General features: G+C 73.3%; 97 protein-coding genes, 3 tRNA genes, 1 pseudogene and 1 riboswitch (1 of these 102 running past the window's edge). Of the genes and pseudogenes, 56 read left to right on the top strand and 45 right to left on the bottom strand.

What is annotated here, in order from left to right; genetic code table 11:
* The first annotated feature begins 37 nt into the window (after positions 1-37).
* A riboswitch (cyclic di-AMP (ydaO/yuaA leader) is annotated at positions 38-227 on the top strand.
* 7 nt (positions 228-234) lie between these two features.
* Positions 235-1,047 (top strand): C40 family peptidase, encoded by an 813-nt coding sequence (locus RSE42_RS15165; RefSeq protein ID WP_369824948.1) that lies wholly within the window; start codon positions 235-237, stop codon positions 1,045-1,047.
* Between the two features lie 187 nt (positions 1,048-1,234).
* Positions 1,235-2,182: a universal stress protein gene (locus tag RSE42_RS15160; RefSeq protein WP_076406209.1), complete on the top strand. Its 948-nt coding sequence runs from the start codon at positions 1,235-1,237 to the stop codon at positions 2,180-2,182.
* A gap of 48 nt (positions 2,183-2,230) precedes the next feature.
* Here the strand turns inward: RSE42_RS15160 and RSE42_RS15155 are convergent, their stop codons facing one another.
* The 5 genes from RSE42_RS15155 to ddaH form a co-directional block, all read right to left on the bottom strand.
* On the bottom strand, positions 2,231-3,082 hold the full coding sequence (locus tag RSE42_RS15155) for an ABC transporter permease (protein WP_051028222.1): 852 nt from the start codon (positions 3,080-3,082) through the stop codon (positions 2,231-2,233).
* Entirely contained in the window at positions 3,082-4,083 is a 1,002-nt protein-coding gene (locus RSE42_RS15150; protein WP_034651234.1) for a daunorubicin resistance protein DrrA family ABC transporter ATP-binding protein, read from the bottom strand. The genes RSE42_RS15155 and RSE42_RS15150 overlap by 1 nt, the downstream gene beginning before the upstream one ends.
* Before the next feature lie 254 nt (positions 4,084-4,337).
* On the bottom strand, positions 4,338-5,621 hold the full coding sequence (locus RSE42_RS15145; protein ID WP_114554252.1) for an aminotransferase class I/II-fold pyridoxal phosphate-dependent enzyme: 1,284 nt from the start codon (positions 5,619-5,621) through the stop codon (positions 4,338-4,340).
* 10 nt (positions 5,622-5,631) lie between these two features.
* Positions 5,632-6,936 (bottom strand): ornithine--oxo-acid transaminase, encoded by a 1,305-nt coding sequence (rocD, locus tag RSE42_RS15140; protein WP_415296915.1) that lies wholly within the window; start codon positions 6,934-6,936, stop codon positions 5,632-5,634.
* Positions 6,933-7,862 carry a dimethylargininase gene (gene ddaH / locus RSE42_RS15135; protein WP_034651230.1) on the bottom strand — a complete coding sequence of 310 codons (930 nt, stop codon included), beginning with the start codon at positions 7,860-7,862 and terminating at the stop codon, positions 6,933-6,935. Before ddaH ends, rocD begins: the two co-directional genes overlap by 4 nt.
* Before the next feature lie 303 nt (positions 7,863-8,165).
* Here ddaH and RSE42_RS15130 point away from each other — a divergent pair, with 303 nt between their 5' ends.
* A complete protein-coding gene (locus tag RSE42_RS15130; protein WP_249356028.1) occupies positions 8,166-9,101 on the top strand; it encodes a PadR family transcriptional regulator in 936 nt (311 codons plus the stop codon).
* Between the two features lie 108 nt (positions 9,102-9,209).
* Here RSE42_RS15130 and RSE42_RS15125 read toward each other — a convergent pair whose 3' ends face one another.
* From RSE42_RS15125 to RSE42_RS15115, 3 genes are read right to left on the bottom strand one after another with little or no spacing between them, the layout of a single operon-like run.
* Entirely contained in the window at positions 9,210-9,686 is a 477-nt protein-coding gene (locus RSE42_RS15125) for an SRPBCC family protein (RefSeq protein ID WP_051028110.1), read from the bottom strand.
* Between the two features lie 11 nt (positions 9,687-9,697).
* Positions 9,698-10,615 (bottom strand): hypothetical protein, encoded by a 918-nt coding sequence (locus RSE42_RS15120; RefSeq protein WP_415296912.1) that lies wholly within the window; start codon positions 10,613-10,615, stop codon positions 9,698-9,700.
* Positions 10,616-10,637: 22 nt separating this feature from the next.
* Complete coding sequence (locus RSE42_RS15115; protein WP_081599963.1) at positions 10,638-11,156, bottom strand: OsmC family protein; 519 nt, start codon at positions 11,154-11,156, stop codon at positions 10,638-10,640.
* Between the two features lie 167 nt (positions 11,157-11,323).
* On the opposite strand from RSE42_RS15115, the gene RSE42_RS15110 reads away from it, so the two are divergent.
* On the top strand, positions 11,324-12,067 hold the full coding sequence (locus tag RSE42_RS15110) for an SDR family oxidoreductase (RefSeq protein ID WP_034654320.1): 744 nt from the start codon (positions 11,324-11,326) through the stop codon (positions 12,065-12,067).
* A gap of 53 nt (positions 12,068-12,120) precedes the next feature.
* On the top strand, positions 12,121-13,029 hold the full coding sequence (locus tag RSE42_RS15105) for an RNA polymerase sigma-70 factor (RefSeq protein WP_175008963.1): 909 nt from the start codon (positions 12,121-12,123) through the stop codon (positions 13,027-13,029).
* 19 nt (positions 13,030-13,048) lie between these two features.
* On the opposite strand, the gene RSE42_RS15100 is transcribed toward RSE42_RS15105, so the two are convergent.
* Positions 13,049-14,470, bottom strand: coding sequence for an NAD(P)/FAD-dependent oxidoreductase (locus tag RSE42_RS15100; RefSeq protein ID WP_415296910.1), 1,422 nt, complete (start codon positions 14,468-14,470; stop codon positions 13,049-13,051).
* Between the two features lie 268 nt (positions 14,471-14,738).
* Between RSE42_RS15100 and RSE42_RS15095 the strand changes: the two genes are divergently transcribed.
* On the top strand, positions 14,739-15,533 hold the full coding sequence (locus RSE42_RS15095; RefSeq protein ID WP_085388668.1) for a thymidylate synthase: 795 nt from the start codon (positions 14,739-14,741) through the stop codon (positions 15,531-15,533).
* A complete protein-coding gene (locus RSE42_RS15090) occupies positions 15,533-16,072 on the top strand; it encodes a dihydrofolate reductase (RefSeq protein ID WP_415296908.1) in 540 nt (179 codons plus the stop codon). The genes RSE42_RS15095 and RSE42_RS15090 overlap by 1 nt, the downstream gene beginning before the upstream one ends.
* Positions 16,073-16,100: 28 nt before the next feature.
* On the opposite strand, the gene RSE42_RS15085 is transcribed toward RSE42_RS15090, so the two are convergent.
* The gene (locus tag RSE42_RS15085; RefSeq protein ID WP_415296906.1) at positions 16,101-16,865 is read right to left on the bottom strand and encodes a GntR family transcriptional regulator; all 765 of its coding nucleotides are present in this window, start codon (positions 16,863-16,865) and stop codon (positions 16,101-16,103) included.
* Between the two features lie 233 nt (positions 16,866-17,098).
* On the opposite strand from RSE42_RS15085, the gene RSE42_RS15080 reads away from it, so the two are divergent.
* The 4 genes from RSE42_RS15080 to ehuA all read left to right on the top strand — a co-directional run bounded on the left by RSE42_RS15080 (position 17,099) and on the right by ehuA (position 20,282).
* The gene (locus tag RSE42_RS15080; RefSeq protein WP_415296904.1) at positions 17,099-18,058 is read left to right on the top strand and encodes a transporter substrate-binding domain-containing protein; all 960 of its coding nucleotides are present in this window, start codon (positions 17,099-17,101) and stop codon (positions 18,056-18,058) included.
* Positions 18,059-18,068: 10 nt separating this feature from the next.
* The gene (gene ehuC / locus RSE42_RS15075) at positions 18,069-18,797 is read left to right on the top strand and encodes an ectoine/hydroxyectoine ABC transporter permease subunit EhuC (protein ID WP_034654311.1); all 729 of its coding nucleotides are present in this window, start codon (positions 18,069-18,071) and stop codon (positions 18,795-18,797) included.
* The gene (ehuD, locus tag RSE42_RS15070) at positions 18,794-19,435 is read left to right on the top strand and encodes an ectoine/hydroxyectoine ABC transporter permease subunit EhuD (RefSeq protein WP_034654309.1); all 642 of its coding nucleotides are present in this window, start codon (positions 18,794-18,796) and stop codon (positions 19,433-19,435) included. Before ehuC ends, ehuD begins: the two co-directional genes overlap by 4 nt.
* Positions 19,436-19,520: 85 nt before the next feature.
* On the top strand, positions 19,521-20,282 hold the full coding sequence (ehuA, locus tag RSE42_RS15065) for an ectoine/hydroxyectoine ABC transporter ATP-binding protein EhuA (protein ID WP_034654335.1): 762 nt from the start codon (positions 19,521-19,523) through the stop codon (positions 20,280-20,282).
* Positions 20,283-20,299: 17 nt separating this feature from the next.
* Here the strand turns inward: ehuA and RSE42_RS15060 are convergent, their stop codons facing one another.
* Positions 20,300-21,304 (bottom strand): nucleoside hydrolase, encoded by a 1,005-nt coding sequence (locus RSE42_RS15060; RefSeq protein ID WP_081599961.1) that lies wholly within the window; start codon positions 21,302-21,304, stop codon positions 20,300-20,302.
* Positions 21,305-21,408: 104 nt separating this feature from the next.
* Between RSE42_RS15060 and RSE42_RS15055 the strand changes: the two genes are divergently transcribed.
* Positions 21,409-21,481 (top strand) — tRNA-Arg (locus RSE42_RS15055).
* A 96-nt stretch (positions 21,482-21,577) separates the two neighbouring features.
* Here RSE42_RS15055 and arr read toward each other — a convergent pair.
* Positions 21,578-21,988 (bottom strand): NAD(+)--rifampin ADP-ribosyltransferase, encoded by a 411-nt coding sequence (gene arr, locus RSE42_RS15050; RefSeq protein WP_034654306.1) that lies wholly within the window; start codon positions 21,986-21,988, stop codon positions 21,578-21,580.
* A gap of 284 nt (positions 21,989-22,272) precedes the next feature.
* Between arr and RSE42_RS15045 the strand changes: the two genes are divergently transcribed.
* Positions 22,273-22,902 (top strand): PAS and ANTAR domain-containing protein, encoded by a 630-nt coding sequence (locus RSE42_RS15045; RefSeq protein ID WP_051028106.1) that lies wholly within the window; start codon positions 22,273-22,275, stop codon positions 22,900-22,902.
* 87 nt (positions 22,903-22,989) lie between these two features.
* Here the strand turns inward: RSE42_RS15045 and RSE42_RS15040 are convergent, their stop codons facing one another.
* Positions 22,990-24,048 carry a hypothetical protein gene (locus RSE42_RS15040; RefSeq protein ID WP_043654257.1) on the bottom strand — a complete coding sequence of 353 codons (1,059 nt, stop codon included), beginning with the start codon at positions 24,046-24,048 and terminating at the stop codon, positions 22,990-22,992.
* A gap of 771 nt (positions 24,049-24,819) precedes the next feature.
* Between RSE42_RS15040 and RSE42_RS15035 the strand changes: the two genes are divergently transcribed.
* Together RSE42_RS15035 and RSE42_RS15030 are read left to right on the top strand one after the other, a co-directional pair.
* Positions 24,820-28,857 (top strand): hypothetical protein, encoded by a 4,038-nt coding sequence (locus tag RSE42_RS15035; protein ID WP_415296900.1) that lies wholly within the window; start codon positions 24,820-24,822, stop codon positions 28,855-28,857.
* A 25-nt stretch (positions 28,858-28,882) separates the two neighbouring features.
* Positions 28,883-29,143, top strand: coding sequence for a hypothetical protein (locus RSE42_RS15030; RefSeq protein WP_144723056.1), 261 nt, complete (start codon positions 28,883-28,885; stop codon positions 29,141-29,143).
* 29 nt (positions 29,144-29,172) lie between these two features.
* Here the strand turns inward: RSE42_RS15030 and mscL are convergent, their stop codons facing one another.
* From mscL to RSE42_RS15015, 3 genes are all read right to left on the bottom strand, one after another.
* Complete coding sequence (mscL, locus tag RSE42_RS15025) at positions 29,173-29,661, bottom strand: large conductance mechanosensitive channel protein MscL (RefSeq protein ID WP_186325306.1); 489 nt, start codon at positions 29,659-29,661, stop codon at positions 29,173-29,175.
* A 130-nt stretch (positions 29,662-29,791) separates the two neighbouring features.
* Positions 29,792-30,517 carry an SAF domain-containing protein gene (locus tag RSE42_RS15020; RefSeq protein ID WP_085388671.1) on the bottom strand — a complete coding sequence of 242 codons (726 nt, stop codon included), beginning with the start codon at positions 30,515-30,517 and terminating at the stop codon, positions 29,792-29,794.
* Between the two features lie 183 nt (positions 30,518-30,700).
* Positions 30,701-31,015, bottom strand: a complete 315-nt coding sequence (locus RSE42_RS15015; RefSeq protein WP_034654287.1) for an FmdB family zinc ribbon protein — start codon at positions 31,013-31,015, stop codon at positions 30,701-30,703.
* Positions 31,016-31,304: 289 nt separating this feature from the next.
* Here RSE42_RS15015 and RSE42_RS15010 point away from each other — a divergent pair, with 289 nt between their 5' ends.
* The gene (locus RSE42_RS15010) at positions 31,305-33,848 is read left to right on the top strand and encodes a penicillin acylase family protein (RefSeq protein WP_415298907.1); all 2,544 of its coding nucleotides are present in this window, start codon (positions 31,305-31,307) and stop codon (positions 33,846-33,848) included.
* A 57-nt stretch (positions 33,849-33,905) separates the two neighbouring features.
* On the opposite strand, the gene RSE42_RS15005 is transcribed toward RSE42_RS15010, so the two are convergent.
* A complete protein-coding gene (locus tag RSE42_RS15005) occupies positions 33,906-34,538 on the bottom strand; it encodes a 5-formyltetrahydrofolate cyclo-ligase (protein WP_034654285.1) in 633 nt (210 codons plus the stop codon).
* Between the two features lie 180 nt (positions 34,539-34,718).
* Here RSE42_RS15005 and RSE42_RS15000 point away from each other — a divergent pair, with 180 nt between their 5' ends.
* From RSE42_RS15000 to xerC, 8 genes are all read left to right on the top strand, one after another.
* Entirely contained in the window at positions 34,719-36,959 is a 2,241-nt protein-coding gene (locus tag RSE42_RS15000) for an NTP transferase domain-containing protein (RefSeq protein WP_415296897.1), read from the top strand.
* Between the two features lie 65 nt (positions 36,960-37,024).
* Positions 37,025-39,481: a GH36-type glycosyl hydrolase domain-containing protein gene (locus tag RSE42_RS14995; RefSeq protein WP_415296896.1), complete on the top strand. Its 2,457-nt coding sequence runs from the start codon at positions 37,025-37,027 to the stop codon at positions 39,479-39,481.
* A gap of 167 nt (positions 39,482-39,648) precedes the next feature.
* Positions 39,649-40,299, top strand: coding sequence for a GNAT family N-acetyltransferase (locus RSE42_RS14990; RefSeq protein WP_021479886.1), 651 nt, complete (start codon positions 39,649-39,651; stop codon positions 40,297-40,299).
* Positions 40,300-40,360: 61 nt separating this feature from the next.
* Positions 40,361-41,587 carry a hypothetical protein gene (locus RSE42_RS14985; RefSeq protein WP_415296894.1) on the top strand — a complete coding sequence of 409 codons (1,227 nt, stop codon included), beginning with the start codon at positions 40,361-40,363 and terminating at the stop codon, positions 41,585-41,587.
* Positions 41,588-41,651: 64 nt separating this feature from the next.
* A tRNA-Ala gene (locus RSE42_RS14980) sits at positions 41,652-41,727 on the top strand.
* A gap of 20 nt (positions 41,728-41,747) precedes the next feature.
* Positions 41,748-42,158 carry a helix-turn-helix transcriptional regulator gene (locus RSE42_RS14975; RefSeq protein ID WP_415296892.1) on the top strand — a complete coding sequence of 137 codons (411 nt, stop codon included), beginning with the start codon at positions 41,748-41,750 and terminating at the stop codon, positions 42,156-42,158.
* Between the two features lie 6 nt (positions 42,159-42,164).
* On the top strand, positions 42,165-42,545 hold the full coding sequence (locus RSE42_RS14970) for a hypothetical protein (protein ID WP_415296890.1): 381 nt from the start codon (positions 42,165-42,167) through the stop codon (positions 42,543-42,545).
* A gap of 35 nt (positions 42,546-42,580) precedes the next feature.
* Complete coding sequence (xerC, locus tag RSE42_RS14965) at positions 42,581-43,495, top strand: site-specific integrase (RefSeq protein WP_415296889.1); 915 nt, start codon at positions 42,581-42,583, stop codon at positions 43,493-43,495.
* A gap of 11 nt (positions 43,496-43,506) precedes the next feature.
* Here the strand turns inward: xerC and RSE42_RS14960 are convergent, their stop codons facing one another.
* The 4 genes and pseudogenes from RSE42_RS14960 to RSE42_RS14945 form a co-directional block, all read right to left on the bottom strand.
* A complete protein-coding gene (locus tag RSE42_RS14960; RefSeq protein ID WP_415296887.1) occupies positions 43,507-44,235 on the bottom strand; it encodes a hypothetical protein in 729 nt (242 codons plus the stop codon).
* A 155-nt stretch (positions 44,236-44,390) separates the two neighbouring features.
* A pseudogene (locus tag RSE42_RS14955) lies at positions 44,391-44,968 on the bottom strand (IS3 family transposase); the annotation flags it as partial.
* Positions 44,969-45,274: 306 nt separating this feature from the next.
* Positions 45,275-45,631 (bottom strand): hypothetical protein, encoded by a 357-nt coding sequence (locus RSE42_RS14950; RefSeq protein ID WP_415296885.1) that lies wholly within the window; start codon positions 45,629-45,631, stop codon positions 45,275-45,277.
* Positions 45,562-45,894 carry a hypothetical protein gene (locus tag RSE42_RS14945; protein ID WP_415296883.1) on the bottom strand — a complete coding sequence of 111 codons (333 nt, stop codon included), beginning with the start codon at positions 45,892-45,894 and terminating at the stop codon, positions 45,562-45,564. The genes RSE42_RS14950 and RSE42_RS14945 overlap by 70 nt, the downstream gene beginning before the upstream one ends.
* A gap of 589 nt (positions 45,895-46,483) precedes the next feature.
* Here RSE42_RS14945 and RSE42_RS14940 point away from each other — a divergent pair.
* Positions 46,484-47,488 (top strand): DNA cytosine methyltransferase, encoded by a 1,005-nt coding sequence (locus RSE42_RS14940; protein WP_415296881.1) that lies wholly within the window; start codon positions 46,484-46,486, stop codon positions 47,486-47,488.
* A gap of 43 nt (positions 47,489-47,531) precedes the next feature.
* Here the strand turns inward: RSE42_RS14940 and RSE42_RS14935 are convergent, their stop codons facing one another.
* From RSE42_RS14935 to RSE42_RS14910, 6 genes are all read right to left on the bottom strand, one after another.
* Positions 47,532-52,688: an FtsK/SpoIIIE domain-containing protein gene (locus RSE42_RS14935; RefSeq protein ID WP_415296879.1), complete on the bottom strand. Its 5,157-nt coding sequence runs from the start codon at positions 52,686-52,688 to the stop codon at positions 47,532-47,534.
* Positions 52,672-54,270 carry a DNA phosphorothioation-dependent restriction protein DptG gene (dptG, locus tag RSE42_RS14930; RefSeq protein WP_415296877.1) on the bottom strand — a complete coding sequence of 533 codons (1,599 nt, stop codon included), beginning with the start codon at positions 54,268-54,270 and terminating at the stop codon, positions 52,672-52,674. Before dptG ends, RSE42_RS14935 begins: the two co-directional genes overlap by 17 nt.
* 37 nt (positions 54,271-54,307) lie before the next feature.
* Positions 54,308-55,627, bottom strand: coding sequence for an ISL3 family transposase (locus RSE42_RS14925; protein WP_415296875.1), 1,320 nt, complete (start codon positions 55,625-55,627; stop codon positions 54,308-54,310).
* Between the two features lie 60 nt (positions 55,628-55,687).
* Positions 55,688-55,834 carry a hypothetical protein gene (locus RSE42_RS14920; RefSeq protein ID WP_415296873.1) on the bottom strand — a complete coding sequence of 49 codons (147 nt, stop codon included), beginning with the start codon at positions 55,832-55,834 and terminating at the stop codon, positions 55,688-55,690.
* Positions 55,834-57,555: a hypothetical protein gene (locus RSE42_RS14915; RefSeq protein ID WP_415296871.1), complete on the bottom strand. Its 1,722-nt coding sequence runs from the start codon at positions 57,553-57,555 to the stop codon at positions 55,834-55,836. Before RSE42_RS14915 ends, RSE42_RS14920 begins: the two co-directional genes overlap by 1 nt.
* A gap of 91 nt (positions 57,556-57,646) precedes the next feature.
* The gene (locus RSE42_RS14910; protein ID WP_415296869.1) at positions 57,647-58,528 is read right to left on the bottom strand and encodes a helix-turn-helix domain-containing protein; all 882 of its coding nucleotides are present in this window, start codon (positions 58,526-58,528) and stop codon (positions 57,647-57,649) included.
* A 611-nt stretch (positions 58,529-59,139) separates the two neighbouring features.
* Between RSE42_RS14910 and RSE42_RS14905 the strand changes: the two genes are divergently transcribed.
* The gene (locus RSE42_RS14905) at positions 59,140-59,991 is read left to right on the top strand and encodes a formylglycine-generating enzyme family protein (protein ID WP_415298905.1); all 852 of its coding nucleotides are present in this window, start codon (positions 59,140-59,142) and stop codon (positions 59,989-59,991) included.
* 91 nt (positions 59,992-60,082) lie between these two features.
* On the opposite strand, the gene RSE42_RS14900 is transcribed toward RSE42_RS14905, so the two are convergent.
* Positions 60,083-60,574 (bottom strand): DUF4190 domain-containing protein, encoded by a 492-nt coding sequence (locus RSE42_RS14900; protein WP_085387424.1) that lies wholly within the window; start codon positions 60,572-60,574, stop codon positions 60,083-60,085.
* A 198-nt stretch (positions 60,575-60,772) separates the two neighbouring features.
* On the opposite strand from RSE42_RS14900, the gene RSE42_RS14895 reads away from it, so the two are divergent.
* The 3 genes from RSE42_RS14895 to RSE42_RS14885 all read left to right on the top strand — a co-directional run bounded on the left by RSE42_RS14895 (position 60,773) and on the right by RSE42_RS14885 (position 65,777).
* Positions 60,773-62,401 (top strand): hypothetical protein, encoded by a 1,629-nt coding sequence (locus tag RSE42_RS14895; protein WP_171468294.1) that lies wholly within the window; start codon positions 60,773-60,775, stop codon positions 62,399-62,401.
* Positions 62,402-62,506: 105 nt separating this feature from the next.
* Positions 62,507-63,994: a family 20 glycosylhydrolase gene (locus tag RSE42_RS14890; RefSeq protein WP_415296866.1), complete on the top strand. Its 1,488-nt coding sequence runs from the start codon at positions 62,507-62,509 to the stop codon at positions 63,992-63,994.
* A gap of 94 nt (positions 63,995-64,088) precedes the next feature.
* Positions 64,089-65,777 (top strand): hypothetical protein, encoded by a 1,689-nt coding sequence (locus tag RSE42_RS14885; protein ID WP_415296864.1) that lies wholly within the window; start codon positions 64,089-64,091, stop codon positions 65,775-65,777.
* Between the two features lie 51 nt (positions 65,778-65,828).
* Here the strand turns inward: RSE42_RS14885 and RSE42_RS14880 are convergent, their stop codons facing one another.
* Positions 65,829-67,595, bottom strand: a complete 1,767-nt coding sequence (locus RSE42_RS14880) for a phospholipid carrier-dependent glycosyltransferase (RefSeq protein WP_415296862.1) — start codon at positions 67,593-67,595, stop codon at positions 65,829-65,831.
* 35 nt (positions 67,596-67,630) lie between these two features.
* Here RSE42_RS14880 and rsmI point away from each other — a divergent pair, with 35 nt between their 5' ends.
* Positions 67,631-68,521: a 16S rRNA (cytidine(1402)-2'-O)-methyltransferase gene (gene rsmI / locus RSE42_RS14875; RefSeq protein WP_076406250.1), complete on the top strand. Its 891-nt coding sequence runs from the start codon at positions 67,631-67,633 to the stop codon at positions 68,519-68,521.
* Between the two features lie 48 nt (positions 68,522-68,569).
* Here rsmI and RSE42_RS14870 read toward each other — a convergent pair whose 3' ends face one another.
* A complete protein-coding gene (locus RSE42_RS14870; RefSeq protein WP_211932987.1) occupies positions 68,570-69,169 on the bottom strand; it encodes an isochorismatase family protein in 600 nt (199 codons plus the stop codon).
* 83 nt (positions 69,170-69,252) lie between these two features.
* Between RSE42_RS14870 and RSE42_RS14865 the strand changes: the two genes are divergently transcribed.
* The gene (locus tag RSE42_RS14865; protein ID WP_051028253.1) at positions 69,253-69,717 is read left to right on the top strand and encodes a MarR family winged helix-turn-helix transcriptional regulator; all 465 of its coding nucleotides are present in this window, start codon (positions 69,253-69,255) and stop codon (positions 69,715-69,717) included.
* Positions 69,718-69,843: 126 nt separating this feature from the next.
* Positions 69,844-71,028 (top strand): aminotransferase class I/II-fold pyridoxal phosphate-dependent enzyme, encoded by a 1,185-nt coding sequence (locus RSE42_RS14860; protein ID WP_415296861.1) that lies wholly within the window; start codon positions 69,844-69,846, stop codon positions 71,026-71,028.
* Here RSE42_RS14860 and RSE42_RS14855 read toward each other — a convergent pair.
* Entirely contained in the window at positions 71,012-71,821 is an 810-nt protein-coding gene (locus RSE42_RS14855) for an SDR family oxidoreductase (protein ID WP_043656099.1), read from the bottom strand. The two genes, RSE42_RS14860 and RSE42_RS14855, sit on opposite strands and share 17 nt — an antisense overlap.
* A gap of 212 nt (positions 71,822-72,033) precedes the next feature.
* Here RSE42_RS14855 and RSE42_RS14850 point away from each other — a divergent pair, with 212 nt between their 5' ends.
* The 5 genes from RSE42_RS14850 to RSE42_RS14830 all read left to right on the top strand — a co-directional run bounded on the left by RSE42_RS14850 (position 72,034) and on the right by RSE42_RS14830 (position 79,155).
* Positions 72,034-73,287 (top strand): PQQ-dependent sugar dehydrogenase, encoded by a 1,254-nt coding sequence (locus tag RSE42_RS14850; RefSeq protein ID WP_415296858.1) that lies wholly within the window; start codon positions 72,034-72,036, stop codon positions 73,285-73,287.
* 326 nt (positions 73,288-73,613) lie between these two features.
* Positions 73,614-74,855: a G5 domain-containing protein gene (locus tag RSE42_RS14845; protein WP_415296856.1), complete on the top strand. Its 1,242-nt coding sequence runs from the start codon at positions 73,614-73,616 to the stop codon at positions 74,853-74,855.
* 142 nt (positions 74,856-74,997) lie between these two features.
* Positions 74,998-76,791 (top strand): methionine--tRNA ligase, encoded by a 1,794-nt coding sequence (gene metG / locus RSE42_RS14840; RefSeq protein ID WP_144680842.1) that lies wholly within the window; start codon positions 74,998-75,000, stop codon positions 76,789-76,791.
* A gap of 2 nt (positions 76,792-76,793) precedes the next feature.
* Positions 76,794-77,810, top strand: coding sequence for a TatD family hydrolase (locus RSE42_RS14835; protein WP_415296854.1), 1,017 nt, complete (start codon positions 76,794-76,796; stop codon positions 77,808-77,810).
* A 178-nt stretch (positions 77,811-77,988) separates the two neighbouring features.
* Complete coding sequence (locus RSE42_RS14830) at positions 77,989-79,155, top strand: ubiquitin-like domain-containing protein (RefSeq protein WP_031316670.1); 1,167 nt, start codon at positions 77,989-77,991, stop codon at positions 79,153-79,155.
* A gap of 19 nt (positions 79,156-79,174) precedes the next feature.
* On the opposite strand, the gene RSE42_RS14825 is transcribed toward RSE42_RS14830, so the two are convergent.
* Positions 79,175-79,561, bottom strand: a complete 387-nt coding sequence (locus RSE42_RS14825) for a VOC family protein (protein WP_251176950.1) — start codon at positions 79,559-79,561, stop codon at positions 79,175-79,177.
* A gap of 138 nt (positions 79,562-79,699) precedes the next feature.
* Here RSE42_RS14825 and RSE42_RS14820 point away from each other — a divergent pair, with 138 nt between their 5' ends.
* From RSE42_RS14820 to RSE42_RS14805, 4 genes are all read left to right on the top strand, one after another.
* Entirely contained in the window at positions 79,700-80,689 is a 990-nt protein-coding gene (locus RSE42_RS14820; RefSeq protein ID WP_171468285.1) for a helix-turn-helix transcriptional regulator, read from the top strand.
* Between the two features lie 341 nt (positions 80,690-81,030).
* The gene (locus RSE42_RS14815; protein WP_276345094.1) at positions 81,031-82,485 is read left to right on the top strand and encodes a resuscitation-promoting factor; all 1,455 of its coding nucleotides are present in this window, start codon (positions 81,031-81,033) and stop codon (positions 82,483-82,485) included.
* Between the two features lie 132 nt (positions 82,486-82,617).
* Positions 82,618-83,559: a 16S rRNA (adenine(1518)-N(6)/adenine(1519)-N(6))-dimethyltransferase RsmA gene (rsmA, locus tag RSE42_RS14810; RefSeq protein WP_085387433.1), complete on the top strand. Its 942-nt coding sequence runs from the start codon at positions 82,618-82,620 to the stop codon at positions 83,557-83,559.
* Positions 83,556-84,506 carry a 4-(cytidine 5'-diphospho)-2-C-methyl-D-erythritol kinase gene (locus RSE42_RS14805; RefSeq protein WP_081600140.1) on the top strand — a complete coding sequence of 317 codons (951 nt, stop codon included), beginning with the start codon at positions 83,556-83,558 and terminating at the stop codon, positions 84,504-84,506. Before rsmA ends, RSE42_RS14805 begins: the two co-directional genes overlap by 4 nt.
* Before the next feature lie 58 nt (positions 84,507-84,564).
* On the opposite strand, the gene RSE42_RS14800 is transcribed toward RSE42_RS14805, so the two are convergent.
* A complete protein-coding gene (locus RSE42_RS14800; RefSeq protein WP_034650651.1) occupies positions 84,565-85,593 on the bottom strand; it encodes an acetylxylan esterase in 1,029 nt (342 codons plus the stop codon).
* 259 nt (positions 85,594-85,852) lie between these two features.
* Here RSE42_RS14800 and RSE42_RS14795 point away from each other — a divergent pair, with 259 nt between their 5' ends.
* From RSE42_RS14795 to RSE42_RS14770, 6 genes are all read left to right on the top strand, one after another.
* Positions 85,853-87,844, top strand: a complete 1,992-nt coding sequence (locus RSE42_RS14795) for a DUF1349 domain-containing protein (RefSeq protein WP_415296850.1) — start codon at positions 85,853-85,855, stop codon at positions 87,842-87,844.
* Between the two features lie 248 nt (positions 87,845-88,092).
* Positions 88,093-89,181: a LacI family DNA-binding transcriptional regulator gene (locus RSE42_RS14790; RefSeq protein ID WP_415296849.1), complete on the top strand. Its 1,089-nt coding sequence runs from the start codon at positions 88,093-88,095 to the stop codon at positions 89,179-89,181.
* Between the two features lie 48 nt (positions 89,182-89,229).
* Positions 89,230-90,861 (top strand): FAD-dependent oxidoreductase, encoded by a 1,632-nt coding sequence (locus tag RSE42_RS14785; RefSeq protein WP_415296847.1) that lies wholly within the window; start codon positions 89,230-89,232, stop codon positions 90,859-90,861.
* Positions 90,862-90,915: 54 nt separating this feature from the next.
* Positions 90,916-92,262, top strand: coding sequence for an ABC transporter substrate-binding protein (locus RSE42_RS14780; protein WP_415296846.1), 1,347 nt, complete (start codon positions 90,916-90,918; stop codon positions 92,260-92,262).
* Between the two features lie 2 nt (positions 92,263-92,264).
* Positions 92,265-93,152 (top strand): carbohydrate ABC transporter permease, encoded by an 888-nt coding sequence (locus tag RSE42_RS14775; protein WP_228485059.1) that lies wholly within the window; start codon positions 92,265-92,267, stop codon positions 93,150-93,152.
* Positions 93,142-94,116 carry a carbohydrate ABC transporter permease gene (locus RSE42_RS14770; protein WP_232322724.1) on the top strand — a complete coding sequence of 325 codons (975 nt, stop codon included), beginning with the start codon at positions 93,142-93,144 and terminating at the stop codon, positions 94,114-94,116. The genes RSE42_RS14775 and RSE42_RS14770 overlap by 11 nt, the downstream gene beginning before the upstream one ends.
* A 13-nt stretch (positions 94,117-94,129) precedes the next feature.
* Here the strand turns inward: RSE42_RS14770 and RSE42_RS14765 are convergent, their stop codons facing one another.
* On the bottom strand, positions 94,130-95,305 hold the full coding sequence (locus tag RSE42_RS14765; RefSeq protein ID WP_034654669.1) for a WXG100 family type VII secretion target: 1,176 nt from the start codon (positions 95,303-95,305) through the stop codon (positions 94,130-94,132).
* A gap of 161 nt (positions 95,306-95,466) precedes the next feature.
* Between RSE42_RS14765 and RSE42_RS14760 the strand changes: the two genes are divergently transcribed.
* Together RSE42_RS14760 and RSE42_RS14755 are read left to right on the top strand one after the other, a co-directional pair.
* Positions 95,467-97,320: an ABC-F family ATP-binding cassette domain-containing protein gene (locus RSE42_RS14760; RefSeq protein ID WP_415296843.1), complete on the top strand. Its 1,854-nt coding sequence runs from the start codon at positions 95,467-95,469 to the stop codon at positions 97,318-97,320.
* Positions 97,317-97,643, top strand: a complete 327-nt coding sequence (locus RSE42_RS14755) for a hypothetical protein (RefSeq protein ID WP_415296842.1) — start codon at positions 97,317-97,319, stop codon at positions 97,641-97,643. The genes RSE42_RS14760 and RSE42_RS14755 overlap by 4 nt, the downstream gene beginning before the upstream one ends.
* Before the next feature lie 69 nt (positions 97,644-97,712).
* On the opposite strand, the gene RSE42_RS14750 is transcribed toward RSE42_RS14755, so the two are convergent.
* Positions 97,713-98,198 (bottom strand): MarR family winged helix-turn-helix transcriptional regulator, encoded by a 486-nt coding sequence (locus RSE42_RS14750; RefSeq protein ID WP_021483746.1) that lies wholly within the window; start codon positions 98,196-98,198, stop codon positions 97,713-97,715.
* A gap of 119 nt (positions 98,199-98,317) precedes the next feature.
* On the opposite strand from RSE42_RS14750, the gene RSE42_RS14745 reads away from it, so the two are divergent.
* Positions 98,318-98,920, top strand: coding sequence for an NADPH-dependent F420 reductase (locus RSE42_RS14745; protein WP_144723070.1), 603 nt, complete (start codon positions 98,318-98,320; stop codon positions 98,918-98,920).
* A 70-nt stretch (positions 98,921-98,990) separates the two neighbouring features.
* Here RSE42_RS14745 and RSE42_RS14740 read toward each other — a convergent pair whose 3' ends face one another.
* The 9 genes from RSE42_RS14740 to RSE42_RS14700 all read right to left on the bottom strand — a co-directional run bounded on the left by RSE42_RS14740 (position 98,991) and on the right by RSE42_RS14700 (position 108,159).
* Complete coding sequence (locus RSE42_RS14740; RefSeq protein ID WP_415296839.1) at positions 98,991-100,007, bottom strand: TetR/AcrR family transcriptional regulator; 1,017 nt, start codon at positions 100,005-100,007, stop codon at positions 98,991-98,993.
* A gap of 172 nt (positions 100,008-100,179) precedes the next feature.
* Positions 100,180-101,001: an ABC transporter permease gene (locus RSE42_RS14735; protein ID WP_198163182.1), complete on the bottom strand. Its 822-nt coding sequence runs from the start codon at positions 100,999-101,001 to the stop codon at positions 100,180-100,182.
* Complete coding sequence (locus RSE42_RS14730; RefSeq protein ID WP_415296837.1) at positions 100,998-101,945, bottom strand: ATP-binding cassette domain-containing protein; 948 nt, start codon at positions 101,943-101,945, stop codon at positions 100,998-101,000. The genes RSE42_RS14735 and RSE42_RS14730 overlap by 4 nt, the downstream gene beginning before the upstream one ends.
* A gap of 138 nt (positions 101,946-102,083) precedes the next feature.
* On the bottom strand, positions 102,084-103,412 hold the full coding sequence (locus tag RSE42_RS14725; RefSeq protein ID WP_114553110.1) for a CynX/NimT family MFS transporter: 1,329 nt from the start codon (positions 103,410-103,412) through the stop codon (positions 102,084-102,086).
* A 63-nt stretch (positions 103,413-103,475) separates the two neighbouring features.
* Positions 103,476-103,976, bottom strand: coding sequence for a MarR family winged helix-turn-helix transcriptional regulator (locus RSE42_RS14720; protein WP_021482856.1), 501 nt, complete (start codon positions 103,974-103,976; stop codon positions 103,476-103,478).
* Between the two features lie 536 nt (positions 103,977-104,512).
* On the bottom strand, positions 104,513-105,721 hold the full coding sequence (locus RSE42_RS14715; protein ID WP_021482857.1) for an ABC transporter permease: 1,209 nt from the start codon (positions 105,719-105,721) through the stop codon (positions 104,513-104,515).
* The gene (locus RSE42_RS14710) at positions 105,718-106,680 is read right to left on the bottom strand and encodes an ABC transporter ATP-binding protein (protein ID WP_415296835.1); all 963 of its coding nucleotides are present in this window, start codon (positions 106,678-106,680) and stop codon (positions 105,718-105,720) included. Before RSE42_RS14710 ends, RSE42_RS14715 begins: the two co-directional genes overlap by 4 nt.
* 104 nt (positions 106,681-106,784) lie before the next feature.
* Complete coding sequence (locus RSE42_RS14705) at positions 106,785-107,468, bottom strand: hypothetical protein (protein ID WP_211933006.1); 684 nt, start codon at positions 107,466-107,468, stop codon at positions 106,785-106,787.
* Between the two features lie 88 nt (positions 107,469-107,556).
* Positions 107,557-108,159, bottom strand: coding sequence for a TetR/AcrR family transcriptional regulator (locus RSE42_RS14700; protein WP_031317332.1), 603 nt, complete (start codon positions 108,157-108,159; stop codon positions 107,557-107,559).
* A 317-nt stretch (positions 108,160-108,476) separates the two neighbouring features.
* Between RSE42_RS14700 and RSE42_RS14695 the strand changes: the two genes are divergently transcribed.
* From RSE42_RS14695 to RSE42_RS14675, 5 genes are all read left to right on the top strand, one after another.
* Positions 108,477-108,548 (top strand) — tRNA-Gln (locus tag RSE42_RS14695).
* Positions 108,549-108,578: 30 nt separating this feature from the next.
* Entirely contained in the window at positions 108,579-110,258 is a 1,680-nt protein-coding gene (glmU, locus tag RSE42_RS14690) for a bifunctional UDP-N-acetylglucosamine diphosphorylase/glucosamine-1-phosphate N-acetyltransferase GlmU (protein ID WP_415296833.1), read from the top strand.
* 68 nt (positions 110,259-110,326) lie between these two features.
* Positions 110,327-111,310: a ribose-phosphate diphosphokinase gene (locus tag RSE42_RS14685; protein ID WP_024841193.1), complete on the top strand. Its 984-nt coding sequence runs from the start codon at positions 110,327-110,329 to the stop codon at positions 111,308-111,310.
* A 41-nt stretch (positions 111,311-111,351) separates the two neighbouring features.
* Positions 111,352-111,996 carry an SIMPL domain-containing protein gene (locus RSE42_RS14680; protein WP_415296830.1) on the top strand — a complete coding sequence of 215 codons (645 nt, stop codon included), beginning with the start codon at positions 111,352-111,354 and terminating at the stop codon, positions 111,994-111,996.
* 68 nt (positions 111,997-112,064) lie between these two features.
* Complete coding sequence (locus RSE42_RS14675; protein ID WP_415296828.1) at positions 112,065-112,778, top strand: GOLPH3/VPS74 family protein; 714 nt, start codon at positions 112,065-112,067, stop codon at positions 112,776-112,778.
* Positions 112,779-112,815: 37 nt separating this feature from the next.
* Here the strand turns inward: RSE42_RS14675 and RSE42_RS14670 are convergent, their stop codons facing one another.
* The gene (locus RSE42_RS14670; RefSeq protein WP_415296826.1) at positions 112,816-114,126 is read right to left on the bottom strand and encodes a UDP-glucose dehydrogenase family protein; all 1,311 of its coding nucleotides are present in this window, start codon (positions 114,124-114,126) and stop codon (positions 112,816-112,818) included.
* A 337-nt stretch (positions 114,127-114,463) separates the two neighbouring features.
* Between RSE42_RS14670 and RSE42_RS14665 the strand changes: the two genes are divergently transcribed.
* A protein-coding gene (locus RSE42_RS14665; RefSeq protein WP_415296825.1) for a LamG-like jellyroll fold domain-containing protein crosses the window boundary here: on the top strand, positions 114,464-114,667 show its beginning. It continues 3,996 nt past the right edge of the window; 204 of the gene's 4,200 nt are visible here — the first part of the coding sequence; the start codon lies at positions 114,464-114,466; its stop codon lies beyond the right edge, outside the window.

Raw genomic sequence — 114,667 nt, 5'->3', positions numbered from 1 at the left:
CGTCCTGCTCCGTCGGGATACCCATCTGGCGGAGACCTCGCGCGGAACGCCTAACCCTGTCACCGCGAGAGGCCCACGACGACCCGATGACAGGGACGGGGGACCCACTTCCGGGTGCTGGAGACAGCGCCCTTGGGGTGAAGCCCGACGGACTCCGGTCCGCCGGGCCGGGTGACTCTTCCACCCGAACCCGACAGCTGACCTCGCAGGCGTCCAGGAGAGGCAACAGTGACCGTGAGCACGACTCGCGCCCGCCACCGCGCGGCGCGGCGTCCCGTGACGCCACTCAGCACCATCGCCCAGGCCGCATCGGACCAGATGTCGAGCGTCGGTCGTCGTACCGCCGTCGTCGCCGCGTCCTCCGGCCTCATCGTCTCGATGATCGGCGCCGCCGCCCCCGCGACGGCCGCCCCGGTCGACAACGAGTCCGGCAAGCTCAACGCCGTCGACCTCAGCGCCCTCACCGCGCAGGCCCGCCAGGCCCTCGAGGCCGCCCCGGCCGTGACCGTCGCGGCCGACGCGGCGTTCACCATCGAGGAGGCCCCGGTCACCGTGACCCCGGCCCCCGAGCCGGAGCCGGAGCCCGAGCCCGAGCCCGTCCGCACCACGCAGACGAGCCGCACGCAGGAGCGCCAGTCCACGCAGTCGTCGTCGTCCGACGAGTCGCAGGCTCCGGCCCAGCAGGAGGCGTCCGTCGGCGCCCCCGCGTCGGCGCACGGCTCGTCGATCGTCTCGATCGCGGCCCGCTATGTGGGCGTCCCGTACGTCTACGGCGGCACCACCCCCGACGGCTTCGACTGCTCGGGCTTCACCAGCTACGTCTACGCGCAGGTCGGCATCAACCTGCCGCGCACGTCGGGCGCCCAGGGTTCGGTCGGCACCAAGGTGTCGCGCGACCAGGCGCAGCCGGGCGACCTCATCTGGACGCCGGGCCACATCGCCATCTACGCGGGCGACAACATGATGATCGACGCCCCGCGTCCCGGGAAGTCGGTCCAGTTCCGCCAGATCTGGCAGTCGAACCCCACCTTCATCCGCGTGGCCTGATCGCTCACCCGATCAGGACCCCCGCGGTCACTGGCTGGACGAACCCCGTCCGCTCGCACTCTGCGCGAGCGGGCGGGGTTCGTGGCATTCTTGACGTGTTCGTGACTCGTGGCAGACGGACGGCCGGGCCTGGTCTCGGCTAGGTTGGTCGTCCGATGGCACCGGGCCGTCGAGAGGAGAGTCGCTCATGACCCGCACGGAATCCGTCCTCGTCGGTGTCGACGGCTCGGCGCCGAGCCTCCACGCCCTGGACTGGGCCGCGGCGTACGCGCTGCGCGTGGGGTGGCCCCTCCACATCGTGTGCACCTACTCGTTGCCGTCGTTCACGGCGGCGTCGCTCGACGGCGGCTACGCGGCCCTCGACGACTCGGCCATCCAGGAGGGCGCGCGCGCCGTCCTGGAAGAGGCTCGCGCCCGCGCCGAGGGCGCCGGGGTCCGGACGACGGCGACCGTCACGACCGGCGACGCCGCGGGGGTCCTCGTCGAGATGTCGCGCGAGCACGCGCTCGTCGTCGTCGGCACGCGGGGGCGCGGCGGCTTCACCGAGCGGCTGCTCGGCACCGTCTCCTCGGCGCTGCCCGCGCACGCGCACTGCCCGACGGTCGTCGTGCCGTACCGCGCGGGCGGGAAGGACGACGAGGGCGGCGCGCAGGAGCTGCCGCCGGTGCGGGACCTGCGCCGGATCGTCGTCGGGGTGGACGGGTCGCCGTCCGCGGAGATCGCGCTGCGGCACGCGATCCGTCAGGCCCGCGCCTGGGACGCCGAGCTCGTCGCGGTGGCCGGCGTGCCCGTCGGTGCCGGTGCGGGCCTCCTCGCGTGGCTGCCGGCGTCGATCGACCACGAGCAGGTGCTGGCCGACGTCACCGAGGGGCTGAACGTCATCATCGACCGCCACGAGGCGGAGCACCCCGGGCTCACGATCAAGCGCATCGTGCTCGACGGCACGGGTGCCGAGCTCCTCACGGAGTTCTCCACGGCGTCCGACCTCATCGTCGTGGGCTCGCGCGGGCGGGGCGGGTTCCGCGGCCTGCTGCTCGGCTCCACGAGCCAGGCCGTGCTGCACCACTCCGCGTGCCCCGTCATGGTCGTGACCAAGAAGTGCGAGGACGACGAGCCGGCGGCCCAGGAGGGCTGAGCCGCCGGCCCGCCGGGGCACCACGGCGCGTGGTGCCCGGGCGGGCGGTCAGCTCCGGTTGCGGTACAGCCGCATGGTGATCGGAGCGAGGATGGCGGTGAGCACGACGGACGCCACGAGGACCCACACGATCCCCTCCGTCGCGGGCTCGCCCGCCATGAGCCCGCGCACCGCGGTGACGAGGTGCGTGACCGGGTTGACGTCGACGAAGCGCTGCAGCACGACGGGCATCGTCGACGGGTCGACGAAGATGTTCGACGCGAACGTGAGCGGCATGAGCACGAGCATCGACGTGCCCATGACGGCGTTGGGGGAGCGCAGCACGAGCCCGAGCGCCGTGAACACCCAGCTGAGCGCGAACGCGAACACCAGCAGCAGCACGATCCCCAGGACCACGCCGACGACGCCGCCCGGCGGGCGGAAGCCCAGCACGAGGCCGAGCGCGAGGGTCACGACCGAGGCGATCGTGTAGCGCACGGTGTCGCCGAGCAGCGCGCCGACGATCGGCGCGGGCCGCCACACGGGCAGCGACCGGAACCGGTCGAACACGCCCTTGCTGATGTCCGTGTTCATCGTGTAGCCCGTGTAGATCGTCGTGAAGAGCACGGCCTGCACGAGGATGCCGGGCAGCAGGAACTGCAGGTAGCTCTGCACGTCGCCGGCGAGCGCGCCGCCGAACAGGTACGTGAACATCAGCGTGAAGATGATCGGCGAGACCGTGACGTCGAACAGCTGCTCTGGCACGTGCTTGATCTTGAGCAGCGCGCGCCACGTGTACGTCAGGGTCGCCGAGACGGGCGACGGCCGGTCCGGTCGCCGGTCGAGCGCGACCGCCGCGCGCAGCGCGTTCGCCTCCGGGGCGCGCAGCTCCGCGGCGGTGGTCGTGGGGTCCGCGGCCATCAGGCCACCTCCTCGATCGTCTCGTCGTCGTCCATGGGCTGACCGGTGAGCGCGAGGAAGACCTCGTCGAGGCTCGGCTGCCCCAGCGTGAACTCGGGCACCACGATCCCCTCGTCGCCGAGGGCGGGCAGGATCCGCGCGACGTCCGCCGCGCCGTCGTCGGGCACGCGCGCGGTGAAGGCGTACGGGTCGTTCGCGAGCGTGATGTCCGTGCCGAGCAGCGCGCCCACGACCTCCGCGGCCCGGCCCCGCTGCGTCGCGTCGGCGAGGCGCAGGTGGACCGCGCCCTCGCCCACCGACCGCTTGAGCTCGGTCGCGGTGCCCTCCGCGATGACCTTGCCGTGGTCGATCACGGCGATGCGGTCGGCGAGCTGGTCCGCCTCCTCCAGGTACTGGGTCGTGAGCAGCACGGTCGCGCCGTCGGCGACGAGCACGCGCACGATGTCCCACACCTGGTTGCGGCTGCGCGGGTCGAGCCCGGTGGTCGGCTCGTCGAGGAAGATGACGCGCGGGCTCATGACGAGGCTCGCCGCGAGGTCGATGCGCCGCCGCATGCCGCCCGAGTACGTCTTCACCTGGCGGTCGCCCGCGTCCCCGAGCCCGAACGCGTCGAGCAGCTCCGCCGAGCGACCGCGTGCCGTACCGCCGAGGAACCCGTACAGCCGCGCGAGCATGACGAGGTTCTCCGTGCCCGTGAGGTCCTCGTCCACCGACGCGTACTGCCCGGTGAGCCCGACGACGGAACGCACCTTGTCGGCGTCGTGCACGACGTCGTGGCCGAGGACGCGCGCCGTGCCCGCGTCGGGGCGCAGGAGCGTCGCGAGCATGCGGACGGCGGTCGTCTTGCCCGCGCCGTTCGGCCCGAGGACGCCGAACACGGTGCCCTCGGGGATGAGGAGGTCGATGCCGTCGACCGCCTTGGTCACCGACTTCCCGGTCGTGAAGTGCTTGACGAGGCCGCGCGCCTCGACGGCGAGGTCGCCGCGTGCAGGTTCGGTCATGTCCCCTCCTGGCCGTTTCCGACGGGCCGCCCGGAGCGTCCGGGCCACCCACGCACCCACCGACCGCCCGGGCCGGCAGAACTCATCGGTCGTGCACCCTCCCTCATCGTGCGCCGGACGAGGGGAAGCTGACCAGCGCGATGCGCCAGGAGCGAAGAGATGCGCCGGAACGAGGTAGAGCCCCCGGCCGCGAGGGAGAACCCGGGGGGCTCTACGTCGCGACCGGAGGCTCTACCTCGCGGGTCCGGGGCCGTCTACCGAGCGGCGTGCTCCGCGGCCGCGAGGAGGACGCACGTCGCGACGCCGTCCATCGCGACGCGGACCTCCTCGATCGGGGGGAGGGTCGGGGCGAGGCGGAGGACCTTGTCCTCCGGGTCCTTGCCGTAGGGGAACGGGGCGCCCGCGGGCGTGAGCGCGATGCCGGCGGCCTTCGCGAGCTCGACGACGCGCGACGCGGTGCCCGGCACGACCTCGAGGCTGACGAAGTAGCCGCCCTTCGGCTCGGTCCACGACGCCACGCCCGTGCCGCCGAGGCGGTCGGCGAGGATGCTCGTCACGGCGTCGAACTTGGGGGCGATGATGTCGCGGTGCTTGCGCATGTGGGCCCGCACGCCGTCGGCGTCGCCGAAGAACAACGCGTGCCGGAGCTGGTTGACCTTGTCCGGGCCGATGGACTGGGCGGACAGGTGCTTCTTGTACCAGGCGACGTTCGCGGGGGACGACGCGAGGAACGCGACGCCCGCGCCGGCGAACGTGATCTTCGACGTCGAGGCGTAGAGGATCACGCGGTCCGGGTGGCCGGCCTCGGCGGCGAGCGCGATCGCGTCGGCGCTGCGGACCTCGTCGTCGGTGAGGTGGTGCAGGGCGTACGCGTTGTCCCAGAGGATGCGGAAGTCGGGGGCGGCGGCGGGCACGGACACGAGCGCCCGCGCGACCTCCTCCGTGACGACCGAGCCGTCGGGGTTCGCGTACGTCGGCACGACCCACATGCCCTTGATCGTCGGGTCGTCGGCGACGAGCGCGGCGACGGCCGCGGCGTCGGGGCCGTCCGCCGTCATGGGGACGGTGACCATCTCGATGCCGAGCGCCTCGCACACCGAGAAGTGGCGGTCGTAGCCGGGCACGGGGCAGATCCAGCGGACCTTCTCCTCGCGGCCCCACGGGCGCTCGGACCCGGGGACGCCGAAGAGCGTCGCGTACACGAGCGTGTCGTACATGAGCGTGAGGCTCGCGTTGCCGCCCGCGAGGAGCTGCTCGACGGGCACGCCGAGCAGCTCGGCGAAGATGCGCCGGAGCTGGGGCAGCCCCTCGAGGCCGCCGTAGTTGCGCACGTCCGTGCCGTCGGCGTCCGTGTGCACGCCCTCGCCCGGGAGCGCGAGCAGGGCCTCGGAGAGGTCGAGCTGCTCGGCCGAGGGCTTGCCCCGCGTGAGGTCGAGCTTCAGCCCCAGCGCCTGCAGGTCGGCGTACGCGCGACGCAGGTCGTCGAGGGACGACGCGAGGGTGGTGGTACCGGGTGCGGTGGGCTCGGGCGTGGTCACCCTCCGGACTCTACCGACCCCGTGCCAGGTCCGTCAGGGCGTCCTCCAGGGCGGACAGCCCGGTCTCGAGGTCCTCGGCCGCGATGGTGAGCGGGGGAGCGAGGCGGATGGTCGAGCCGTGCGTGTCCTTGGCGAGGACGCCGCGCGCGAGCAGCGCCTCGCAGAGGTCGCGGCCCGTCCCGCGCGCCGGGTCGAGGTCGAGGCCCGCCCACAGGCCGAGGCCGCGGACGCCGTCGAGCAGGCCCCCGTCGACGAGCCCGGCGAGCCGGTCCTGGAACCCGGCGCCGAGCTCGCGCGCGCGTCGCTGCGGCTCGCCCGTGCGCAGCAGCTCGACGACCGCGAGCCCGACCGCGCACGCGAGCGGGTTGCCGCCGAACGTGCTGCCGTGCGTCCCGGGCGTGAGCACCTCGAGCACGTCGCGCCGCCCGACGACGGCCGAGACCGGCACGATCCCGCCGCCGAGCGCCTTGCCGAGGGTCACGAGGTCGGGCCGCACGCCCCACGTCTCGGTCGCGAGCGTCGCCCCGGCGCGCCCGAGGCCGGACTGGATCTCGTCGGCCACGAGGAGCACGTCCCGCGCGGTCGTGATCGCGCGCAGGCGCGGCCAGTAGTCGTCGGGCGGCACGACGACGCCGGACTCGCCCTGCACCGGCTCCAGGAGCACCGCGACGGTCGTGTCGTCGATCGCGGCGGCGACCGCGTCGGCGTCGCCGTACGGCACGAGCCGGAACCCCGGCGTGTACGGGTCGAACCCGCGCCGGGCGTCGGGGTCGTCGGAGAACGACACGATCGTCGTCGTGCGGCCGTGGAAGTTCCCGGAGCCGACGACGACCGTCGCCTCGCCCGGGGGCACGCCCTTGACGTCGTAGCCCCACTTGCGCGCCGTCTTGATCGCGGTCTCGACGGCCTCCGCGCCCGTGTTCATCGGGAGCACGAGGGAGTCCTCCCCGCCCGTGGTGAGCGGACCGACGAGCGCGGCGAGCGCCTCGGCGAACGGGTGCAGGAGGTCGTGGTCGAACGCGCGCGACGTGAGCGTGACGCGACCGAGCTGGCGCGTGGCGGCGTCGACGAGCGCGGGGTGCCGGTGCCCGAAGTTGAGCGCCGAGTACCCCGCGAGGAGGTCGAGGTAGCGGCGACCGGTCACGTCGGTGACCCACGACCCCTCGGCGCTCGCGACCGTCACGGGCAGCGGGTGGTAGTTGTTCGCGAGCGCGCCGCCGCCGCTGCCGTCGGCCGACCGGCCGCTGTCGAGCGGGTCGCTGGGGCTGCTTGCGCCCGTGCCGCCGTCCGACGCGCGGACCTCCTGGGCGGTCACGACGCGCTCCCGGCCGGCGCCGCGGCGTGGACGGCGGGCTCGCGGATCTCGAGCGTGCAGCACTTCGCCCCGCCGCCGCCGCGCAGGAGCTCCGACGTGTCCACCGCGACCGTCTCGTAGCCGCGCTCGCGCAGCGCCGCGGCGAGCCGGCCCGCACGCGGCGAGTGCACGACGTGCGTCCCGTCGCTCACGGCGTTGAGGCCGAGCACGGCGGCGTCCTCCTCGGTCGCGAGGAGCGCGTCGGGGTAGCGCTCGCGCAGCACCTCCTGCGCGGCGGGGGAGAACGCGGCGGGCAGGTAGACGACGTCGACGGCCGGCGGGCCGGTGAGCGCGGGGTGGGCGGCGTCGTCGAGGTGCGCGCCGTCGTCGGCCCCCGGGGTGCCGGCGGTGCCCTCGTTGCCGCGCAGCACGGTGAGCGCCGTGTCCAGGTGGTAGAACCGCGGGTCCACGAGCTCGAGCGTCACGACCTCCCGGCCCCACAGGGCCGCGGCCTCGGCGTGCGCGGCGCGCTCGGTGCGGAAGCCGGTGCCGGCGAGCACGACGTCGCCGGCCAGCAGCAGGTCGCCCTCGCCCTCGTTGACGTGCTCCGCGAGGTGCGTGACGTACCCGTGGTCGGCGAACCACTTGAGGTAGGCGGCGCCCTCGGGCCCGCGCTCCGGGTGGGTGAAGCGCGCGGAGTAGACGAGGCCGTCGACGACGGTCGCGCCGTTGGCCGCGTAGACCATGTCCGGCAGGCCGGGGACGGGGTCGATCGTCTCGACGGTGTGGCCGAGGTCGCGGAAGGTGTCGCGCAGGCGTTCCCACTGCGCGACCGCGAGCGCGGTGTCGACCGGTGTGCGCCGGTCCATCCAGGGGTTGATCTCGTAGCTGACGGTGAAGTACGTAGGCCGGCACATCAGGTAGTGCCGGGGCTGGCCTGGGCGCATCGCCGCCTCCTCGCGGGAGCCGGGCCGCCGGGGTGGTGCGGCCCGGGTGGGTGCCGGACGGGGGATGCGCCCGGTGCTGCTGGTGGCTGCCGGTTGGCTGCTGGAAGTCAGCGTACGTCCGGGAGGTGTGCGCGTCCTGGGACGGCACGCAAGCAGCAAGGGTGTTGACAGCGATATTCTATCGATATATCGTTACCGTATCGCTGAGCCCGAGACGCGGCTCGCGACGACCGCGCGGCCGGCCCGCCACGCTCCGCGGACCACCCGGAGCCCTCGAGCATCCACGGACAGGAGACACCTCTCATGCACCACGCACACCAGCACCGGGGCAGGACCCCGGAGAACGTCCAGAACATGTCCCAGCCGTTCGGCGAGCGACCCGGGCCGCGCCCGGACCGCCGTCGTCGCGACGGCTTCCCGCCCGTGCCCGACGACGCGGGCTGGTTCCGCGGCGACGGCCCCCGTGGCCGCGGCGGAGCCCGCCGCGGTGGCGGACGCGGGTTCGGCGGACCGGCCGACGGCGGCCGGGGCTTCGGCCCCGGCGGTCCGGCCGACGACCGTCGCGGGTTCGGCCCGGGAGGCCCCGGGTTCGGCCCGGGCGGGCCCGGCTTCGGCCCCGGTCACGGCGGTCGCCGGCACGGGGGCCGCGGTCGCGGCCCCGGGCGCGCCGGCCGCGGCGACGTCCGCGCCGCCGTCCTGCTGCTCCTCGCCGAGCAGCCCATGCACGGGTACCAGGTCATCCAGGAGATCGCGGAGCGCAGCGAGGGCCAGTGGCGCCCGAGCCCCGGCGCGGTCTACCCGGCCCTGAACCTGCTCCAGGACGAGGGGCTCGTCGAGCTCTCGGCCGACGGCGGGCGCCGCCTCGCGACGCTCACCGAGGCGGGCACCGCGTACGTCGCGGAGCACGCCGACGAGCTGGGCGACCCGTTCGCCGACGCCGCCGGTCGCGGCGGCCGCCCGCGGCGCGAGCTGCGCGCAGGCGTCGAGGCCGTGGCGGCGGCGGTCCACCAGGTCGCCCGCACCGGCACCGACGAGCAGACGACGGCCGCTGCGGAGCTCCTGGAGCGCACGCGTCGCGAGCTCTACCTGATCCTCGCGGGCCCGGCCGTGCCCGGCACCTCGCCCGGCGCTGCGCCGGGTGCCACGACGACCGCCGCGGGCGACCGTGCGCCGTCGGGCAGCCCGACGGAGGACACCTCGGTGGAGGACGCCCCGGTGGAGGACGGGCCGACGGCCTGAACCCACCACCCCGGACCCGGGGTCGCGCGGTACCGACGCTGGTCGGTCCCGTGGGGCCCCGGTCCGTCGCGTGCGCGGGGCGCGGCCCGGCAGCCAGGCCGCTCGCGGCTACCGGCGGGCGCGCAGGCGCGCGTCGAGGCGGCGCAGCGAGACGTGCATCATGACGCGCAGCGCGACCCCGACGAGGGGCGCCGTGATCCCGCGGGGGACGGGACCGGCGAGGTACGCCTCCTCCCACCACACGACCCGGCAGCGGCCCGTGCCGAGCGGCACGACCTCGAAGCCCGCGTCGCCGAGCAGCGCCGGGCCCAGCTTGCGGATCCGCGTGCTGCCCGGGCGGCCCGCCGCCACGGACGGGCGGTCGAGCGACTCGACGACCATGCGGTCCGGGAATCCGCGGCCCGTGCGCCGGACGAGCGGGCCGCTCACCATGGTGAACCGGTCGCCCACCTCGGGGCCCCGGCCCGCCGGGGTCGTCATCACGGTGAGGGGGATGAACCGCGGGTGGGTCCGCGGGTCCGCGACCCACGCGAACGCGACGGACGCGTCGACGTCGAGTTCGCGCGCGACGGCGACGCGCCGCACGCCCCGGGTCGTCACTCGGCGTCGCGGGCGGGGGAGCGGTCGCGCCGTCCCCGCCCCGGCAGCAGCCGACGACGGCGGCGCGGCTCCGCGTCCTCGGGGACGGGGACGAGCCGCGGCGGTGCGTCCTGCACGGGCGACTCCACGACCTCGAGGAGCCGGCCGAACACCGACGGCGGCGGCCCGAACGCGCGCCGCGACTGGGCGATCACGCCGTGCCCGAGCGCCCGCGCCCCCGCCACGCCCACGACGGCGCCGACGCCGAACGGCACGAGCCGGCCGAGCGCGAGGCCGGACTGCTTCGCGAGCTGGGTGCGCAGGAACCGGTTGCCGAGCGCCTTGTTGACCTTGACGAGCGTCCCGGCGGGCATGCTCGTCAGGAGCACCTTGCCCCACGCGAGGCCCGACCCCTGGGTCGCGCGCTCGACGTCGCGCGCGCCCTTCTCGCCGAGCACCGTGGCGAGCAGGAGCGCCCGACGGCGGCCCACGTCGTCCACCGCGATCCCGTGCACGTCCGCGACCGCGAGCGCGAAGGCCGCCGAGGACGCGAAGAACGTCGCGACGTCGCTCGACGTCAGCGCGATCCCCACGCCCGTCCCGACCGCCGGGAAGGCGGCCGCCGCGCCGACGGCGCCGCCCGCCGTCTGGATGACGAGCAGGTACTCGCGCTCGAGGATCCGGACGATCTGCGCGGGGCTCGCCTCGGGGTTGCGACGGCGCACCGAGTCGACGTGCGCCCGGATGACGTGCGACGGGATGGTCACGGCCTTGTCGAGCGCGGCGTCGAGCAGCGGGGTCGGCCGGTAGGCGGACCACTCGACCGCGTCCTGCGTCGACAGGTCCCTGCGCCCGGCGTCCCGGGGCGGGGTCCCGTACTCGGGCGCGCCGCCGCGCGGCACGGGGCTTCTCGAGGGGTCCTGCTGGTGCGCCATGGCGCCTCCCGTCATCCCGTGGTCAGGCCTGGGTCTCGACCTCGCGGCCGGCACCCTCCGGCTGGAACAGGTACTCGACCTCGGCACCGGCCTTGACCGTCCGTCCTACCGTGCACGCCTTGTCGATCGCTCGCGCGGCGACAGTGACGAGACGGTCGCGCGCGTCGTCGTCGAGCGACGTGAGGTCGATGTCGTACGTGCCCGTGATCTTCGGGTAGCGCTCCTCCTCGAGGAGCTTGTCGCCCTGGACGTGGATCGTCACGGCGTAGTCGTCGCCGAGGCGGCGGGCGAACGTGCGGTCCGTGCTCATGCCCGCGCACGCGGCGAGGGCGATCTTCAGCAGCTCGCCGGGCGTGAACACCGCACCCTCGCTCGCCGGGCCGATCGAGACCTCGGCGCCGCGCGCCGACCGGCCCGTGTACGTGCGGGTGCCCGTGCGCTCGACCCACAGCGCGTCGGCCGGGGCGGGCGACGGCGCGGGGACGTCGTGCGCGGCCTCGTCGGCGGCGTTCAGGGAGCTCTCGGCAGGCTGCGTCGTCATGCGTGAATCCTCGCACTCGTCGGGTCGCGGCGTCGGGGCGTCCGCCCTCCGGGGAACGTGCGGCGGGCGCGCGCGATTCCCGCGCGCGCGTGCCTGTCACACCGGGGACGGTCGTCCGGTCGTGAGGGTGGTGCGCGGCACCCGCCGCGCCGGAGAGAGGAGACATCATGAGAGTCGTCGTCGTCGGAGGCACCGGGCTGATCGGGAGCCAGGTCGTGCAGGACGTGCGCGACGCCGGGCACGAGGTGGTCGTCGCCGCGCCCAGCACCGGCGTGGACACGTTGTCCGGCGCGGGTGTCGACGAGGCGCTCGCGGGTGCGGACGTAGTCGTCGACGTGTCGAACTCGCCGTCGTTCGCGGACGACGACGTGCTGCGCTTCTTCACAACGTCCACGCGCACGCTCCTCGACGCGGAGGCCCGCGCCGGGATCGGGCACCACGTCGTCCTGTCGATCGTCGGCACGGACCGGACCGACGCCGGCTACCTGCGGGCCAAGGTCGCCCAGGAGCGGCTCGTGCGTGCTTCCGGGCACGGGTGGTCGGTCGTGCGCGCGACGCAGTTCTTCGAGTTCGCGCGCTCCATCGCGGACGGCGCGACCGTCGACGGCGTGGTGCACATCCCGCCCGTCGCGTTCCAGCCCGTCGCCTCGGCGGACGTCGCGCGCACCGTGGCCGACGTCGCGACGGGTGTGCCGCTCGCGGACGTCGTCGAGCTCGCGGGGCCGGAGCGGTTCCGCTTCGACGAGTTCGTCCGCGAGGCGCTCGCGGCGCAGGGCGACGACCGGGAGGTGGTCGCGGACCCGGAGGCGACCTACTTCGGGGCGCAGCTCGTCGAGGACGCGCTCGTGCCCCGGGGGGAGTCCCTGCGAGGTGCCACGACCTTCGCGCAGCACGCGGAGCGCGTCGCGTGACGTCGTCGTGCGGCAGGGCCGCGCGAGCCTGGTCCGCGTCGTAGCGTGGCGGCATGAGTCTCGGCCCACGAACGCCCGAGAGCCCCGTCGTCCGGGAGGACGAGGGGGCTCTCGACGCGTTCCTGAGCGTCCGGTCCCGGCTCTTCGGCATCGCCTACCGCATGCTCGGCAGCGCGACGGAGGCGGAGGACGTCGTGCAGGAGGCGTGGGTCCGCTGGCAGGGCACGGACCGGTCCGTGGTGCGGAACCCGGCGGCGTTCCTCACGACGACGGTGACGCGGCTCGCGATCAACGCCGCGACGTCCGCCCGTGCGCGCCGCGAGACGTACGTGGGTCCGTGGCTCCCCGAGCCCGTCGACACCTCGGACGACCCCGCCCTGGGCGCGGAGCGGGCCGAGGCGCTTGAGATCGCGACCCTCGTGCTGCTCGAACGGCTCGGGCCGGTCGAGCGCGCCGTCTACGTGCTCCGCGAGGCGTTCGACTACCCGTACCGGCGCGTCGCGGAGATCCTCGACCTGACGGAGGCGAACGCCCGGCAGCTCGCGCGTCGGGCGCGGGAGCGGCTCGGCGCGCGCCCGGCGGTCCCGGTCGACCCCGGAGAGCACCGTCGGCTGCTCGACGAGTTCGTGGCCGCCGCGCACGACGGCGACCTGGCCCGCTTCGAGCGGTACCTGGCCGACGACGTGGTCGCCCGCCCTGACGGCGGCGGGAAGGTGCACGCGTCGCGCGTCGAGCTCGTCGGGCTCGCGCGGGTGTCGCTGTTCCTCGACAACGTGTGGCGCAAGTACTGGGCGGACGCCGTGGTGCACGTCGTCGAGGCGAACGGTCGCCCCGCGCTCCTCGTCGTCGTCGACGACGCGCCGTTCGCCCTGGTGTCGCTCGACGTGACGGCGCGCGGGATCGAGCACGTGTATCTCCAGGTGAACCCGGAGAAGCTCGGCGGCTACGCGGCCGCGGGCTGACGCGCGGCCGCGTACCGCGTCAGGCGACGCGAGCCGGCTCGTCGCCGTGCGTCGCCGCAGCCCGTGCCGCGGCGTCGGCGTGCCCGGCGGTGCTCGCCTCGGTGGAGCCGACGTCCGCCCGCGGCACGCCTGCGACGAACGCGGCGCGCGGACGCTGCACGGCGCTGAGCGAGACGACGTCGCGTCCGAAGACCGCCGCGGTCAGCCAGACCGCCAGGACCCGGACCTTCCGCTCCCAGGTGGGGATCGCGAGCACGTGGTACCCGCGGTGCGCGAGCCAGGCGAGCGCCCCGCGCACGACGAGCCCGCGGTACTCGAACAGGCCCGTCCCGATCCCGAGCGTCGCCACGACACCGAGGCTGCCGTGCCGGTAGGGGTGGGTCCGGCGCCCACGTCGGACGGCGACCAGGTTGCGCGCGAGGCGTCGCCCCTGCCGCACGGCGTGCTGCGCGTTGGGCACGGTGAGCGCACCCGGTCGGGCGGTCGAGAGATCCGGCACGGCTGCCCCGTCTCCCGCGGCCCAGGCGTCCGGGACGAGCTCGTCGCCGGTGCCGACCCGGAGGTCCGCTCGCGTGACGACGTACCCCCGAGCATCCACGGGCAGGTCGGTGTGCGTCGCGACGACGGGGTTCGCGGCGTTCCCCGCCGTCCACACGAGGAGGCCCGAGGCGAACTCCTCCCCGGTCGAGAGCCGGACGACGCCGCCCTCGGCCGACTCGAGCCCGGCCCCCAGGTGGACGTGCGCCCCGCGGGCCTCGAGCCGGCCGACCACCCAGCGGCCGGGGCGGTCGGTGACCTCGGGCAGGATCCGTGGGCTCCGCTCGACGAGGTGGAACTGCACCTCGGGCGCCGCGATCTCGGGGTAGAGGTGCAGGAGGTCGTGCGCGAGCGACAGGAGCTCGGCGAAGCCCTCGACCCCGGAGAACCCGCCGCCGACGAACGTCACGGTGAGCAGGCGCTCGCGCTCCGGACCCCGCGGCAGGCTCGCGGCACGGTCGAACGACGTGAGCAGGCGGTCTCGGACGGCGACGGCCTCCTCGACGTGCTTGAGGCCGATCGCGTGCTCTGCGACGCCCGGGACGGGGAAGACTCGCGTCACCGCGCCTGCGGTGACGACCACGGTGCCGTACGGCAGCCGGTACGCCGGACCGGACCGGGGCTGCACGACGACCGCGCGGTCCGCGTGGTCGATGCGCGTGACCGTGCCGTCGACGAGGCGCGTCCGGCGCAGGTGGCGTCGGTGCGAGACCGCTGCGTGGCGTGCCTCGACCGAGCCCGCGACCACCTCGGGCAGGAACGGCTGATAGGTCATGTACGGGCGGGGGTCGACCAGGACGAGCTCGACCTCGCCGCGCCGCAGCTCGCGCCGCAGGTCCTTCTCGAGCTCCCGGGCCACGGTGAACCCGGCGTAGCCCCCGCCGACGACGACGATCCGTTCCATCACGAGCCTCCTGGTGCTTGTGGGCGCCTCTCCGACGTCCCTACCCCTCCGACCGATCCGGACGTCGTCGCGTGACATGACGTGCGTCACGCCGGCCGCGAGGCCGCGAGGTCGCGGACCGTCGACGTGGGGACTGGCCGGCCGCGGTGTTTGACCCACCCCGTGGCGACGACCGACACTGGCGACCGTGGCCCCCGACGCACCCTCCTCGACCCTTGCCGTGGCGACCGAGGGCGAGCGTGCGCCGTCGGGCAGCGCGCCCGGGCCCGTGCCCACCCCGTACGAGGACCTCCTGCGCGACGTCCTCGCGCACGGCACGCCCAAGGGCGACCGCACGGGGACCGGCACGCGCAGCGTGTTCGGCCGCCAGCTCCGGTTCGACCTCGCGCAGGGCTTCCCGCTCGTCACGACCAAGCGCGTGCACCTCAAGTCCGTCGCGTACGAGCTGCTGTGGTTCCTGCGCGGCGACTCGAACGTGCGCTGGCTGCAGGAGCGCGGCGTGCGCATCTGGGACGAGTGGGCCGACGCCGACGGCGAGCTCGGACCCGTCTACGGCGTGCAGTGGCGCTCGTGGCCGACGCCGGACGGCCGCCACGTCGACCAGGTCGCGCAGGTGATCGAGCAGATCAAGGCGAACCCCGACTCGCGGCGGCACATCGTCTCCGCGTGGAACGTCGGGGAGATCGAGAACATGGCGCTGCCGCCGTGCCACGCGTTCTTCCAGTTCTACGTGGCCGACGGGAAGCTGTCGTGCCAGCTCTACCAGCGCTCGGCAGACCTGTTCCTCGGCGTGCCGTTCAACATCGCGTCGTACGCGCTGCTCGTCCACATGGTCGCCGCGCAGACCGGCCTCGAGGTCGGCGACTTCGTCTGGACCGGCGGTGACGTGCACATCTACGACAACCACGTCGAGCAGGTGCGCGAGCAGCTCACGCGCGACCCGTACCCGTACCCGACCCTGCGCCTCGCGCCCCGCGACTCGATCGACGCTTACGAGTACGAGGACATCGAGGTCGTCGGGTACCAGCACCACCCGACGATCAAGGCGCCGATCGCGGTCTGATGCTGGGACTGATCTGGGCCCAGGCGCGCGACGCCGCCGGGCGGCCCGTCATCGGCGCGGGCGGCACCATGCCGTGGCACCTGCCCGAGGACCTCGCGCACTTCCGACGCGTCACGTCGGGCCACCCCGTGGTCATGGGCCGCCGCACGTGGGACTCGCTCCCGCCGCGGTTCCGGCCCCTGCCGGGGCGCCTCAACGTCGTCGTCACGCGCCAGGAGGCATGGGTGCCCGACGGCGGCCGCCCCGTCGGCGAGGGCGGCGCGCCCGTGCGCGTGGCCGGGTCGGTCGACGCGGCGCTCGCGGACGCTCGCGCCGCGGCCCGCGCGAGCGGCTCCGACGAGGTGTGGGTCATGGGCGGCGCCCAGCTCTACGCCGCGACCGTCGCCGACGCGGACCGGTGCGTGGTCACCGAGATCGACACCGTGGTCGAGGGTGACACGTACGCGCCCGAGATCCCCGCGGGCAGCGTGCGCGACGTCGGGGAGTGGCAGGTCTCGCAGACGGGCACGCGGTACCGCGTCGTCGTCGTGTCTCGCTGATCAGACCCGCGCGACCGCAGCGTGCGGCTCAGAGCAGGCCGGTCGGTTCGATGGGGTCGAGGCGCGGCGGCGGGACGGGGTGGGGCTCCTCGAGCGTCTCGACGTCGGCGTCCTGCGGGGCGGTGAGCCGCGCGACCGCCGCGTCCAGGTTGGCGGTGATCGCCGTGACCAGGCCGTCGGCGTCCCGCTGCTCGAGGCGGGTCACGATCTCCTCGTGGGACGCCGCCGAGTCGGCACGCACGGCGTACTCGTCGCTCACGGTGAAGCTGGCGACGCGCACCTCGACGATGAGGGTGGTCATCCACCGCAGGAGCCACGGGTTCCCTCCCGCCGCGACGAGCGCCCAGTGCAGGTTGAGGTCGGCGTCGCCGATGCGGCGAGGGTCCTGGGAGGCTCCGGCCGTGACGAGCGCGTCGTACGCGGTGCGGACGGACGTGACGTCGGTCTCGGAGGCGCGGGCGACGGCGAGCCGCGCCGCGGCGGTCTCGACGCTGGTGCGCGCGGCGTAGAGCGCGGGGATGCGGTCGCGCCCGATGGTCACGACGCTCAGGCCGCGTCCCGGCGTCGCGGTGAGCAGGCCCTCCTGGACCAGCCGCTGGGCCGCCTCGCGGAAGGGGCCGCGGCTCACGCCGAGCTGCCCGGCGATCTCGACCTCGCGGATGGGTGATCCGACGCGCAGCGCGCCGGAGTAGATCGCGTCGCGCAGCTCGCGCGCGATGAGGTCGACCGTCGAGGGTCGGGTCACCGGCGAGAGGAACGGTGCGGTGAGCGGTGCGCGCGAGGCCGGGCTCATCGGCTCTCTCCCTCCGAGGTCGTGGTCGTGCGGTCGATCGAGGTCACGATCGGGTATCACATCATCCCCTGTCGGCGACGCTCGATCGGACGAACGCGCACGTGGGCATCGATTGTAGACAATCAGACGCTCTGACCGTTCGATTGTCGAACGGTCGACAGAAGGCTAACGTGGTCGACCGTCCAACCAGCCATGACCGTCACGCCCCGGCGTCGACGGGCACGAAGGGAACCATGACTTCCACGCGAACCACCGCGCACCGGCGCCGCGCCCTGCTGGGTGCCGGCACCGTCGTCCTCCTCGCCGCCACCGCGGCCTGCACGAGCGTCGACGGGGGTGGCGCCAGCGAGCCCGGGACCGCGTCCGCGGACGGCGGCGCGCTGGAGGCGCTCCAGGACCGCGGCACCATCACCGTCGGCTTCGCCGGGGAGGCCCCCTACAGCTACGAGGAGGGCGGGGAGCTCACCGGGGCGACCGTCGCGCTCCACCGCGCGATCTTCGCCGAGCTGGGGATCGAGACGGTCGAGGGTGTGAACACCGAGTTCGGCTCCCTCATCCCGGGGCTCACCGCGAACCGGTTCGACGCCGTCAGCGCCGGGATGTCGATCCTCCCGGACCGTTGCGCGCAAGCCGCCTTCAGCGAGCCGGAGTTCATGTACACCACCGCGTTCATGACGCCCGCGGGGAACCCTGACGGCCTGACGGACATGCAGTCCGCCGCCGACGCGGGTGTCCGGCTGGCAACGATGACGGGTGCCATCGAGGGCGACTACGCCCGAGAGCTCGGCATCGAGAACCTCGAGGTCGGCTCGCCGCAGGACGGCCTCGACGCCGTCGTCGCCGGGCGCGCGGACGCCTTCGCCCTCACCGGCATCTCGCTCAACCACCTCGCGGACAGCTCCGACGCCCCGGTCGAGGTCACCGAGTCGTTCGTCGCCGAGATCGACGGCGTCCCCCAGATCGGTGCCGGCGGGACGGTCTTCCGCACGAGCGACACCGCGCTGCTCGAGGCGTACAACGAGAAGCTCGCCGAGATCGTCGCCGACGAGGACCGCTATCTGGAGATCGTGGGGGAGTTCGGCTTCACCGCGTCCGAGCGTCCCGTGGAGGGCCTCACCACGGAGAAGCTCTGCGCCGGCGACCTCGACGCCCTCGCCACCGAGCTCGCCCCGGAGCTCGGCGCGGGCTCCTGAGGGACGCCGGGTGTCCGACAACCTCAGCACGCTGCTCGACGCGCTGCCGCGGCTCGGCGAGGGCGTGCTGGTCACCCTCCAGCTCACGCTGGGCGGTGCCGCGCTCGCTCTCGTCCTGGCGCTGCTGCTCGGTCTCGGCTCGCGTGCGCACCGCCTGTGGGTCCGTGGCCCGTCACGCGTCGTCGTGGAGTTCTTCCGCGGCACGTCGCTCGTCGTCCAGCTCTTCTGGCTCTTCTACGTCCTGCCGGTCTTCGGCTTCCGCATGGAGTCCCTCGCGTGCGGCATCCTCGCGCTCGGGCTCAACTACGGCGCGTACGGAGCCGAGGTGGTCCGCGGGTCGATCAACGCCGTGCCGCGCGGGCAGTGGGAGGCGGCGGTCGCGCTCGACCTCGGTCCCGTGCACCGGCTGCGCCGCGTGATCCTGCCTCAGGCGTGGGCGCTCATGATCCCGCTGCTGACCAACCTGCTGATCCAGCTCCTCAAGGGGTCCGCGCTCGCCACCTACATCCTGCTGCACGACGTCAACTACTTCATCGAGCAGCTCCGCCGCGGCACGCAGGACACGTTCTTCTCCTACTCCGTAGGCCTGCTCGTCTACTTCGCGCTCGCCTACGCGCTGACGCTCGGCATGAACGCCCTCGAGGTCCGGGCGAAGCACCGGCTCGGCCGCGGACCGTCGCTCCGTGAGGTGCTCCGCCTCGCACCGGTCCCGGCCACGGCGAGGGGAGGTGCCGCGTGAACGACGTCTGGAGCTGGGAACGTGCCGCGCAGGCGCTCCCGCCGATCCTGGAGGGCTTTCGCATCACGCTGCTCGCGACGGTCGTCGGCACGGCGATCGCCGCGGTGCTCGGACTCCTCGTCGCGTTGGTGCGACGCTCGCCGTCGCGGTGGGTCAGCGCCCCCGTGGGCCTCGTCGTGGAGTTCGTCCGGTCGACGCCGCTGCTCGTGCAGCTCGTGTTCGTCTATCTCATGCTGCCGGGCGTCCCGGCGCTGGTGGTCGGCTGCGCGGTGCTCGGCGTGCACTACGCGACCTACATGTCGGAGGTCTACCGGGCGGGGATCGACGCCGTCCCCCGCGGCCAGTGGGAGGCCGCGAAGGCGCTCGACCTGCCGCGGTCGCGCGTGTGGCGCGCGGTCGTGCTGCCGCAGGCGATCCGCAAGACGCTGCCGGGGCTGGGGAACTACGCCGTCTCCATGTTCAAGGAGACCCCGTTCCTCTTCGCGATCAGCGTCGTGGAGATGTTCACCGCCGCGCAGCAGTTCGGGGCCCGCACGTTCGTCTACACCGAGGCGCTCACGATGGTCGGCCTGCTCTTCCTCCTGGCGAGCTACCCGACCTCGCTCCTCGTCCGCAGATTGGAGAATCGCCTTGCCTGAGACCACCGCGCCCGAGGGTGCCCGCACGCCGGTCCCTGCGACGTCCCCCGCCCAGACGGCCTCCGTCGACCCCGACGTGGTCCCCATGATCGAGTTCCGGGGGGTCGTCAAGCGCTTCGGCGACAACACCGTGCTCGACGGGCTCGACTTCCGTGTCGCGCGCGGCGACCGGGTCACGCTCATCGGGCCTTCCGGGTCCGGGAAGACGACGATCCTGCGGCTCCTCATGACCCTCGAGGAGGCGGACGGCGGGATCATCCTCGTCGACGGCGACCCGTACACGCACGAGATGCGGAACGGGAAGCGGGTCGCGATCCCCGAGAAGCGTCGGCGCCCGATCCGGCGCCGCGTCGGCATGGTCTTCCAGCAGTTCAACCTCTTCCCGAACATGACCGTGCTGGAGAACATCGTCGAGGCGCCGATGCACGTGCTCGGCCTCACCCGCGCGCAGGCGACGGTCCGTGCGGAGGAGCTGCTCGAGCAGGTCGGGCTCGCGGACAAGCGCGACGCCCGCTGCACGCAGCTGTCCGGCGGCCAGCAGCAGCGTGTCGCGATCGCGCGGGCGCTCGCGATGGACCCGGAGATCCTCCTCCTCGACGAGGTGACGTCCGCTCTCGACCCCGAGATCGTCGCCGACGTGCTCGGCGTCCTGCGCGAGGTCGCGGAGACGACGGACATCACGATGCTCATCGTCACGCACGAGATGCAGTTCGCGCGCGACGTCTCGCACCGGGTGCTCATGTTCGACCACGGTCGCATCGTCGAGGAGGCCGACCCCGAGACGATGTTCACCTCGCCGCGGCACGAGCGCACCCAGGAGTTCCTCCGCGCCGTCCTCGGGGCCTGAGCAGTCGGCGACCCGGCTCAGGCAGGCTCGCCGACGCGCCCGAGCGCGTCGAGCACGAGGTCCCAGAATCGGGCGTGGTCGAGGGTGACCGCGACCTGTGTGCGGCACTCCTCGGGGCCGGGCTCGTCGCCGCGCAGGTCGGCGACGGTCATGCCGGTCGTCAGGCCCCCGTGCAGCTCGACGTCCAGTGGCGCGCGGCGCGTCGTCATGACCGACGGGTCGACGACGTACGCGACCGCGCACGGGTCGTGCACGGGCGGGGAGGGGAAACCCTGCGCGGTGCGGTACGTCGTGCCGTAGAAGTCGAGCAGCTCGCCGACGAATCGGGCCGGGGCGGTGCCGAGCGCGGCGATGCCGTCGCGCACGTCCGCCGTCGCGACGGCCTGGTGCGTGAGGTCGAGACCCACCATCGTCACCGGCCACGCCTCGGTGAGCACGACGTGCGCCGCCTCCGGGTCCGCGAGGACGTTGAACTCCGCGACCGGCGTCCGGTTGCCCACGTGGTACCCGCCGCCCATGAGGACGACCTCGCGGACGCGCGGCACGATCCTCGGCTCCTTGCGCGCCGCCATCGCGACGTTCGTCAGCGGGCCCGTCGGCACGAGCGTGATCTCGCCCGGCTCGGCCGCCAGGACCGTCTCGATGATGAGGTCCACCGCGTGCCGGTCGTCGACGGCGCGCCGCGGGGCGGGCAGCACCGGCCCGTCCATGCCCGAGTCGCCGTGGATGTCCGGCGCGACGATCCGGGGCCGGACGAGCGGACGGTCGCACCCGGCCGCGACCGGGACGTCGATCCCGGCGAGCTCCGCGACCGCGAGCGCGTTCCGCGTCACCTTCTCGAGCGTCTGGTTCCCGGCGACCGTGGTCACCGCGACCAGGTCGACGGCGGGGCTCCCGTGCGCGAGGAGCATCGCGATCGCGTCGTCGTGGCCGGGGTCGCAGTCGAGGACGATCCGGCGGGGCGGGGTCGTGCGGGAGTCAGGGGTCGGCGGGACGGGCTGGGCCGGGACGTGAGCGGACATCGACCCATCCTCGCGCGTCCCCGGGGCCGGGGCGGCCGCCAGGGCGCTTCGCCTCCGGGCGCCCGTGACGGCTAGGCTGTGCTGCGGCCCTGACCCGGGGCCACGCGCCTGTAGCTCAGGGGATAGAGCACCGCTCTCCTAAAGCGGGTGTCGCCAGTTCGAATCTGGCCAGGCGCACCGAGCAGGACAGAGGTCGAACGCCCGTCACCGACCCTGGCAGGTGTGCGCGTGCTGCGGGACGTCGGCCCGGTCGTCATCCGCACCACGCTCTGGTCAGTTGATGATCTCGCCGCGCTCCTCGGTCCGCAGAGCCGCGAGGCGCGCGCGCCAGCTCGCGAGCTCCTCGGGGCTCAGGCGTGGCCACTCGGCGACCTCACGGACCACCCGCAGGGGCGCGCTGCTCCGGTAGGACCGCGTGGGGTTGCCCGGGAACTTCTTGTCGGTGACGTTCGGGTCGTCCTCGAACGGGCCGGTCGGCTCGACCTCGTAGACACGCGGGGCGGCGTCGCGGGCCGCCAGCTCGGCGGCGAGCGCGGCGCCGCCGACGAGCGCGGTGAAGTAGACGTGGTTCATGACGATCTCGGGCCGGTAGTTCGACCGGAACCCCGCGGTCAGCAGATCACCTGCCCGCAGGTCGGCCTTCGTCCCGTGGAAGAACGGTCCCTCGTCCGGCACGTGGTTCACCCGCTCAAGGTAGACAGGCCGGGGGCCCGGTCGTGTGCCTGCGGCGCGACGTCTCGCGGAGCCCGCCTGGGCGGCAGCCTCTGGCCGAGCACTGCTCGGTCAGAGGCGCACCGGCTGCGGGCTTCTTCACGGGCCGGTGCCCCCTGCGGCACCTCGGCCGCAAGGACACCCTAAGAACCGTCTCCCCGTGCTCGCCACCTGTCGGACTTCACGGTTCGGGAGTACGGTCGAAGGGTTGAGTCTGGACCTGGCTCCTCATCCTCTGGAGAAGACGGAGCACCGACATGTCCGTAGACGACCATGCCATCGACCCATCCCTGACCCGCGAGACGGGCCAGAAGATCGGCCAGTACCGCCTCGACCTGAAGACCGGCACCTGGTGGTGGTCGTCGGAGACGTACCGGGTCCACGGGTTCGAGCCGGGCGACGTGGTGCCGACCACCGAGCTCGTCCTGGCGCACAAGCATCCCGACGACCGCGAGCACGTCCGTGCGGTCCTCGACCACGCCGAGGCCACGGGCGAGCCCTTCTCGAGCGTGCACCGCATCATGGACGCCCACGGCGTCGAGCGGTACGTCGTCCTCGTGGGGCAGGGGCGCCGGGACCGCGAGTCGGGTGAGGTCGTCGAGCTGCTGGGCTACTTCGTCGACATCACGACGACGGTCGCGGGGCGCGCGCAGGAGCGTGCGCGCCGGGACATCACCGCGGCGGCCGAGGGTCGTGGCCCGATCGAGCAGGCCAAGGGCATCCTCATCGCCGCGCACGGCGTGAGCGCCGACGAGGCGTTCGCCCGCCTCAAGCAGGTCTCGAACGACAAGAACGTCCGCCTGCGCGAGCTCGCGTCCGTCGTCGTCGACGAGGCGGGACGCGCCGGCGGGGACTGCGCCGAGCGCATCGACGCGATCCTGCGGTAGGCGCCGCAGACGGTAGAGCCCCGCACTCCCGGACGGGACTGCGGGGCTCTCGCGCGTGCGGACGCGGTCGGGTCGCCCCCGGTCCGGCTAGGCCGACGCGGGCGTCGGGGCGGGCGCGCTACCGGGCGTCGACGGCGTCGGCGCGGTCCCGGTGCTCCCGTCGCCCGTGCCGGTCTCCGCCTCGGACTCGGTACCGCCGCCGGTGCCCCCGGCCCCCTCGCCCGGGCCCGTCGAGGGCGTCGGGGCGGGTTCCTCCGGCGTCGTCGGGTCGGGGGTGGGGTCCACGGTCGGCTCCGGGGTGGGCGTGGGCGTGCTGGACGGCTCGTCGGACGGCGTCGTCGACGGCGAGGGGCTCGGGCCCGGCGTCGGCACGGTCGCGGGGCCCTGCGAGGGCGTGCTGGGCGCCGGCGTCGTCGGGTCCTCGGTGCTCGGGGTCCGCTGGTGGCTGATCGTCGTGCCCGACCCCTCGACGCCGCGGACGGCGTCCGCGAGGGGCTTGCCGAGGACGAGCTCGACGACGAGGACCACGCCCATCACGGCGACGAACAGCGCGAGCGCCGTCACGGTGAGCACGCGGCCGCGCCCGTACCGGTCGATGAGCCGCAGCCAGCGGTTCTGCCCACCCTCGGAGTCGTCCGTCCCGGCCGCCCCGGCCGCCTCGCCGTCGGCCCCTGCCGAGCCGACCGCGGTGGCCACCGCCGTCTCGACGCTGTCCGCCCGCGCGTCGGGCTCGACGGCCCCGCGAGGCACCGACGCGACCGCCGTGGTGGTGCGGGTACGGGTGGTGCCCGTGCCTGCGGTGGCCTGCACGACCTTGCCGACGACGGGCACGAGCTGCTCGCGCGTCTTCTGGATCGAGCGCGTGTAGACGTAGTTCGCGACGACGGTCAGCGCGCTGGCGATGCCGGCGCCGATGATCGTCCCGGCGGTCCCGAAGTAGGACAGGAGCACGGTGGTGCTCACCGCGGCGAGGGCGCTGGCGATGACCTGGGTGAGCGAGAGGCGGGCCGGGGCCTCGCGCTCCTTCTCGGGAGCCGGCTCCGCGGTGGTGCGTCCCGCGGGGTGTCCGGCGTCGGGGCCGGGCTCGTCGCGCGGGACGCGCGGGGCGTCGCGGTCGAGGCGGGGGTTCTCGGAGGGCGTGGTCACGTGGTGCTGGTTTCCGGTCGTCGGCGGGCTGGTCCGCCCGCCGCCACCGGCCGTGACGGCCGCGCGCCAGGGACCGGCGTCGGGCCACGGGCGTCCTTCCACGGTAGGACGTCCGTGTGGACCTCGCTCACGGGGGCCGTGCCCGGCCCTCAGAGGAACCGGGAAGATCCTGTGACGCCGCCGGTCAGGTCGTCGGACGCCGCACCCGCCGGGCCCCAGAGCGCCCCTGGTACGCCGGACGGCGGGGAGGGTCGTATCCTGCCGGGAGTCGTCGTGATCGTGCGGCGGCCGCCGAGCAGGGCGCCGTGTGATGCGCGCCACACGGTGCGACGGCGGGCCGGCGGCCTGAGACCCGCGGAATGCCGCGCCTTCTGGTGGACGCCCGTCCAGGTCGTTCTCAGGCGTTTGTGCGGCTCGCCGGGTGGTCGTGCGTCCAGCCCCCGAGCCGTGTTGACGCCTGGGCCGCGCGCCGTGCAAGATAGTTCTCGACAGCGCGCATCGCCTGCCCCCTGCGCGGTGCGCGCTGTTTCATGCTTCTCCGGGAGAACATCTCGGAATCGCTCGGAAACGACGGCCTCGGAACACGAATTCTCGTGATCCGGGGCCGTTCGTCGTTTTTGCTGCGGCACGCGCCCGGGCGTGGTCGCGACCCGGCGCCGTGCGGCGCAGCGGGTCGCGTCCTCCCCGGCGCGCCGCGTCGAGCGGCGCGAGGCGGACGGTTAGCGTCGGAGGGTGAATGCCGCAGCCCGCACCAGCTCAGCCGCCCGGAGCGTGGCCGATCCTGCTCGGCTGCCCTCGACCCCTCCCGGCGGGACCGACCGGCCCGACGCCGAGGCCGCCGACGTGATGCCGTCGCGCCCCGTGCTCGTGCCCGAGCCCACGACGTCCGACCTCGTCGAGGAGGCGGTCGCCCGCTGGCGCGCCGGGCTCGTCGAGCTCGCCGGGGGGTCGTCGCTCGCCGACGTCTCCCTCCTCGGCGACGCCGTCGTCGACCTCACCGCCGCGCACCCCTCGGGCGTCGCGCAGCTCTTCGCGGGACGGCCGACCCGGTTGTCGAACCTCTTCCGCGAGGGCGGCTCCCTGCCCGCCGCCCGCCGCCGGGCGCGCGCCGTCGTGGTGCGGGCCGCCGAGCACGCGCAGCGCTACGGCGTCGCTCCGACGTACCTCGCCATCGGCGTCGCGACCTGGACCCAGAGCCCGACGGCGCCTCTCGCCGAGGACGACGTCGCCGCGCTCGCCCGCGTCGCCGGTCGTGCGCCCACGGTGGTGCCCGGCGACGGGGACGCGAGCGCCCTGACGGACCCGGAGCCCGCGGCGGCGGCACCCGACGCCGAGGACACCCAGCTCGCGCACCCCGGCGACCGGTCCGACGGCGTGGTGGGCCCCGAGGAGGAGCCCGCGCCCCGGACGGTGCGCGCGCCCGTCCTGCTGCGCCCCCTCACCGTCACGCCCCGCGGCGACGGCGAGACGGACTACGAGCTGACGCTCGAGCCCACCGCCGAGATCAACCCGCTCCTCGCGCGCACGCTCCGTGCGCACGGAGCGCTGCTCGACCCCGTGACCCTGGCGCGGTCCACGTTCACCGGCGCGGGCTTCGACCCGGGCGACGCGACCCGGCGGATCGCGGCCCTGGGGCAGGCGGTCCTCGACGACTTCGACCTCACCCACCGGGTCCTCGTCGGCACGTTCGTGCACCCGGGCCAGGTGCTGGTCGACGACCTCGACGAGCTCGCGCCCGCGCTCGAGCGGCACGAGGTCGTCGCGGCGCTCGCCGGGGACGAGCGGTCCGCCGCCGCGCTGCGGGCCGACCTCCCGGCGCCGCGCGTCGGCGACGCCGACCCCGTGCTCGAGCGCGGCGCGGGCGACCTCGACCCGTCCCAGCGGCACGTCGTCGACGTCCTCGCGAGCGGCTCGCACCTGTTCGTCGACGCCCCCACCGGGTCCGACGTCGCGGGCACGCTCGCCGCCGTCGTCGCCGAGGCCGCGGCGTCGGGCCGCCACGTCCTCTACGTGCCGGGCCACCGTCGCGCCGCCGACGCGCTCCTCGCCCGCCTCGACGCGCTGGGCCTCGACGGGCTCGCGCTCGACGTCGCCCCCGAGCCGACGTGGCGGGAGACCGCCTCGCACCGGCTGCTCGCCGCGATGGCGACCGAGCCGGAGCCGGTCGAGGACGACGACCTCGTGCGCACGCGCGACGCCCTGCTCGGTGCACGCGCCCGGCTCGCGGGGTACATCGAGGCGCTGCACCTCGTGCGCGACCCGTGGGGCGTGTCGGCGTACGACGCGCTCCAGGCCCTCGCGCGGCTCACCGCCGAGCGCCCGGCGCCGGACACGCGGGTGCGGCTCACGACCGAGGTCGTGCTCGCCGTCGGGCCGCAGCGCGAGCGGGTCGCCGCCGAGCTGCGCGAGGCCGCGATGCTCGGCGCCTTCACCGCCCGCGCGACGTCGACCCCTTGGTACGGCGCGGCGCTCACCACGCCGCAGGAGGCGCACGACGCCCTCGTGCGCGTGGAGCGGCTGCGCGCCCACACGCTGCCGCAGCTGCGCGCGCAGGTCGAGCAGGTCGCGGAGCGCACCGGGCTCACGACCGCGACGACGCTCCGCCAGTGGGGCGACCAGCTCACCATGCTCGGCGGGATGCGGGGCACGCTCGACGTGTTCCAGCCGCTCATCTTCGAGCGCACCGCGCAGGACATGGTGGAGGCCACCGCGACGAAGCAGTGGCGCGAGCAGCACGGGATCGAGATGGGCTGGTTCGCGCGTCGCCGGCTGCGCCGTCAGGCACGCGACATGGTGCGGCCGGGCGTCCGCGTGCCCGACCTGCACGCCGCGCTCGTCGAGGTCCAGGCGCAGCGCGCCGTCTGGCAGGAGCAGTGCCCCCGTGGCGGCTGGCCCGTGCTGCCCGAGGGGCTGTCGGCCATCGAGGACACGCACGAGGCCGTCCGGATCGACGCCGAGGAGCTGGAGCCGGTGCTCGCGGGCACGCCTGCGGGCGGCGGGCTGCTCGACACGCCGCTCGACGCGCTCGCCGCCCGCCTCGACGCGCTCGCGGAGGACGCCGCCGCGCTCGACGCGCTCCCGGCGCGGACCGCGATCCAGCACCGGCTCACCGACCTCGGCCTCGGCGAGCTCCTCACCGACCTCGCGGCGCGCCGCGTCGAGCCCGACGAGGTGGGCCCCGAGCTGGAGCTCGCCTGGTGGAGCTCGGTGTTCGAGCAGATCCTCGCGCAGGACCAGGCGCTCGCCGGGCAGGACGGCGCGGGCCTCGACGCGCTCGCGCGCCGGTTCCGCGAGCTCGACCGCGCGCACGTCGCGTCCCTCGCGGCGCCCGTCCGGGCGGCGGTCCGCGACCACCTCGGGACCGCGATGCGCGAGCACCGTGACGAGGCGGAGGCCCTCTTCACCGAGCTGCTCGAAGGGCGGCTCGTGAGCCTGCGCGAGACGGCGGAGCAGCACCCGGCCGTGCTGCGCCGGCTGCGCCCCGTGCTCGTCGCCACGCCGACGCTCGTCCCGCACCTCGTGCCGGCGACCCGCACCGTCGACCTCGTGGTGCTCGACGCGATCGAGCACACGCCCGTCGAGCTCGTGCTGTCGGCGCTCGCGCGCGGGCGCCAGGTCGTCGCCGTCGGCGACCCGCGGGCGGCGTCCACGGACACCGTGCGCGAGCTCGCCGAGCTCCTGCCCACGGTCGCGCTGCTCGCCGACGGCTCGCGACGCGACCCGTTCGTCACCACGTTCCTCGCCGAGCACGGCTACGCGGGCGTCCTGCGCCCGTCGCCGCTGCCGCGCGCGGAGGTCCTCGTCCAGCTCGACGTCGTCGACGGCGCCGGGATGCCCGACACGGCGTCCGGCGCGGTCGAGAGCACGCAGGCCGAGGTCGACCGCGTCGTCGAGGTCGCGATCGAGCACGCGCTCACCCGGCCGGACGAGTCCCTCGCGATCGTCACCGTCACGCCCCTGCACGCCGACCGCATCCGCGACGCGCTCCTCGTCGAGGTCCGGCAGAACCCGGCGCTCGCCGGGTTCTTCTCCGGCGCCCGCGCGGAGCCGGTCGTCGTCGCGGACGTCTCCGGCGTCGCCGGGCTCGTGCGCGACACGATCGTGCTGTCCGTCGGCTTCGGGAAGACCCCGCACGGCCGCGTGCTGCACCGGTTCGGCATCCTCAACACCCCGGGCGCCGAGGCCATGCTGCTCGACGCCGTCGGGGCGACACGCCGGCGTCTCCACGTCGTCTCGTGCTTCACGGCGGGCGACCTCGACCCGGAGCGACTGCGCGGCGCGGGCGCCCGGCTGCTCGCCGAGGTGCTCGACCTGGCCGAGCAGCGCAGCGGCGCCGCCGACCAGGTCACGCTGGGCAACGGCGTCGACCTCGGCGGCAGCCCCGACCGGCTCGTCCTGGACCTCGCCGAGCGGCTCTGGCGCGCGGGGCTCGTCGTCGAGACCGACTACGGCATCGGCGACGGCGACCGCATCCCGCTCGTCGTCGGCCACCCGGACCTGCCCGGCGAGCTCCTCGTCGCCGTCCTCACCGACGACGCGGCCTACGTCGCCGAGCGCAGCGTCCGCGTGCGCGACCGGCAGGTCGCCGAGCGGCTCGAGCGCATCGGCTGGACGGTCGCGCAGGTCTGGTCCGCCGCCGCGTTCCTCGACCCCGCCAAGGAGGCCGAGCGCATCCGGCGGGTCGTGCAGGCCGTGCGCGACGCGCGGCTCCCGGAGACGGGCGGCGTCGCGCAGACGGGCGGGGGCGACCGGATCGTCGTCGTGCCGGTGATCGACGACGACGAGCAGCACGGCGACGAGGACCTGTAACCCCGCCGGTGGGACCATGGGACGCGTGAGCACGACCGCCGACCCGAGCCCCAACCCGTCGCACCTACCCGACGACGGGCGCGACCGTCCCGAGCCCGAGGCCGGGCGCCGTCGGCGTCCGCGGCGGGCCGTGCGGCGGGGGACCGAGAGCACGGTGGTGCCCGGCACGAGCGCCGACGAGCGGGCCGAGGGCTGGGGCGACGAGTCAGCCCCCCGCCGCGGCGTGCCGGGCGAGAACGACGACCGCCTGCTGGGCGACGTGCCGCCCCACTACGGGCGCCACTGACGGCTCGCCGGGCGACCGGCTGAGCGGCGTCAGAGGTGCCGCGGGGGCGTCGGCCCGCCGGGCGTCGTCCCGCCGGGCGCCGCGCCGGGGCCGCTGCCGGCCTGGGCGGCGAGAAGGTCGCGGATCTCCTGGAGCACGCGCACGTCCTCGGCAGGTGCCTCGGGCTCGGGCTCCTCGTCCTTCTTGCGGCGCTCCGCGAGCTTGTTCATCGGCAGGACGATGACGAAGTAGAGGGCGACGGCGATGATGAGGAACTGGAGGATCGCGTTGAGGACCCCGCCGACGGAGATGACGGAGGGCGGGATGTCCTTCGCCTCGTTCCCCGCGCGCAGCGTGATGTCCCACAGGCCGGTGAGGTCGGGCTTGCCGAAGATCGCCCCGATGAGGGGGTTGATGAAGTCCTCGACGATCGCCGTGACGACCCCGGAGAACGCGGCCCCGATGACGACGCCGACCGCCAGGTCGATCGCGTTGCCGCGGAGCACGAACTCCTTGAACCCTTGGAACACGCCCTTCATGTGCTGCTTCCCTCTCCTGTCGACGGGCACGCGTGGCGGCGGCGCCACGACACGTGCACGCGTGATCCTGCCAACGGGCGCGGCGACCGGCAACGGCTTCGCCCGGCGGGTCGGCGGTCTCACGGAGTCGTCACGGGACCAGGACGGCCGTGACCGGGGCGTGCCCGGACCGCGCCGCCAGCCGGACGGCCTCCTCGGGGCGCACCGCGACGAGGGTCACGACGTCGGAGCCTGACCCACCGGTGCCGAGCAGGCCGCCGCCGTCGTCGGGCTCGGGTGCCGGCACGACGACCGCGGCGCGGGCCAGGTACGGGTCGTCCGGGGGAGCGGACCCCGTCTCCGCGGGTTCCGTGGGTGCCGGGGCGAGCGCGGGGTCGCCCGCGGCCAGCAGGTCGACGCGGTCGCCCGGCTCGAGGAGCGCGGCGACGCCCGGGTCGAGCCGGACGGGGGCGACCACGGTCCCGTCGGGCGCCCCGGCGGCGAGCTCTCCTCCGCCGACGAGGCCGTCCTGGAGGAGCGTGCCCTCCGGCAGGGCGACGGTCGCGCGGCGTCCGACGACGTCGTCGGCCCGGGCCGGTGCCCCGGCGGGCAGGAGGGAGGCCGGGACGTGGTCCACCCGCACGTCGGGTGCCGCGAGCGTGGTGCCGGGCGGCACGGCGCGGGCCGTCACGACGGCGGGAGCCGTCGGCGGGGGTGGGGGCCGCAGCGCACCGACGACGACCGACGCGGCGAGCCCGCAGCACAGCGCGGCGACCACGAACCGGGACCGCCACCACAGGCCGTGCAGCAGCCGCCGTCGGGCGGCGGCGCGGCCGGGGTGGGCTGACGGGTCGGGCGGGCGGGAGGAGCGAGGCATGGCGCGACCGTAGCCGCGCGCGGCGAGCCGGTGGCCGCGGTGCGCGGCGGTCTGTGGACGACGCGGCACGCGGGCCGCGCACCGTGAGCCGACCGACCCGCTGTGGTCGGCCGCGCACCGGTGCGGTGCCACGACGGAGCCCGGGCGCGTCAGGGGAGAGCGACCCGACGGCGCCGCGTCAGGTCAGGACGACGCGGCAGAGCTGCTCGACGCGCCGCCCGAGCCCGTGCCGCCCGACGACGAGGACGACCCCGCCGACGACGACGAGGACGAGGACGTGCTGGACGTCGAGGCGGCGGGCGCCGTCGACGTCTTCCCGCCGGACCGCGAGTCCGTGCGGTAGAAGCCGGAACCCTTGAACGTCACGCCCACGGAGGAGAACACCTTGCGCAGGCGGCCCGAGCACTCGGGGCACACCGTGAGGGCGTCGTCGCTGAACGACTGGTGGATGTCGAAGGCGTGACCGCAGGCGGTGCAGGTGTAGGCGTAGGTGGGCACGGGTTCTCCTCGTTCACGAGACGGCCGTCGAGGCGGCCACCGGCGGGTCGGGATCGGGACGGTCTCGGCCTGGTCGACGGTGTCAACACCGCCTGGCACTCGAAACTTCCGAGTGCTAATCATACGCGGACCGGCGCCCGGGCAGGGCCGGGGTAGTCTCGCATCCGTGTCTGCGCACGAACCCGCCGAGGCCCCCGCCGGTGACCCCGCCACCGGTGCCGACCCCGCGACCCCGGGCGAGGCCGCGGCCCCGCCGCGGCGTCGTCGCCGGTCCGCGCGCCGGCGCGTCCTGATCGGCGTGGCGGCGCTGCTCGTCGTCGCGCTCGTCGCGGGTGCCGCGTTCGTCGTGGTCACCGTCCGGCGCCCGCTCCCGCAGGCGTCCGGCGAGATCTCCGTGCCCGGCCTCGGCAGCGAGGTGACCGTGCTGCGCGACGCCCAGGGTGTGCCGCAGATCTACGCCGACACCCCCGAGGACCTCTTCCGCGCCCAGGGCTACGTCCAGGCGCAGGACCGCTTCTTCGAGATGGACTACCGCCGGCACGTCACGTCGGGGCGGCTCGCCGAGCTCGTCGGCGACAACCCGGACGCCATCGCCGCCGACACCGTGACGCGCACGTTCGGCTGGCGCCAGGTCGCGGAGGAGGAGTGGGACGTCGTCTCCCCCGAGACGAAGGCGTACCTCCAGGCGTACGCGGAGGGCGTGAACGCCTACCTGGAGGACCGCAGCCCGTCGGAGATCGCGCTCGAGTACACGGTGCTCGGGCTGCAGGTCGACGTCGCCGAGCCCGAGCCCTGGGACCCGGTCGACTCGCTCGCGTGGCTCAAGGCGATGGCCTGGGACCTGCGCGGCAACTACGACGACGAGCTCGACCGCGCGCTGGCCTACGGCACGCTCCAGGACACGGCGCGCGTCGCGGAGCTGTTCCCCGCCTACCCGTCCGAGCTCAACGCGCCGATCCTCGACCCCGGCGAGCTCGAGAACCCGCAGGAGGTCGCCCTCGACCTGGGCCCGCAGGCCCGCGCCGAGTACGGCTCCGACCACCTCCAGGCCGCGCTCGAGGCCGCGGACCGCGCGCTCGGCGCCGTCCCCGTGCTCATCGGGCGCGGCGAGGGCACCGGCTCGAACTCGTGGGTCGTCTCCGGCGAGCACACGGCGTCGGGCAAGCCGATCCTCGCGAACGACCCGCACCTCGCCCTCGGGGCGCCCGGCATCTGGGCGCAGGTGGGGCTGCACTGCAACGAGGTCTCCCCGGCGTGCGGGTTCGACGTCGCGGGCTTCTCGTTCGCCGGCTTCCCCGGCGTCGTCATCGGCCACAACGCCCAGCTCGCCTGGGGCCTGACGAACATGGGCGCCGACGTCACCGACTTCTTCGTCGAGCGCGTGCGCGACGACACGTACCTGCGCGGCGACGAGTGGGTCCCGCTGGAGACCCGCACCGAGACGCTGCGCGTCGCCGGGGGCGACGACATCGAGATCGAGGTCCGCTCGACGCTCCACGGGCCGATCGTCTCCGAGGCGATCCCGGCGACGGACGCGGCCGTCGACACGCCCGCGCTGGACACGCGGCTGGGGGAGTACGCCGTCGCGCTCCAGTGGACCGCGCTCGAGCCGGGCCGCACCGCCGACGCCGTCTTCGCGTTCAACCTCGCGCAGGACGCCGAGGACATGCAGGCGGCCGCCGCGCTCTTCGAGGTGCCGGCCCAGAACATCGTCTTCGCGACCGCGGACGGCCACATCGGCTACCAGGCGCCCGGGAAGATCCCCGTGCGACAGGCGGTCCCCGACGCCGAGGTGCCCTCCGACGGCACGTGGCCGCGCGACGGCTCCGACGAGCGCTACGACTGGCAGGGCTACGTCCCCAGCGAGCAGATGCCGCGCGTCGTGGACCCGGCCGAGGGCTTCATCGTGGCCGCCAACCAGGCCGTGCTGCCGGACGGCGTCGCGCCGTTCCTCACGACCGACTGGGACTACGGGTACCGCTCGCAGCGCATCCGCCAGCTCCTCGAGGCCGAGATCTCGGCCGGGCGCACCGTGGACGTCGACACGATGAACGAGGTCCAGGTCGACGACCGCAGCCCGTACGCCGAGGTGCTCGTGCAGCCCCTGCTCGAGCAGGAGATCGACGACGACTTCGCCGCCGAGGGCCAGCAGCTCCTCGCGGACTGGGACTACCGGACCGACACCGACTCCGCCGCGGCGGCGTACTTCGCGGCCGTGTGGCGGAACCTGCTCCAGCTCACGTTCTGGGACGACCTGCCCGAGTCGGCGCGCCCGGGTGGTGGCAGCCGCTGGCTCGCCGTCGTGCAGAACCTCCTGGAGAACCCGACCGACCCGTTCTGGGACGACCGCCAGACGGTCAGCGTCGTCGAGACGCGCGACGAGGTGCTCACGCAGGCGCTCGTCTCCGCGCGCCTCGACCTCACCGTCGAGCAGAGCAAGCAGCCGTCGGACTGGGCGTGGGGCAAGATCCACGTGCTCGCCCTCAAGCACCCCGTGCTGGGCGGCGAGTCGGTCCCGGGACCGGTGCGGGACTACGTCAACCCCACCCCGGTCGGCATGCCGGGCGGCTCGTCGATCGTCAACGCGACCGCGTGGGACGCCGCGTCCGGGTCCTTCGACGTGACGGCCGGGCCGTCGATGCGCATGGTCGTCGACCTCGGCGACCTCGACCGCTCGACGTGGGTGACCGTCACGGGCACCTCCGGGCACCCGGCGTCGAAGCACTACGCGGACCAGCTGAAGACGTGGTCCCGCGGCGAGACGTACGCGTGGCCGTTCTCCACCGAGGCGGTCGCCGAGGCGAGCAAGGACGAGCTCACCCTCGTGCCGTAGCGGAGCCGCCGGCGCGGCCGCCCCGTGCGCGGGCGCGGTGGCGGACGGCGCGGCCCGCTACGGCAGCCAGCGCCAGCCCAGGGGCGTCGCGACGGCGTCGACCGTGCGGTCGTGCGGCTCGACCGGCAGCGGTCGGTCGCTCGCGTCGTAGACCTCCTCCGGGAACACGACGGCCACGACCTTGGTGCCGGGACGCACGTGCTCGAGCGCGCGGTCGTACCACCCGCCGCCCTGACCGAGCCGGACGCCGCGCGAGTCGACGGCGAGCGCGGGGGCGACGACGACGTCGGCCTCGGCGATCGCCTCCGGGCCCAGGGTCGGGGTGCCGGGCTCGGGAGGTCGCCCGGGTGCGCGGACCTGGAGGTCGGCGGGGCCGTCGTAGACGGCCCAGTCCCGCTGGAGCCCCGCGCCGAGCACGGGCAGCAGCAGGCGGACGCCGCGCGCGGCGAGACGCTCGAGCATCGCCGACGTGCCCGGCTCGCCCGGACGCGCGGCGTAGGTCGCGACGCACGTGGCGGCGGCGACCTCGGGGATGGTCTCGACGACGTCGGCGATGGCGGCGTCCGCTTCCTTGCGGAGCCGCTCGGACCGCGCCTGGCGGTGGGTGCGGATGGCCTTGCGGAGGATCTCCTTCGCGTCCTCGGCTTCGATGCTTCCGTGCAGGGGGTATGGCTGGACCGGGCCACTCATGTCCCTATTGTCACCCGGCGCGCGCCTCCGCGCCGACGCCGCGCGGGTGACCTTCGGCCCCGGACGCCCGGAGCGGGTTCCGTGCACGCGTCCGGGGTGCCTATGATCGGAGGGAGCCAGTAGTTCGGACTCCTGACAAATGGGTCGCCGTCCGACAGAGGTGCCGACAGTGAGGACGCCATGACCGCGACGACCGCGAACCCCACCGCGACCACCCCGCGAGGGGGCGCCCACCCGAGGACGGGCCGCGCCGCCGTCGTGCTCGCCGCGGGCCACGACGACGCGTCGCGCGAGCTCCTGTCGCGGCCGCTCGGCGACGCGACGGTCGTCGAGCTGGCGGTCGCGAACGTCCGCCGCGTCGTCGACGCGGGCCGCATCGTCGTGGTCGTGTCGCCCGACGACCCGACCGTGCGCGAGCTGCTCGGCGAGGACGTCGTCTACGTGGAGCAGGAGTCACCGCTCGGCACGGGCGACGCGGTCCTCGCCGCGCGAGAGGCGATCGCGTCGGTGCTCGGCCCGGGCGTCGACGAGCCGGTCCTCGTCGCCTACGCGGACACGCCGCTGCTGCGCTCCGAGTCGCTGCTCGGGCTGCTGACGCGCCACACCCTCACGGGCGCGGACCTGTCGCTGCTCTCCGCCGTCGTGGACGACCCGGACGGCTACGGGCGCGTGGTCCGCGCCGGGGGCGAGATCACGGCGATCCTCGAGTCGTCCGAGGTCGCCGACACCGCGCCCGAGCCGCGCACCGAGATCAACGTGGGCGCGTACGTCGCGGCGCCCCGCCTGCTGTTCGGCGAGCTCGAGCGCATGGCGGCCGACGGCGAGCACCGGCTCACCGAGCTCGCGCGCCGCGTCATCGGGGCGGGCAAGCGCATCTCGTCGTACCGCATCGTCGACGTGGACGAGGTCCGCGGCATCAACACCCCGGACGAGCTCGCCCAGGCGGCGGACATCGTCCTCAAGCGCCTGTTCGTGCCGAAGAAGAACACGGACACGAAGATCGTGTTCGGCACCGGCGGCTGGCGCGCGGTCATCGGCGAGGGCTACACGCTCGCCAACGTGCGCCGGCTGTGCCAGGCCATCGCGAACGAGACGATCCGCCGCGGGCTGGACGGGAAGGGCGTCGTCATCGGCGGCGACCGCCGCTTCCTCTCGCGCGAGTCGGCCATCGCCGCGGCCGAGGTCTTCGCGGGCAACAACATCGCGGTGACCCTCCTGCCCGACGACGTCCCGACCCCGCTCGTGACCTTCGCCGCGCCCTACCTCGGGGCGGCCTACGGCATCATCGTCACCTCGAGCCACAACCCGCCCGAGTGGAACGGCATGAAGGTGTTCCGCCAGGACGGCTCGCTCCCGCTCGACGACGAGACGGACCGCTACCAGGACGAGGCGAACGCGCTGTCGGTCGACGACGTCATCACGCTCGACATCGACGTGGCCCGCCGCACGGGCGTCGTCGTCGACCGGTCGCTCACGGACCCGTACGTCGACGCGATCGAGCGGATCATCGACGTCGAGGCCGTGCGCGGCTCGGACCTGCAGGTCGTCGTGGACCCGATGTACGGCACGAGCCAGCTCACGCTCGGCACTATCCTGTCCGACATGCGCGTGCGGTCGGAGTTCATCCACGCGGCGCACAACCCGCTGTTCGGCGGCGTCGCGCCGGCACCGGACCTCCAGCGCCTCAGCACGCTCGTGACGATGATCCAGCAGGGCGGCGGCCGCTACGACCTCGGCATGGCGACGGACGGCGACTCGGACCGCATCGGGATCGTCGACGAGACGGGCGAGTACATCTCGACGAACGACCTGCTCCTCCTCCTGTACTGGTACCTGCACGAGGTCCGCGGGGAGAAGGGCGGCGTGGTGCGCAACCTTGCGACGACGCACCTGCTCGACCGGCTCGCGGAGCACTTCGGCGAGGAGTCGCGCGAGGTCAAGGTCGGGTTCAAGCACGTCACCGCGGGCATGGCGGAGATCGGCGCCGTGCTCGGCGGCGAGTCGTCCGGCGGCCTGACGATCCGCGGCTGGATCCTCGGCAAGGACGGCATCTTCGCGTGCGCCCTCGTGGCCGAGATGCTGGCGCGCACGGGCAAGCGGATCTCCGAGCTGCGCGCGATGCTCTACGAGATCACCGGCCGCCTGTACACGCTCGAGGCGGGCGTGCCGGCCACCCCGGAGATGCGCGTCGAGGTGCCGCGCCGGCTCGAGGCGCAGCCCCTCACGCACGTCGGGCCGTACCCGGTCGTCTCGGTCTCCCACCTCGACGGCACCAAGATCCTCCTCGAGAACGACAACTGGGCGCTCCTGCGGTTCTCCGGGACCGAGCCCGTCCTGCGCATGTTCGTCGAGGCGGACACCCCCGAGAAGGCCGCCGAGCTCCTCGAGTGGCTGCAGGGGTTCGTCACCGCGGGCGTCTGACGCCCGCGCCCCCACCCGGCACCCCGCCGCACCCAGCCCCACCCCAGACAGGAACCAGAGCAACGATGCGCTACGGCCACTTCGACACCGCGCACGACGAGTACGTCGTCGAGCGCCCCGACGTCCCCGTCTCGTGGACGAACTACCTCGGCACCCGGGACATGTGCACGGTCCTGTCGCACCACGGCGGCGGGTACTCGTACTACAAGAGCTCGCAGTACGGGCGCATCTCGCGCTTCCGCCAGAACGGGGTGCCGCTCGACCGCCCCGGTCACTACGTCTACCTGCGCGACGACGCGGACGGCGACTACTGGTCGGTGTCCTGGCAGCCGGTCGGCAAGCCGTTCGTCGGCCCGGACGAGGAGCTCGACCCGGCCGGCGGCGCGGGGCGCTGGACCACGCGCCACGGCCTGAGCTACACGACCTTCCGCTCCGAGTACAAGGGCATCGACGCCGAGCAGACGGTCTTCATCCCGCTCGACGACGACGTCGAGCTGTGGGACGTGCGCGTCACCAACACGACGGACGAGGTGCGCGAGCTCACCGTCGGGTCGTACGTGGAGTTCTCGTTCCACACGATCACGATCGACAACCAGAACCTGCAGATGTCGCTCTACGCGTCCGGCTCCTCGTACGAGGACGGGATCATCGAGTACGACTTCTACTACGAGCCCTGGACGTACCACTACTTCGCGTCGAGCGAGACGCCGTCGTCGTACGACTCGCTGCGCGACAGCTTCATCGGCCCGTACCGCACCGAGAGCAACCCGCTCGCGATCGAGCGGGGCGAGGGCTCGAACGCGAGCGCGACGACGCAGAACCACTGCGGCGCGCTGCTGCACAAGGTGACGCTCGCGCCGGGCGAGACCAAGCGCCTCGTCTTCATGCTCGGCTACGGCTCGCGCGACGCGGCCGGTCGCGCGATCCAGGCGAAGTACTCGGACGTCGCGGCCGTCGACCACGAGCGCGAGCGGCTGCGCGACTACTGGCGCGCCAAGCAGGACAAGCTGCGCATCCGCACGCCCCACGAGGGCATGAACACGATGATCAACGCGTGGACGCTGCTCCAGGCGGAGACGTGCGTCGTGTGGTCGCGGTTCGCGTCGTTCGTCGAGGTGGGCGGGCGCGCCGGGCTCGGCTACCGGGACACGGCGCAGGACGTCATGAGCGTCATCCACTCGAACCCGACGAAGACGCGGCAGCGCATCGTCGAGCTCCTGCGGGCCCAGACGGAGGCCGGCTACGGCCTGCACCTGTTCGACCCCAAGGCGTTCGACCCCGACGCGGAGAAGCTGCCCGACGTCCCGTCGCCGACGATCGTCCCGACGGTCGACCTGAAGGACCTCATCCACGGCCTCGAGGACACGTGCTCCGACGACCACCTGTGGCTCGTGCCGTCGGTCGTGGAGTACGTCAAGGAGACGGGCGACCGCGCGTTCCTCGACCTGGAGATCCCGTTCGCCGAGGGCACGCCCGCGACCGTCTACGACCACCTCGTCCGCGCGCTCGAGTTCTCCGCCGAGCAGGTGGGCCAGAACGGCGTCGCGCTCGGCCTGCGCGCCGACTGGAACGACTGCCTCAACCTCGGCGGCGGCGAGACGTCGCTCGTGACCTTCCTCCACGCGTGGGCGATCGGCGCGTTCCTCGAGGTCGCGGAGCCGCTCGCGGCGGCGGGCGACGAGCGCGCCGAGGCGGACGTCGTCCGGTTCACGGCGGAGCGCGAGCGCATCGCGAAGGTCGCGGACGCGCAGCTCTGGGACGGGCGCTGGTGGATCCGCGGCTACACGCGCGACGGCGTGAAGATCGGCTCGGCGCAGAACGACGAGGGCAAGATCTTCCTCGAGCACCAGGCCTGGCCCGTCATCGCGGGCATCACGAGCCAGGAGCGCGGCGAGGCGTCGATGGACGCGGTGCGCGAGCTCCTCGGCTCCGAGTACGGCAACCACCTCAACTGGCCGGCGTTCACGAAGGTCGACGACACGGTCGGCTTCGTGACGCGCGTGTACCCGGGTATCAAAGAGAACGCCGCGATCTTCTCCCACCCGAACGCGTGGCCGATCATCGCCGAGGCGATCCTGGGCCGCGGCGACGAGGCGGTGCAGTTCTACGACGCGATCCTGCCGTACCACCAGAACGACAACATCGAGGTCCGCGGGGCGGAGCCGTACGCGTACGTCCAGTTCCTCTACGGCCGCGACCACGAGTGGTTCGGCAAGGCGCAGAACCCGTGGCTCACGGGCACGGCCGGCTGGATGTACACCGCCGTGACCAAGTACGTGCTCGGCGTCCGCCTCGCGCTCGACGGCCTGGTCGTCGACCCGTCGATCCCGAAGGACTGGGACGGGTTCGAGGTGCGTCGCGAGTGGCGCGGCGCCGTCTACGACATCGAGGTCCGCAACCCGGACCACGTGTCGAAGGGCGTGCGCTCGGTGACGGTCGACGGCGTCGAGCACGACCCGGCGACCCCGATCCCGGCGCTGCCCGCGGGCACGGAGGCGAAGGTCGTCGTCACGCTGGGCTGAGGACGGGGCTGAGCAGGGGTCTGAGCACGGGGACACCACCGGGTGCCCGCGTCACCGGTCGGTGGCGCGCGGGCGCCCGGTGGTGTCACCCTGTGCACCGAGGGCCCGGCGCACCGCCGGACCTCGTCGCCAAGCCCACCGACAGGCCGAGGACGGTACACCGCCGCATGACCCACAAGATCGCGCGCGGCTGGACCGTCGCCAAGCCGTGGCCCGTGACGCTGCGGGACGACACCCTGGGCGGGTCCGTGGTCCTGCGTCCGCTGCGGCGCCGGGACGCGAACGCCTGGATGCGGCTGCGCGCGCGCAACGCGGACTGGCTGGAGCGGTGGGAGGGCACGTCGCCGCGCCCCGGCACGCCGGGCGGGCCGCCCACGTTCGCGGAGTACGTCCGGGTCCTCTCGGCGCAGGCGCGCGCCGGGTCGTCGCTGCCGTTCGCCGTCGAGCTGGACGGCGAGCTCGTCGGCCAGCTCACGGTGTCGTCCATCACGTACGGCTCGCTGTGCGGCGCGAGCATCGGCTACTGGGTGAGCGAGCACGTCGCGGGCCGCGGCGTCATCCCGACCGCCGTCGCGATGGCCACGGACTACTGCTTCACGATCCTCGGCCTGCACCGGATCGAGATCAACATCCGCCCGGAGAACGGCCCGAGCCTGCGCGTCGTGGAGAAGCTGGGGCTGCGCGACGAGGGGGTCCGCGAGCGCTACCTGCACATCCAGGGGGAGTGGCGCGACCACCGGACGTTCGCCGTCACGAGCGAGGAGGTCCCGGACGGCCTCCTCGCGCGCTGGCAGGCGACACGCCGCGAGAGCATCTGAGCCGCCCGACACGCCGGGGCGCGTGCGGAGCGTGGCCGCAGGCCTCGCCTACGGTCGTGATGTGGAATCGGCCTCGGGGATCGTCGCGCTCGCGGTGTTCCTGCTGTGGGTCGGCTTCTACGTCCCGCACCGGGTGCGTCACCGGCAGCAGCTGCTGGACGCGCGCACGGACGACCGCTTCTCCGGCTCCCTGCGCGTCCTGGCCGTCGCCGGCCCGGGCGGCGGGGGGTTCGACCGCTGGGACGCCCGGCTCGACGGCGTCACGACCGTCGCGGCGATCGCCTCCGGTCCCGCCGGAGCCGGAGGGCGCCCCCTGCTCGGGGCAGCCGGGACGCAGAGCCGGTCCGAGGGCCGGACGCACGACGAGGAGGGAACGCACGCCATGGGGAGCACCGTCAGCGCGTCACCCTCGCGCGGGGCACCGCCGCGCCGTCAGCCGGCCTCCGAGCAGTCCCGCCTCGAGCTCCTCGAGCGGCGCGCCGCCGCCGCGCGCCGTCGTCTCGCGCTCACGGTCGTGCTGCTCCTCGCGACCGTCGGGGTGTGGGTCGTCGTCGCGCTCGGGCTCGTCCCGTGGTGGGCGGGCGTGGTCCCGACGGCGTTCCTCGGTCTCGTGCTCGTGCTCGGCCGTCGTGCGGTGCTCGCCGCCCAGCGGTCCGACGCCGCGTGGCTGGCCGAGCGTCGTGCCGCGGCCCGCGCGGCTCGCGGCGCCGTGCTCGGCGCACCGCCCGCCCCCCGGGGCGCGCGCCCGCGCGTCACCGGGCGCGCCGTGCACGGGTCGCAGGTGAGCACGCAGATGATCCCGCGCGTCACGCCGCAGGACCTCGCGCGGGCGAACGCCGCGGCCTCCGCGGACGCCGGCGCGCCGACCACGACGGGCGCGTCGTCCCGCGAGCGGGCCACCGCGTCCGGTCCGGCCGAGGGTCCCGCGTCCGAGGAGCCCGCCCCAGCGGCCGACGAGCCGACCACCGTTCGCGAGACGACCCCGGTCGTCGAGGTCGAGGCCGTCGACGCGGAGCGCGTCCCGACGGGCCGCGCGTGGGACCCCGTGCCCGTGCCCCCGCCGACGTACACCATGAAGCCCACGGCGCCCCGCCGCGAGCCCGCCCCGCTCACGGACGACGACGTCGTCTCGCCCACGGTGCCGGCCCGCGTCGAGCCGGTGGTGGCCGCCGAGACCCGGTCCGGCGCCCCGGCCCCGGCCGCGGGCGACGAGCGCAAGCCCTCCACGGAGACGCTCGGCCTGGACCTCAACGAGATCCTGGCGCGTCGTCGGGCGGCAGGGCAGTAGACCCCCTCGGGGCGGCCGGTTTGCGAGACCCCGCCCTCGGGGTGCTAATCTGTTCCTCGCTTGAGGGGCTATGGCGCAGTTGGTAGCGCGTCTCGTTCGCAATGAGAAGGTCGGGGGTTCGAATCCCCCTAGCTCCACCACCTGAGAGCCGTTGGCCGGGATGAACATCCTGGTCAGCGGCTTTTGGTTTTCTCCTGCGGTCCTCGAACGAGAGGATCGAGAGCCCATGAGTCCGCGCGTGAGTCCGCGCGAGCGGCACCTGAGGGTGCCCGCCGATGGCCTTGTCCACCTCACGACGACGGTGGTCGTGGCGCACCTGCCTCGTATGGCGAAGCAGACGGACCCCGTAGTCACCCACACCCCGATGTGGACCCTCGACGAGCTGTGCGCGAAGGTCCATGTCTCGCGCGAGACCGTCCACACCTGGCGCAAGCGCGGCACCGCGCCCAAGGCTTACCGCATTGGCCGTCACCTGATGTTCGAGGAGTCGGACGTCAGGGCGTGGTTGGACGCTCGCACCGCGGCCGACGAACCCGCGAGCGCCGAGAGCGCTCACTCGAGCGGGTGGTGAGGCCCGATGGCTCACGAACGCCTGAAGCCTGGCGAGCACGGAGAGATCTTCGTCAAGGAGACGGCGAGCGGTGAGTTCAAGGCCCGACCGCGGGTCAGGCCGCTCGACGGCGAGATGACCGAGGTTTCGCGCACGCGGAAGTCCAACACTGCCGCCCGCCTGGCCGTGCAGAACGAGATCGACGAGCTGCTCAAGCGACCCAAGGGATCCGTGGAGCTCCGCCCGGACAGCAAGGTGGGGCTCGCCGCACGGCAGTGGATCGAGCAGTTGCGAGTCGAGGCCACATGGCCGAGGCCGCGGCGACGTCCACAGACGATCGACGAGTACGAGCGCCTGCTCGGCACGCTCATGATCCGAAGCTGGGAAAGCTGCGGCTCAACGAACTGACGACCGCACGGTGCCAGGCGTGGCTCAACGGGATCGTGGAGTCCGGCAGCGGAAAGCCGAACGACATGACGGCGACCGCGTCGCAGGTGCGGGTCGCGTTCAAGGGAGTCCTGGATCGCGCCATCGTGCATGACGCACTGCGGGCAAACCCCCTGGACAAGACAACTCTTCCGCTGAGGAAGCAGCCAGATCCGAAGGCGCTCACGGTTCCAGACGTCCATCGGCTGCGCCGCGCGGTCAGGGAGTGGGAGAAGTCCCGGGAGGGGCGGCCGGGGCCCCCTCCGAGCGGGCACCTTCCAGTCGCCGTCGACGTCATGCTCGGCACGGGGCTGCGGATCGGGGAAGTGCTTGCGCTGAACTGGGGCGAGGTCAACCTCACCGAGGACGGGCCTCCTACCGTCACGGTGACCGCGACGATGGTCGACATCAAGGGGCACGGGACGGTCCGACAGGAAATGCCCAAGACCGATGCGAGCAAGCGCACCATCATCATCCCGCCGTTCACCGTCAACGCACTTCGCTCCATTCGACCCGAGGTCATGTCCGCGGAGCTTCCGGTCTTCCCGTCGCGGCGCCTTGCGAGGAAGGGGCCAAGGCCACAGACGCCGGCGAATGTCCGGCGGTCCCTGCGGCTCGCCCTTGACGCGGCTGGGATGAAGGGCCATGTCCATCCCCACCTCCTCCGCTCGACCGTCGCTACTTTCGTCGCGCGGGAGCGGGGAACCGGTGACGCCGCCATGCTCCTCGGACACAAGGTTGGCGGCGGCATCACGGAGAAGCACTACATCGAGCGACTTCGGATCGCGCCTGACGTCTCGGCGGTTCTCCAGGCAATCATCGAGATTGCCGAGGAAGCGGCGGACGGCGGACTCTCCGGACATGCTGCCGCCGAAGAGGTCAAACCGCGCCGGACGGAGGTTGAGGCCCTCGAAGCCGCGACGGGTTGGTGATCCCTCCAGGGTCACGGTCCGTCGAGGCCCGGACCGGCTTGTCGGTGAGGTCCCGGCAATCGTCGAGCACGCATCGGCAGCGGAGCACCTGGCCGCTGCCGCTGCCGCGGTCCGGTCGTAAGGCCCGCCCGCTGTGCGAAGGCGATCACGTCGTTCAGCGCCGTCGTGAGCACGCCGGGAAACAGCGTCCGGCTCCCGACAACTGTGAGGTTCGTCGGGCGGGCGCCAGTGGGGTCGTACTGGGTCGAGCCGAGCACCTGGTCGACGTTCGTGTCGAAGTAGGTGTTGATCGTGACAGAGCCCCCGTCCAGGCGGCTCTCGACGACGGCCTCGAAGTCGTGTCCTCGCCGGGGCGCTCCGCTCTCGCGGCGGCGGAAGAGCAGGAGGTCGACGACTTCGTCCGTCCCGGTCGCGGGCCGGTAGATGCCGGCGGGGAAGCGGACGGCTCCGACGAGGTCGGCGAGCGCGGCGAGGTCGCGGCGGCCGTGGTCTGCGGGGCTGTCCATCAGGGAATGGGACGCAATGACTGCGGTGAGGCCGCCGGGCTTGGTGATGGCGAGGGCGAGGGTCGCGTCGGTGAGCTGGTCGGCGCGCCGTCGGACGATGTTGGGTCCGTAGGTCAGTCGTACGTCGTAGCCCGCGAGCGTGATGACGACGGCGTCGAAGCACTCGGACTCGTTCCAGTCGTTGAGCGAGCCGATGGGTCCTACGGCGTTGTCGTGCTTGTCGACGCGGGCCATGACGGAGCTACCTGAGAGCGGGTGGTCGGCAGTCAGCCCCATCACAGTGCAGTGGCGCACCCGTCGCCCGAGGTGAGCACGAGTCCGCCCTGGTGTCCGAGCGCCCTGAACGTCCGCCAGATCGGGTCTGCTGCACGGATAGGTGACAGCGGGTCTCAGGCGGCGAGTGCGACCTGAGTGGTCATGATGGCTTCGTACTCGATGGGGGTCAATCGTCCGAGTCGGGCCTGCCGGCGGCGGCGGTGGTAGGTGCGTTCGATCCAGGTGATGATCGCCAGGCGTAGGTCCTCGCGGGGGTCCAGCGGCGCCGGTTCAGGACGTTCTTCTGTAGCAGGGAGAAGAAGCTCTCCATCGCGGCGTTGTCTCCGGCAGAGGCGACCTGTCCCATCGATCCGACCAGGTCGTGGCGGTCCAGAACCCGGCGGACCTTTCGTGAGCGAAACTGGCTGCCCCTATCCGAGTGCACGATGCACCCGGCCACGTCCCGACGCCGTTGCACCGCGCTGACCAGAGCGTTGACCGCGATCCGTGACGTCATCCGGTCGCTGATCGAGTACCCCACGATCCGGTTGGAATACACGTCCTTGATCGCGCACAGATACACCTTGCCTTCGGCCGTGGGGTGTTCGGTGATGTCCCACAGCCACAACCGGTTCGGCGTATCGGCCCGGAACTGGCGCAGCGTGGCCGGCCCAGATCGGGTCGTCGGCGTCCGGCTGGGGCTCCATGCGGATGTAGTAGCAGCCGTACTCGTTCGACCACTGAAAGGCGCCGTTCGTGCACGAGACGGGATGCGCGGTTCCGGATTCGCCGAACTTGGCGGGGTCGTCCCAGCACTGCGAACCAGAGCCCGTATCCGCGGGGAGGTCCTCGTGGGCGGCCGGAGCGGCGTTACCCCCTGAGCCGCCGGGTTCGACGACCGAGACGGTGCAGGTGGCCGAGAGCAGGTCGCGGTGGATGCAGATCGGAGCAGCCCTCGCCGAGCCGGCCGTCGCGATCACGGATGACAGGAGTAAGGCCTCGAGAACGGCGGCGACGCTCAGCCATCGCCACCGCACGGCGCCTTCTCCATCGTCCGGAGCGTCGTCACGACCCAGCCGCCCGCAAGATCCTCGTCCCACTGGCGGTTGATGACGATCGCGTGCTCCCATCCCGTCGTCGGCTGGTCCTCGCCGAGCACCGACGCGCCCGACGCATCGACGAGGTCGGCGTCGCTGACGTCGAGGCAGACCTCGAACTCGGCGGTCGGAGTGCGGGTGCCGTCGGGCTGGGTGTTCGTGAGGTCGGCCCCGACGGGGTCCAGCTCGGCGATGCGCGTGGAGCCCGTCATGCGCAGCTTGTCGTCGCGGTTGCTCTGGAGGAGCGCCTTCGCCGACTCGAGGACGACGCCTTCCACGACCGTCTCGCGACATTTCCGGCAATCTTGCTGGGCCAGTAGTCGATGTTCCGCTTGAAGGCCTGCTGGCCGTGCTCGGGACAGCCGTGCCAGAAGCACCCGTCGATAAAGACCGCGACACGGGCGCGCGTGAACACGATGTCGGCTCGTCGGCGAAGGCCTGGCAGAGGGGCGAAGTCGACCCTGTACCTCAGCCCGCGTGCATGCAGCACTCGCCGCACGGCCAGCTCCGGTTTCGTGTCGCGGCGGCGGATCGCTTGCATGATCCGTCGGCGACCAGGACTGGGAGGAGTGAGGCGCGGGGCGCCCATCCCCGGAGTCTCGCACGCCGCGTCTCGCCCGGCCTCGATCGTGTGGGCGGCGGCGCCGAGCGGGCGGTGTTCCACGACCTCAGCCTCATACGTGTGCCGAAAGTGGAGGCCCCCGCGCGTCGCCAAGGTTCCAGGGGGCAAGGAGGAAGGTCTCCACATCGAGAGGGCTGATTGGTGCGAGCGCAGCGGGCCCCATTGCACTCGCCGGCGCCAACGCCCATGATGGAACACGTGTTCGATCTAGAGGGTGCCTCCCGATGTCGCCTTGCTGGGCCTGCCTCGTTCTGCCGCGCTTCTCTGCACGCGAGTAACCCTCACGGTCCGTCACTCGCCGGGGCATCGGGACCTTCGTCCACACAACCCAGCGGGTCGGCTGCAGGGAGGTTGAGCGATGAGGTAAGAACACCTGCGACGCCCATCCACGGAGGTGATGATGCTCCAGCCCGCTCGTGACACGACCCCGCGCACGGCACCAGGTTCCGAACGACTAGGCTTGTCGGCCGTGCCGCGCTCGGTTGGCACTGAACCGGTCGGAGGATCCTTGCAGGCCCAGTACACGTCACTCGAGATTTGCGCCGGAGCCGGAGGCCAGGCGCTGGGGCTCGAGGAGAGCGGGTTTGCTCACGTGGGCCTGGTCGAGGTGGACGCCCACGCTTGCAAGACCCTCATCAGCAACCGCCCGAACTGGAACGTCATCACCGAAGACCTCAAGGACTGGGTGCCGGATGAGGCTCTGAAGGGGGTCACGCTGCTCAGTGGGGGCGTCCCGTGCCCGCCCTTCAGCAGGGCCGGCAAGCAGCTCGGTCGCGAGGATGAGCGAGACTTGTTCCCGCAGATGCTCGCACTCGCCCGCGCGCTTGAGCCGGAGGCGATTCTCGTCGAGAACGTGCGGGGACTCCTCTCCTCGAAGTTTGATGAGTACCGCGCCGAGCTGCTCGCCAGCTTCGAGGCCCTCGGTTACGTCGCTTGTGGTGAAGCCAAGTACCACGGCTGGCAACTCTTGAATGCCGCCGACTTCGGGGTGCCCCAGAACCGGCGGCGTGCGCTTCTCGTCCTGATGAGGCCAAAAGCTGCGGAGCATTTCACCTGGCCGCTCGAGACCGAGCGTGTCACCGTGGCCGATGCGCTCCTTCCGTTCCTGACGGGCTGGGACCACGCGGAGCGTTGGGCGAAGGGTGCCGACGACTGCGCGCCTGCCCTCGTCGGTGGTTCGAAAAAGCATGGCGGCGCGGATCTTGGGCCGACGAGCGCGAAGGCCGCCTGGAAGAAACTCGGCGTGAACGGGATGAAGCTCGCAGACAGCTCGCCCGTTCCGAGCGCGAGCTTCACCGGAGAACCCCTGCTCACGGTCGAGATGGCAGCCGCAATCCAGGGATTCCCTGCCGACTGGAAGTTCGAAGGCAGCGGGAAGACTGCCCGATACAGGCAGGTCGGCAACGCCTTCCCGCCGCCGGTTGCTCGGGCGGTTGGCAAGTCGATCATCGAGGCGCTCGAAAAGGCCTCCGCCGGGCGATCAAGCACGACCGAAGGCGAAGCAGCAGCCTAGAGAAGGACGTGAGGACCCCCTCGTGGGGGTCCTCACGCTCTTCTCATTCCGCCAGGTGGCGGACCACGTCCCGTCCGCTCGCGAACGGCGCCTGGAGCCTCTCTACCCTCCCGTTTCGGTAGAAGAGCAGGTCGCCGTTACCCAGGAGGTCCTCGGCGCCGCCTCGATCGAGGATGGTCATCGAGTCCCGCGCGCTCGGGAGAGAGAACGCCATGCGTGCGGTCAGGTTGGCCTTGATGCTCCCGGTGATGACGTCGACACTTGGCCGTTGCGTCGCCAGGACCAGGTAGATCCCGTATGCGCGCGTCAGCTGTGCGAACCTCTGAATCAACTCGCTGAAGGACTTGCGGTCGTGTCCGGCGAGAACGAGATCCGCGAACTCGTCGACGAGGATCACCAACTGGGGAAGGTCCTCGGTCGACCCGTCGGCCTCGTAAAACTCGGCTGCAGAACTGACTCCCGCCCCGGCAATGATCGGGAGGCGTCTCTCGATCTCCCGCTCAAGGGTCTCCTGGAGCGCGGTCAGCGCGTCCGCAGCGTTGCTGATGATTCCCGTCCCCCGCAGGTGGGGGACAGCTGCGAACGGTGCGAAGTCGAGCCGCTTCGGATCAACGATCATTAAGTTGAGCTGATTGGCGCTTCGGCCGTGCAGGAGCTCGATGAGGAGCCCCCGCAGGAAGACGCTCTTCCCGGAACCGGTCGCGCCGGCAACCAACAGGTGCGGAAGCCTCGCAAGGTCGGCGATCCTGTACTCCCCGCTCGGAGCGACGCCAGCGACGAAGGAGAGCGCGCCGGGCTCACCCCTATGACGGTCAAGCTCCGCCAGTGCGGCATCGATCGGAACCGTCGTGCGCTCGCTGCGCGGTACGTCGATCGTGACGAAGCCAGGCTCGTCCCCGACCTGCACCTCGCCTACTGCGGCGATCTCTCGCCCAATGTCCCTTGCACGACGCTCCACGTCGGTGATCGACAGGCGCCCGAGGGTTCTGGTCCGGAAGCGAAGGACGCTCGGCCCGACCTGCACTGTATCGGGCGCGAAGGGCTCGACGCCGAGGCCGTACTTAGCAAAGGCTTCATCGAGTCGACCAGCCATCAAGCGAACCTCTCCGGTCGGAGGCGTGCTGGAAGCCCGGCCTGCGCCTTGTTCCGCGGTGTCCTCAGAGGATGACCCGGCAGGCATTGGAGCTGCTGCGCCTGGGCTCGGTCGCCCGTCCTCGGGGGCAGGTTGCGGCGCCGGGTCGACCCGCTCGACCGTCGCGCCAAAGGTAACGCTCGGCCACGTCGTCGGCTTGGGCAGAGGCTGCCCAGTGATGATTGCCGTGATCGCCTCGCGCCCCAGCCTGATGTGGCCGAATACCTTTCCTTCGCCCGCGAGCCACTGGCGGTGTACCGCTACACCGTTGTCCGCCTCGATGCTCAGGAAGTCACCCGAGACGCGGGTGTATCCGACGTTGTAGTCGAGCTCCAGTGTGAAACTGCCACTGGCGATTGCGTCAATTGAGTCCTCAAAGCCGGCCCGGTCGCCGATTTTGACGAGTCCGAACGACTGGCTGCGAACAGCGGCGGCTCTGATGAACTCTGAGAGGTCGCGCGCCCTGAACAGGCGGCGGGGAGTATCTTCGGGACCAAAAGTGGCCTGTAGCCACTCATACGTGTTCGTCAACTGCTCGCGGGCGTATTCGACGGTGCGTTGATCGGTGGCTCCCCGGAACTTCACCTCGATGACGCGACCGCTGATTCGAACCGGCCCCTGCGTTCCGAGCGGCACCCGAAGATAGAGCAGGTCGTCGGTGATCCGACCGCCCGGAGGACGTGCCTCCAGCGGCAGCGAGTAGATGATCTCGCGCAGGGGAAGAACGAGCCCGACAGATGCCCCCGTTGTGAAAGCCTCATCGAGATCCGAGAGCGCCGCGATGGCGACCGCGAGACCGATTCGCTCGTGTAGATCGTTGACATTTGCGCCAACAATGTCAAGCGCCCACTGTCCACTGACTCCATTGAAGATCTGAAGCAGCCTGTCCAGCGCACCCTCTGACGCCCGCCCATACCTCGCCAAGGCTCTTTGGAGGGCCAGCCGGTAAGGCTGGACCCTGTTGGTTGCCGTAATCGCGTCAAGACCGGGCTGCCCAGGGTCCGCTCGATCCTCATAGTCGATGAGGTAACGTGCCTGCTTCCCGCTCGCGTCCGGGGCGAATGCCTCGAGACCCAAGAGGCGATCGAGGTGCACGACCCACGCGGAGTTCTCGTACACGTCTCCCAGGAATCTGCGCTCAACGACAGTTGACGGAACCCTTGTCCTGCCCCTCTCGACCATGTCGCGGGGCATTCCGCCAACCAACTCGAGGACTGACTTGACCATGGTCCCCAACGGGGTCAGCTGGCGATTGCCAGTGAAGGTTCCCCAGTGAAAAGACGTCTCGTTAGTTGCCTGGTCCGTCACGCGGCCGGGGGTGGCTCCTAGTCCTCGGCAGAAGAGTGTCGAGGATCGTGTGGAGAGCGTGAGTTCCTTTGGCGCGCGATCCAAAGAGGACTGGAACACGAAGCCGATATGGGACCACTCCTTACGTGCCTCGTCTGGGGTCAGGTGTCGAATGGTCACGATGTCGCGAAGCACTCGATCTTCGGCATTGCCGCCACCGGTGGTGCTGCTGCGAAGCGCGGCCTCGAGCTCGCTACGCTGCGCATTCGCGCTCACCATCAGTACCTCCAGTTGCGGGAGAGTAGGCGGCGATGTGCGCGTGGTCGAGGGCTTGACGAGCCTCCGGAGCGCATCGAGCACTGCCTTCCCCTGCCCCGCTTCGTAGAAGGACAGGGCGAGCTTCTGTCGCGGGTCGCGGTACTCGGGATGGACACGCAAGAAGTGGTTGATTCGGCGCGCAATATATGCAGGCCGGTCATCTCCGGGGTTGACCAGACTCATCGACCCGTACCGCCGCCAAAGCAGGGGCATGCGGCTCGCATGGGCAATCTCGTACCAGGTCCGGCTTGTATGGAATATCGGAACGAGGTATCGGGGCGAGAGAGTGGCTAGGTCTGCATCGATCACTTCACTGCTGCGCGGCAGCCACGAGTCGATCGTCTCCGTCAATTCGATCAGGTATCGGACAGTAACGGGATTTGTCGGCGCAATGAACACGTCTCCGCTGACCGCGTCGAAAACGGCATCGGCGAGTACCACTCGCTCGAACTCGGCCCGGAACCGTCCTGACTCCGTGAGTGACAGGAGGAGTTCCGAGTACGAAGCGACGTAGAGCGAGGCCTCGTCTCTTGCCACTCCAGCGGCAAGCGCGTGCGCGGAGCCGTACGGCGAGAGCGCCGCAAACAACGCACGTCGAGCGTCCATAAACACCGAGAGCTTCTCGACCGGCGTACCGGACATCTCCAGGCTGTCGAGGGCATGGAGGGGTCTGAGGACTGGCTCGCCACCAGTCCTGTCGGTTTGGAAAACTAGGACATCCGGACTTGCGAGGATCTGTGCCTCGAGGCTAAGCCCACTCAGGCCGTCGTCGAGGGTCTGGTCGGCTAGTTCGCGGACGCGAGGAGTGAGGATCTTGCCGACGCCGTCGACCACGCGGAAGCTTGTCTGTTCGCCGACGGATCCCGTCTTGCTGTCCATAAGCCGCGCATGCGCAACGGTGGCTACGACGCCGGTTAATGCGCCGTCGTCGAACGGATCTTCAGGATCGGCCGGGGCAGGGGTTGCCTTGGGATCGCCGTCGGGTACCTCGTCCGGGGTGACCGGGTCCGTGAGGGGCCCATCGTCCGGACCATCTGGATCGTCTGGCTCGTCCTTAGGATCATCGGCGGGGGTTTCGTCGGCCGCGGCAACTACCAAGACCGGGAGTACGCGGCGAGTTCCGTCGAACTCCACGGTAAGCGAGGTTCGCTCCGAGTTCGGCACGGGTTCGCCTTGCACGATCCGGGCCGGCCCCAGGAGTTGTCCACCGGCGCCGATCGCGAGCAGTTCGGGCTCCTCGGAGCATCGGAATGCCGCGGCGTCGAGATCGAGTTCCAGTGAGGCTTCGATCGGGGCCCAGCTACCGGGTTCCACCAGGACGGCGACGCTAATGCTGCCCCCACCATGGATCGTCACCCGGCCGAAGTTCCATCCCGACCCAGGGGGCGTGAGTTCAATGTCGAGGTCACCGACCTCGATGGGCTGTATGGAGGTCTCGCCCCCACTCCAGTCCACCGTGACTTCACCGGGCGTAGTGGCCTCGCGCTGTAGGCCCACAGAGAAGGGCTGCGGTTCGCGTGTCCAGGCAACCACCGTAGAGGTCGACGTAGCACACGCGGCTCCCCCCACTCGCGGAGGGCTTGCGAACCTCGAGGGAGGCTCGTCGCCAGAGTGAGTGAGTGGCAGATCGGACATCGTGAAGAGGGCGAAGTCCAGGCCGAAGGGGCCGCGGGAGTCCAGGACACGGTTGAGGCCAGGGGCACCGGGCTGATACTCGGCTGAAAGTTTGCCAACGAGGTCCTGATCCGGTGCAGACCACGACTCGAGCTTCGTCCGCCACGTTGCGTTGGCCTTGAGCCGCTTCCTTGTCGCCCGCGACGGGGAGACCTCCACGGCGGGGTCGGCGATGTAGGCGCCAAGCCGATGAAGCTCGAGGCCGGCTTCGGCCACCGTTCGCCGGGAGGCTAGCGTCGTGAGTTCGCCGAGCGTCTCGCCGGAGCGAGCCAACCGCGAGTGCTCCTCATCATCGGTGAGTACCGCCTTGAGTAGGGTGCGCACACTGCCGGAGGCAGGCTCGATCGCTCGCTCCCGCAGAGAGCGCCAGCGGAGCTCAGGTGCCTCCGACACGTCCTCTGCAGCTGTTTGGACCGTCTCGACAGGGCGCCTGTCGAGAACGAGCAGAACCCGGGGAGCACCCTCGCCGACCGGCACTTCGTCACGGAGGAGGGCAGCGAACCCCCCAGAGCCACGGTTCTGTCTCGGAACTTCGTCGACCAGATAGGGGACCAGGATGGGGGAGAGCTCCGTTCCCCCCGTTTTGATTCCTGCAAGGCTCACTGGCACAGATGGCGTAGACACGACGACCTGGGAGTCGCAGCGGCTTTCCAGTTCCTTGAACACCGCCGTGAGCGGCAGGTCGAGGAGTGCTGAGGCGAACAGTCGCCGGTGATCAGATGAGCGGGCAGCGCATTCGATGAGGGCGTCGGCAATGATGCGTGCTGCGTGTTCAGTTGAAGTGGACAAAGGATGCCTCCCCGGAGTCCGAGTAGCGAGCAAGAAGCCCGAGCCGTTCAAGAGCGTCGGCCAACGCGGCCAACTCGGAGTCGTCTTGAGGCTCTAGCCCGTAGGCTCGCAGTCCCTCGACAAACTCGGTAAAGGGCACCTGTGCATCGCGGCACGTGAGCCTAACGAGCAGGAGAAGCATCTCTTCGTCGACCTCGAAGAAGGTGAGGCTGCCGTTCCTGCTGAGAAGCGAACCCGGGCTACCGACGTTCACGTCGAGCAGCAACTGGTTCACGATGTCGCGGCCCTGGTGTCGCAGATCGCCTCGACGCATGTGGCGCACTTCGTTCCGGAGCGCATGGAGTCCGGGACGGCGCTCTGACGTTCGCGAGACGTCGAGCAGCTCCTCGAACGTAGCCCCTTGCCGCCACTGCGAGTGATGAATCACGGCGATGGCCGCGCACGCGGCACCGTGGGAGACGCGGAGGTCTGAGTCGGCTTTGAGAGCCCGAGCCAAGGCATCCACGTCCATTCGCGCGGCGCGCTCACCGCCACCCAGCGCCTCCCACGCTGCAGAAGCCAAGGTGCGCGTCACGAGGGTTGCCGGCATATCCAGCAGCCGACGGTGATCGACGTCCATCCACGATGTGCGGGCGCCGTCGCGCTGCCTGATTGGCCGGTAGCGGCCCGTGCCGGTACGGAAGCGGATCCGTCCCGCCAGCGCACACTTCTCAAGTCGGCCGCTGCCGTCCCCTGAGCAGCAGTGATCGTCCACGACTGCCTCGGCCGGAGGATCCATACATGCCGCGGCGGCCACCGCGCGGTCGAGCTCGAAACCCTTCACGACCGCGATCCGGTACAGACGGATGCCGACGTGGAGACTCAGCAGAAGCGTCAGCCAGTGGATCTTGTCCGGACGGGGCAAGTCGGTGTCGAGGACCGTCTCCAGATCCCGCGCGAACCGATCGAGACTCGGCTGGCAGAACGGCCCGCCAAACCTGTCGAAGTCCGCCCTCAGGTCTTCTTCATAGCGCACGATGAGCGACTCGGCGCTCGCCTTCAGATCGGGAAACGCCGAGCCGTCGCGCGCGATATCCAGGAACTTGCGGTCGAGAGCGGTGAACTCGCCCTCGTTCTCGACCACATCGAGCAACCTTATCAACGGTGTCCGAGCGACGCCGTGACCGTTCCATAGCAGGAAAGGCACCAGCCCACCATTGTAGAGGCGATATCGGCTTGGCGTGCCCGTTTTAGAAGTGTGCTTGTAGTTCAGTGGAAGCGAGGCGTGCGTCGGGAGGAGCACGCGTACACCCTTCTTACGGTTAAAGAACCGGCCCACAAGGGCTTCCGACACGACCGGCGAAGCCTCAGGACCGAGGTCCAGTCTCGCAGAGAGCTCGCGCTTCAGTTCAGCATCCTTAAGCAAAGCCGATGGGCTAGCCTGTTCATCACGGGCTTCTGCGATGACCTGCCACAGCAACTTGTCCCGGTCATCGCCGCGGGCCACGTTGGGGAACAGCGTCTGGAACCCGAAAAGGTCAACGCGCTCGCCTGTAAGGGTTACCAGGCGATCGCCGGTCTTGAGTCTCGGGAGGTTTATCAAGGCGTCGTTTACGGGCTCTTCGTCGATCTGGTGGGGATCAGGTGAGTCCGCCGGCGGCGAGGAGCATGCGTAGTCGGTAGTTGTCGCGGTTGCGGTACCCGCGTGCGAGACGGCGGTGAAGTTCGATGATCCCGTTCACGGCTTCGGTGCCGCCGTTGTTGGCTCGGCTGGTGGTGAAGTAGGCCAGGAACGCCCCGCGCCATTTGCGCAGGGTCCGTCCGAGGCGGGCGACTTCGGGGATCGGGCAGGTGTGGAAGGTCGCGAGGATCTTCTCGGCCCGCGTGCGACCTTCGGTGAGATTCTTGGCGCGGTAGGCGGCTCGCAGGTCCTGGGCGCAGCGCCAGGCGACATAGACGGCCTCGTGGGCTGGGTCGGCCTCGATGGCGGCGGCAAGACGGTCGAGTTGCTTGTCGGTGAGGTTCTCGGCCCCGGCGCGCAAGAGGCGTTGAATTCCGTAGAGCGGGTCGCCCTTGCGGCCCCGGTGCCCGAGGGTGTCCTGCTGGACGCGGCGGCGGACCTCGTCGACCACGGTGGTGCCGAGCTTGACGACGTGGAAGGCGTCCAGGACCGCGACCGCGTCCTCAAGTTCGGCGTCGATCGCACTCTTGTAACCTCCGAACGGGTCCAGCGCGGCGATCTTGATGCCCGTGCAGAAGTCGTCGCCGCGCTCGGTGAGCCAGTCGGCGTAGGCCTTCTTCGACCGGCCAGGCACCAGGTCGAGCAGTCGGGCATGGACTTTTCCGTTCTTGTCTCGGGTGAGGTCGACCATCCCGGTCAGTTCCTTGGGTCCCTTCTTCCTGGGGTCCCCGTGGTGCCAGATATGCTCATCGACTCCCAGCGAACTGACTCCGACGAAACGCTTGGGGTCAGCGGCGAGCCGCTCGAGTTCTGGCTTGATCGCGCGCCACAGCGTCCACCAGCTCACCCCGAGCTGGCGGGCCAGGCCGGCGATCGTGGCGTGCTGGGTGCGCAGGGAGGTGATCGCCCAGCTGATCGCGCGGGTCGTGATCGAGCCTCGCGGCCCGACCAGCGCTCCGACCTGCTCCATGAACGTTCCTCGAGGACACCCGGGGTCGGGACAGCGCCACACCCGTTGCCGCCAGATGAGATGGACCGCGGTAGTGCCATGGGGGACGTCGTGCAGCACCCGCCGGCGCCGACCGCGGCTCGGGGCGACGACCCCGCACGAGGGGCAACCCATCAACTGCCACGGAGTCGAGACCGTCACCACCAACTGGTCGACGTCGCGTTCGACCCTCTCAACATGGACCGTGTCCTGCAGTCCGAGCAGGACGTCACAGTGCGGGCAGGGGACAGAAGTAGCACGCGCACCAGTGCACGCCGTAGCGTCGGACATGTCGAGGTCCTCGAAGGTGGATCAGTGGTTGGCGCTTCTGATCCTCGGGGACCTCGACCCCTACACCCCGACCATCACGCCCCGCGTGTCACTCCCCACCAGATCGACGAAGAGCCCGTTTACGAACAGCCCTTTTTCGTTCCAGTCAAGTTTGACGCCCGTCGCGGACTGGATCTCGCCAATCACTCGCGTGACCGGGTCCTTCATCAAATCACCTCTCTCGCGCGTAGGCGGCCGGCCCGCGTCGTTATCTGATACTTCCGGCCGCCGGAGCCGGTCTCGCGCACAAGAAGGGTGGCGCGGTCCGCGGCGCCAGCCTTCACGCCAAGGCGTCGGATGGCCTGCCGGAGGCCTAGGAATCGCTCGAGTTCTGTTGCGGACGGCTGTGAGCCCGTCGATGCGCGCAACAGGAGCTGCCACAACGGATAGTCGACTGATACCGACTTTCCGTCAATAGAGACCGAGAGTGAAATCGGCCTGTATCCCACGAGTTTCGCGCCGCGCTCGTTTGACAGGACGATCGGATCTGCCTCCGGCTTGATCAGCTCATCGTCGAGTAAGTCGACCTCCACAAGCACGTCAGCTGTGGGGTCGGTTCTCACTGTCGCGGTGGGGTAGAAGTGCGCCGTGTTCTTCACGATCACGCCGAACGCGCTCGCAATCCCCTCGACGATCTTGTCGAGCGCCAACTCCGTCGCCTCGACTTGTTCGTCCCCAGGGGCGGTGCCGTTGGCCTGCGCGACCAGTGCGGCTGCGTACTCGTCATCGACGGCGGTCTCGGTGGCCAGGGCACCGGCTAGCCATGCTGCCCTCGCCAGGGTTCGGCCCCACCGAGAGTCTTCGTCCACAGCCCACGCAGCAGAGTCCAGCAACTCACCTGCGTGGAGTACTGCAGGGTGAGGGGGTTCAGACGGAGCGAGCCAGTCCCTCAACCGTTCCGCATCTCGCTGGGCATCCAGTCCCGCATCTGACACCAACTCGTGTGCTTGTCGGGTCGCGGAGAACCCGGGGTCACGTTGTGCGATGTCCCAGAGGAGGGTGCCGGGCCGTGCCTTCTCTAGGGCGGTCGAACACGCTAGCCCACTAATGAGCGGACGGGCGTTCCCAGCATCCGCGACGTCGGCTATCGCGAAGCAGAGGTCGCGGTTGGGGGTTACGTCCTCCTGGTCCTCAAGCCCAGAAAGGGAAAGTTCTGCGACGGCGTCCCACAATGCGCGAGGTGCGACTTGGCGGCCTCGGGAGAGCGCGACATCACCGATTGCCTCGGATAGCGCGTTGCGAGCCGTGGCGGACGTGATTGCCGTTGCGTTCGCCATCGGCCAGCACCACTTCCTGACCTGGCATGTCCCGCATCGTGGGGCTCCTGCGAAGACTCCGGTCTCCGAACTGGGGTCCAGGCTCTGGAGAATACCGTCGAGCACGTCTCCGTCTCCACCCGCAGTCGGGCGGTGGTCGAGGTTGACGACAAGTACCGAAGTCGCGAGTTCCTTGTCGACACTAAGCGAGCCCAAGGGCAGCCCCATGCAATACTTAAGCACGGACTCGAGTTTCGTGAGCTTCGGTGGCGAGCTTGCGGAAGGTAGATCGTGGAAGAATCGAATCGCCATGCCGGTGTTCATGGCGATGAGCCGGCACTTACCCGTGTAGGTTTCGGCCGCGTCGCTGAAAGGACGGAAGAACTCCGCCAGGCGGTCGACCTGCTGTTGGTCTGGCGACTCCGAGTGAGTCGCGTCCGAGAGGCACCTCTCAATGCGTCCAGGTGACGCATGCTCCCTGGCGAGGAGGTGGTTGATCGTCGCGGACTTTCCGCTCCCCGCGCTTCCGGTCAGCACCAAGAGTTTCGGGGCGTTTTCCGACCCTAGAAGGTCCCAGAGGTCGTCTTCGAGCTTCCCAGGGCGTGCCATTCGTTGTTGAATCTCGGTGAGCACATCGTCCCTGACCACAGACTGTGTCGATGGCGCGCGCAATTGGGCGAGGATGGACAAGGGGCTGGGAAGAGATACATCAAATGGTGGAGCGTCATTCATTACTGTCACCGGTCCAGTAGAAGGTTGCATGATGGTCAAGCAGTGCCTCGTCGGCCAGCCTACGGACGGCGACCCAGCCCGGAACCGCCAGTCGCTCGGCGACCCGTGCGACTAGCGCCCCGGACGCATAACTCCAGGCGACCTCGCCGTCTTCGCTCGGTTCGAGTGGTTCGACCGTCAATTGCTGCGCGGCCAAGTCAAAGGTGCGTTCTAGTAGCGAGCGAGGGGTGAGCAAGCATGCGGCCAGGTCCACAGCCTCGAACTCCTTGCGAGTCAGCCGCGGGTACGTGCAGACGTCCTCCCTCGAGTCCTCGTTCATTGCTACGAGATGAGCCACACCGTGTGCCGTAAGGAACCGGGTTCGGGGCAGCCACGCCGGGTCCTCGGGTTCCGTGGGCTCGGTGATCAGGAGCTTCGAGCCGCGTACCTCGACTGCGCTCTGCCCGGTGCGCTCGACCGAGACTGTGTAGCCGAGATGCCGGCAGATCACGGTGGGGTCGATACGGTTCCGGACGAGGGCACCACCCGGGACGCTCTTGAGCACGCGCTCCGCTCGCTCCGAGGCAACGATGCGGCGGAGGGACGGCGCTGTCGCTCGTTCGAGGAGTTCCTCTGACAACGCCTCTGGATACTGAGCGACGACGGACTCGACCCGTGGGGTAACGCGGCCCGCCGCGGCGGCGAGTTCGGTCGGTGCGCCGAGTTCGTTGCCGAGGCGCTCGAGGAGGGAGCGACTGACCTCCCGCTCACCGCCTCGTTCGAGACGGGACAGGTGGGTGTGGCTGGTGCCAACCGCGTCCGCCACCTCCCGCTGAGTCCTACGGCCACGGAGGCGACGGAGCACTGTCCCGAAGCTGGCTCCGTCTCTGCTCATAGGCTCATTGAAGTGCCACAGACCTGCTTCGTCCACGCGCAACGTCGCGATTTGCGGCGAATGATCAATCGCGCTCACCGAGTGCTTCTGCCCAACACCGCTCCGTCGCGCGACCTCCGGGCTTCGCTAGGGGGCGGACGCGTATCTGTTGTCCGCGCGTAGGCCGCGCGTGCACGGCTCGTCCCACGCGTGATCCGCGCGTTGGCGACCGGTTGATGACCGGTTGACCGGTTGACCTGGTGGGTGTGACCCTTGAGCGAAGCGCTCGTGTGCCCGAAAGTCCGCCGTTTTTGGCGGTCTTCTTGCGCCGCCCGGGCGGCAAAGACGGATCGCGGGCGTGGGGTGCGGGACTCGACCCGATCGGAGAAGGTCGGGGGTTCGAATCCCCCTAGCTCCACCGGAGAGACCTCGCCAGACCAGGTCGACGATCTGAGACGGCGAGGGTCTCGTCTTTTCCCGGGATCTTCCCGCCATGCCGGCGTCCGTGCTTGCGCCCCGACGTCGACGTCCTGGAGGCGGTGCCGAGCCCGCGCGCTCGGCTGACGCGCCGGACCTATCCTGGCGACGTGACCCTCACCGAGCTGGTCCCGGTCCCCGGCGGGACGTTCCGCATGGGCTCGGACCGGCACTACCCGGAGGAGGGGCCGGCCCACGACCGGCAGGTCGAGCCGTTCCTCCTGGAGCGGCACGCGGTGACGAACGCGCAGTTCGCGGCGTTCGTCGCGGACACCGGCTACGTGACGGTCGCGGAGCGCCCCCTCGACCCGGCCGACTTCCCGGGCGCCGACCCGGCGGACCTGGTACCCGGGGGGCTCGTGTTCACCCCGACGGCCGGACCGGTCGACCTGCGCGACTGGCGGCAGTGGTGGCGGTGGCAGCCCGGGGCGTCGTGGCGGTCGCCGCAGGGGCCGGGGTCGGGCGTCGACGACCGGCCGGACCACCCGGTGGTGCTCGTCGCGTTCGAGGACGCCTCGGCCTACGCGGAGTGGGCGGGACGGCGTCTGCCCACCGAGGTCGAGTGGGAGCGCGCCGCACGGGGTGGTCTCGACGACGCGGAGTACGCGTGGGGCGACGAGCTCGCACCGGGCGGACGCCTGATGGCCAACACGTGGCAGGGCCGGTTCCCGTACGACGACGCGGGCTGGGGCGGGACGTCGCCCGTCGGCTCGTACGAGCCGAACGGGTACGGGCTCGTGGACCTGATCGGGAACACGTGGGAGTGGACGGCGGACACGTTCACGCCGCGCCACGTCGTCCCGGGCACGCGCGGGCCCGACGCCGGTGGGCGACCGAACCTGCTGGCCCCCACGACGTCGCCGGAGGTCCTGCGCGTGACGAAGGGCGGCTCGTACCTGTGCGCGCCCGAGTACTGTCGCCGCTACCGGCCCGCGGCGCGGTCCGCGCAGTCCGACGACAGCGCGACGACGCACCTCGGGTTCCGCTGCGCCGCGGACGTCCGCTGACCGCGGGTCGGTGACCCGCTGGCGCCCGGGGACGACGAAGGCCCCCACCGAGCGGTGAGGGCCTTCGCGGAGCGGCGTGGCCGCGACGAGGTCAGGGGCAGGTGACGGGCTCGCCACGCACCTCGACGACCGTGCCCGAGGGCACGCCGGAGCACGCGTCGAGGACCTCCTGCGTCACGGCGCCGACGGTGCTGAAGAACACGATCGAGCCGATGATCGTCAGGACGAGCACGATCGCGCCGACGATGATGCCGGCGAGCGCGAGGCCGTTCTTGTAGCCCGCCTTCTTGGACTTGTTGAAGGCCACGATGCTGAGGATCAGGCCGACGATCGAGAGGCAGCCGAGGAACGACAGCACGAGGCCGACGATCCCCATCGTCTTGCCCGGGTCCTGGCCCGGGGCGGAGTACGACGGGGCGCCCGCCTGCGGTGCGCCGTACTGCGGGGCCTGCGGGGCGCCGTACTGCGGGGCCTGCGGCGGCTGCTGCGGCTCGCCGGGCTGCGGCGCGCCGTAGGCGGGCGGGCCGGACGGCGTCCCGCCGGGCTGCTGCGGGTTCTGGTCGGGCTGGTCGGGGGTCGACATGCGATCTCCTCGGCGTTCGGTCGGGGCCTGCCCAGTATGCCGGTCGGGGGCGCCGCCCGCCCTGTGATTGCGCGGCGCGCCCGGCGGCTGGTCCGGGTGGCGGGGGTCACGCGACCCCGCGGCCGGTCGGGTCCGACCATCACGAGTCCCTCACATCCCTCGGTCGGCGAGCCGCGCCGGGTGCGCGATGATGGGGGCGTGAACACTCGGAAGGTCCGATTCGTCCCTGTCGCCCTCCCCGTCGTCCTCTCGCTCGGTGCCGTCGTGGCGCTGGGCGGCTGTGCCGCGGAGACGGCGAAGGCCGACGGGCCGTCCTCGGGTGAGACCGGGCTCGTCGCCCGTGCCGCCGAGCCGAGCGACGGCGTCCTCGTGCTCGGCTCGACCGAGCCGGCGGAGCTCGCGCTGACGAGCAGCCAGGCGTTCTTCACCAACGCGCCGGTCGTCGTGCTCGCGACGGCGGACGACGAGGCCGCGCGCGCGACCGCGGCCGCGGCCGCCGTCGAGCTCGCCGCGCCCGTGCTGCTCGTGGGTGGCGCCATCTCGGACGGCGGGCTGCGCACGGAGCTGGGCCGGCTCGGCACGGTCGCCGTCGTCGAGGTGGGCGAGCCGCCCGCGCCCCCCGGCCAGGAGGACGCGGGCGAGGAGCCCGCGCGCGCGACCCTGGGCGACGTCGACGGCGTCGAGCGCGTCCTGCTGGAGGTCGGGGCGCTCCTTCCCGACGGGACGCTCGACGAGCGCGACCTCGACGAGGTCCGCGCCGCGCTGCCCGATCGGGGCGAGCCGGAGACGCTGACCGAGGTCCTGGCCCTCACGGAGCCGGGCAGCCTCGCGGTGCCGGGCGGACCGCAGTCCGCCGCCATCGCGACCGCGCGCGCCGCGGGCGCCGTGCCGCTCGAGGTGCCGCAGGGCGACCCGCGGGCGTCCGCCGAGGTCGTGGACGCGATCTCGGCGGCGAAGGCGCTCGCCGTCGTCGGTATCGGCGCGAGCTTCGGCACGGCCGACGACCTCACGTGGCGGCTGCGGTCGGCCGAGGCGGGCGACCTGCTCCCCAGCGGTTCGCAGCTCGTCCTGGCCGACGGCGTCCGGTACGTCGCGGTGGAGGCCGACGCCGTGACGTCGGGCCTCGTCGCGGTGGGGGAGCGCTCGGCGACGGAGGCCGTCGAGCGTGCGCAGGAGGCGGCGGCGGCGTACGCGGAGGCCGCCCCGGGCGACGTGGTGGTCCCGGTGCTCGAGGTGCCGGCGACGAGGGCGTCGTCGAACCCGGGCGCGGACCGCGACTACTCGACCGAGATCCCGGCCGAGGAGCTCGTCCCGCTCGTCGACACCGCGGCGGCCGCGGGGGTGCTCGTCGTGCTGCGCCTGGAGCCCGGCCGCGCGAGCTTCGACGAGCAGGTCGCCGAGTACGCGGACCTGCTCGCGCGCCCGGCCGTGGGCGTCGCGCTCGCGGTCGACGCGCGCCGCGCGGGCGAGGGGTCGCGGGCCGGCACGGTGGGCGCGGCGGAGCTCAGCGCCGCGATCGGCGCCGTCGGGGAGGTCGTGCGCACGCAGGGCCTGCCGCAGAAGCTCGTCGTCGTGCAGCGACCCGACGCCGAGGCGGTGCTCGACGCCGCCGCGCTCGACGTGGGCGCGGGCGAGGCGGCCGTCGTGCTGCAGCCGACGGGGCAGGCGGGGTTCGGCGCCCGCGCACGCGAGTGGGGCACGCTGCTCGACAATGTGCCGGCAGGCGTGGTGGGCGGCTGGACCACGGGTTCGGCGGACCCGGCGCGGGACGTCGAGGGCGTCCTGTCGCTCGACCCGAGCCCGCGCTACGTGGCGCCGTCGCGCTGACGATCCGCTCCGCAGGGCACTTGGTCGGTCCCGTGCGCGCGGGTTAGGGTGTGTCGCTCGCAAAAGCCGAATCGATTCGACCAGACCTAGACGACGAGGTACCTGATGGTCTCGATCATCCCCCAGCCCCTGCACGTCGAGCCCGGTGAGGGCCACGTGCCCGTCGGTGCCCTGGAGGTCCACGCGGTCGGTCTCGACGGCGCCGCCCCCTGGCTCGCCGACCTCGCCGCGAGCGTCCTCTCCGGCCTCGACGGCGTCACCGCGACCCATGACGACCCCGCCGCCGTCGCGGTTCCCGCCGCGGACGGGGAGCGCACCGCGCTCGTCCTGCGCGTCGACGGGGCGGCCGGGCCGGAGGGCTCCACGAGCCCCGAGCGCTACAGCCTCGTCGTCGACGCCGCCGGCGTCACCGCCACGGCGCCCGGGCCGGCCGGGCTGCTCCACGCGGTGCAGACGCTGCGCCAGCTCGTCGTCGCGCCGGGTGACGGGGCGTCCGCGCGGGTGCCGCACGTCGTCGTGCACGACGCGCCGCGCTACCCCTGGCGCGGTCTCTCCGTGGACGTGGCGCGCACGTTCTTCGGGCTCGACGCGCTGCGGGCCGTGGTCGACGTCGCGGCGGCGTACAAGCTCAACGTGCTGCACCTGCACCTCACCGACGACCAGGGCTGGCGCATCGAGTCGCCGTCGCGGCCCGAGCTCGCCAAGCTCTCCTCGGGCGGCGACACGTCCGGCGGGACGGGCGGCCACCTGTCCCTCGCCGACTTCCGCGCCCTGCAGGACCACGCGGCCGAACGCTTCGTGCGCGTCGTGCCGGAGATCGACGTGCCGGGCCACATCAACGCGGCGACCCACGTGTGCGGCGACCTCATGCCCGACGGCGTCCCCACGGACGCCTACCACGGCATCGAGGTGGGCTTCTCGCGCCTGACGTTCGACCTCCCGGCCACCGAGCCCTTCCTGCGCGACGTCTTCACGGACCTCGCCCACGCGACCGACGGCGAGCACGTGCACCTCGGCGGCGACGAGGTGCTGAAGATGGAGCCCGCCGAGTACGCGCGCTTCGTCGAGCTGTGCGAGCGGCTGATCCTGGAGGCGGGCAAGAAGCCGGTCGCGTGGCAGGAGGCGGCGAAGGCGCCCCTGCGCCCGGGCACCCTCGTGCAGTACTGGGACACCCACCCCATGGACCTCACGTACCTCGTCGACGCGGCCAGGGCGGGAGCGCGCGTCATCATGTCGCCCGCGAACCGCGTCTACCTCGACATGAAGTACACGGCCGACTTCCCGCTCGGGCAGGAGTGGGCGGGGCTCGTCGAGGTCCGCGACGCGTACGACTGGGAGCCCGAGCAGGTGGTCCCCGGGCTCCCGGCCGACTCGATCGAGGGCGTGGAGGCCGCGGTCTGGACGGAGCGCATCCCCACGCTCGACGCGCTGTTCACGATGCTCCTGCCGCGCCTGAGCGCCGTCGCGGAGGTCGCCTGGACGGCCCCCGACCGCAAGGACTGGGACGACTACCGCCGACGCGTCGCCCGCGAGGCGCACGCGTGGCGCCGCTCGGGCACCCCCTTCCATCCCTCGGTGCAGGTCGACTGGTGACGCGGGCGGGCGACGCCCGCGGGGTGGTGGACGTCACCGGGGAAAACCCCTCCAGCGGTCGCGAGGCGGGCGGCCGCTGACGGACCATCGATCGATGGCCTTCGTGACCTTCTCCGCCGCCCGCCACGACGACCCGTCCGGAACTCCCTCCTCGACCCCACGCCCCGGCTCCCGCGCGCGCCGGAGCGGCCCGCGCCGTCGTGCGGCCGCGCTCGCCGCGACGCTGGCCCTGGCGACCGCGCTCGCCGCGTGCACGGGCGGCGACCCGGACCCCGCCGCGAGCAGCACGGGGCCCGCCGCCGACACCGAGGCCGAGCCCGAGCCCGACGGCGCCCGCGCCGCGACGCCCGAGGGCGTCCTCACCCTCACCGAGGAAGGCCCCGCCGCGCTCGCGCTCGCGGCGAGCCGCACGTTCTTCGCGACCGCGCCGGTCGCGGTCGTCGTGCCGGCCGACGCCGCCGAGGACGCGACCGCGGTCGGCGTCGCCACGGCGCTCGCCGAGCGGGTCGTCGCGCCCGTCCTGGTCGCGGGGGACGACGCGGCGCTCGCCGAGGAGCTGACCCGCCTCGACGCCGCCGAGGCGGTCGTCGTCGCGCCGGAGGGGACGAGCGTCCCCGGCCTCGACGACGTGACCACGGTGCACGTCGACCCGGCGGCCGTCGCGCCCGACGGCGCCGTCGACGAGGAGTCGCTCGCGGGCGCCGCCGACCTCGCGGTCCAGGACCTCCCGGCGTCGGGCGACGCCCAGACGTCGACCGGCGTCCTCGCGCTGACGGACCCCGACGCCGGGGCCGCGGCCCGACCGGCGGCCGCGACGGCCCGCGCGTCGGGCGCGACGGTCGTCGACGCCCCCGGCGGCGACCCGCGCACCACGTCCGAGGCCGTCCAGGCGGTCGCGGCGGCCGGGGCGACGGCGACCGTCGGCCTCGGGGCGTCGTTCGGCAGCCCCGACGACCTCGGGTGGCGCGTCGAGGCGGCCGCTACGGGCACGGAGCTGCCCGGCGGCGGGCAGCTCGCCCTGCCCGGCAAGCGCTACGTCGCGCTCTACGGGTCGCCGGGGGCGCCGGTGCTCGGCGTGCTCGGCGAGCAGGACGTCGCCGCGACGATCGCGCGCGCCCAGGAGCACGCGGCCTGGTACCAGGGCTTCACGGACGAGCCCGTGGTGCCGACGCTCGAGATCATCACGACGGTCGCGTCGGGGTCCGCGGGCTCCGACGGCAACTACTCGAACGAGCGCGCCGCCGACCTCGTGCGGCCCTACGTGGACGCCGCGCGCGAGGCGGGGGTGTACGTCGTGCTGGACTTCCAGCCGGGCCGCACGGACTTCCTCACGCAGGTGCGCGCGTACGAGGACCTCGTCGCGCAGCCGCACGTCGGTGTCGCGCTCGACCCGGAGTGGCGCCTCGGCCCCGACCAGGTGCACCTCGCCCAGATCGGCTCCGTCGGGGTCGACGAGGTGAACGCCGTCGGCGACTACCTCGCGGGCCTCGTGCGCGAGCACGACCTGCCGCAGAAGGTCTTCCTGCTGCACCAGTTCCGCACGTCGATGATCACCGACCGCGCACGCCTCGACACCGCCCACCCCGAGCTCGCGACCGTCGTCCACGCCGACGGCCAGGGCGGACAGGAGGCGAAGGCGGCCACGTGGTCGACGCTGCACCAGGACGCGCCGGCGGGGCTGTTCTGGGGCTGGAAGAACTTCTACGACGAGGACGCGCCCATGCTCACGCCCGAGCAGACGTGGGGCATCAGCCCGACCCCGGACTTCGTCAGCTACCAGTGACGCCGGCCCGGCGCGCTCCGGGGCGCCCGGCCGGCGCGCCGGGTCAGCGCGTCAGATCCACGTGGGCAGCCACATGTGCATCCGCCAGAACCAGTACGGCACCTGCCACGCCGTCCAGATCGGGTAGAAGAACACGCTCACGGCGCCGATCGTCGTGAGCAGCACCGTGATCCCGACGCGCACGCGGGCCCGGGCGACCGCCCGGCCCTCCGTGCGCTCGAGCGCGAGCGTGATCGCGTAGACGAGCGTGAGCACGACCCACGGCAGGAACACGATCGAGTAGAACGTGAAGATCGTCCGCTCGGCGTAGAGGAACCACGGCGCCCACCCGGCGACGATCCCGCTGAGCACGGCGAGCGCGCGCCAGTCCTTGAGCCGCACGAGCGCGTAGAGAGCGACGAGGATCGCGAGCGCCGCCGCCCACCACAGGACGGGGTTCCCGAGCGACGTGATCGCCCGCGCGCACCGCTCGACCTCGCAGCCCGCCTCGCCGGCCTCGTACGAGCGCCAGTAGAAGGACGTGGGCCGCCACTGGAGGATCCAGCCGAGCGGGTGCGCCTCGTACGTGTGCTCGGACGTGAGCCCCGTGTGGAAGTCCCACATCTTCAGGTGGTACTCCCACAGCGACCGCAGCGCCGGGGGCAGCCACTGGACGCCCTCGCCGGGGTGATCGACGGCCCACTGGCGCATGTAGGCGCCGGGCGAGCGGAACCACGACGTCCACGTCGCGACGTAGGTGAGCGCAGCGGTGGGGAGCATGACGAGCGCGGCCGGGATCGCGTCGCGCACGAGCGCGTCCTCCCACCAGCGCCCGACGCCCGCGGTGCGCCGCGCCGTCGCGTCCCAGAGCACGGAGACGACGGCGAGGACCGCGAGGAAGTACAGGCCGGACCACTTGACCCCGCACGCGAGCCCGAGCGCGACGGCCGCGGCGAAGCGCCACCACCGCCACCCGAGCCCGGGGCCGTAGCGCCCGATGCGCCCGCCCGCGTCGAGGATCGCCCCGCAGCGCTCGGCGAGGCGTCGCCGGGCCTGCTCGCGGTCGAGCAGGAGGCACCCGAAGGCGACGAGCACCCAGAGCATGAGCATGTTGTCGAGCAGGCCGGTGCGCGAGTGCACGATCGCCTCGCCGTCCACGGCCATGAGCGCGCCCGCGACGATCCCCATCGCCGTCGAGGCGAACAGCCGGCGCGCGATGCGCGCGACGAGCACGACCGCGACGACCCCGACGACGGCGGACGCGATCCGCCACGACCACGGGTTCTCGGCCCCGCCGAGCGCCTTCATGCCGAGCGCGATCATCCACTTGCCCAGCGGCGGGTGGACCACGTAGTCCGCCGTGGGCAGGAACGAGTTCACGTCCCCGGCCTCGAACGCCGGGTTCGGCTCCTCGGGCCAGTCGGCCTCGTACCCCACCTGGAGCAGCGTCCACGCGTGCTTGACGTAGTACGTCTCGTCGAACACGAGGGTGCCGGGCCGGCCGAGGTTCCACAGCCGCAGCACCGCCGCGACGACGGCGACGATCGCGACGCCGAGCCACCCCCACAGCCGGTCGTGCGCCGTCGCGCCGAGCGCGAGGCGCCGCGGGCCGAGCAGCGCGAGGAGGAGCCGCTCGCGGTGGCTCGGCGCGGGGCCGTCGTCCGTCGTCACGTCCGACCGCGGTGCGCCGTCGTGACCTGCGGCCGGCTCGTCGACCGGCAGGTCGGGCGCCGGCCGGGGCTCGGCGTCGTCGCCCGGGCCGGGCGGCGCGTCGGTGGCGTCGGCCGAGGGGCGGGGGCCGGGGGTCGCGTCGGCGGGCGGCTGGGACACGCTGGCCATCGTAGGGGCCGCGCACGTGTGGAACCCTGGGAGCCATGTCCTCCTCGACCGACGTCCCCGGCCCCGACGCGCCCACGACCCGGCGGGAGGCCGGGCACCTCGTGCTCGGCGGCACGCCCATCGGGAACGCGGAGGACGCGAGCCCGCGCCTGCGTCGCCTGCTCGCGGAGGCCGACGTCGTCGCGGCGGAGGACACGCGGCGCCTGCACGCGCTCGCGGGCCGCCTCGGCGTCCAGGTCGGGGGGCGGGTCGTGAGCTTCCACGAGCACAACGAGGCGGAGCGCGCCGACGACCTGCTCGACGTCGTCGACGGCGGCGGCACGGTGCTGGTCGTGTCGGACGCGGGGATGCCGAGCGTGTCCGACCCGGGCTTCCGCGTCGTGGGCCGCGCGGTCGAGCGCGGCCTCCCGGTGACGACGGCGCCCGGGCCGAGCGCGGTGCTCACCGCCCTCGCGCTCTCGGGGCTCCCGACGGACCGGTTCTGCTTCGAGGGCTTCCTGCCCCGCAAGGCGGGGGACCGCTCGCGCGCGCTCGCGGCGCTCGTCGACGAGCCGCGCACGCTCGTGTTCTTCGAGGCGCCGCACCGCGTGGCCGAGACGCTCGCCGCGATGGCGGGCGCGTTCGGCCCGGACCGGCCGGCCGCCGTCGCGCGCGAGCTCACCAAGACCTACGAGGAGGTGCTGCGCGGCCCCCTCGCCGAGCTCGCGGAGCGCGCCGCCGAGGAGCAGCTGCGCGGCGAGATCTGCGTCGTCGTCGGCGGGGCGCCGCCGCGCGGGCCCGTCCCGCTCGCCGAGCTCGTGCCCGCCGTCCTGGCGCGCGTCGACGGCGGGGAGCGGCTCAAGGACGTGGTCGCGGACGTCGCCCAGGGCGCCGGGGTGCCCAAGCGCGACCTGTACGCCGCCGCGCTCGACGCGCGCCGCGGGTGAGGGCGGGCCGGGCGCCCCGCGGGGTCGCCCGGCCCGTGCCCGCGGTGCTCAGCGCCCGACGGCGTCGCTCGCCACGAGCGTGACGCCCGCCGCGGCGAGCTCCTCGCGCGCGGCGGCACCGAGCTCGGGCGTCACCGGCACGGTGAGGTCGGTGAGGACCCGGGTCGCGAGGCCGAGCGCGTGCGCGTCGAGCGCGGTCGCGCGCACGCAGTGGGACTCGGCGATGCCGACGACGTCGACCGCCTCGATCCCGGCGTCGCGCAACAGGTCCGCGAGCGGTCGGCCCGCGACGTCCACGCCCTCGAAGCCCGAGTAGGCGGCCTGGTACTCGCCCTTCTTCACCCCGGCGTCGGGCGCGAGGTCGGCGAGCGCCGGGTGCAGCTCGGCGTTCGGGGTGCCCGCGATCCCGTGCGGCGGCCACGTGTCGACGAAGTCCGGGTCGGGGCTCCAGTGCTCGCCCGGGTCCACGTGCCAGTCCTGGGTCGTCACGACGAGGTCGTACGCGTCGCGGTGGTCGCGCGCGTGCTCGGCGATGCGCTCGGCGACGGCGTTCCCGCCCTCGACGCCCAGCTCGCCGCCCTCGCAGAACGTGGGCTGGACGTCGACGACGATCAGCGCGCGGCGCGGCGCGGGGGTGCTCTCGGTCATGCGCCCACTCTGCCACCCCGGCGGGCACCGGGGGAGCGCGGGTGCGAGAGTGGGCCCAGCCGTGATCCGACCGGGAGGCAGCCATGACCGAGCACCAGGAACCGCCCACGACGACCTCCGGCACGGACGCCGGACGACCCCTCGGGTACTGGCTCAAGCTCGTGGACCGGCTCATCGACGAGAACCTCGACGCCGTGTTCCAGCACTCGGGCCTCACGCGCCGCCACTGGCAGGTGCTCAACACCATCCGCGACGGCGTGAGCGAGGAGACGAGCGTCGACGGCGTGCTGTCACCCTTCACGGGTGCCGGGGCGGGCGGCGCGAGCGCCGTGACGGCGGAGATCGACGACCTCGTGCGCCGCGGCTGGGTCGCGCGCGGCGACCAGGGCCTGTCGGTGACGGTCGCGGGCAACCACGCGTACCACGACCTGCTCGACGCGGTGTCGGTCGCGCGCGAGCGGGTCGCGCAGGGCGTGAGCCGCGAGGAGTACGCGCGGACGGTCGCGACGCTCGAGCGCATGGCGCGCAACCTCGGCTGGTCGGGCTGACCCGTCGGCGGCGAGCCGGTCGCGAGACGCGGTGTCACGTCGTCGGGCGGCAGGCGTACCCTGCGAGACTCGCGACCCGTGCGCACCCGCGCGCCCGGGAGCGCCGCACAGAGCTGGAGCACTGCGATGGAGTTCCGCCGGATCCCCGGTCTGCCGCCCTACGTCTTCACGATCGTCGACGGGCTGAAGATCGAGGCACGCCGAGCGGGGCGCGACGTCGTGGACCTCGGGTTCGGCAACCCGGACCTGCCGAGCCCGCAGGTCGCGGTCGACAAGCTCGCCGAGGCCGCGCAGAACTCGCGCAACCACCGCTACTCCGCGTCGCGCGGCATCCCGAAGCTCCGTGAGGCCGTCGCCGGGCTGTACCAGCGCCGGTTCGGCGTGAGCCTCGACCCGGACACCGAGATCATCTCGACCATCGGCGCCAAGGAGGGCTTCAGCCACCTCATGTGGGTCCTGCTGCAGCCGGGCGACGTCGCGCTCGTCCCCACCCCGAGCTACCCGATCCACATCTGGGGGCCCTACTTCGCGGGCGCCGACGCGCGCCAGGTCCCCATCGGCGACGGGACCGACGCCGCCGGGTACATCGACCGCATCATCGAGGCGTGGGAGCTCGGCTGGCCCAAGCCGCGCGTCGTCGTGCTGTCGTTCCCGCACAACCCGACGACGACCGTGGCGACCAAGGAGGACCTCCAGCGTCTCGTCGACTGGGCGCGGGACAAGGACGTCGTGCTCGTGCACGACCTCGCGTACGCCGACATGACGTTCGACGGGTTCGAGCCGCCGTCGATCATGGAGTGCGAGGGCGCGCGCGAGGTCGCGGTCGAGCTGTACTCGATGACGAAGTCGTTCTCCATGGCGGGCTGGCGCGTCGCGTTCCTCGTGGGGCGCCGCGACGTCGTCGGGGCGCTCGCGAAGCTCAAGAGCTACCTCGACTACGGCACGTTCCAGCCCATCCAGATCGCCGCGACCGTCACGCTCAACGAGGCGACCGAGTTCCCGCAGGAGATCTCGTCCGTCTACGAGTCTCGTCGCGACGCCCTGTACGACGGCCTGCAGCGCATCGGCTGGGACATCCACAAGCCCGGCGGCACGATGTTCGCGTGGGCCCGGATCCCCGAGCCGTACCGCGACATGGGCTCGATCGAGTTCGCGACGCACCTCGTCGAGGAGTGCGACGTCGCGGTGTCCCCGGGCGTCGGGTTCGGCCCCGGCGGCGACGAGTTCGTGCGGTTCGCGCTCATCGAGAACGAGCACCGCATCGGTCAGGCCGTCCGGGGCCTGCGCCGCGGGCTCACGCGACTGGGCTAGGGACCGTCCCCGTCCACACGTCGTCGCCGCGCAGCACGGCGTCGGCGCCGCCGTCGTCGTAGATCGTCTGCCCCGTGACGTGCGTGTTCGCGACGTCGGTCAGCCACAGCAGGAGCGACGCGACCGACTCGGGAGACTGGTGCCCGTTGAGGGGCATCGGCACCGCGGCGTCGACCATCGCGACCGACTCCGGGGTCGACAGGAGCTGGGTCGTCATGGGCGTGAGCACCGTCCCGGGCGCGACGGCGTTGAGCGGGACGCCCCGCCCGGCCCATGCCGCCGTCACGCACTCGCGGCGCACCCAGCGCGACAGCGCGCGCTTGGACGACGGGTAGGCGAGGTACCCGACCTGCGGGCCCTGCTCGGCGAGCGTGCCGGCGACGCGCAGGGCCTCGTCCTCGTCGTCCGCGAGGCACGCGTCCACGATCGCCTCGGACACCGGCTGGAGCGTCGCCATCGACGACACGACGGCGACGCGCGGCGCCTGCGAGCGCTCGAGCGCGGGCAGGAGGCCCGTGAGGAACCGGGTGACGCCGAAGAAGTTCACCGCGACCGTCGTCGGGACGGGCGCCGAGATCCCGGCGCACGCGACGACGGCGTCGACCGTGCCGTCCGTGGCGGCGAGCACCTCCTCGACCGCACGCTCGCGACCCTCGTCGGTGCTGAGGTCCGCCTGGACCTCGGCGTCGCGCAGGTCCACGCCGACGACCCGGTCGCCCCGCTCGCGCAGCAACCCGGCCACGCAGGCCCCCACGCCCGATGCCGATCCCGTCACCACGTACGTCCGCGACATGTGCACACGCCTCCTCGCCCACGTCCCCGGATCTCGGGGACACCTCCAGCATGCCTCGCCGTCCCGGCCCGGGTGGCCGCCGAAGGACCGGCGGCGCGGGCCGAAGGTCCGTCGCCCCTGCCGATCATCGCCCGGCACGACCCGCCGCTGCGGGTGACGATGGGCGGGTGCGACGCCACCACAGGACCCGGGCCTCAGGTCGAGGTCCCGCCGTGCGCGCGCGGACCGGCGTGCCCGTGCTCGCCGTCGGGCTCGCCGTCGTGCTCGGCGCGGGCGCGTGCTCGGACGGGGCGCCCGACGACGCGCCCGCCCCTGCGCCGTCGGCCACGACCGCCCCGTCCCCGCCCGCCGACCCGGTCGCGCCCGACGCGTCCGCCCTGTCACCGGAGGCCGCCTCCGACGGCCTGGTCGTGGTGCCCGAGGTGCGCGTCGACGTGGTCGAGGTCGCGACCGGGCTCCCGGCGCCGTGGGGGCTCGCGGCGCTCGCGGACGGCACGCTGCTCGTCTCGCTGCGCGACGAGCGCCGGCTGGTCGTCGTCGACCCGGCGACGGGCGCCGTCGAACCGGTGACCGGGCCAGGAGCGGACGACCTGCGCGACGGCACGGTCGCGCGCGGCGAGTCGGGGCTCCTCGGCGTCGCGGTGGGCCCGGTGGGCGGGGTCGCGGCGGGGGAGGTGTTCGTGTACCGGACCGCGCCGGACGGCAACGAGGTGCTGCGGGGGACGCTCGCGGGGCGCGAGCTCTCCGCCCTGACGCCGGTCGTCGAGGGCGTCCCTGCGGCCTCCACGCACGACGGCGGACGGCTCGCGTTCGGACCCGACGGCCACCTCTACGTCACGACGGGCGACGCGCAGCAGCGCGGGGCGGCGCAGGACCCGGGTGCGCTCGCGGGCAAGATCCTGCGCGTCACGGTGGACGGCGACCCCGCGCCCGGCAACCCGGACCCGGCCTCGCCGGTGTGGAGCCTCGGGCACCGCAACGTCCAGGGGGTCGCGTGGGACGCGACGGGCCGGATGCTCGCGTCCGAGTTCGGCCAGGACACGTTCGACGAGCTCAACGTCGTCGTGCCCGGCGGGAACTACGGCTGGCCCGACGTCGAGGGCACGGGCGGGGCGGCGGCCAGGTTCGTCGACCCGGTGGCGACGTGGCCGACGTCGGACGCCTCGCCCAGCGGGATCGCCGTGACCCGTGAGGGCGTGTACCTCGCGGGGCTGCGCGGGGAGCGGCTGTGGCGCGTGCCGTTCGCCTCGCCCGACGGCGGCGCCGACGCCGCGGCGTTCGGCGCGCCGCAGGCGGTGCTGACGGACCGGGGGCGGCTGCGCGCGGTCCTCGTCGATCCCGCGACGCCGCCCGGCGACGACGGGAGCGCGGTGCTCTACGTGCTGACGAACGACACGGACGGTCGGGGCGAGCCGCGCGACGGCGACGACCGGCTGCTCCGGGTCACGGTGACGCCGGCGGGGTGAGCGCCCGGGAACGTGCGCGCCGGACGCGCGACGTGACCAGGCGGTTTGGTGTGCGATAACGAATCGGTTACGGTCGAGTGTCTCGCGTAGCCGCTCACCGGGGACAGGTGTATTGGCCGGCCGTGGGACGCGGCCTCTCCCGGGCGCCCAGGGCGCCGAGGGCCGCAGGACGCCGGATCGGCCGGTCGAGCCGGGTGCGCCCGCCACGCTGCGGAGCACCCCGGAGGCGCGTGCGCGCCGTCGACCCCCGTGCCCGGGAGCCCCCGACGACTTGGACCACTGTGCACAACCCCTTCCGTTCCCGCGCGCCCGAGACGGCCGACGTCATGGCGCACACCCCCGAGACCACCCCGGAGGCGGTGCCGACCGCCGAGAGCCCCGAGAACCCCACCCGTCGGTCCGCCCGCGCGGCCCGGAGCCTCCGGTCGACGCGCCGGCGGCGCTGGTCGATCGTCACGGCGGCCACCGCCGTCGCGCTCGTCGGCTCCGGTGCCGTCGCCTACGGCGAGGCCAGCAAGACCGTGACGATCGACGTCGACGGCGAGACGACCACCGTCAGCACGCTCGCCGGCTCCGTCGGCGGCGCGCTCGACGCCGCCGGGGTCGAGGTCGGCGCGCGCGACCAGGTCGCGCCCGACCCCGGCTCCGCGCTCAGCGACGGCGACGACGTCGTGGTGCGCCTCGGCAAGAAGGTCACCGTCCAGACCGACGGCGCGCAGTCCGACGTCTGGCTCACCGCGCTCGACGCCGACGAGGCGCTCGACACCCTCGCGGAGCGCGGCGGCGACGTCCGCCTCGTCGCGTCGCGGTCCGGCGAGCGCGCGTCGCTCGACCTGCGCCTCGACACCGACGGGCCGGTGAACGTGGTCGCCGACGGGCAGACGAAGGTCGCGCCCGACGGCAGCATCGGCATCCCCGCGATCCTCGACCAGCAGGGCATCGAGCTCAGCGAGCTGGACCGCGTGAGCGTCCAGCGCGTCGAGGCGCCCGAGCCGGGCGCACCGGCGGTGTCGCTCGTCGTGCAGCGCGTCGTCGTCGAGCAGCAGCAGACGACGACCCCCGTGCCGCACGGGACCGTGCAGCAGCCCGACGACGCCAGGTACACCGACGAGTCGGCCGTCACCCAGGCGGGCGCCGACGGCGTCACCACGACGACGTTCGAGGTCACCCTCGTGGACGGCGTCGAGGAGTCGCGCGAGCAGCTCTCGCAGGAGGTGACGACCGCTCCCGTGGACGAGGTCGTCGCGACCGGCACGAAGGAGCGCCCGAAGGACCCGCGCACGATCGGGCAGGCCATGGCCGCCGAGCGCGGCTGGACCGGCTCGCAGTGGACGTGCCTCGAGAAGCTGTGGACCAAGGAGTCCAACTGGAACCCGACGGCGGACAACCCGACGTCGAGCGCCTACGGCATCCCGCAGTCGCTGCCCGGCTCGAAGATGGCGAGCAAGGGCGCCGACTGGGCGACCAACCCCGCGACGCAGATCGCCTGGGGCCTCGACTACATCGCCGGCTCCTACGGCTCGCCGTGCGGCGCGTGGTCGCACTCGCAGGCCGTCAACTGGTACTGAGCACGCGCCTTCCCTCCGCCGAGCACGGGGTTGCCGACGTTCTGGAGCTGAGAACGTCGGCAACCCCGTGCTCGGCGGCGCTCGTTCTCCGCCGGTGGACGCCGCCGCAGGGCGCGGCGCTGCCCGACTAGGATCGGGCACCATGACCCACATCCTCTCGGCCGTGGCGTGGCCGTATGCCAACGGGCCGCGCCACATCGGCCACGTCGCAGGTTTCGGTGTCCCGTCGGACGTCTTCAGCCGGCACATGCGGATGGCGGGTCACGACGTCCTCATGGTCTCGGGCACCGACGAGCACGGCACGCCGATCCTCGTCCAGGCCGACAAGGAGGGCGTGAGCCCGCAGGAGCTCGCGGACCGGTACAACCGCGTCATCGTCGAGGACCTGCACCAGCTCGGCCTGTCGTACGACCTCTTCACGCGGACCACGACGCGCAACCACTACGCCGTCGTGCAGGAGATGTTCCGCACGGTCCACAAGAACGGGTACATGGTCGAGAAGACGACCATGGGCGCGATCTCGCCGTCCACGGGCCGCACGCTGCCCGACCGCTACATCGAGGGCACGTGCCCCATCTGCGGCTACGACGGCGCGCGCGGCGACCAGTGCGACAACTGCGGCAACCAGCTCGACGCGATCGACCTCATCAACCCGCACAGCCGCATCAACGGCGAGACGCCGAAGTTCGTCGAGTCGAACCACTTCTTCCTCGACCTGCCCGCGTTCGTCGACGCGCTGGGGGACTGGCTGCGCACGCGCACCGCGTGGCGCCCGAACGTCCTGAAGTTCTCGCTCAACCTGCTCGACGACGTGCGCCCGCGCGCCATGACGCGCGACATCGACTGGGGCATCCCGGTCCCGCTGCCCGGGTGGGAGGAGAACTCGAGCAAGCGCCTGTACGTGTGGTTCGACGCGGTGATCGGGTACCTCTCGGCGTCGATCGAATGGGCGCGGCGCAGCGGCGACCCGGACGCGTGGCGCGCGTTCTGGAACGACCCGGAGGCGCGGTCGTACTACTTCATGGGCAAGGACAACATCACGTTCCACTCCCAGATCTGGCCGGCCGAGCTGCTCGGCTACGACGGCCGGGGGAGCAAGGGCGGCGCCCCGGGCCCGTACGGGAACCTCCAGCTCCCGACCGAGGTCGTGTCGAGCGAGTTCCTCAACGTCGAGGGCCAGAAGTTCTCGTCGTCGCGCGGCGTCGTCATCTACGTGCGCGACATGCTGGCCCGCTACCAGCCGGACGCGTTCCGGTACTACGTGGCGTCGGCCGGGCCGGAGACGCAGGACGTCGACTTCACGTGGGCGGACTTCCAGCGCCGCACGAACGACGAGCTCGTGGCCGGCTGGGGCAACCTCGTGAACCGCACGGCGAACCTCGTGCACAAGAACTTCGGGGCGATCCCGGAGCCGGGGCAGCGCCAGCCGATCGACGAGGGCGTCCTCGCGACGACGACGACCGCGTTCGGGCGCGTGGGCGAGCTCATCGCGACGCACCGCCAGCGCGCCGCCGTCGCCGAGGCCATGAAGACGGTCGGCGAGGTGAACAAGTACGTGTCGGACACCGAGCCGTGGAAGCTCAAGACCGACCCGGACCGGCTCGCGACCGTGCTGCACACCGTGACCCAGGCGGTGAGCGACCTCAACACGATCCTGTCGCCGTTCCTGCCGCACTCGGCGCAGCAGGTGCACGAGGCGTTCGGCGGCACGGGCACGTTCGCGGCCCAGCCGCGCATCGACGAGGTGACCGACCTCGACGACGACTCGCGCCACTACCCGGTCATCACGGGCGACTACCGCGCCGAGGGCCTGGCGACGTGGGAGCCGAAGGCCGTCGTGCCGGGCACCCCGGTCGGCAAGCCGACGCCGGTGTTCACCAAGCTCGACGACTCGATCGTCGAGGAGGAGCTCGACCGTCTGCGCGAGGGCGCCTGACGGTGGCCAAGCAGCGCGAGCGCGGCTGGCCGCCGGACCCGGAGCCGCTGCCGGTCCCGGTGGTGGACAACCACACGCACCTCGACTCGATCGCGCACGTCCTCCCCGAGGGCACCCCTGCCCCGACCGTCGCGGACCACCTGGCCCGGGCGGCGGCCGTCGGCGTGGACCGGGTCGTGCAGGTGGGCTGCGACCTCCCCGCGGCCCGCTGGACGGACGCCCTCCTGCGCGGCGACCAGGCGGTCTGGGGTCGCGAGCAGGCGGATCCGGCGCGTGCTGAGGTGGGGACGAGCCAGGACCACCTGGTCGGCGGCGCGGGGGCGCCGGGGGCGCCGGGGGTCGGGCGGCTGCTCGGGGCCGTGGCCATCCATCCGAACGAGGCCGTGCTGCACGGCGGGGTGCGGGAGGTCGGGCCGGACGGGCTCGAGCCCGACCCGCGGCCGCACCACGACGTGCCGCTCGACGACGCGGTCGCGGAGATCGCGGCGATCGCGCGTGCGAACGACCGCGTGCGCGCGATCGGCGAGACCGGGATGGACCTGTTCCGCACCGGCGCCTGGGGCGAGGCCGTCCAGCGCGAGGCGTTCCGCGCGCACGTCGCGCTCGCGAAGGAGCTCGGCCTCGCGCTCCAGATCCACGACCGCGACGCGCACGCGCAGGTGCTCGACGTCCTCGCGCGCGACGGCGCCCCCGAGCGGACGGTCTTCCACTGCTACTCGGGCGACGCCGCGATGGCGAAGTTCTGCGGGGATCAGGGCTGGTACCTGTCGTTCGCGGGCCCGGTGACGTTCCGCGCGAACGACGAGCTGCGGGCTGCGTTGCGCGCCGTCCCGCTCGGGCAGGTCCTCGTCGAGACGGACGCGCCGTACCTCACGCCGCACCCGTACCGCGGGCGTCCCAACGCGCCGTACGTCCTGCCGACGACGGTCCGTACGGTCGCCGAGGTCGTGGACCGACCGCTCGCGGACGTGTGCGAGCGCCTGGCCGCGACCTCCGTCGCGGTGTACGGCCCCTGGTGACGACCGCGCACCCGGGCGGGACGACCGCGTCCGGTGCGCGAGGGCTGCGAGGTTTCGCCCCCAGGTCACGTTTCGGCTACGGTCGGGTCCGTGCGTCGTGCGCCCCGCGCCGACGACGTCCCGCACCTCGCCCCCGGCGCTCGCCGGCGGGCGTCCTCCCGCAGAAGGGACCGCCCGCGTGCTCGCACCTGACGGAACCGGCCGGCGGCGCGTGCAGCGCCTCGCGGCCCAGGGCCTCGTCGTCGCGAGCCTCGTCGGGGTCACCGGCGCGTTCGCCACGCTCCACAAGGACGTCACGCTCGACGTGGACGGCGAGCTGCACCAGGTCTCCGCGTACGGGCGCACGGTCGCCGCGGTGCTCGACTACCAGGGCGTCGCGGTCGGCGAGCAGGACCTCGTCGAGCCCGCGCTCGCCGACCCGGCGCGCGACGGCGGCACGATCGTCGTGCGCACGAGCCACGACGTCACCGTCGAGATCGACGGCCAGGTGCAGACGATCCCGACGACGGCCCGCACCGTGGGCGAGCTGCTCACCTACCTCGGCCCGCGCGCCGAGGGCGCCGTGACCGAGGTGTCGCGCACGCAGGCCCTCGGGCGCGAGCCGATCCGGGTCTCCACGCTCAAGACGGTCCACGTCGCGGTCGACGGCGCGGTCATGCCCATCACGACGGCCGAGCCCACGGTGCGCGGGGTCCTCGCGACCGCGGGCATCGTGCTGGCCGAGGGTGACGGCACGTCCGCGCCGCTCGACGCCGCGGCGGTGGACGGGATGCTCGTGCTCGTGAGCCGCGCGGCGGCCACGGCGGACACGGTCACGGAGGTCCTGCCGTTCGAGACGGAGGAGCGCGAGGACCCGACGCTCCCGCAGGGGCACCGCGTCGTCGTGCAGTCCGGTCGCGTCGGCGAGGCGGTCACGACCTACTCGGTGCAGACGCTCGGCGGGGCCGAGGTGTCGCGCACGGTCCTTACGCGCACGGTCACGACGGAGCCGCGGAACGAGGTCATCAAGGTCGGGACGATGGACGTCTCGGTCTCGGTGGACCCGGGCTCGGCGCGCGCCGTCGGCCGCTCCCTCGCCGCGCAGCGCGGCTGGGGCGACGACCAGTTCGTGTGCCTCGACAAGCTCTGGACCAAGGAGAGCAACTGGCGCGTCGACGCGGACAACCCGAGCTCGAGCGCGTACGGGATCCCGCAGGCGCTCCCCGGCTCCAAGATGGCGAGCGCGGGCTCCGACTGGCGCACCAACCCGGCGACGCAGATCACGTGGGGCCTCGGGTACATCGAGGGCCGCTACGGCACGCCGTGCTCCGCGTGGTCCCACTCCGTCGCCAAGGGCTGGTACTGACCGCTCCGCAGTCGCGCCGCTACCGCCCGAGCATCTCGAGGTAGTGCGGGTTCTGCATGATCCCGAGGACGTTGCCGAACGGGTCCACGACCGAGGCGGTGACGAAGCCCTCGCCCTGCCCGCGCTCGACGACGCCCTCGTACTCCGTCGCGCCCAGGGCGAGGAGGCGGGCGAACGCGGCCCGCACGTCGTCGACGTGCCAGTTCACGATCGCGCCGCCCGGCGTGCCCGGCTGAGGGCGCGGCGACCACGACCGGGCGATGATGCCCAGCTCGTCCTGCCGGTCGCCGACGCGGAACTCCACGTACCCGCCCGGCACCACGTAGTAGGGCTCGGTCCCGAGCACCTCCGCGTACCACGCGCCCGCGGCCTCGAGGTCGTCGGCCCACAGGTTCAGCGTCGCCATCCCACGCAGCATCGTCGTCTCCTCCGTCGTCGGGCGGTGCCCGGTGCCGTCCTCCCGTCGCCCCCGGCGGGGCCGACACGTCGACCGTAGACCCCGCTGCGGAACGTGCGGTTCCGCATCGTGCGGCACGATGGGGACGTGCTCGACACCTCGGTCCGGCTCCTGCGCCTCCTGGCGCTCCTGCCGGCGCGCGCGTCCTGGTCCGGGCCCGAGCTCGCCGACCGCCTGGGCGTGACGACCCGCACGGTGCGCAACGACGTCGAGCGCCTGCGCCTGCTCGGCTACGAGGTGCGGTCGTCCCCGGGGGCGGCGGGCGGGTACCGGCTGGGCTCGGGCGCGGCGCTGCCGCCGCTCCTGCTGGACGACGAGGAGGCGACCGTCGTGGCGGTCGCGCTGCGCGCCGCGGCCGCCGGGTCGATCGCCGGGGTCGAGGAGGTCGCGGCGCGCGCGCTCGTCAAGCTCGACACGGTCCTGCCCGCCCGCCTGCGCGTCCGGGCGGACGCCCTGCGCGCCGCCGTCGCGAGCGCACCCGGCGGTGGTCCCGCCGTCGGGGCGCAGGTGCTGGCCGACGTCGCGGCGGCGGTCGCCGCGCGCACGGGGCTGCGCCTCGACTACCGCGCGCACGACGGCACGACGACGTCCCGCGCCGTCGAGCCCCACCGCCTCGTCCACGTGGGGCGCCGCTGGTACCTGCTCGCGTTCGACCTCGACCGGGACGACTGGCGCACCTTCCGCGTGGACCGGCTGACGCTGCGCACGCCCGGCGGCCCGCGGTTCGTCCCGCGCCCCGTGCCGGGCGGCGACGCCGTCGCGCACGTCGTGCGGGGCGTCGGCTCCGCCGCGTGGGCGCGGCCCGTGCGGGTGCGGCTGCACGCCCCGGCGGGCGTCGTGGCGGAGCGGCTCTCCCCGGTCGCGGGCGCCCTCGCCGACGACGGCCCCGACGCGTGCGTGCTCGAGACCGGGGGCACGTCGCTCGCCCAGGTCGCGGGGTTCCTGCTGAGCCTGGACGTGGACGTCACCGTGCTGGACCCGCCCGAGCTCGCGACGGTCCTGGCGCGGCTCGGGGCGCGCGGCGCGCGCGCCGGGCGCGCGCACGGGCACGAGCACGGGGAGGGGGAGGGCGCGTGAGGCGGCGTGCGGGACTCGTGGAGAGCGCACGACATTCACGCCGAAATCCGGACAGAACTCGCCAGCGTATCCCCCCAGGGGTTGGACTTCGATAACAGATCGGTTACGGTCGATCGTCGCTCGCGCGTGAACGGCGTGCTCCGACGGTCCACCCGGACCGGCGGGACGTGCCCGGACCGACGCGAGCGGTGCGCCGTCGACGGGCCCTGGGGAAGGGGTGCCGAGGGTGGCGCCGGCAGCCGGATCGGCCGCTCGAGACCCGTGGTCGCACGTGTGCGCCCGCCGCGGAGGACGTCAGTCCGCCGTGGGCCACGGGTGGTGCCACGCGCCGTCGAGCCTCCGTGCCCGGGACGCACGACGACTGGACCCGAGTGAAGAACCCCTTCCACCGGACCGCTGACGCGGCCGGCGCCCCCGAGGGCGCCGACATCACCCCCGACACCACCGAGACCCTCGCGGAGAGCCCCCAGAGCCCCGCGACCACCACCGCGCACCGTCGCCGCCGCTGGCCGCTCGTCGCCGGCGCGACCACCGTCGTGCTCCTCGCGACCGGTGCCGTCGCCTACGGCCAGGCGCGCAAGACCGTCGAGCTCGACGTCGACGGCCAGATCACCACCGTCACGACCTTCGCCGGCTCGGTCGAGGGCCTGCTCGCCGAGCAGGACGTCGCCGTGGGCGACCGCGACCTCGTCGTCCCGGACGTCGACTCCGCCCTGCGCGGCGGCGGCGACGTCGTCGTGCGCTACGGGCGCGAGGTGCCCGTGCAGGTCGACGGCTCCCAGTCCTCCGTGTGGCTCACGTCGCTCGACGCGGACGAGGCGCTCACGACCCTCGCCTCGCGCGGCAGCGACGTGCGCCTCGTGGCGTCGCGCTCCGGCGAGCGCGCCTCCCTCCCGATCCGCCTCGACGCGGACGGCCCCGTGAACGTCGTCGTCGACGGCGAGACCAAGGTCGCCCCCGACGGCAGCATCGGCATCGACGCGATCCTCGACCAGCAGGGCGTCCAGCTCGGCGAGCTCGACCGCGTCCACGTCGAGAAGACCGAGCAGGTCGAGGCGGCCCAGGCCGCCGCGGCCCCGGCCGAGGAGGCGGCCGCCGCCGACGCGGCCGCCACCGAGGAGCCGGCCGCCGTCGCGACGTCCGAGGACACCGAGGCCGCGGCGGACGCCGCGCCCGTCTCGCTCGTCGTGCAGCGCGTCAAGGTCGAGGAGGTGGCCACCGACGCGGCCGTCCCGTTCGAGACGGTCACCGAGGAGGACGCCGACCGCTTCAAGGACCTCGACCCGGTCGTCAAGCAGGAGGGCGCCGAGGGCGTCCACACGACCGTGCACCGCGTCACGACGGTCGACGGCGTGGAGGAGTCCCGCGAGCTCGTCTCCGAGGGCGTCACGACGCCGCCGGTGAACAAGATCCTCGTGCAGGGCACCAAGGAGCGCCCCAAGCCGGAGCCCAAGCCGGCGGCGCCGCAGCGCTCGTCGTCCTCGTCGTCGGGCGGCTCCTCGTCGGGCGGTTCCTCCGCCCCGGCGCCCGCCCCGGCCGCCGACCTCGGGTCGGCCCCGGCAGGGGTCTGGTCCGCGCTCGCGCAGTGCGAGTCCGGCGGCAACCCCGCGACGAACACCGGTAACGGCTACTACGGCCTCTACCAGTTCTCGCTCCCCACGTGGCGGGCGATGGGCGGCTCCGGCCTCCCGTCGGAGGCCTCGGCGGCCGAGCAGACGCAGCGTGCCCAGGCGCTCCAGGCCCGTTCGGGCTGGGGCCAGTGGCCCGCGTGCGCGCGCAAGCTCGGGCTCCTCTGAGCCTGCACGGCACGCACCCGGCCGCCTGAGGGCGGACCGGTGGACGACGACGAAGGGCGGGGCGCACGGCGTCCCGCCCTTCGTCGTCCCCGGCGAGGGGCGGTCGGCGCCGGGTCGGTAGGCTTGCGTCCCATGAGCGATACCCGAGGCGCCCTGCTGGGTCCGGCCGAGATCCGTGACCTGGCAGGGCGTCTCGGCGTCCGCCCCACCAAGACCCTCGGCCAGAACTTCGTGCACGACGGCGGCACCGTCCGCAAGATCGTGCGCGCGGCGGACGTCCGCCCGGGCGAGCGCGTCGTCGAGGTCGGGCCCGGGCTCGGCTCGCTGACCCTCGGGCTGCTCGAGGCGGGCGCGAGCGTCGTCGCGGTCGAGATCGACCCCGTCCTCGCGCGGCAGCTCCCGGACACGGTCGCGACGCACGTTCCCGACGTCGGCGACCGGCTCGAGGTCGTGGGCGCCGACGCGCTCGAGGTCACGTCGCTGCCCGGCGAGCCGCCCACCGCGCTCGTCGCGAACCTCCCGTACAACGTCGCGGTGCCCGTGCTGCTCACGTTCCTCGAGCGCTTCGACTCGCTCGAGCGCGTGCTCGTCATGGTGCAGGCGGAGGTCGCGGACCGGCTCGCCGCGCCCCCCGGGTCGCGCACGTACGGCGTGCCGTCGGTCAAGGCCGCCTGGTACGCCGACGCGCGGCGCGCGGGCACGATCGGGCGCTCCGTGTTCTGGCCCGTCCCCAACGTCGACTCGGCCCTCGTCGCGCTCGACCGCCGCGAGCCGCCCGCCACCGCCGCGACCCGCGAGCAGGTCTTCGCCGTCGTGGACGCCGCGTTCGCGCAGCGCCGCAAGATGCTGCGCTCGGCGCTGTCCGGCCTCGCCGGCTCGGCGAGCGTCGCGGCCGAGGTGCTGGAGGCCGCGGACGTCGACCCGCAGGCGCGCGGCGAGGTGCTCGACGTCGCGGCCTTCGCGCGCGTCGCCGAGCAGCTCGTCCGTCGCGTCGGACTCGCCGACCGTCCGGCGCGCGGCGCCGCCCCCGCCGCGGGGCGGCCCACCGGCCGACCTGGCACAGTGGACGCGTGACACCCCCGCGCCCGCCGAGCATCTCCCTCGCGCCGCCCCCGTCCGTCCGCGTGCGCGCGCCCGGCAAGGTCAACCTCTCGCTGCGCGTCGGGGCGGTGCAGGACGACGGCTACCACCCGCTCGTGACGATCTTCCAGGCCGTCGGGCTCAGCGAGGACGTCGTCGCGCACCAGGTGCCGCCCGGCTCCGGGGTCTCGCTCAGCGTCTCGGGCCTCCAGGCGGACGCCGTGCCGACCGACGAGACGAACCTCGCGTGGCGCGCCGCCGTCGCGCTCGCGGAGCACGTGGGGCTCGACCCGGACGTGCGGCTCGAGATCCACAAGGAGGTCCCCGTCGCGGGCGGCATGGCCGGCGGGTCGGCCGACGCCGCCGCCGCGCTCGTCGCGTGCGACGCGCTGTGGGACGCGGGCGTGCCGCGCGCCGAGCTCGTCCGCCTCGCCGCGGGGCTCGGGGCCGACGTCGCGTTCGGGCTCGTCGGGCACACCGCCGTCGGGACGGGGCGCGGCGACGTGCTCACCCCCGCGATGACGCGCGGGGAGTTCCACTGGGTGTTCGCGGTCCAGGCCGAGGGCCTGTCGACCGCGCAGGTCTACCGCACCTTCGACGAGACCGTGGGCGGGCCCGCCGAGCTGGACCTCGCGGAGGACACCGCGCTCATGCAGGCCCTGCGCGCGGGCGACGCCGTCGGGCTCGGGCAGGTGCTGCGCAACGACCTCCAGGGCCCGGCGCTCGCGCTGCGGCCCGAGCTCCAGCGGACGATCGACGTCGCGACGGAGGCCGGCGCGCTGGGTGCGATCGTGTCCGGCTCCGGCCCGACCGTCGCCGCGCTGGCCCGCAGCCGCCAGCACGCGCTCGCGATCGCGGCCTCGTGGACCGCGAACGACGCGTGCGACACCGTGTGGTGCACCACGGCCCCCGCGGCGGGCGCGCGCGTCGTCGCGCACTGACCCGGCCTGCTGGCGGAAGGCCCCGGTCCGGCGCCGTCCGAGCGGTACCCGCGGGCGGCTACCGGATGTGCTCGCGCAGCCAGGCGAGCTGACGGGCGAAGCGGTAGCCCTGGCCGCCCTCGTGCTCGTTGTAGCGGTAGACGTCGATCGCGCGCTCGGCGCCGGGCGCCGCCCCGGCGGCCGCGCCCCAGCCGTTGTACGCCGCGTAGACGGTGGACGGCGGGCAGACCTGGTCCATGAGCGCGACGGAGAACAGCGCCGGCGCGGTGGCGCGGCGGCCGAGCACCGCCCCGTCGAGGTAGGACAGGGTGCGGAACACGGTCTCCTCCGCGTCGCGGTGGACGGCGAGGTAGCGCGTGAGCTCGCGGTACGGGTCGCGGTCCGTGATCTCGACGGCGCGGCGGTAGTGGCACAGGAACGGGACGTCGGGGAGGGCCGCGACGAGCCCGTCGGCGAGGCCCGCGACGGCGATGGCGATGCCGCCGCCCTGGCTCACGCCGTGCACGGCGACGCGCTCGGGGTCGACGCCGGGCACCGAGCGCACGGCGTCGACCGCGCGCACGCCGTCGGTGAAGACGCGGCGGTAGTAGTGGTCGTGCGGGTCCTCGATGCCGCGCGTGAGGACGCCCGGGACGGCGGGCCCCGACCCGGCCGGGTCGGGCGTGCCGCCGCCGCTGCCCCACTGGCTGCCCTGCCCGCGCGTGTCGACGACGAGGTGCGCGTACCCGGCGTTCGCCCACGCGAGGTGCTCGTGGGGCAGCCCGCGACCGCCGCCGTACCCGAGGAACTCGACGACCGCGGGGAGCGGGGCGCCGTCGCCGGCCGCGGCGGCGCGGGCGGCCTCGGCGGGCCGCACGAGCCACGCCTTGACGGGCTGGCCGGCGAACCCGGGGAACGTCACGTCGTCGACGACGACCAGGTCGAGGCCGGTCTCCACGCGCTCCAGCCGCACCGTCCCGGCCGGGTCCCCGCCCGCCTCGCGCGACTCCGCGAGGGTCCGCGCCCAGAAGGCGTCGAGGTCGGCGGGCTCGTCGAGCACGGGGGCGTAGGTCTCGAGCTCGGCGAGGGGCAGGTCGAAGAGCGGCACGGGGCGATCCTCCGGTCAATACGTCTGATGTCCGACGTTCAGGTGCGGTCGGGACGACTCTAGCGTCGCGGCCCGGCGCACCGTGAGCACGCTAATAATGCGCATCATCCCTTTGACCTGCGCCGTGCCCGTCCGGCGACACTGCCACCAGCCCACGTCTCGACGTGGCGCCCGGCGGCGACGACGCCGCCGGCGAGGAACCGACGGAGGTCCCCCTGTGAGAACCCGAGCAGCAGCACCACGCCGCAGACCGCGCGCCGTGGCGACGGCGGTCGCCACCCTGACGGCGGTCCTCGCCGCCGGGGCGGTCGTCCCCGCGACGGCCCTCGCCGCGGGACCGCCGCCCGCGGCCACGGTCGCCACCTCGACCGGGGCAACCACCGGAGCGACGACCGACGGCCCGTCCGCGTCCGACCTGCCCGTGTTCGAGTACCGCGGGGTGGTCACCGACAAGGAGTCGATGCTCTACAACCCGACGGACGAGTTCATCTTCCCGAGCGTCTTCCACGCGGGCGCGCACCTCGACGACCCGCTGGGGGAGTGGTACCTCTACTACGCCCCGCACGACTCCCCGGGCGGCATCTCGGTCATGTACGCCGACTCGCTCGAGGGCCCGTGGACGGAGTACACGCACAACCCGATCGTCGCGGACGAGTGGCTGCCGTTCTACGAGCGCGTCTCGCACGTCTCGTCGCCCGACGTCCTGTGGGACGACGCGACGGACCAGGTGCTCCTGTACTTCCACGGCGAGAACTCCACGACGCGCTGGGCGACGTCGCCCGACGGGCTCGCGTTCGACGACTCCGGGGTCGCCGTGACGAACGCCGACAGCGGCGCGGGCACCACGGAGACGTCGTACGCGCGCGTCGTCGAGCACCCGGACCCGTCGTCCGGCTACCGGTTCGCCATGACGTACATGCAGAACCGGACCGACAACATCCGGCGGATCAAGCTGGCCGAGTCGGTCGACGGCAAGACCTGGGTCGTGCGGCCGGACCCGCTCGTCGTGCCCGACGCCGCGACCGGCACCAACGTGTCCGGCGGCAACCTGTGGGAGTGGGAGGGTCAGCTCTACGTGATCTACCACGGCTCCACGGGCATCACGTTCGCCCGCACGCTCGACCCGACGATGACGCAGGTCGGCCCGCGGTGGGAGCTGCACCGCGCGAGCGGCGTGGGCGACGACACGGGCCGGGTCGCGGCTCCCGAGATCGTCACCGACGGCGACGAGACGTACCTCTTCTACGAGTCCGGCGACCGCCTGGGCGCGACGATCGCGTGGGCGCAGCGCGACCCCGACGCCGTGCGGCCCCCCGAGCCGGGCCAGGACCCCGACCCGCTGCGCGAGCGGTGCAGCGGCGCGGCGTCCGACGAGTTCGACGGCACGACGCTCGACCCGGCGCGCTGGACCGTGGTCCGGCCGGGGACGGCCCGGCACGAGCTCGTGGACGGCGCGCTGCGCGTCCCGGCGTACCCGACCGGCGTCGCGGGCGCCGCGCTGCCGCTCCAGGCCGTGCCCGCCGGGCCGTGGGAGGTCACGACGGCCGTCTCCGTGTCCCCGACGGAGCGGTTCCAGCAGGGCGGTCTCCTGCTGTACCGCGACGACGCGAACTACGCGAAGCTCGACCTGGTGCACGGGTCGCTCGGCCCGCGGGTCGAGTTCATCTGGCGCCAGAACGGTACGGACCGCAACACCGGCTTCGACTCGGTCGTCCCGCCTGCGGGCCTCGGCGACACCTTCTGGCTGCGCCTGACGAGCGACGGGACCGCCGTGCAGGCGTCGGTGTCGGTCGACGGCGTCGAGTTCGCGCCGTGGGGCCGCACGGTCGACGTGGCGGCGCTCCGGGCGACCGGCGTCGGTCCGTTCGCGATGCGCGGCTCGGCGACGCCGCCGGAGATCGTCGCGTCCTTCGACTGGTTCCGCTGGACGCCGACCGCCCAGGAGGCGGCGGCGTGCGACGACGACGAGCCCGCCGTCGAGGTCGAGGCCGTCACGCGGTGCCTCGCGGGCCGCGCGTACGTGGCCGTGACGGCGCGCCCCGCGAGCGACGACGCGGTGGCGGTCCGGCTCGCGACGCCGTTCGGCGAGCGCACCGTGGCCGACGTCGCGCCCGGGCGCAGCGCGTACCAGTCGTTCGCGACGCGGGCCACGACGGTCGCGGCGGGCGAGGCGACGGTCGAGGTCGTCGGGACGGACGGCGTCGGGCGGGGGACGACGACCGCGCCGTACGGCGCGCTGACCTGCGGGTAGCGCGCCGCGCGAGCAGGGGGGCGACGGGCCCGGGGACGCACCACGGTGCGGCCCCGGGCCCGTCGTGCGTCCCGCGCCGCACGCCCGGCCACGGCGACGACCGGGGCATTATGCGGATCACCCGGCGCCCGCCCACCCGCGGAGCCGCGCGGGTCCCGGCGTAATAATGCGTATTACCTCGTTGACCGGCCGGGCCCGGCCTGGCGAGACTCCTTCCACGTCATCGACGACGTGATCGAGGAGGATCCATGCCGAGGCACCGCATCACCCAGGCCGACGTCGCCGCCATGGCGGGCGTCAGCCAGGCGACGGTCTCGTTCGTGCTGAACGACTCCACGCCCGCGGGGGTGCGGATCAGCGAGGAGACGCGCCAGCGCGTGCTCGACGCGATCCGGATCACGGGCTACTCGGCGAACCCCGTCGCGCAGCGTCTCGCGGGCGGGCGCAACCAGATCCTCGGCGTCTTCACCTACGAGGCGACGTTCCCGCGCTCCGGTCGCGACTTCTACGGGCCGTTCCTCGTCGGGATCGAGCACGCGGCCGAGAAGCTCGGCATCGACATCCTGCTGTTCACGAGCGCACGCGTCGTCGACGGGCGCCGCCGCCTCACGCGCGACGGCTGGCAGCGCCTCGGGATCGCCGACGGCTGCCTGCTGCTCGGCCAGCACGAGGACCGCGGCGAGCTCCAGCACCTGCTGGACACGAACTACCCCTTCGTCTTCATCGGCAAGCGCGGCAGCGACGGCGGACGCCTGCCCTACGTCGGCGCCGACTACGTCGCGGCCACCGCGCGCCAGGTCGAGCGGCTCGTCGAGCTCGGCCACGAGCGCATCGGGTACGTCGGTCCGCGCGGCACCGACCAGCCCACGCTCGACCGCGTCGACGCCTACCGCGCGACGATGAAGGCGCACGGCCTGACCGTCCGGTTCGTCGAGCTGGACGACGTCCCTGCGACGGCGGCCGAGATCGTCGACCAGCGGCTCACCGCCGTCGTCGTGGCGCCCGAGAACTCCCCGGAGGAGCTCGTCGACGAGCTCGAGGACCGGGGCGTGCGCGTGCCGGCGGACGTCTCCGTGCTCCTGCTCGGCCAGCCGCACCACGGGCGCCCGGGCGGGCGCCGCTGGTCGGGCTTCTCCATCCCGCGCGAGGAGATGGGCGCGCGCGCCCTCGTGCTGCTGTCCCGCCTCGTCGCGGCCGAGTCCGGCTCGGGGCGCTCGGACCGCCGCGCGTCGCGCGCCGTCGCCGTCCCGGAGGACGAGCTCCACCAGCTCCTCGAGTGCGTGGACGCCGACGGCGAGACCGTCGCCGCGCCGTCGGGCGTCGCGGCACCCGCCTGACCGACCTCAGACCGCACCACCGAGCACCAGAGAAACGGAAACCCCAGCGTGACCCATGCAGACCTCCAGGCAGACGTCCTCGTCGTCGGCGGCGGGCTCGGCGGCGTGGCCGCCGCGCTCGCGGCGGCGGAGCGCGGCGCCCGCGTCGTCCTCACCGAGGAGCACCCGTGGATCGGCGGCCAGCTCACGTCCCAGGCGGTACCGCCGGACGAGAGCCCGTGGGTCGAGCGGTTCGGCGTGACCGCGCGCTACCGCGCGCTGCGCGACGGCATCCGCGACGTCTACCGCCGCTCCTACCCGCTCACGGACGCCGCGCGCACGTGGGACGCCCTCAACCCCGGCGCGGGCTGGGTCTCCAAGCTGTGCCACGAGCCGCGCGTCGCGGTGGGCGTGCTCGAGGAGATGCTCGCCCCGTGGCGGTCCGCGGGCCGCATCCGCCTGCTCGAGCGCGTGCGCCCGACGGCGGCCACCACCGACGGCGACCGCGTCACCTCCGTGACGCTCACCCCGGTCACCGCCGACGCCGCGGGCGCGGCCGTGACGGTGCACGCGGCGTTCGTCGTCGACGCGACCGAGACGGGCGAGCTCCTGCCGCTGACGGGCACCGAGTACGTCACCGGGTTCGAGTCGAACCGCGAGACCGGGGAGCCGAGCGCGCCGGACGAGGCGCAGCCCGACAACGTGCAGGCCCTCAGCGTGTGCTTCGCCGTCGAGCACGTGGACGGCGACCACACGATCGACCGCCCCGAGCGCTACGAATTCTGGAGCACGTACACCCCCGGCCCGTGGAACGGGCGCCGGATGCTGTCGTGGGAGGCGCCCAACCCGCGCACGCTCGCGATGGACGTGCGGTCGTTCACCCCGAACCCGGGCGACGACCCGCGCGCCGTCGACGCCGACCAGTCGAAGAACCCCGGCGACGGGAACCTCTGGACGTTCCGGCGTATCGCGGCCCGCGACCTCTTCGCGCCGGGCCACTACGCGAGCGACCTGTGCCTCGTGAACTGGCCGAGCATCGACTACTTCCTCGAGCCCGTGCTCGACGTGCCGCGCGACGTGGAGGAGGCCCGGATCGCCGACGCCCGGCAGCTCAGCCTCTCGATGCTCTACTGGATGCAGACCGAGGCGCCGCGCGCCGACGGCGGGACCGGCTTCCCGGGCCTGCGCCTGCGGCCCGACGTCATGGGCTCGGCCGACGGCCTCGCCCAGGCGGCCTACCACCGCGAGTCCCGCCGCCTGCGCGCCGTGACGACGGTGACGGAGAACGATGTCTCGTACGCCGTGCGCGGCGACCGCGGCGCGACGCGCTACGACGACTCGGTCGGCGTCGGCATGTACCGGATCGACCTGCACCCCTCGACGGGCGGCGACACGTACATCGACGTCGCGTCGACGCCGTTCGAGATCCCGCTCGGCGCGCTGCTGCCGCAGCGCGTGACCAACCTGCTCGCCGCCAACAAGAACATCGGCACGACGCACATCACGAACGGGTGCTACCGCCTGCACCCCGTCGAGTGGAACGTCGGCGAGGCCGCCGGCCACCTCGCGGCCCACTGCCTCGCGACCGGGCGCACGCCGCACGCCGTCCAGTCGAAGGCCGACCTCCTCGCCGACTACCAGGACGAGCTCGTCCGGGCGGGCGTCGAGCTGCGCTGGCCCGCCGAGGCCCACCCCTACTGACCCGGGCTCCCCGCGCCCGGCACCCCCGCCCACCCTCAGTCCGAAGGAGAACTGATGCACCCCCTCACCCCACGGTCGGCCCCTCGCCCCGCCCCGCGCCGACGCCGCCTCGTCGGCGCACCCCTGGCCGCCGGCGGCGTCGCGCTCGCCCTCGTCCTCACCGCGTGCTCCGGCGGCGGCGACGACGTCGCGGGCGAGCCGAGCACCCCGAGCGAGCCGGTCGAGCTGCGCATGACGGTCTGGACGGCCGACGAGACGCAGCTCTCGCAGTTCCAGGAGATCGCCGACGCGTACGTCGCGGAGAACCCCGACCTCGTGTCCGGCGTGACGTTCGAGACCATCCCGTTCGAGGACTACACGACGTCCCTCACGACGCAGCTCGCGGGCGGCAACGCGCCGGACCTCGCGTGGATCCTCGAGAGCTACGCGCCCGAGTTCGTGGCGAGCGGCGCGCTCGTCGACGTCGGCCCGAAGCTGCAGGAGACCGAGGGGTACGCGTACGACGACCTGCTCGACTCGTCGCTCGCGCTGTGGGAGAAGGACGGCGGCCTCTACGCCTACCCGTTCTCCAACTCGCCGTTCGCGCTGTTCGTCAACACCGACCAGGTCGCCGCGGCGGGCCAGCCGAACCCGGCCGACCTCGTCGCGTCGGGCGACTGGACCTACGACCAGGTCCGCGAGATCGCGGCGGCGGCCGCCGCGACGTCGGGCAAGCAGGGCCTCGTGGTGCGCGACTTCGACTACAAGGTCTGGGAGAACCTGTCGACGATCTGGGACGGCTGGGACGCGGCGCCGTGGAGCGAGGACGGCACGCAGTGCACGTTCACCGACCCCGAGATGGTCGACGCGCTCACGTGGGTCCACGACGCGACGTTCGTCGACAAGGCGCTGCCCGGTCCCGGCACGACGGCCGACTTCTTCGCGGGCGACTCCGCCATGACGATCACGCAGATCAGCCGCGCGTCGTCGCTCGACGACTCGTTCGGGTGGGACGTCGTGCCGCTCCCGGCGGGCCCGGCGGGCCAGCAGAACGTCATCGGCCAGGCCGGCATCGGTGTCTTCGCGGCCGGGGAGCACCCCGACGTCGCGGCCGACTTCCTCGCGTGGTTCACCAACCCGGAGAACGCCGAGACGCTCGCCGCGTACTTCCCGCCGCCGCGCGAGTCGCTGCTCACCGCCGAGACGCTCGGGGCCGCCAACCCGAAGCTCAGCGAGGAGCAGCTCCAGGCGGTCGTCGTCGACGGCATCCAGGGTGCCGTGACGAAGCCGTCGCACCAGAACTTCGCCAAGCTGCAGGACACGGTGCGCGCCCAGCTCGACGCGCTGTGGACCGCCGACGCGGACGTCGAGGGCGTCCTCGCCGACACGTGCGCGGCGATCCAGCCCCTGCTCGGGGACTGAGCGTGGCGTCCTCCGCACTCGCACGACGGGACGCGGCCGTGGGCTACACCATGGTCGCGCCCGCCGTGCTCGGCGCGCTCGCGTTCGTCGTCGCGCCGCTGGTCGCCGTCGTCTGGTACTCGCTGCACGAGTGGAACGTCCTCGCGAACACGTTCACGTTCGCGGGCGGGGACAACTACGAGCGGATGCTCGCCGACCCCGGGCTGCGCGACTCGCTCCTCGCGAGCCTGTGGTTCTCCGTCGGGCTCGTCGTGCTCAACATCTCCCTCGCGCTCGTCCTCGCGGTGCTGCTCAACCAGCGGCTCCCCGGCACGACGACGTTCCGCACGTTCTTCTTCTCGCCCGTCGTCGTGTCCCTCGTGGCGTGGACGATCGTGTGGAGCTTCCTGCTCCAGGCGGACGGCGGCATCAACGGGTTCCTGTCGCTGCTCGGCGTCGACGGCCCGAACTGGCTGCGCGGCGAGACGACGGCGATGCTCTCGGTGATCGTCGTGCAGGTCTTCAAGAACGTGGGCCTCAACATGATCCTGTTCCTCGCGGCCCTGCAGGGGGTGCCCGAGGAGATCCAGGAGGCCGCGCGCATCGACGGCGCGGGCGCGTGGCGCCGGTTCCGGTCGATCACGCTCCCGCTCATCAGCCCGACCGTCCTGCTGGTCTCGATCCTCACGATCGTCGGCTCGCTCGAGGTGTTCGCGCAGATCGCCGTGCTCACGGGCGGGGGGCCGGGGAACTCGACCACCGTGCTCGTCTACTACCTGTACCAGCAGGCGTTCCGGTTCAACGACTTCGGCTACGCGAGCGCGATCTCCGTCCTGCTGTTCGTCATCGTCCTCGTCCTGACACTCGTGCAGTGGCAGACGCGCAAGAGGTGGGTCTTCCATGAAGTCTGACGTGATGCCCGGCCCGGCCACGCTCCCGGGCGCGGACGACGGCCCGGCCCGGCCCGCGGCGTCGGGCACGGGCGGCGCCGACGGCGCGGCGACCCGCGGCGGACGGCCCGCGCGCCGCACGGGGAGCGCGCGCACGCGCCGCCGCTGGGGGCGCGCGGCGCTCGTGGCGCTCCTCGTGGTGCTCAGCGTGCCGTTCGTCTTCCCGACGTGGTGGATGGCGACGTCGAGCCTCAAGCCGATGAGCGAGATCCTGCGGGCCGTGCCGACGCTCTGGCCCCAGGACCCGTCGTTCGCGGCCTACGGCGAGGTGTTCCGGCTGCAGCCGTTCGCGCAGCAGTACTGGAACAGCCTCTACATCGCCGTGGTCGTGACGGTCGGGACGATCCTCGTGGCCTCGATGGCCGGGTACGCGTTCGCGCGCATCCGGTTCCCCGGGGCGAACGCGCTGTTCCTGCTCGTGCTCGTCGGGCTGCTCGTGCCGTCGGAGGTGACGATCGTCCCGCTGTTCCGGATGGTCAACTCGCTCGGGCTCATCGACACGCACTGGCCGCTCGTGGTCATCCCGATCCTCGGGGCGCCGAGCGTCCTCGCGACGTTCATCATGCGCCAGTTCTTCCTCGGGCTCCCCGGCGAGCTCGAGGAGGCGGGGCGCATGGACGGCCTCGGGCGGTGGGGGATCTTCTGGCGGATCGCGTTCCCGCTGTCGCGCTCGGCGATCTCGGCCGTCGCGATCTTCACGTTCCTCAAGTCGTGGAACCTGTACCTCGAGCCGATCGTGTACCTGTCCAGCAAGGACCGGTTCACGCTCCCGCAGGCGCTCACGCAGTACGTCGACGCCTACGGCGGCCCGATGTGGAACGTCCAGCTCGCCGCGACGACGCTCACGGTGCTGCCGGTCCTCGCGGTGTTCCTCGTCGCGCAGAAGCAGTTCGTCCAGGGCCTGGCGCACACGGGACTGAAGTAGGAGAGGCCGCCGATCAGCCCTGCTCGGGGTACTCGGTGCGGGTGCGCGACCCTCCGACCGAGACGCTCCCGCCGCCGACCACGGGCAGCGGCGTCCCGGCGGAGAACCCGGCACCCTGCTCCTTCACGACCGTCCCGCCGGGGGGCGTCGTGATGAGCGAGCTCGGCGGGTTGGGCACGACGTTGCCGCTCGCGTCGTACGTGATCGCGTACACGCCGGGCCCGCCGAGGTCCGTGCTGCCCGGGACGATCCCCGTGCCCTCGATGCCTGCGCCGGCGTCGCCGCGGACGTAGACCGTCGTGGTGCCCGTGTTGTTGTCCACTCGGGTGCCGACCAGGCCCTCGACCTCGACCTCGGCCCTGCCTCCGGCGAGCGGGACGACCGCACCCCCGGCGGACCCGGTCGCGTAGGCGCCCGCCTCGACGATCGTGGCGTCGGGCCTCGGCGGCACGTACGACCCGAGCTCCGGCCCCATGTAGTGCATCGTCTGGCGCTGCTGGTAAGCGAGGAAGGCGTCGACCTCCTCCTGGCTCGCGAAGGTGTACTCGCTCCCGACGTTCAGCACCGCCCCGCCCGAGGCGCCCGCCTGCGCGCCGAGGTTGACGCCGTGCTCGTTCACGTGCCCCTCGACGTAGGGGGTCGGGGTGCCCTCTCCGACCCCCAGGCTGCCCCCGGCGAGCTGGGTGACCCGGAACGTCCCGTCGGAGAGCTCGTCGATGCGGTACTCGAACCCGGCGCTCCCTTCCCCCGGGCCGGCCCCGATGCCCTGCTCGTACGTCACGTGCTCCGTCGCGACGATCGTCGGCGGCTCCTGCTGCTCGGTCATCGGCGGCAGGTCGGGCAGGGTGCGATCGCCCGGCAGACCAGGGATCCCGCCGCCACCGCCGCCGCCGCCAGCACCGCCGCCACTGCTCCCGCCGCCGTCGACGGCGCTCGCGCTGTCCTGTTGCTCGGCCTGCACGCGGAGCTTCTGCGCGCCGTCGTCGAGCAGGGTCGACGCCGCTCGCAGCGCCGCCTCCATCTCGCCGTGCCACCGTGCCCGCAGCGCCTCGGCGTCCGGACCTGCCCACGGGGTCGACGTGACGGCGGCGCGCAGCGCCGAGGTCGTCGCCTCGAGCTTCGCGGACTCGCCCTGGAACGTGTCGGCGAGCCCGCGCAGCGCGGCGACGTCGGCACCGTAGAAGGACATGGTGAACCTCTGCTGGCAGGGGGACGGTTGTCACGGTCACCCTTCGTCATGGCGCGGCCCGGCGCAAGGGGGAGGAGTCCCCATCGGGCCGAGACGCGCGGTCGGGCTGAGCGCCCGGCGCCCTGCACGAGGACGCCGCCGAGGTCGCTACGCTCGACGGTGTGGCTCATCTCCTCGGCGCCGACGGCATCTCGCTGACCGTCGGCACCCGCACCCTGCTCGACGACGTCTCGCTCGGCCTGGACGACGGCGACCGCGTCGGCATCGTCGGCCCCAACGGGGCCGGCAAGACCACGCTCCTGCGCCTCCTCGCGGGCACGCAGCAGCCCGACGGCGGCCGCGTCACCCGCGTGGGCGGCCTGCGGGTGGGCCTGCTCGACCAGCGCGACGACGTCGGCACCGGCGCGACGATCCGCGACCTCGTGCACGGCGACGCCGCGACCCACGCCTGGGCGTCGGACGCGAGCATCCGCACCGTCCACGCGGGGCTGCTGGGCGACCTCGACCTCGACGCCCCGGCGGACACGCTGTCCGGCGGGCAGCGGCGGCGCGTCGCGCTCGCCGCCCTCCTCGTCGCCGACCACGACGTGCTGTTCCTCGACGAGCCCACGAACCACCTCGACGTCGAGGGCGTCGCGTGGCTCGCCGCGCACCTCGGCGACCGCTTCGCCCGCCCGGGCGCGAAGGGCGCCCTCGTGGTCGTCACGCACGACCGCTGGTTCCTCGACGCCGTGTGCTCGCGCATGTGGGAGGTGCGGGGCGACGGCTCGGGCCAGGTCGAGGGCTACGAGGGCGGGTACGCGGCGTACGTGCTCGCGCGCGCAGAGCGCCAGCGCACCGCGGCCGTCGCGGCGGAGAAGCGCGACAACCTGCTGCGCAAGGAGCTCGCGTGGCTCCGGCGCGGCGCGCCCGCGCGCACGTCCAAGCCCAAGTTCCGGCTCGACGCCGCCGCCGCGCTCATCGCCGACGTCCCGCCGCCGCGCGACACGCTCGAGCTCACGCGCACCGCGACGAAGCGGCTCGGCAAGGACGTGCTCGACCTCGAGGACGTGACGGTCGCGGTGCCGCGCCAGGACGGTCAGGGCGAGCGCGTGCTGCTCGACGACGTCACGTGGCGCCTGGGGCCCGGCGACCGGTACGGGGTCGTCGGGGTCAACGGCGCCGGGAAGACGACGCTCCTCGCGCTCCTCGCCGGGCGGCGCGAGCCCGACTCCGGGCGGGTCAAGCGCGGCAAGACCGTCCACGTCGCGGAGCTGTCGCAGGACGTCGGCGAGCTCGACGACATCGCCGGCGCGCGCGTGATCCAGGTGATCGAGGACGAGAAGCGCTCGGTCGTCGTCGACGGCAAGGAGCTCTCGGCGTCCCAGCTCGTCGAGCGGCTCGGCTTCACGCGCGAGCGGTCGCAGACGCTCGTGCGCGACCTCTCGGGCGGCGAGCGGCGCCGCCTCCAGCTCCTGCGCCTGCTCGTCGCCGAGCCCAACGTGCTCCTGCTCGACGAGCCGACGAACGACCTCGACACCGACACGCTCGCCGCGCTCGAGGACCTGCTCGACGGCTGGCCCGGGACCCTGATCGTCGTCTCGCACGACCGCTACCTGCTGGAGCGCGTCGCGGACCGCCAGGTCGCGCTGCTCGGCGACGGCCAGGTGCGCGACCTGCCGGGCGGCGTCGAGCAGTACCTCGAGCTGCGGCGCGCGGCGCTCGCGGGCGCGGGCGCGGCGTCGACCGGGTTCGCGCCCACGGGCGGCGCCGACGCGACACCGGACGCGGGGCCGGCCGTGGCAGCCCCGGGCCCGAGCGCGGCCGAGGTGCGGGCGGCGAAGAAGGAGATCAACCGCATCGAGCGGCGCCTGAGCAAGATCGCGGAGGCCGAGGTCCGGCTGCACGAGAAGATCGCGGCGAACGCGACCGACTTCGCGGCGGTCGCGGAGCTCGACGCCGAGCTGCGCACCCTCGCGGCGGAGAAGGACGAGCTCGAGGCGGCGTGGCTCGAGGCGGCCGAGGTCGCCGGGTGACGGCCGACCGGATGCGCGTCGCGGTGTCCGCGCGGGGCGTCGAGGTCGACGACGGGCAGGGCGGCGTCCTCGCGCCGTGGGCGGACGTGCGCCGCGTCACCGCGTTCGCGCTCGGCGCCCCGGGCGGCACCGCGCTCTACGTGTCGTTCGACCTCGTGAACGGGCACAGCGTCGAGGTGGACGACGCCGCCCCGGAGTGGGACGACGTGCTCGCCGCCCTGCCCGGGCGGGTCGAGCTCGCGGTCGACGACCCGCTCGTCGCGCTCGGCGCGCTCGCGCCGGGCGAGCGGCTCGTCCTCGCGGGGCCCGTGCGGACCCGCTGACCCCGCGGGGACCCGGGTCCGGACGCCCGGGGCGTGTCGCCGGGGCCCAGCCGGGCGCGGGTGTGCGGCTCAGCGCCGCAGGAAGCCCATGCGGTCGTCGGGGTCGACGCGCTCGAGGATGGCGCCCGCGATGGCGTCCAGCTGCTCGACCTGCTCGTCGGTGAGCGCGTCGATCACGTGGTCGCGCACCGTCCCGACGTGCCCGGGCGCGGTCGCGACGACCTTCTCCCAGCCGGCGTCGGTGAGGTGCGCGTTCGTCGCGCGGCGGTCCTCGGGGCACGGCACGCGCTCGACCAGGCCGCGCTTCTCGAGGCGCGCGACGACGTGGGAGAGCCGGGGGAGCGTGGCGTTGGTGGCGCCCGCGAGGTCGGTCATGCGCAGCGTGCGCCGCGGCGCCTCGGAGAGCATCGCGAGCACGTAGTACTCGAAGTGGCTGAGGTCGGCGTCGCGCCGGAGCTGGGAGTCGAGGACGCCCGGCAGCAGCTCCACGACCGCCACGAGCCGCTTCCACGCGTCGAGCTGCTGGTCGTCGAGCCAGCGGGGTTCCGTCGTCATCGTGCCTCCTCCGGTGCGGCGATCCGCATAGTTGACGGTACAACTTTAGCGGCGTACCGTGTTAGTTGTAGCAACAACTAATAGCCGACCGTCGGGCCGGCGGAGGAAGGGAAGCCACCATGAGCAGCATCACCATCGTCGGCGCCGGGAACATGGGCTCGGCGATCGCCGGTCTCGCGCTCGCCGCGGGCAGCCAGGTGCAGGTCCTGACCCGTGAGGCCACCGAGGTCGACCCGCGCGTCACGGCGGGCACCGTCGGCGACGAGATCACGGGCGACGTCGTCGTGCTCGCGCTCCCGTACGGGGCGCTCGACGACGTCCTCGGCGCCTACGAGGGCCGCCTCGACGGCAAGGTGCTCGTCGACATCACCAACCCGCTCGACTTCGCGACGTTCGACTCCCTCGTCGTGCCCGACGGCTCGTCGGCCGCGGCGCAGATCCAGGAGCGCGTCCCGGGCGCGCGCGTCCTCAAGGCGTTCAACACGAACTTCGCGGCGACGCTCGCCACCGGCCAGGTCGGGCCGCTCCCGACGACGGTCCTCGTCGCGGGCGACGACGCCGACGCGAAGGCCGCCCTCGCGGGCGCCGTGTCCGGGGTCCGCGTCGTCGACGCCGGCTCGCTGAAGCGCGCGCACGAGCTCGAGGCCCTCGGCTTCCTGCAGCTCACGCTCGCGGCGGGGGAGAAGACCTCCTGGACGACGGGCTTCGCGCTCGCCGAGTGACCCTGCCCGCTCACGCACGACGGCGGCCGGCCACCCCGGGGGGTGACCGGCCGCCGTCGTGCGCGGTGCGTCAGCCGCGCGCCTTCTCGACGGCCGCGCGGGCCGCCTCGTGCTCCGCCTTCTGGGCGTCCCGCAGGGCCTTCTCCAGCTCGCGCACCTTCTTCTGGGCCTCGCGCACGCGCCGCTCCGCGTCGCGCCGCCGCAGCGTCGCCTTCTTGACCCGCGCGTCCTTGACGTGCACCGCGACCTCCACGGGCGCGACGGCGTCGCGCGGGTCCGTCGCCGGTGCGGGCTCCGCGACCGTGGCGGGCTGCCGCCCGGGCGCGCGGCCCGCGCCGGGCGCCCCGGCGGCCCGCGCGTCGACGTAGACGGCGATCCCGTCGAGCACCCGCTCCAGACCCCACGCGGTGTCGTCGATGTCGCCCTCGCCCGCGTACGTGCCGGCCTCGACGAGCGGGCGCAGGTAGGGGAACCGCACCTCGTCCACGAGCCCGCGCAGCGCGTCGGCCCACGCGCCGCCCTGGACCGCCTCGTCGCCCCCGGCCGCCGCGACGGCGCGCGCGAGGTCGGTCTGCAGCCGCGCAGCGTTCCGGGCGTACCCGCTGACGAGGAGGATGACGGACATCTTCTCCTCGTCGTCGAGCGGCGTGGACCGCAGCGCGCGCAGCCCGGCGTCCGCGCCGCGCAGGTTGTTCGGCGTGAGCGGCGCGCCGGTCACGGGGATGTCGAGGAACCACGGGTGCGACGCGAACACCGCCATCGTGAACTGCGCCCACTCGCGCAGCTCGGCGCGCCAGTCGGCGGGCTCGTGCGCGGGCGGGTACTCGACGTCGAGGGCGGCCTCCTGCATGAGGAGCAGCAGGTCGTCCTTGCTCGTGACGTACCGGTAGAGCGACATCGTCGTGAAGCCGAGGCTCTGCGCCACCTTCGCCATGGACACGGCCCCGAGCCCGTCGGCGTCGGCGAGCTCGATGGCCGCGTCGACGATCCGCTCGATGCTCAGCTCGCGCTTCGGCGCGCGCTCGGGGCGTTCGGCCACGCCCCACGCGAGCGCGAGCCGGGGCGGGAGGTCGGGTGCGTCCGTCATGGCTTCATCCTCCCCGACGGCGCCCGGACGTGGGTCGCAGCCGTGCCGAGCAGGCCCTCCCGGTGGCGCGAGCAGGTGGTCCTGGTGCGTCCGGTCGGCAGGACGCACCAGGACCACCTGCTCGGCCGCGCGGGGGGGGGGGGGGGGGGTGGGGGAGAGGGGCCGGAGGGGGTCAGCGGGCCGTCCGTCGGCGGTAGAGCAGGGAGCCGGCGGTGCAGCTCGCGACGAGGAAGCCGGCGAGCCACGCGACGGCGGTCAGGGCCGTCGACGCGTCGGGTGCGCCCGCGAGAAGCCCGCGGAACGTCTCGATGACCGGCGTGAACGGCTGGTTCTCGGCGAACCCGTGCAGCCACGACGGCATGGTGTCGATCGGGACGAACCCCGAGCTGAGGTAGGGCACGAACAGGAAGAGGAAGTTCACCGACTGCGACGCCTCGACGCTCAGCACGAGGCCGAGCGCCACGCTCAGCCACGTGAACGTCAGCACGGCGAGGACGGCGAAGGCGACGAGCCCCGCCCAGTCGGCGGGCCCGGCGTCGGGCCGGAAGCCGAGCGCGAGGGCGACCCCCACGACGACGACGGCGGACGCGAGGTTGCGCACGACGCTCGCCACGACGTGCCCCCACAGCGCGGACGGCCCGAAGATCGGCAGGGTCTTGAACCGGTCGATCGTGCCGGACGTCATGTCCTGCGCGACACCGACCGCGGCCGTCGCCGAGCCGAACCCCAGGCACATCACGAGCACGCCGGGCACGACGTAGTCGATGTAGTCGTCCCCGCCGATCGCCCCGCCGAAGATGACGACGAAGACGAGCATGATCATCACGGGCAGCGCGAAGGCCGTGACGAGCCCGTCGACGCTGCGCAGCTGGCGGCGGGTCTCGCGGCCGACCATCGTGCGGACGTCGCGCGCCGCGGTGGCCGGGGTCTGCCGCACGCGCGGCCGCGTGGTGCGGGACGGCCGGGGCAGGGTGGTCGTGGGTGCGGCGCTCATCGGGCGCCCTCCTTCCGGGTCAGGGCGAGGAACACGTCGTCGAGCGTGGGCCGCACGACGCTGACCCCCACGACCGCGAGCGCGTGGGCGTCGGCGGCCGCGAGCACGTCGCGGATGGTGCGGACGGGGTCGGCGCTCGGTGCGGTGAGGGAGAGGTCCTTCGCGTCGGCCGTCGGGCGGACCAGCCCGATCGAGGGCGCGAGCCCGACGGCGGCGGCCAGGCTCTCCGGGTCGTCGAACGCCACGCGCACGTGGTCGCCCGCGACGAGCGCCTTGAGCTCGGCGGCCGTCCCCCGCGCCGCGACGCGGCCGTCGTGCAGGACGGCGATCGTGTCGGCCAGGCGGTCGGCCTCCTCCAGGTACTGGGTCGTCAGCAGGACGGTCGTCCCGTCGGCGGCGAGGCCCCGCACGACCTCCCAGAGCTGCGCGCGCGACGCCGGGTCGAGGCCCGTCGTCGGCTCGTCGAGCACGAGCACCGCCGGGTCGGCCACGAGGCTGATCGCGAGGTCGAGGCGGCGGCGCATGCCGCCCGAGTAGGTCCCGACCCGCCGGTCCGCGGCGTCGGTGAGGTCGAAGCGCTCGAGCAGCGCGGCGGCGCGCGGGCGCACCGCCCGGCGGGGGAGGTGCGCGAGCTCGCCCATCATCACGAGGTTCTCGCGGCCCGTCTGGAACTCGTCCACCGACGCGTACTGGCCCGTGAGCGCGATGGTCTCGCGCACCCGGGCGGCGTCGTGCACGACGTCGGCGCCCGCGACGCGGGCCGTGCCGCCGTCGGGCCGGACGAGGGTCGTGAGGATGTTGACGGTCGTCGTCTTGCCTGCGCCGTTGGGCCCCAGCAGCGCGAAGATCTCGCCGCGGCGCACGGTCAGGTCGACGCCGCGCAGCACGGCGTGGTCGCCGTAGGACTTCTCCAGCCCCTGCGCGGCGATCATCGGTCCGCTCATCGCCTTCTCCTTCTCCGTCGGCCGTTCGTGTGCGGCGCACACTGCCTGTGTGCGCCATAAACTGTGTGTACACCATAAACACCCGCGCGAGAGGGGGTCAAGGGTCGAGGAGGTGCTCCACGAGGGAGGGGCTGCCGCTCAGCCCGTGCGGCGACGGGGCGCGCCGGTGAGGACCAGCCCGATCCCGGTCATCACCACGAGCGCGCCCAGCACGACGGCGACCGGCGCCGTCCACGTCCCCGTCGCCGTCTGCAGGGCCCCGGCCGCGGTGGGCGCGACGGCGGCCAGGCAGTACCCGACGGACTGCACCGTCGCCGACGCCTGCCGGCCGCGCCGGACCGTCGGGTACCGCTGGGCGACGAGCGTGAAGATCACGACGAAGTTCGCCGCCTGGGCGACGCCCGCCGCGGACGCCCACACCGCCCAGAGCCCCGGCGCGACGAGCAGGCCCACCGGCAGCGTCAGCCACAGCACCGCGATCCCGACGAACGTCTGCCGCAGGCTGAGGCGGCGCGCGGCGAGCGGCACCGCGAGACCGCCGACGATCGCGAAGCCCTGGAACAGCGACGCCGCACCGCCCGACGCGGAGCGCGGGATGCCTGCGAGGTCCTCCAGGACGAGCGGCAGCCACGCCGTGAGCGCGTAGAAGCTCGACGACTGGAGCGCGAACATCGCGCACAGCCACCACGTGAACGGCGTCGCGAGCACGTGGCGCTCGCGGGCCGTCGTCGGGTCGGTGCCCGTGACGCCCTCCGCCGCGGACGCCGCCAGCGCGTCCGCCTCGGCCGCTTCCCCGGCCGCCCTGGCCTCCGTCTCCGATGCCGCCGGGCCGGGCACGGTCTCCGCCGGCACGTCCCGGGGCTCGCGCGCCTCGCGCGGCACCGCGCGCAGCCACCACACGAGCGCGACGACCGCGAGCACCGACCACGACGCGAGCGCCCAGCGCCACCCGACGGCGTCCGCCAGCGGCGCGGTGAGCGCCGTCGTCGCGACGGTGCCGACGTTGATCGCCGCCGTGTACAGGCCCGTCACCGTCGCGACGTGGCCGGGGAAGTCGCGCTGGGCGATCATCGGCACCGCGAGGTTCGCCGTCGTGATGCCCAGCCCGAGGAGCACCGTGCCCGCGAACGTCCCGGCCGCGCCGAGCGCCGCGAGGTCCGCCGAGCGCAGGACCGTCCCCGCGACGATCAGCGTGAGCGCGACGGCGATCGCCGTCCGGAGCGACGACCGCCCGAGCAGGCCCGCGACGGCGGGCGTCGCGAGCGCGAAGCACAGCACCGGGATGCCGGTGAGCAGGCCCGCCGCGGCGGCGGTGAGGTCGAGGTCGGCCGCGACGTCCGCGACGACGGGCGGGAGCGCCGTGAGCGGCGCCCGCAGGTTGACGGCCACGAGCAGCACGGCGACGAGCAGGACCCCGTCGATCCCGCCGCGGAACGTGCTCGGGCGGGGCGGCCGTGACGACGGCATCGGGCGGGGACCTCCGGGTGCGGGCGCGTGCGGCGACGCCCGCCCGGTCGTCCGGGCCGTCGGTCAGTCGTCGAACTGTCCTCCGACTGTACGCAGGAGCGCCGCGAGCGCAGGTCGCTCGCCCGGCTCGAGCGCGTCGAGGATGCGGGCCTCGACGGCGAGGAGGTCGGTCATCGCCGTGTCCACGCGCTCCAGGCCCTCGGGCGTGAGCTCGACGAGCACGCCGCGCCGGTCGTCGGGCGAGCGGCGGCGCACGACGAGCCCGCGCTCCTCGAGCCGGTCGATGCGGTTCGTCATCGTCCCGCTCGTGACGAGCGTCTGGGTGACGAGCGCCCCGGGGGAGAGGCGGTACGGCTCGCCCGCGCGGCGCAGCGCGGACAGGACGTCGAACTCCCACGTCTCTAGGTGCCCGCGCGCGAACGCCGTGCGCCGCGCCCGGTCCAGGTGCCGGGCGAGCCGGTCGACCCGGGAGAACACGGTGAGCGGCTCGACGTCGAGGTCCGGCCGCTCGCGCTGCCACGCCGCGACGATGCGGTCGACCTCGTCCTCGTGCTGCTGGTCCATGACGCGAGGGTACTCGACGTGTCTCGACGTCAAGACTCTTGACGGCTCGCCGGTCGTCGCGGCGCGCCGCAAGACCCGCCACCGCGAGGTAGAGCCCCGCCACCGCGAGGTAGAGCCCTGGCCCCGCGAGGTAGAGCCATGGTCCCACGAGGTAGAGCCGTGGTCCGCGGGGTAGAGCCGTGGTCCCGCGGGGTAGAGCCGTGGTCCCGCGGGGTAGAGCCGTGGTCCCGCGGGGTAGAGCCGTGGTCCCGCGGGGTAGAGCCGTGGTCCCGCGGGGTAGAGCCGCTGTCCGCCGAGGTAGAGGCGTGGTCGTGCGGGCCGTGCCTGGGCGCGCACCTACCAGGGCGACATGAGCACAGGGTGGGGCGACCCACCGTCGTCGACCACCGGGCCTGGCCTCTACCTCGCCGAACCCGGGCTCTACCTCGCCGAACCCGGGCTCGATCTCGCCCGACCCGTCCTCTATCTCGGCGAACCACGCCTCTATCTCGGCGGACCACGCCTCTACCTCGGCGGGGCGGGGCCGTGCCCCGCCGTCAGGACGTGCGCAGGGCGTCCGTGAGCTTGACGCGGGCGCCGGTGCGCAGGACGGCGTTGGAGTAGATCTTCGCCGCGAGCCACACGAGGAGGGGGATCACGGCGACGGAGAGGCCGAGCGCGACGAGGGCCTCCCACGTCTCGGCGCTGCCGAGCGCGATGCGGACCGGCATGAGCAGCGGCGAGCACAGCGGCACGTACGACAGCCAGACGACGAGCGGGTTGTCCGGCGCCCACGGCGCGACGGAGACGCCCACGATGTACGGCACGATCATGAGGAACGTGACGGGCGTGGTGACCGCGCCGACGTCCTCCTGGCGCGACACCAGCGCGCCGAGGCCGGCCATGAGCAGCGCGTAGCTGACGAAGCCGACGACGAACCACACGAGCGCCCAGGCCGCGGCGGTCCCGAGGTCGATCGTCGAGGTGTCGACGAGGCCGAGGCCGAGCGCGGTCCCGACGCCCGCGAGCACGACGAGCGCGACCTGCCCGAGCCCGACGAGGCCGATGCCGAGCACCTTGCCCGCCATGAGCTGCCACGGTCGCACGGTCGAGAGCAGGAGCTCGACGACGCGGCTCGTCTTCTCCTCGACGACGCCCTGCGCGATGAGCTGGCCGCTGATCATGATGGCCATGAAGAGCAGGATGCCGGTGACCAGGCCGGTGACGTAGCGCGCGGGGTCGAACTCGCTGGGCTCGCCGATGGTGCGCACGTCCGGCGCGGCGGTCGCGACGTCGCCCGCGACCTGGGCGGGGTCGCCCCCGAGGCTCGCGACGGCGTCGGACAGCGCGGTCTGCTGGGCGAGCGTCGTGAAGACCGCGGTGAGGCCCGACGACAGCTCGGTGTCGACGACGACCGTGGGGGAGCCGACGCTCCCCGTGACGAGGGCGTCGAGGTCGCCGTCGCGCACCTGGGCCTCGCCCGCGGCGTCGTCCGCGACGTCGACGGTCTCGACGTCGGTCCCGAGCGTGCTCCCCGTGGTCTCGATCGCCTCGGCGAGCGCGGCGGTCTGCGGCGTGACCCCCACGCGCTCGGCGCTCGGGCCCGACCCGTTCGCGAGGTTGAGCACGACCCCGCCGAGCACGACGGCGCCGACGAGGATCACGGTCAGCCACACGAACGACTTGGAGCGCAGCCGCGTCATGATCTCGCGGCCCGCGACGAGGCGGATCGCGCCCCAGGACGTCAACGAGGTCCCCGTGCTCATGCCCCCACCTCCACGGTCTCGGCGGCCGTCGCGGCCGGCTTCTCCTCGGCGCTCACGACGTCGCGGTACAGCTCGGTGAGCGACGGCCGGACGAGCGCGAACTCGTGCACGGGCCCGGCGGCGAGCGCCGCGCGCAGCACGGCCTGCTCGCGCCCCCCGGTCCCGTCGCCGGTCGACCCACCGGGCACGAGCTCGACGACGGTGCGCGACCCCTCCAGGCTGACGGCCCGCGCGTCGGGCACGGCGCCGATCCACGTGGCGCCGGGCGGGCCGTCCACGACCCAGCGCTCCTGCTCGGTGCGACGGAGCTCGTCGATCGTGCCGACCTCCACCATCGCGCCGTCCTTGATGATGCCGACGCGGTCGCACAGCCGTTCCACGAGGTCGAGCTGGTGCGACGAGAACACGACGGGCACGCCTGCCTGGGCGCGGTCGCGCAGGACTCCGCTCATGACGTCGACGGCGACGGGGTCGAGCCCGCTGAACGGCTCGTCGAGCACGAGCAGCTCGGGGTCGTGGGTGAGCGCGGCGGCGAGCTGGACGCGCTGCTGGTTGCCGAGCGAGAGCTTCTGCACCTCGTCGCCGCGGCGCGCCTCGACGCCGAGCGTCGTGGTCCAGCGCTCCATCGCGTCCTTCGCCGCCGCGGCGGACAGCCCGTGCAGCCGGGCGAGGTAGACGAGCTGCTCGCCGACGTTCATGCGGGGGTAGAGGCCGCGCTCCTCCGGCATGTAGCCGATGCGGCGGCGGGCGGCCAGGTCGAGGGGCCGGCCTTCCCACCGGACCTCGCCGCCGTCGGCGGCGAGGACGCCGAGGACGATGCGCATCGTCGTCGTCTTCCCGGCGCCGTTGGAGCCGACGAAGCCGAAGATCTCCCCGGCGCGGACGTCGAACGACGTGCCGCGCAGGGCGCGCACGTCGCCGTAGGACTTGGTCAGCGAGTCGATCTCGAGTGTCGCCATGCGCTCCACACAACCACGCGCGAACGCGCGCGGCACGGGACAGATGTCACGTCCTGGCCGTGCGGAAGCAGGGGGTGCGCCCCTGCCGACGTCGGGCCCGCCGGTCAGCCGAGGTGCTCGTCGCGCACCGTGGGCAGCGTCCGCGCGGCCCGCACGGCGAGGCGCAGCATCGTCCCGGTCGCCTCGTCGACGGCTGCGGCGTCGTCGCGCCGGACGGCGTCGAGCGAGACCCAGAGCAGCTCGCGGGCGAGCGCGGCGTCCTGCTCGTCGAGCCGACCGGACACCGACTCGACGGCGCTCATCGCGACGAGCACGCGCATCACGGCCGACGTCGGGGGCGCGACGCGCACGCGCCGGATCTCCACGGCCCGGCGCAGCGCGCGACGCTCGACCCGCGTGAGGCGCGGGCCCGTCACGTGCAGGAGCACGACGGTGAGGAGCGCGGCCACGAGGCCGAGGACGGCGGCGAGGAGCAGGGTCTCGGGCGTCGCGAGGTTCCGCCCGGCGACCAGGGCGGCGAGCGCGGTCGTCACGCCCGCGACGAGACCGACCCGCACCACGTCGACCGACGCGCGCCACTCCGCGTGCCGGCGCACCCGGTCGAGCTCGTAGGGCGTGAGGCCCGGGACCAGCACGTCGGTGCGCTGGACGACGCGCGCGGGCGCGCCCGGGACGTCGCCCTGCAGACACCGTGCGGTCGTCCAGGTCACGTACCCCCAGACCGTGGGACGGATCTCGTCCCGTGGGTCGCCGTACTCCTGGTCGGCCGACCGGTCGTGCCCGTGCATCCGCTGCCCCGCTTCGTCGTTCTGCTCTGCCGCCAGAGAGACGGGCTGACCCCGCTGTCATGACGCGGGTTCGGGGAGCGGATCTGCGTCAGGATCTCGTGGTGATGAGGTGCGGCCGCTTCTCCATGTCCGCGAGGCCGTTCCAGGCGAGGTTGACGAGGTGCGCCGCGACCTCCGTCTTCTTGGGGGAGCGCGCGTCGAGCCAGTACTGACCGGTGAGGGCGACCATGCCGACGAGCATCTGCGCGTAGATGGGCGCGACCTTCGGGTCGAGGCCGCGCGTGCGGAACTGGTGCGCCAGGAGGTGCTCGACCTGCGTCGCGACGTCGCCGATGAGGCTCGAGAAGGTGCCCGTGGCCTGCGCGACGGGGGAGTCGCGCACGAGGATCCGGAAGCCGTCCTCGGACGCCTCGATGTAGGACAGGAGCGCGAGCGCGGTCCGCTCCAGCAGCACCTTCGGGTGGCCGCCCTCGTCGAGCGCGCCCGACAGCGCCGCGGTGAGCGCCTGGACCTCGCGGTCCACGACGACCGCGTAGATGCCCTCCTTGCCGCCGAAGTGCTCGTACACGACGGGCTTGGACACCTCGGCGCGCGCGGCGATCTCCTCGACGCTCGTCCCCTCGAACCCCTTCTCGGCGAACAGCTTGCGGCTGACGGCGAGCAGCTGCTCGCGCCGCTGGCTCGCGGTCATGCGGGATCGGGGGGTGCGTCTGGAGTCGGCCACGGGTCCATCATGCCGTGCGGGCGCTCGCCGCAGCCGGAGGGTCCGCGCCCGCCGGCGCGGGCGTCGTCGGGCGGGCGCGCGCACGGGTGTGGTGCGGGCCACGCCCCGCGTCCGGTGCGGATGGGGCGAGACGGGCACGCGCGGCGTCGGGCACGGGGACCGACCTGGCAGACTGTTCCCGGACCCGGCCCGCCCGCCGCGGCCCGGGTCGAACCGGGGGCGCGGCGACGGGCAGGTGGCGAGCACGTGCCGAGCGCGTGAGAGCACGGCGTCGCCGGGTCCGGTCCGCCTTGGTGTAATCGGCAGCACAAGGGTTTTTGGTGCCCTTGGTCCAGGTTCGAGTCCTGGGGGCGGAGCTCGTGCCACCGATCCCGAGGGGAACACCCATGGAAGCTCAGCAGGGCACCGACACCACCGTCGCCCCCGCTGCCGTGATCGTCCTCGCCGCAGGCGAGGGCACGCGGATGAAGTCGTCCACCCCCAAGATGCTGCACACGCTCGCGGGCCGCAGCCTGCTCGGGCACGTGCTCGTCGCGGCGCGCTCGCTCGACCCGGCCCTGCTCGCCGTCGTCGTGCGGCACGAGCGCGACCGCGTCGCCGAGCACGCGGTGTCGGTCGACCCGGACGCGGTCGTCGTGGACCAGGACGAGATCCCGGGGACGGGCCGCGCCGTGCAGTGCGCGCTCGTCGCGCTCGACGCGAAGGCGCACGCGCAGGCGCTCGTCCACGGCGTGCCCGACGGCGAGGAGGGGCGCGGCGTCGGCGACGGCCTCGAGGGCCCCGTGGTCGTCACGGCGGGCGACACCCCGCTGCTCGACGGCGACACCCTCGCCCAGCTCCTCGCGGCGCACGTCGCCGACGGCAACGCCGTGACGATGCTGACGACGCAGCTCGACGACGCGACGGGCTACGGCCGCGTCGTGCGCGACGAGTCGACCGGCGACGTCCTGCGGATCGTCGAGCACAAGGACGCGTCGGTCGACGAGCTCGCGATCCGCGAGATCAACGCGTCGATCTACGTCTTCGACGCCGCCGTCCTGCGACGCGGGCTCGGCACGCTCGGTCGCGACAACGCGCAGGGCGAGGTCTACCTGACGGACGTCGTCGCCGCGGCGCGCGCCGAGGGCGGCGTCGTGCGGGCGCTCGTCTCGGACGACCCGACGGTCGTCGAGGGCGTCAACGACCGCGTGCAGCTCGCGACGCTGCGCGCCGAGCTCAACCGCCGGATCCTCGAGGACTGGATGCGCGCGGGCGTGACGGTCGTCGACCCGGCCACGACGTGGGTCGACGTCGACGTCGAGCTCGCGCGCGACGTGACGCTGCTCCCGGGGACGCAGCTCCACGGCGCGACGGTCGTCGCCGAGGGCGCGACGGTCGGCCCGGACACCACGCTCACCGACACCGAGGTCGGCGCCGGCGCGACGGTGACCCGCACGCACGGCTCGCTCGCGGTCCTGGGCGCGGGGACGTCCGTCGGACCGTTCGCGTACCTGCGGCCCGGCACCGTGCTCGGTGCGCAGGGCAAGATCGGCACGTTCGTCGAGACGAAGAACGCGGAGATCGGCGAGGGGTCGAAGATCCCGCACCTGTCCTACGTCGGCGACGCGACCATCGGCGACCACACGAACATCGGCGCCGCGTCGGTCACGGTCAACTACGACGGCGTGCACAAGCACCGCACCGTCATCGGCTCGCACGCCCGCACCGGCGCGGACAACATGTTCGTCGCGCCCGTGAGCGTCGGCGACGGCGCGTACACGGCCGCCGGGTCCGTCATCCGCCGCGACGTGCCCGCGGGCGCGCTCGGCGTGAGCGGTGGCCAGCAGCGCAACATCGAGGGCTGGGTCGAGCGCCGTCGCGCCGGCACGCCCGCCGCCGAGGCCGCGGCCGCCGCGCGCGCCGCGGACCCGGAGGCGCCCCCGCTCGGGGCGCAGGCGCAGGCCCAGCTCGCGGACCAGAGCGCCGCCGCGACGGCCGACCGCCCCACCCCGCCGCCGCCCGCGCCCGAGCTCGAGCACACGCTCGAGGCGCTGCGTGGCGGTCGTCCCGCCACCACGACAGACTGACCGCGACCGGCCAGCCGACCTCAGACCTACCCCCGCACCCGGAAACCCCACCGAAGGAACCCACTGGTATGAGCAGCACGATCGCCGGCAACGGGGAGAAGTCCCTCGTCCTCGCCTCGGGGCGCGCGCACCCCGAGCTGGCCAACGACGTCGCGCGGGAGCTGGGCATCGACCTGCTGCCCACGACCGCGTACGACTTCGCGAACGGCGAGATCTACGTCCGGTTCGGCGAGTCGGTGCGCGGCTCGGACGTCTTCATCCTCCAGAGCCACACGGCGCCGATCAACCAGTGGATCATGGAGCAGCTGCTCATGGTCGACGCCGCGAAGCGCGCCTCGGCCCGCACGATCACGGTCGTGCAGCCGTTCTACGGGTACGCCCGCCAGGACAAGAAGCACCGCGGTCGCGAGCCGATCTCGGCGCGCCTCATGTCCGACCTGTTCACCGCCGCGGGCGCCGACCGTCTCATGAGCGTCGACCTGCACGCCGCGCAGACGCAGGGCTTCTTCGACGGGCCGGTCGACCACCTGTGGGCGATGCCGATCCTCACCGACTACGTGCGCTCGCGCGTCGACACGTCGAACGTCACGGTCGTCTCGCCCGACGCGGGCCGCATCCGCGTCGCCGAGCAGTGGGCCGCGAAGCTCGGCGGCGGGCCGCTCGCGTTCGTCCACAAGACGCGCGACGTCACGCGCCCGAACCAGGCCGTCGCGAACCGCGTCGTGGGTGACGTCGAGGGCCGCGACTGCGTGCTCGTCGACGACCTCATCGACACCGGCGGCACGATCGCCGAGGCCGTGCGCGTCATCCTCGCCGCGGGCGCGCGGTCGGTCATCGTGGCCGCGACGCACGGCGTGCTGTCCGACCCGGCGGCCCAGCGCCTGTCCGAGTGCGGGGCGAGCGAGGTCGTCATCACGGACACGCTGCCCATCGCGGCCGAGAAGCAGTTCCCGCAGCTCACGGTGCTCTCCATCGCGCCGCTCATCGCGCGCGCGATCCGCGAGGTGTTCGACGACGGCTCGGTCACCTCGCTCTTCGACGGCAACAGCTGACGCAGCGGCGGGGCTGTACGGTCCGTGCGAGCATGGCGGCCATGAACGGCTCTGGGGTGACGACCACCGGTCAGGGAGCGGTGACGGCCACGCCGGACGTCGCCGTCGTCGAGCTCGGCGCCGAGGCGAGCGCGCCCGGCGTCCAGGACGCGCTCGACCGCGCCAACGCCGGGCTCGCCGCGGCGCGGGACGCGCTCGTCGCGCACGGCGTGGCGCCGTCCGACCTGCGCACGTCGCAGACGTCCACGTGGACCGAGCAGCGCGAGGACGGCCCCCGCACGACCGCGCGCCTCACGCTGCGCGCGACGCTGCGCGACGTGGGGGCGAGCGGCGAGGTCGTGCGCGCCGCGCTCGACGCCGCCGGCCCGGTGGGCCGGCTCGACTCGACCAGCCTCGCCGTGGGGGACCCCGGCCCGCTCGCGGCCGCGGCGCGCGAGGCCGCGTTCGCCAACGCCCGCGCCCGCGCCGAGCAGTACGCCCGCCTCGCGGGACGCTCGCTCGGTCCGGTCGTCGAGATCCGGGAGGACGACGGCGCGCCCGGCCCGGTGGCGCGCGTCCTCGCGGCGAAGGCGACGAGCGACGCGCTCGTCGTCGAGCCGGGCAGCCAGGAAGTCCGCGCGACCGTCACCGTCCGGTGGGAGCTCGCCGACCCGGCGGACCGGGGCCCGGCGTCGCCGACGGCGTGAGACCTGCACCGGGCACCGGTGACAAACGGCAGGTGCCCGGCCCCGCCGCCCGGTCCTAGCGTGGACGCATGCTCATCCTCGAGGACTACCTGCTGCTCACGCTCGACGACGTGACCGGGAAGGCCGTCGTCGACGCCTCGTACCGCGAGCAGGTCGCCGCGGGCGCGCTGCTCGTCGAGCTCGCGCTGCTCGGCCGGGCCGACCTCGCGGGCGACGGCGACGGCGGCCGGGTGGGCCGCATCGTCGTGCGGGACGCGTCCCCGACCGGCAACGCGCTGCTCGACGAGGCGCTCGACGTCGTGCGGGCGCGCGAGGGTTCCACGCCGAAGGCGCTCGTCGCGCCGATCGCCAGGCTCCGGCCCGCCGCCCGCGCGGTCGCGGCGCTCGCGGAGCGCGGCGTCCTGCGGCGCGAGGAGGGCCGCGTGCTCGGCATCTTCCCGACGACGCGCTTCCCCGCGGCGGACTCCCGCCACGAGGACGCGGTGCGGGCCGACCTGCAACGCGTCCTCGTCGAGGGGCAGGTGCCGGACGCGCGCGCGGCGGCGATCGTCGCGCTGCTCGCCGCGACGGGCCAGGCGGGCCGGGTGCTCGCGAGCGGCGGCAGCGACGCCGACGGCGGGCCCGGACGCACCGCCGCGGGGCGTCGCGACGTCGACGCCCGGGCGCGCGAGATCGCGCGCGAGAGCTGGGCGAGCGAGGCCGTGCGGGCGTACGTCGAGGAGGTCACCGCGGTGATCCTCGTCGGGGCGGCCGTCGCGACGACGACGGCGGCGACCGGCTGAGCAGCGCGGTCGTCCGACCGCTCCCGCAGCCCGGGCGTCAGGGCCGGCCGAGAGCGCGGTACGTCCACCCCGCGTCGCGCCAGACCGCCGGGTCGAGCGCGTTGCGACCGTCCAGCACGCGCCGGTGCGCGACATGCTCGCCGAGAGCGCGGGGGTCGATGTCCCGGTACTTGCGCCACTCCGTGAGCAGCACGACCACGTCGGCCTCCTGCGCAGCTTCCTCGACGGTCGCCGCGAACTTGAGCTCCGGCGCGGTGCGTCGTGCGTTCTCCACGGCGCGGGGGTCGGTGACGACCACGTGCGCGCCCTGTAGGTGCATCTGCATCGCGACGTTGAGCGCGGGCGAGTCCCGCGTGTCGTCGCTGTCGGGCTTGAAGGCGGCACCGAGGACGGCCACGTTGCGGCCCACGACCGACCCGCCGCACACCTCGCGCGCCAGGTCGACCATCCGCACGCGCCGCCGCATGTTGATGGAGTCGACCTCCCGGAGGAAGGACAGCGCCTGGTCGACACCCAGCTCGCCCGCGCGGGCCATGAACGCGCGGATGTCCTTGGGCAGGCAGCCTCCACCGAACCCGAGCCCGGCGTTGAGGAAGCTGCGCCCGATGCGAGCGTCGTGCCCGATCGCGTCCGCGAGGACCGTGACGTCGCCCCCGGTCGCCTCGCACAGCTCTGCCATCGCGTTGATGAACGAGATCTTCGTCGCGAGGAACGAGTTCGCCGCGACCTTGACGAGCTCGGCCGTCGCGAAGTCGGTGACGACCTTCGGGGTGCCGTCCGCGAGGACGGCTGCGTAGACCTCGTCGAGCACGCTCTCCGCGGTGCCGTCGTCCTCCGGTCCGACCCCGTACACGAGACGGTCCGGGTGGAGGGTGTCCTGCACGGCGTGGCCCTCGCGCAGGAACTCCGGGTTCCACACCAGGCGTGCCGTCGGCTGGACCGCGCGCACGCGTGCTGCGAGCCGCGCGGCGGTCCCTACGGGGACGGTGGACTTGCCGACCACCAGGTCCCCGGGGGCCAGGTGCGGCAGGAGCGACTCGATCGCGGCGTCGACGTAGCGCAGGTCGGCGGCGTACTCGCCCTGCCGCTGCGGCGTGCCGACGCAGAGGAAGTGGACCCGGGCCCCGGCCGCACGCGACACGTCCGACGTGAAGGACAGACGGCCGCCCCCCACCTCCTGCTCGAGGAGCTCTGGGAGGCCTGGCTCGAAGAACGGCGCCCGGCCTGCGGTGAGCGCCTGGACCTTGTCGGCGTCGACGTCCACGCCCACGACCTCGTGACCGAGCGACGCCATGCTTGCCGCGTGCACGGCACCGAGGTACCCGCAGCCGACCACCGAGATGTGCATCGAGGTCCTCCGTGGGAGTCGGTCCGGGTGTCGAGCAACGCTACTCCGCACGTGCCCGCGCTCGACCGGCTCGTGAGGGTGAAATGACGGACACAGGGGGCCAACCGGTCGCGGTGCGGTGACGCGGCGGGTGAACTTCCGGGCCGGAGGTCGCCCTCCGGTCTCCGCGGATGGTTCGATGCGGCTGAGGGTGCACGCGGGGGGTGGCGGTCACGCGGTGTCGTCGCAGTCTCGACGAGCACGCGAGAAGCAGGACGCCCTCATGCCGCACAGCACACCGGAACCCCGGCCGTCTGAGGTCACGCGTCGGCGCTGGTTCGTCGCGACGGCCACTGTTGTGGCGGGTGCGCTCGCGCTCGTGGGCGTCGGGGCGGCGCTGCCCGGGACCCCCCGTGGCGCCGGCACCTCGCAGCTCACCGACGTCGTCGGGGACACCGCGGCGGAGAGCGTCGCGATCGGTGGTGCCGTCGGCCAGGAGGTCACGGCGAACTTCGCTCCCGGCCAGTCCGGCCCCGAGGGACCGGACGCGTCCGCCGCGTCG

It is taken from the genome of Cellulosimicrobium sp. SJTW-1 (assembly GCF_047716875.1).
Taxonomy (GTDB): Bacteria; Actinomycetota; Actinomycetes; order Actinomycetales; family Cellulomonadaceae; genus Cellulosimicrobium; species Cellulosimicrobium funkei.
The sequence above is the reverse complement of the archived record's forward strand: the minus strand, read 5'-3'. Positions and strand labels throughout refer to the sequence as shown.

Excerpts from the sequence above, each read along its gene's own strand:
- RSE42_RS15160 (WP_076406209.1), top strand. The coding sequence starts at position 1,235 with ATGACCCGCACGGAATCCGTCCTCGTCGGTGTCGACGGCTCGGCGCCG.
- RSE42_RS15155 (WP_051028222.1), bottom strand. The coding sequence starts at position 3,082 with ATGGCCGCGGACCCCACGACCACCGCCGCGGAGCTGCGCGCCCCGGAG.
- RSE42_RS15150 (WP_034651234.1), bottom strand. The coding sequence starts at position 4,083 with ATGACCGAACCTGCACGCGGCGACCTCGCCGTCGAGGCGCGCGGCCTC.
- ddaH (WP_034651230.1), bottom strand. The coding sequence starts at position 7,862 with ATGCGCCCAGGCCAGCCCCGGCACTACCTGATGTGCCGGCCTACGTAC.
- RSE42_RS15130 (WP_249356028.1), top strand. The coding sequence starts at position 8,166 with ATGCACCACGCACACCAGCACCGGGGCAGGACCCCGGAGAACGTCCAG.
- RSE42_RS15120 (WP_415296912.1), bottom strand. The coding sequence starts at position 10,615 with ATGGCGCACCAGCAGGACCCCTCGAGAAGCCCCGTGCCGCGCGGCGGC.
- RSE42_RS15115 (WP_081599963.1), bottom strand. The coding sequence starts at position 11,156 with ATGACGACGCAGCCTGCCGAGAGCTCCCTGAACGCCGCCGACGAGGCC.
- RSE42_RS15110 (WP_034654320.1), top strand. The coding sequence starts at position 11,324 with ATGAGAGTCGTCGTCGTCGGAGGCACCGGGCTGATCGGGAGCCAGGTC.
- RSE42_RS15105 (WP_175008963.1), top strand. The coding sequence starts at position 12,121 with ATGAGTCTCGGCCCACGAACGCCCGAGAGCCCCGTCGTCCGGGAGGAC.
- RSE42_RS15100 (WP_415296910.1), bottom strand. The coding sequence starts at position 14,470 with ATGGAACGGATCGTCGTCGTCGGCGGGGGCTACGCCGGGTTCACCGTG.
- RSE42_RS15090 (WP_415296908.1), top strand. The coding sequence starts at position 15,533 with ATGCTGGGACTGATCTGGGCCCAGGCGCGCGACGCCGCCGGGCGGCCC.
- RSE42_RS15085 (WP_415296906.1), bottom strand. The coding sequence starts at position 16,865 with ATGAGCCCGGCCTCGCGCGCACCGCTCACCGCACCGTTCCTCTCGCCG.
- RSE42_RS15080 (WP_415296904.1), top strand. The coding sequence starts at position 17,099 with ATGACTTCCACGCGAACCACCGCGCACCGGCGCCGCGCCCTGCTGGGT.
- ehuA (WP_034654335.1), top strand. The coding sequence starts at position 19,521 with ATGATCGAGTTCCGGGGGGTCGTCAAGCGCTTCGGCGACAACACCGTG.
- RSE42_RS15060 (WP_081599961.1), bottom strand. The coding sequence starts at position 21,304 with ATGTCCGCTCACGTCCCGGCCCAGCCCGTCCCGCCGACCCCTGACTCC.
- RSE42_RS15045 (WP_051028106.1), top strand. The coding sequence starts at position 22,273 with ATGTCCGTAGACGACCATGCCATCGACCCATCCCTGACCCGCGAGACG.
- mscL (WP_186325306.1), bottom strand. The coding sequence starts at position 29,661 with ATGAAGGGCGTGTTCCAAGGGTTCAAGGAGTTCGTGCTCCGCGGCAAC.
- RSE42_RS15020 (WP_085388671.1), bottom strand. The coding sequence starts at position 30,517 with ATGCCTCGCTCCTCCCGCCCGCCCGACCCGTCAGCCCACCCCGGCCGC.
- RSE42_RS15005 (WP_034654285.1), bottom strand. The coding sequence starts at position 34,538 with ATGAGTGGCCCGGTCCAGCCATACCCCCTGCACGGAAGCATCGAAGCC.
- RSE42_RS15000 (WP_415296897.1), top strand. The coding sequence starts at position 34,719 with ATGACCGCGACGACCGCGAACCCCACCGCGACCACCCCGCGAGGGGGC.
- RSE42_RS14995 (WP_415296896.1), top strand. The coding sequence starts at position 37,025 with ATGCGCTACGGCCACTTCGACACCGCGCACGACGAGTACGTCGTCGAG.
- RSE42_RS14990 (WP_021479886.1), top strand. The coding sequence starts at position 39,649 with ATGACCCACAAGATCGCGCGCGGCTGGACCGTCGCCAAGCCGTGGCCC.
- RSE42_RS14975 (WP_415296892.1), top strand. The coding sequence starts at position 41,748 with ATGAACATCCTGGTCAGCGGCTTTTGGTTTTCTCCTGCGGTCCTCGAA.
- RSE42_RS14970 (WP_415296890.1), top strand. The coding sequence starts at position 42,165 with ATGGCTCACGAACGCCTGAAGCCTGGCGAGCACGGAGAGATCTTCGTC.
- RSE42_RS14960 (WP_415296887.1), bottom strand. The coding sequence starts at position 44,235 with ATGGCCCGCGTCGACAAGCACGACAACGCCGTAGGACCCATCGGCTCG.
- RSE42_RS14945 (WP_415296883.1), bottom strand. The coding sequence starts at position 45,894 with ATGCAAGCGATCCGCCGCCGCGACACGAAACCGGAGCTGGCCGTGCGG.
- RSE42_RS14925 (WP_415296875.1), bottom strand. The coding sequence starts at position 55,627 with ATGTCCGACGCTACGGCGTGCACTGGTGCGCGTGCTACTTCTGTCCCC.
- RSE42_RS14920 (WP_415296873.1), bottom strand. The coding sequence starts at position 55,834 with ATGAAGGACCCGGTCACGCGAGTGATTGGCGAGATCCAGTCCGCGACG.
- RSE42_RS14910 (WP_415296869.1), bottom strand. The coding sequence starts at position 58,528 with ATGAGCAGAGACGGAGCCAGCTTCGGGACAGTGCTCCGTCGCCTCCGT.
- RSE42_RS14905 (WP_415298905.1), top strand. The coding sequence starts at position 59,140 with ATGGGCTCGGACCGGCACTACCCGGAGGAGGGGCCGGCCCACGACCGG.
- RSE42_RS14900 (WP_085387424.1), bottom strand. The coding sequence starts at position 60,574 with ATGTCGACCCCCGACCAGCCCGACCAGAACCCGCAGCAGCCCGGCGGG.
- RSE42_RS14890 (WP_415296866.1), top strand. The coding sequence starts at position 62,507 with ATGGTCTCGATCATCCCCCAGCCCCTGCACGTCGAGCCCGGTGAGGGC.
- RSE42_RS14885 (WP_415296864.1), top strand. The coding sequence starts at position 64,089 with ATGGCCTTCGTGACCTTCTCCGCCGCCCGCCACGACGACCCGTCCGGA.
- RSE42_RS14880 (WP_415296862.1), bottom strand. The coding sequence starts at position 67,595 with ATGGCCAGCGTGTCCCAGCCGCCCGCCGACGCGACCCCCGGCCCCCGC.
- rsmI (WP_076406250.1), top strand. The coding sequence starts at position 67,631 with ATGTCCTCCTCGACCGACGTCCCCGGCCCCGACGCGCCCACGACCCGG.
- RSE42_RS14870 (WP_211932987.1), bottom strand. The coding sequence starts at position 69,169 with ATGACCGAGAGCACCCCCGCGCCGCGCCGCGCGCTGATCGTCGTCGAC.
- RSE42_RS14865 (WP_051028253.1), top strand. The coding sequence starts at position 69,253 with ATGACCGAGCACCAGGAACCGCCCACGACGACCTCCGGCACGGACGCC.
- RSE42_RS14860 (WP_415296861.1), top strand. The coding sequence starts at position 69,844 with ATGGAGTTCCGCCGGATCCCCGGTCTGCCGCCCTACGTCTTCACGATC.
- RSE42_RS14855 (WP_043656099.1), bottom strand. The coding sequence starts at position 71,821 with ATGTCGCGGACGTACGTGGTGACGGGATCGGCATCGGGCGTGGGGGCC.
- RSE42_RS14845 (WP_415296856.1), top strand. The coding sequence starts at position 73,614 with ATGGCGCACACCCCCGAGACCACCCCGGAGGCGGTGCCGACCGCCGAG.
- metG (WP_144680842.1), top strand. The coding sequence starts at position 74,998 with ATGACCCACATCCTCTCGGCCGTGGCGTGGCCGTATGCCAACGGGCCG.
- RSE42_RS14825 (WP_251176950.1), bottom strand. The coding sequence starts at position 79,561 with ATGGCGACGCTGAACCTGTGGGCCGACGACCTCGAGGCCGCGGGCGCG.
- rsmA (WP_085387433.1), top strand. The coding sequence starts at position 82,618 with ATGAGCGATACCCGAGGCGCCCTGCTGGGTCCGGCCGAGATCCGTGAC.
- RSE42_RS14790 (WP_415296849.1), top strand. The coding sequence starts at position 88,093 with ATGCCGAGGCACCGCATCACCCAGGCCGACGTCGCCGCCATGGCGGGC.
- RSE42_RS14780 (WP_415296846.1), top strand. The coding sequence starts at position 90,916 with ATGCACCCCCTCACCCCACGGTCGGCCCCTCGCCCCGCCCCGCGCCGA.
- RSE42_RS14770 (WP_232322724.1), top strand. The coding sequence starts at position 93,142 with ATGAAGTCTGACGTGATGCCCGGCCCGGCCACGCTCCCGGGCGCGGAC.
- RSE42_RS14765 (WP_034654669.1), bottom strand. The coding sequence starts at position 95,305 with ATGTCCTTCTACGGTGCCGACGTCGCCGCGCTGCGCGGGCTCGCCGAC.
- RSE42_RS14750 (WP_021483746.1), bottom strand. The coding sequence starts at position 98,198 with ATGACGACGGAACCCCGCTGGCTCGACGACCAGCAGCTCGACGCGTGG.
- RSE42_RS14745 (WP_144723070.1), top strand. The coding sequence starts at position 98,318 with ATGAGCAGCATCACCATCGTCGGCGCCGGGAACATGGGCTCGGCGATC.
- RSE42_RS14740 (WP_415296839.1), bottom strand. The coding sequence starts at position 100,007 with ATGACGGACGCACCCGACCTCCCGCCCCGGCTCGCGCTCGCGTGGGGC.
- RSE42_RS14735 (WP_198163182.1), bottom strand. The coding sequence starts at position 101,001 with ATGAGCGCCGCACCCACGACCACCCTGCCCCGGCCGTCCCGCACCACG.
- RSE42_RS14730 (WP_415296837.1), bottom strand. The coding sequence starts at position 101,945 with ATGAGCGGACCGATGATCGCCGCGCAGGGGCTGGAGAAGTCCTACGGC.
- RSE42_RS14725 (WP_114553110.1), bottom strand. The coding sequence starts at position 103,412 with ATGCCGTCGTCACGGCCGCCCCGCCCGAGCACGTTCCGCGGCGGGATC.
- RSE42_RS14720 (WP_021482856.1), bottom strand. The coding sequence starts at position 103,976 with ATGGACCAGCAGCACGAGGACGAGGTCGACCGCATCGTCGCGGCGTGG.
- RSE42_RS14715 (WP_021482857.1), bottom strand. The coding sequence starts at position 105,721 with ATGAGCACGGGGACCTCGTTGACGTCCTGGGGCGCGATCCGCCTCGTC.
- RSE42_RS14710 (WP_415296835.1), bottom strand. The coding sequence starts at position 106,680 with ATGGCGACACTCGAGATCGACTCGCTGACCAAGTCCTACGGCGACGTG.
- RSE42_RS14705 (WP_211933006.1), bottom strand. The coding sequence starts at position 107,468 with ATGCACGGGCACGACCGGTCGGCCGACCAGGAGTACGGCGACCCACGG.
- RSE42_RS14700 (WP_031317332.1), bottom strand. The coding sequence starts at position 108,159 with ATGACCGCGAGCCAGCGGCGCGAGCAGCTGCTCGCCGTCAGCCGCAAG.
- glmU (WP_415296833.1), top strand. The coding sequence starts at position 108,579 with ATGGAAGCTCAGCAGGGCACCGACACCACCGTCGCCCCCGCTGCCGTG.
- RSE42_RS14685 (WP_024841193.1), top strand. The coding sequence starts at position 110,327 with ATGAGCAGCACGATCGCCGGCAACGGGGAGAAGTCCCTCGTCCTCGCC.
- RSE42_RS14680 (WP_415296830.1), top strand. The coding sequence starts at position 111,352 with ATGAACGGCTCTGGGGTGACGACCACCGGTCAGGGAGCGGTGACGGCC.
- RSE42_RS14675 (WP_415296828.1), top strand. The coding sequence starts at position 112,065 with ATGCTCATCCTCGAGGACTACCTGCTGCTCACGCTCGACGACGTGACC.
- RSE42_RS14670 (WP_415296826.1), bottom strand. The coding sequence starts at position 114,126 with ATGCACATCTCGGTGGTCGGCTGCGGGTACCTCGGTGCCGTGCACGCG.